The organism is Aliterella sp. E5.1 (genome assembly GCF_057473825.1).
In genome coordinates, this window is record NZ_JBYCCV010000003.1 from 1 (window position 1) to 115,343 (window position 115,343).

115 protein-coding genes, 2 tRNA genes and 2 pseudogenes (1 of these 119 running past the window's edge) are annotated in these 115,343 nt (G+C 41.8%); 64 read left to right on the forward strand and 55 right to left on the reverse strand.

Going from position 1 to position 115,343, the window contains the following annotated elements; all coding sequences use genetic code 11:
* Both AC2VE5_RS01780 and AC2VE5_RS01785 read right to left on the reverse strand, forming a co-directional pair.
* A partial coding sequence (locus AC2VE5_RS01780) for a GAF domain-containing protein (protein WP_486886071.1) occupies positions 1-818 on the reverse strand: 818 nt, incomplete at its 3' end.
* 145 nt (positions 819-963) lie between these two features.
* Positions 964-1,191, reverse strand: coding sequence for a hypothetical protein (locus tag AC2VE5_RS01785; RefSeq protein WP_486886072.1), 228 nt, complete (start codon positions 1,189-1,191; stop codon positions 964-966).
* A 357-nt stretch (positions 1,192-1,548) separates the two neighbouring features.
* Between AC2VE5_RS01785 and lepA the strand changes: the two genes are divergently transcribed.
* Positions 1,549-3,360 carry a translation elongation factor 4 gene (gene lepA, locus AC2VE5_RS01790; RefSeq protein WP_486886073.1) on the forward strand — a complete coding sequence of 604 codons (1,812 nt, stop codon included), beginning with the start codon at positions 1,549-1,551 and terminating at the stop codon, positions 3,358-3,360.
* Positions 3,361-3,443: 83 nt separating this feature from the next.
* Here the strand turns inward: lepA and AC2VE5_RS01795 are convergent.
* From AC2VE5_RS01795 to AC2VE5_RS01810, 4 genes and pseudogenes are all read right to left on the reverse strand, one after another.
* A pseudogene (locus AC2VE5_RS01795) lies at positions 3,444-4,391 on the reverse strand (DNA cytosine methyltransferase).
* Positions 4,392-4,414: 23 nt separating this feature from the next.
* Positions 4,415-5,491 (reverse strand): HindVP family restriction endonuclease, encoded by a 1,077-nt coding sequence (locus tag AC2VE5_RS01800; protein WP_486886074.1) that lies wholly within the window; start codon positions 5,489-5,491, stop codon positions 4,415-4,417.
* 121 nt (positions 5,492-5,612) lie between these two features.
* On the reverse strand, positions 5,613-5,966 hold the full coding sequence (locus AC2VE5_RS01805; RefSeq protein WP_486886075.1) for a type II toxin-antitoxin system PemK/MazF family toxin: 354 nt from the start codon (positions 5,964-5,966) through the stop codon (positions 5,613-5,615).
* Between the two features lie 2 nt (positions 5,967-5,968).
* Complete coding sequence (locus AC2VE5_RS01810) at positions 5,969-6,223, reverse strand: ribbon-helix-helix domain-containing protein (RefSeq protein ID WP_486886076.1); 255 nt, start codon at positions 6,221-6,223, stop codon at positions 5,969-5,971.
* An 84-nt stretch (positions 6,224-6,307) separates the two neighbouring features.
* On the opposite strand from AC2VE5_RS01810, the gene AC2VE5_RS01815 reads away from it, so the two are divergent.
* The 3 genes from AC2VE5_RS01815 to AC2VE5_RS01825 are packed head-to-tail and all read left to right on the forward strand — an operon-like array spanning position 6,308 to position 7,712.
* On the forward strand, positions 6,308-7,042 hold the full coding sequence (locus AC2VE5_RS01815) for a molecular chaperone DnaJ (protein WP_486886077.1): 735 nt from the start codon (positions 6,308-6,310) through the stop codon (positions 7,040-7,042).
* A 2-nt stretch (positions 7,043-7,044) separates the two neighbouring features.
* Positions 7,045-7,452 (forward strand): tetratricopeptide repeat protein, encoded by a 408-nt coding sequence (locus AC2VE5_RS01820; RefSeq protein WP_486886078.1) that lies wholly within the window; start codon positions 7,045-7,047, stop codon positions 7,450-7,452.
* Positions 7,395-7,712 (forward strand): tetratricopeptide repeat protein, encoded by a 318-nt coding sequence (locus AC2VE5_RS01825; RefSeq protein WP_486886203.1) that lies wholly within the window; start codon positions 7,395-7,397, stop codon positions 7,710-7,712. The genes AC2VE5_RS01820 and AC2VE5_RS01825 overlap by 58 nt, the downstream gene beginning before the upstream one ends.
* A gap of 67 nt (positions 7,713-7,779) precedes the next feature.
* On the opposite strand, the gene AC2VE5_RS01830 is transcribed toward AC2VE5_RS01825, so the two are convergent.
* Together AC2VE5_RS01830 and AC2VE5_RS01835 are read right to left on the reverse strand one after the other, a co-directional pair.
* Entirely contained in the window at positions 7,780-8,172 is a 393-nt protein-coding gene (locus AC2VE5_RS01830) for a hypothetical protein (RefSeq protein WP_486886079.1), read from the reverse strand.
* A gap of 75 nt (positions 8,173-8,247) precedes the next feature.
* On the reverse strand, positions 8,248-8,457 hold the full coding sequence (locus AC2VE5_RS01835; RefSeq protein WP_486886080.1) for an RNA-binding S4 domain-containing protein: 210 nt from the start codon (positions 8,455-8,457) through the stop codon (positions 8,248-8,250).
* 163 nt (positions 8,458-8,620) lie between these two features.
* Between AC2VE5_RS01835 and AC2VE5_RS01840 the strand changes: the two genes are divergently transcribed.
* The 3 genes from AC2VE5_RS01840 (at position 8,621) to AC2VE5_RS01850 (ending at position 12,867) form a co-directional block, all read left to right on the forward strand.
* On the forward strand, positions 8,621-9,313 hold the full coding sequence (locus AC2VE5_RS01840; protein ID WP_486886081.1) for a DUF3800 domain-containing protein: 693 nt from the start codon (positions 8,621-8,623) through the stop codon (positions 9,311-9,313).
* Between the two features lie 103 nt (positions 9,314-9,416).
* On the forward strand, positions 9,417-9,662 hold the full coding sequence (locus AC2VE5_RS01845; protein ID WP_486886082.1) for a hypothetical protein: 246 nt from the start codon (positions 9,417-9,419) through the stop codon (positions 9,660-9,662).
* Positions 9,663-9,672: 10 nt separating this feature from the next.
* Complete coding sequence (locus AC2VE5_RS01850; protein WP_486886083.1) at positions 9,673-12,867, forward strand: phosphorylase b kinase regulatory subunit alpha/beta; 3,195 nt, start codon at positions 9,673-9,675, stop codon at positions 12,865-12,867.
* Between the two features lie 329 nt (positions 12,868-13,196).
* Here AC2VE5_RS01850 and AC2VE5_RS01855 read toward each other — a convergent pair whose 3' ends face one another.
* Positions 13,197-13,481, reverse strand: a complete 285-nt coding sequence (locus AC2VE5_RS01855) for a hypothetical protein (protein WP_486886084.1) — start codon at positions 13,479-13,481, stop codon at positions 13,197-13,199.
* A gap of 245 nt (positions 13,482-13,726) precedes the next feature.
* Between AC2VE5_RS01855 and AC2VE5_RS01860 the strand changes: the two genes are divergently transcribed.
* On the forward strand, positions 13,727-14,356 hold the full coding sequence (locus tag AC2VE5_RS01860) for an amino acid permease (protein ID WP_486886085.1): 630 nt from the start codon (positions 13,727-13,729) through the stop codon (positions 14,354-14,356).
* Between the two features lie 150 nt (positions 14,357-14,506).
* On the opposite strand, the gene AC2VE5_RS01865 is transcribed toward AC2VE5_RS01860, so the two are convergent.
* From AC2VE5_RS01865 to AC2VE5_RS01875, 3 genes are all read right to left on the reverse strand, one after another.
* On the reverse strand, positions 14,507-14,644 hold the full coding sequence (locus AC2VE5_RS01865; protein ID WP_486886086.1) for a photosystem II reaction center protein K: 138 nt from the start codon (positions 14,642-14,644) through the stop codon (positions 14,507-14,509).
* Between the two features lie 71 nt (positions 14,645-14,715).
* On the reverse strand, positions 14,716-15,846 hold the full coding sequence (gene tgt, locus AC2VE5_RS01870) for a tRNA guanosine(34) transglycosylase Tgt (protein WP_486886087.1): 1,131 nt from the start codon (positions 15,844-15,846) through the stop codon (positions 14,716-14,718).
* A 101-nt stretch (positions 15,847-15,947) separates the two neighbouring features.
* A complete protein-coding gene (locus AC2VE5_RS01875; RefSeq protein ID WP_486886088.1) occupies positions 15,948-16,403 on the reverse strand; it encodes a hypothetical protein in 456 nt (151 codons plus the stop codon).
* 367 nt (positions 16,404-16,770) lie between these two features.
* Between AC2VE5_RS01875 and cobS the strand changes: the two genes are divergently transcribed.
* On the forward strand, positions 16,771-17,544 hold the full coding sequence (cobS, locus tag AC2VE5_RS01880) for an adenosylcobinamide-GDP ribazoletransferase (protein ID WP_486886089.1): 774 nt from the start codon (positions 16,771-16,773) through the stop codon (positions 17,542-17,544).
* Positions 17,545-17,557: 13 nt separating this feature from the next.
* On the opposite strand, the gene AC2VE5_RS01885 is transcribed toward cobS, so the two are convergent.
* From AC2VE5_RS01885 to AC2VE5_RS01895, 3 genes are all read right to left on the reverse strand, one after another.
* Entirely contained in the window at positions 17,558-18,016 is a 459-nt protein-coding gene (locus tag AC2VE5_RS01885; protein WP_486886090.1) for a pre-peptidase C-terminal domain-containing protein, read from the reverse strand.
* A gap of 21 nt (positions 18,017-18,037) precedes the next feature.
* The gene (locus AC2VE5_RS01890; protein ID WP_486886091.1) at positions 18,038-18,718 is read right to left on the reverse strand and encodes a ComF family protein; all 681 of its coding nucleotides are present in this window, start codon (positions 18,716-18,718) and stop codon (positions 18,038-18,040) included.
* A gap of 66 nt (positions 18,719-18,784) precedes the next feature.
* Positions 18,785-19,018, reverse strand: a complete 234-nt coding sequence (locus AC2VE5_RS01895) for a hypothetical protein (protein ID WP_486886092.1) — start codon at positions 19,016-19,018, stop codon at positions 18,785-18,787.
* A 122-nt stretch (positions 19,019-19,140) separates the two neighbouring features.
* Here AC2VE5_RS01895 and AC2VE5_RS01900 point away from each other — a divergent pair, with 122 nt between their 5' ends.
* Positions 19,141-20,379 carry a bifunctional folylpolyglutamate synthase/dihydrofolate synthase gene (locus AC2VE5_RS01900; protein WP_486886204.1) on the forward strand — a complete coding sequence of 413 codons (1,239 nt, stop codon included), beginning with the start codon at positions 19,141-19,143 and terminating at the stop codon, positions 20,377-20,379.
* Between the two features lie 64 nt (positions 20,380-20,443).
* Here the strand turns inward: AC2VE5_RS01900 and metK are convergent, their stop codons facing one another.
* The 8 genes from metK to AC2VE5_RS01940 form a co-directional block, all read right to left on the reverse strand.
* Positions 20,444-21,697, reverse strand: coding sequence for a methionine adenosyltransferase (gene metK / locus AC2VE5_RS01905; protein ID WP_486886093.1), 1,254 nt, complete (start codon positions 21,695-21,697; stop codon positions 20,444-20,446).
* A gap of 113 nt (positions 21,698-21,810) precedes the next feature.
* Positions 21,811-22,551, reverse strand: coding sequence for an HAD family hydrolase (locus tag AC2VE5_RS01910; RefSeq protein ID WP_486886094.1), 741 nt, complete (start codon positions 22,549-22,551; stop codon positions 21,811-21,813).
* A gap of 90 nt (positions 22,552-22,641) precedes the next feature.
* Positions 22,642-23,817, reverse strand: a complete 1,176-nt coding sequence (locus AC2VE5_RS01915) for a 30S ribosomal protein S1 (RefSeq protein WP_486886095.1) — start codon at positions 23,815-23,817, stop codon at positions 22,642-22,644.
* Between the two features lie 59 nt (positions 23,818-23,876).
* Positions 23,877-24,014: a hypothetical protein gene (locus tag AC2VE5_RS01920; RefSeq protein WP_486886096.1), complete on the reverse strand. Its 138-nt coding sequence runs from the start codon at positions 24,012-24,014 to the stop codon at positions 23,877-23,879.
* Positions 24,015-24,125: 111 nt separating this feature from the next.
* Complete coding sequence (gene nrdR, locus AC2VE5_RS01925) at positions 24,126-24,623, reverse strand: transcriptional regulator NrdR (RefSeq protein WP_486886097.1); 498 nt, start codon at positions 24,621-24,623, stop codon at positions 24,126-24,128.
* Positions 24,624-24,811: 188 nt separating this feature from the next.
* Positions 24,812-24,910, reverse strand: coding sequence for a photosystem II reaction center protein T (locus AC2VE5_RS01930; RefSeq protein WP_015188476.1), 99 nt, complete (start codon positions 24,908-24,910; stop codon positions 24,812-24,814).
* Positions 24,911-25,070: 160 nt separating this feature from the next.
* The gene (gene psbB / locus AC2VE5_RS01935) at positions 25,071-26,600 is read right to left on the reverse strand and encodes a photosystem II chlorophyll-binding protein CP47 (RefSeq protein WP_486886098.1); all 1,530 of its coding nucleotides are present in this window, start codon (positions 26,598-26,600) and stop codon (positions 25,071-25,073) included.
* A gap of 220 nt (positions 26,601-26,820) precedes the next feature.
* Positions 26,821-27,141 carry a hypothetical protein gene (locus AC2VE5_RS01940; protein ID WP_486886099.1) on the reverse strand — a complete coding sequence of 107 codons (321 nt, stop codon included), beginning with the start codon at positions 27,139-27,141 and terminating at the stop codon, positions 26,821-26,823.
* A 64-nt stretch (positions 27,142-27,205) separates the two neighbouring features.
* Between AC2VE5_RS01940 and AC2VE5_RS01945 the strand changes: the two genes are divergently transcribed.
* Positions 27,206-27,670, forward strand: a complete 465-nt coding sequence (locus AC2VE5_RS01945; protein WP_486886100.1) for a cupin domain-containing protein — start codon at positions 27,206-27,208, stop codon at positions 27,668-27,670.
* An 11-nt stretch (positions 27,671-27,681) separates the two neighbouring features.
* Here the strand turns inward: AC2VE5_RS01945 and AC2VE5_RS01950 are convergent, their stop codons facing one another.
* The 3 genes from AC2VE5_RS01950 to gloA form a co-directional block, all read right to left on the reverse strand.
* A complete protein-coding gene (locus AC2VE5_RS01950; protein WP_486886101.1) occupies positions 27,682-30,363 on the reverse strand; it encodes a DNA methyltransferase in 2,682 nt (893 codons plus the stop codon).
* 174 nt (positions 30,364-30,537) lie between these two features.
* Positions 30,538-32,058 carry an iron uptake porin gene (locus AC2VE5_RS01955; protein WP_486886102.1) on the reverse strand — a complete coding sequence of 507 codons (1,521 nt, stop codon included), beginning with the start codon at positions 32,056-32,058 and terminating at the stop codon, positions 30,538-30,540.
* 2 nt (positions 32,059-32,060) lie between these two features.
* Positions 32,061-32,492 carry a lactoylglutathione lyase gene (gene gloA, locus AC2VE5_RS01960; protein ID WP_486886103.1) on the reverse strand — a complete coding sequence of 144 codons (432 nt, stop codon included), beginning with the start codon at positions 32,490-32,492 and terminating at the stop codon, positions 32,061-32,063.
* A gap of 101 nt (positions 32,493-32,593) precedes the next feature.
* Between gloA and eno the strand changes: the two genes are divergently transcribed.
* Both eno and AC2VE5_RS01970 read left to right on the forward strand, forming a co-directional pair.
* The gene (eno, locus tag AC2VE5_RS01965) at positions 32,594-33,883 is read left to right on the forward strand and encodes a phosphopyruvate hydratase (RefSeq protein WP_486886104.1); all 1,290 of its coding nucleotides are present in this window, start codon (positions 32,594-32,596) and stop codon (positions 33,881-33,883) included.
* A 30-nt stretch (positions 33,884-33,913) separates the two neighbouring features.
* Complete coding sequence (locus AC2VE5_RS01970) at positions 33,914-34,123, forward strand: hypothetical protein (RefSeq protein ID WP_486886105.1); 210 nt, start codon at positions 33,914-33,916, stop codon at positions 34,121-34,123.
* 32 nt (positions 34,124-34,155) lie between these two features.
* On the opposite strand, the gene argC is transcribed toward AC2VE5_RS01970, so the two are convergent.
* Positions 34,156-35,214, reverse strand: a complete 1,059-nt coding sequence (gene argC, locus AC2VE5_RS01975) for an N-acetyl-gamma-glutamyl-phosphate reductase (RefSeq protein WP_486886106.1) — start codon at positions 35,212-35,214, stop codon at positions 34,156-34,158.
* Positions 35,215-35,517: 303 nt separating this feature from the next.
* Here argC and ribBA point away from each other — a divergent pair, with 303 nt between their 5' ends.
* A complete protein-coding gene (ribBA, locus tag AC2VE5_RS01980) occupies positions 35,518-37,197 on the forward strand; it encodes a bifunctional 3,4-dihydroxy-2-butanone-4-phosphate synthase/GTP cyclohydrolase II (RefSeq protein WP_486886107.1) in 1,680 nt (559 codons plus the stop codon).
* A 66-nt stretch (positions 37,198-37,263) separates the two neighbouring features.
* Here ribBA and AC2VE5_RS01985 read toward each other — a convergent pair whose 3' ends face one another.
* Both AC2VE5_RS01985 and AC2VE5_RS01990 read right to left on the reverse strand, forming a co-directional pair.
* A complete protein-coding gene (locus tag AC2VE5_RS01985; protein WP_199192091.1) occupies positions 37,264-37,404 on the reverse strand; it encodes a hypothetical protein in 141 nt (46 codons plus the stop codon).
* 58 nt (positions 37,405-37,462) lie between these two features.
* On the reverse strand, positions 37,463-38,560 hold the full coding sequence (locus AC2VE5_RS01990; protein ID WP_486886108.1) for a Gfo/Idh/MocA family oxidoreductase: 1,098 nt from the start codon (positions 38,558-38,560) through the stop codon (positions 37,463-37,465).
* Positions 38,561-38,944: 384 nt separating this feature from the next.
* Here AC2VE5_RS01990 and AC2VE5_RS01995 point away from each other — a divergent pair, with 384 nt between their 5' ends.
* Positions 38,945-39,565, forward strand: coding sequence for a Uma2 family endonuclease (locus tag AC2VE5_RS01995; RefSeq protein ID WP_486886109.1), 621 nt, complete (start codon positions 38,945-38,947; stop codon positions 39,563-39,565).
* A gap of 39 nt (positions 39,566-39,604) precedes the next feature.
* Positions 39,605-40,285: a 7-cyano-7-deazaguanine synthase QueC gene (gene queC / locus AC2VE5_RS02000; RefSeq protein ID WP_486886110.1), complete on the forward strand. Its 681-nt coding sequence runs from the start codon at positions 39,605-39,607 to the stop codon at positions 40,283-40,285.
* Between the two features lie 78 nt (positions 40,286-40,363).
* Here queC and AC2VE5_RS02005 read toward each other — a convergent pair whose 3' ends face one another.
* Positions 40,364-41,737 carry a hemolysin family protein gene (locus tag AC2VE5_RS02005; RefSeq protein ID WP_486886111.1) on the reverse strand — a complete coding sequence of 458 codons (1,374 nt, stop codon included), beginning with the start codon at positions 41,735-41,737 and terminating at the stop codon, positions 40,364-40,366.
* A 168-nt stretch (positions 41,738-41,905) separates the two neighbouring features.
* On the opposite strand from AC2VE5_RS02005, the gene AC2VE5_RS02010 reads away from it, so the two are divergent.
* The 8 genes from AC2VE5_RS02010 to AC2VE5_RS02045 all read left to right on the forward strand — a co-directional run bounded on the left by AC2VE5_RS02010 (position 41,906) and on the right by AC2VE5_RS02045 (position 47,663).
* Positions 41,906-43,039, forward strand: a complete 1,134-nt coding sequence (locus AC2VE5_RS02010; protein WP_486886112.1) for a cob(I)yrinic acid a,c-diamide adenosyltransferase — start codon at positions 41,906-41,908, stop codon at positions 43,037-43,039.
* Positions 43,040-43,227: 188 nt separating this feature from the next.
* A complete protein-coding gene (locus tag AC2VE5_RS02015; protein ID WP_486886113.1) occupies positions 43,228-44,088 on the forward strand; it encodes a TIGR02587 family membrane protein in 861 nt (286 codons plus the stop codon).
* The gene (locus tag AC2VE5_RS02020; RefSeq protein WP_486886114.1) at positions 44,085-44,468 is read left to right on the forward strand and encodes a hypothetical protein; all 384 of its coding nucleotides are present in this window, start codon (positions 44,085-44,087) and stop codon (positions 44,466-44,468) included. Before AC2VE5_RS02015 ends, AC2VE5_RS02020 begins: the two co-directional genes overlap by 4 nt.
* Before the next feature lie 125 nt (positions 44,469-44,593).
* On the forward strand, positions 44,594-45,247 hold the full coding sequence (locus tag AC2VE5_RS02025) for a hypothetical protein (RefSeq protein ID WP_486886115.1): 654 nt from the start codon (positions 44,594-44,596) through the stop codon (positions 45,245-45,247).
* Between the two features lie 3 nt (positions 45,248-45,250).
* Positions 45,251-45,826 (forward strand): DUF924 family protein, encoded by a 576-nt coding sequence (locus AC2VE5_RS02030; protein WP_486886116.1) that lies wholly within the window; start codon positions 45,251-45,253, stop codon positions 45,824-45,826.
* A gap of 72 nt (positions 45,827-45,898) precedes the next feature.
* A tRNA-Arg gene (locus AC2VE5_RS02035) sits at positions 45,899-45,971 on the forward strand.
* Positions 45,972-46,138: 167 nt separating this feature from the next.
* Positions 46,139-46,495 (forward strand): hypothetical protein, encoded by a 357-nt coding sequence (locus tag AC2VE5_RS02040; RefSeq protein ID WP_009632747.1) that lies wholly within the window; start codon positions 46,139-46,141, stop codon positions 46,493-46,495.
* Between the two features lie 82 nt (positions 46,496-46,577).
* Complete coding sequence (locus tag AC2VE5_RS02045; protein WP_486886117.1) at positions 46,578-47,663, forward strand: spore photoproduct lyase family protein; 1,086 nt, start codon at positions 46,578-46,580, stop codon at positions 47,661-47,663.
* Here AC2VE5_RS02045 and AC2VE5_RS02050 read toward each other — a convergent pair.
* On the reverse strand, positions 47,660-47,872 hold the full coding sequence (locus tag AC2VE5_RS02050; RefSeq protein WP_486886118.1) for a hypothetical protein: 213 nt from the start codon (positions 47,870-47,872) through the stop codon (positions 47,660-47,662). The two genes, AC2VE5_RS02045 and AC2VE5_RS02050, sit on opposite strands and share 4 nt — an antisense overlap.
* Before the next feature lie 8 nt (positions 47,873-47,880).
* Positions 47,881-48,375 (reverse strand): acyl-CoA thioesterase, encoded by a 495-nt coding sequence (locus tag AC2VE5_RS02055; protein ID WP_486886119.1) that lies wholly within the window; start codon positions 48,373-48,375, stop codon positions 47,881-47,883.
* A 52-nt stretch (positions 48,376-48,427) separates the two neighbouring features.
* Here AC2VE5_RS02055 and AC2VE5_RS02060 point away from each other — a divergent pair, with 52 nt between their 5' ends.
* The 4 genes from AC2VE5_RS02060 (at position 48,428) to AC2VE5_RS02075 (ending at position 50,419) form a co-directional block, all read left to right on the forward strand.
* Complete coding sequence (locus tag AC2VE5_RS02060) at positions 48,428-49,279, forward strand: DUF72 domain-containing protein (RefSeq protein ID WP_486886120.1); 852 nt, start codon at positions 48,428-48,430, stop codon at positions 49,277-49,279.
* Between the two features lie 106 nt (positions 49,280-49,385).
* Positions 49,386-49,658 carry a hypothetical protein gene (locus AC2VE5_RS02065; protein ID WP_486886121.1) on the forward strand — a complete coding sequence of 91 codons (273 nt, stop codon included), beginning with the start codon at positions 49,386-49,388 and terminating at the stop codon, positions 49,656-49,658.
* Complete coding sequence (locus AC2VE5_RS02070; RefSeq protein WP_486886122.1) at positions 49,639-50,037, forward strand: type II toxin-antitoxin system VapC family toxin; 399 nt, start codon at positions 49,639-49,641, stop codon at positions 50,035-50,037. The genes AC2VE5_RS02065 and AC2VE5_RS02070 overlap by 20 nt, the downstream gene beginning before the upstream one ends.
* A 40-nt stretch (positions 50,038-50,077) precedes the next feature.
* On the forward strand, positions 50,078-50,419 hold the full coding sequence (locus AC2VE5_RS02075; RefSeq protein ID WP_486886123.1) for a 4a-hydroxytetrahydrobiopterin dehydratase: 342 nt from the start codon (positions 50,078-50,080) through the stop codon (positions 50,417-50,419).
* 62 nt (positions 50,420-50,481) lie between these two features.
* Here the strand turns inward: AC2VE5_RS02075 and AC2VE5_RS02080 are convergent, their stop codons facing one another.
* Positions 50,482-51,759, reverse strand: coding sequence for an MFS transporter (locus AC2VE5_RS02080; RefSeq protein ID WP_486886124.1), 1,278 nt, complete (start codon positions 51,757-51,759; stop codon positions 50,482-50,484).
* Positions 51,760-51,905: 146 nt separating this feature from the next.
* Entirely contained in the window at positions 51,906-52,370 is a 465-nt protein-coding gene (locus tag AC2VE5_RS02085) for a MarR family winged helix-turn-helix transcriptional regulator (RefSeq protein WP_486886125.1), read from the reverse strand.
* A gap of 136 nt (positions 52,371-52,506) precedes the next feature.
* On the opposite strand from AC2VE5_RS02085, the gene AC2VE5_RS02090 reads away from it, so the two are divergent.
* The 3 genes from AC2VE5_RS02090 (at position 52,507) to AC2VE5_RS02100 (ending at position 54,714) form a co-directional block, all read left to right on the forward strand.
* The gene (locus AC2VE5_RS02090; RefSeq protein WP_486886126.1) at positions 52,507-53,151 is read left to right on the forward strand and encodes a class I SAM-dependent methyltransferase; all 645 of its coding nucleotides are present in this window, start codon (positions 52,507-52,509) and stop codon (positions 53,149-53,151) included.
* A 79-nt stretch (positions 53,152-53,230) separates the two neighbouring features.
* On the forward strand, positions 53,231-53,749 hold the full coding sequence (locus tag AC2VE5_RS02095) for a hypothetical protein (protein WP_486886127.1): 519 nt from the start codon (positions 53,231-53,233) through the stop codon (positions 53,747-53,749).
* 77 nt (positions 53,750-53,826) lie between these two features.
* Complete coding sequence (locus AC2VE5_RS02100; RefSeq protein WP_486886128.1) at positions 53,827-54,714, forward strand: hypothetical protein; 888 nt, start codon at positions 53,827-53,829, stop codon at positions 54,712-54,714.
* 158 nt (positions 54,715-54,872) lie between these two features.
* Here AC2VE5_RS02100 and AC2VE5_RS02105 read toward each other — a convergent pair whose 3' ends face one another.
* Positions 54,873-55,748 carry a 3'(2'),5'-bisphosphate nucleotidase CysQ family protein gene (locus AC2VE5_RS02105; protein ID WP_486886129.1) on the reverse strand — a complete coding sequence of 292 codons (876 nt, stop codon included), beginning with the start codon at positions 55,746-55,748 and terminating at the stop codon, positions 54,873-54,875.
* 9 nt (positions 55,749-55,757) lie between these two features.
* On the reverse strand, positions 55,758-56,630 hold the full coding sequence (locus AC2VE5_RS02110; protein WP_486886130.1) for a sugar kinase: 873 nt from the start codon (positions 56,628-56,630) through the stop codon (positions 55,758-55,760).
* Between the two features lie 20 nt (positions 56,631-56,650).
* Here AC2VE5_RS02110 and rsmI point away from each other — a divergent pair, with 20 nt between their 5' ends.
* On the forward strand, positions 56,651-57,520 hold the full coding sequence (rsmI, locus tag AC2VE5_RS02115) for a 16S rRNA (cytidine(1402)-2'-O)-methyltransferase (RefSeq protein WP_486886131.1): 870 nt from the start codon (positions 56,651-56,653) through the stop codon (positions 57,518-57,520).
* Positions 57,521-57,534: 14 nt separating this feature from the next.
* Here the strand turns inward: rsmI and AC2VE5_RS02120 are convergent, their stop codons facing one another.
* The 5 genes from AC2VE5_RS02120 to AC2VE5_RS02140 form a co-directional block, all read right to left on the reverse strand.
* Positions 57,535-57,717 (reverse strand): PEP-CTERM sorting domain-containing protein, encoded by a 183-nt coding sequence (locus AC2VE5_RS02120; protein WP_486886132.1) that lies wholly within the window; start codon positions 57,715-57,717, stop codon positions 57,535-57,537.
* 45 nt (positions 57,718-57,762) lie between these two features.
* A complete protein-coding gene (locus AC2VE5_RS02125; protein WP_486886133.1) occupies positions 57,763-58,260 on the reverse strand; it encodes an ASCH domain-containing protein in 498 nt (165 codons plus the stop codon).
* A 6-nt stretch (positions 58,261-58,266) separates the two neighbouring features.
* Complete coding sequence (locus AC2VE5_RS02130; protein WP_486886134.1) at positions 58,267-60,423, reverse strand: GNAT family N-acetyltransferase; 2,157 nt, start codon at positions 60,421-60,423, stop codon at positions 58,267-58,269.
* A gap of 324 nt (positions 60,424-60,747) precedes the next feature.
* Complete coding sequence (locus AC2VE5_RS02135) at positions 60,748-60,996, reverse strand: hypothetical protein (RefSeq protein WP_486886135.1); 249 nt, start codon at positions 60,994-60,996, stop codon at positions 60,748-60,750.
* 328 nt (positions 60,997-61,324) lie between these two features.
* Complete coding sequence (locus tag AC2VE5_RS02140) at positions 61,325-62,161, reverse strand: PD-(D/E)XK nuclease family protein (protein WP_486886136.1); 837 nt, start codon at positions 62,159-62,161, stop codon at positions 61,325-61,327.
* Positions 62,162-62,317: 156 nt separating this feature from the next.
* On the opposite strand from AC2VE5_RS02140, the gene AC2VE5_RS02145 reads away from it, so the two are divergent.
* Positions 62,318-63,757, forward strand: a complete 1,440-nt coding sequence (locus AC2VE5_RS02145) for a phosphoglucomutase/phosphomannomutase family protein (protein ID WP_486886137.1) — start codon at positions 62,318-62,320, stop codon at positions 63,755-63,757.
* Positions 63,758-63,808: 51 nt separating this feature from the next.
* Entirely contained in the window at positions 63,809-64,087 is a 279-nt protein-coding gene (locus AC2VE5_RS02150) for a lipopolysaccharide assembly protein LapA domain-containing protein (protein ID WP_486886138.1), read from the forward strand.
* Positions 64,088-64,097: 10 nt separating this feature from the next.
* Here AC2VE5_RS02150 and AC2VE5_RS02155 read toward each other — a convergent pair.
* Positions 64,098-65,006: pseudogene (locus tag AC2VE5_RS02155) on the reverse strand (Rpn family recombination-promoting nuclease/putative transposase).
* Entirely contained in the window at positions 65,003-67,918 is a 2,916-nt protein-coding gene (polA, locus tag AC2VE5_RS02160) for a DNA polymerase I (RefSeq protein ID WP_486886139.1), read from the reverse strand. The pseudogene AC2VE5_RS02155 and the gene polA overlap by 4 nt, the downstream one beginning before the upstream one ends.
* Positions 67,919-68,073: 155 nt before the next feature.
* Between polA and rplU the strand changes: the two genes are divergently transcribed.
* Positions 68,074-68,460 (forward strand): 50S ribosomal protein L21, encoded by a 387-nt coding sequence (gene rplU / locus AC2VE5_RS02165; RefSeq protein WP_486886140.1) that lies wholly within the window; start codon positions 68,074-68,076, stop codon positions 68,458-68,460.
* Positions 68,461-68,498: 38 nt separating this feature from the next.
* Positions 68,499-68,789: a 50S ribosomal protein L27 gene (gene rpmA / locus AC2VE5_RS02170; protein WP_486886141.1), complete on the forward strand. Its 291-nt coding sequence runs from the start codon at positions 68,499-68,501 to the stop codon at positions 68,787-68,789.
* A gap of 69 nt (positions 68,790-68,858) precedes the next feature.
* On the opposite strand, the gene AC2VE5_RS02175 is transcribed toward rpmA, so the two are convergent.
* Complete coding sequence (locus AC2VE5_RS02175) at positions 68,859-69,290, reverse strand: hypothetical protein (RefSeq protein WP_486886142.1); 432 nt, start codon at positions 69,288-69,290, stop codon at positions 68,859-68,861.
* Between the two features lie 196 nt (positions 69,291-69,486).
* Here AC2VE5_RS02175 and cruF point away from each other — a divergent pair, with 196 nt between their 5' ends.
* Positions 69,487-70,389 (forward strand): gamma-carotene 1'-hydroxylase CruF, encoded by a 903-nt coding sequence (cruF, locus tag AC2VE5_RS02180; protein ID WP_486886143.1) that lies wholly within the window; start codon positions 69,487-69,489, stop codon positions 70,387-70,389.
* Positions 70,390-70,411: 22 nt separating this feature from the next.
* Positions 70,412-71,605, forward strand: a complete 1,194-nt coding sequence (cruG, locus tag AC2VE5_RS02185; RefSeq protein WP_486886144.1) for a 2'-O-glycosyltransferase CruG — start codon at positions 70,412-70,414, stop codon at positions 71,603-71,605.
* On the opposite strand, the gene rnhA is transcribed toward cruG, so the two are convergent.
* Positions 71,562-72,467, reverse strand: coding sequence for a ribonuclease HI (gene rnhA, locus AC2VE5_RS02190; protein WP_486886145.1), 906 nt, complete (start codon positions 72,465-72,467; stop codon positions 71,562-71,564). The genes cruG and rnhA overlap by 44 nt on opposite strands.
* Before the next feature lie 502 nt (positions 72,468-72,969).
* Between rnhA and AC2VE5_RS02195 the strand changes: the two genes are divergently transcribed.
* The 9 genes from AC2VE5_RS02195 to AC2VE5_RS02235 all read left to right on the forward strand — a co-directional run bounded on the left by AC2VE5_RS02195 (position 72,970) and on the right by AC2VE5_RS02235 (position 85,419).
* Positions 72,970-74,058, forward strand: coding sequence for a glycosyltransferase (locus tag AC2VE5_RS02195; RefSeq protein ID WP_486886146.1), 1,089 nt, complete (start codon positions 72,970-72,972; stop codon positions 74,056-74,058).
* A 41-nt stretch (positions 74,059-74,099) separates the two neighbouring features.
* A complete protein-coding gene (locus AC2VE5_RS02200; RefSeq protein ID WP_486886147.1) occupies positions 74,100-76,319 on the forward strand; it encodes a GumC family protein in 2,220 nt (739 codons plus the stop codon).
* 474 nt (positions 76,320-76,793) lie between these two features.
* Positions 76,794-77,597, forward strand: coding sequence for a heterocyst development glycosyltransferase HepC (hepC, locus tag AC2VE5_RS02205; protein ID WP_486886148.1), 804 nt, complete (start codon positions 76,794-76,796; stop codon positions 77,595-77,597).
* 26 nt (positions 77,598-77,623) lie between these two features.
* The gene (gene hepA, locus AC2VE5_RS02210; RefSeq protein ID WP_486886149.1) at positions 77,624-79,474 is read left to right on the forward strand and encodes a heterocyst formation ABC transporter subunit HepA; all 1,851 of its coding nucleotides are present in this window, start codon (positions 77,624-77,626) and stop codon (positions 79,472-79,474) included.
* A gap of 318 nt (positions 79,475-79,792) precedes the next feature.
* The gene (locus AC2VE5_RS02215; RefSeq protein ID WP_486886150.1) at positions 79,793-80,962 is read left to right on the forward strand and encodes a glycosyltransferase family 4 protein; all 1,170 of its coding nucleotides are present in this window, start codon (positions 79,793-79,795) and stop codon (positions 80,960-80,962) included.
* Entirely contained in the window at positions 80,959-81,960 is a 1,002-nt protein-coding gene (locus AC2VE5_RS02220; protein WP_486886151.1) for a glycosyltransferase, read from the forward strand. Before AC2VE5_RS02215 ends, AC2VE5_RS02220 begins: the two co-directional genes overlap by 4 nt.
* Positions 81,961-82,133: 173 nt before the next feature.
* A complete protein-coding gene (locus tag AC2VE5_RS02225; RefSeq protein WP_486886152.1) occupies positions 82,134-83,135 on the forward strand; it encodes a glycosyltransferase family 2 protein in 1,002 nt (333 codons plus the stop codon).
* 146 nt (positions 83,136-83,281) lie between these two features.
* Entirely contained in the window at positions 83,282-84,280 is a 999-nt protein-coding gene (locus AC2VE5_RS02230) for a glycosyltransferase family 2 protein (RefSeq protein WP_486886153.1), read from the forward strand.
* A complete protein-coding gene (locus tag AC2VE5_RS02235) occupies positions 84,277-85,419 on the forward strand; it encodes a glycosyltransferase (RefSeq protein ID WP_486886154.1) in 1,143 nt (380 codons plus the stop codon). The genes AC2VE5_RS02230 and AC2VE5_RS02235 overlap by 4 nt, the downstream gene beginning before the upstream one ends.
* Positions 85,420-85,497: 78 nt before the next feature.
* Here AC2VE5_RS02235 and AC2VE5_RS02240 read toward each other — a convergent pair whose 3' ends face one another.
* Entirely contained in the window at positions 85,498-86,694 is a 1,197-nt protein-coding gene (locus AC2VE5_RS02240) for a hypothetical protein (RefSeq protein WP_486886155.1), read from the reverse strand.
* Between the two features lie 312 nt (positions 86,695-87,006).
* On the opposite strand from AC2VE5_RS02240, the gene AC2VE5_RS02245 reads away from it, so the two are divergent.
* A complete protein-coding gene (locus AC2VE5_RS02245) occupies positions 87,007-87,396 on the forward strand; it encodes a hypothetical protein (RefSeq protein WP_486886156.1) in 390 nt (129 codons plus the stop codon).
* 14 nt (positions 87,397-87,410) lie between these two features.
* Here the strand turns inward: AC2VE5_RS02245 and AC2VE5_RS02250 are convergent, their stop codons facing one another.
* Positions 87,411-88,913, reverse strand: coding sequence for an Ig-like domain-containing domain (locus AC2VE5_RS02250; protein ID WP_486886157.1), 1,503 nt, complete (start codon positions 88,911-88,913; stop codon positions 87,411-87,413).
* 270 nt (positions 88,914-89,183) lie between these two features.
* Here AC2VE5_RS02250 and AC2VE5_RS02255 point away from each other — a divergent pair, with 270 nt between their 5' ends.
* Positions 89,184-89,846: a DUF4142 domain-containing protein gene (locus AC2VE5_RS02255; protein ID WP_486886158.1), complete on the forward strand. Its 663-nt coding sequence runs from the start codon at positions 89,184-89,186 to the stop codon at positions 89,844-89,846.
* A gap of 102 nt (positions 89,847-89,948) precedes the next feature.
* Positions 89,949-90,548: a prolyl hydroxylase family protein gene (locus AC2VE5_RS02260; RefSeq protein ID WP_486886159.1), complete on the forward strand. Its 600-nt coding sequence runs from the start codon at positions 89,949-89,951 to the stop codon at positions 90,546-90,548.
* A 1-nt stretch (position 90,549) separates the two neighbouring features.
* On the opposite strand, the gene AC2VE5_RS02265 is transcribed toward AC2VE5_RS02260, so the two are convergent.
* The 3 genes from AC2VE5_RS02265 to AC2VE5_RS02275 form a co-directional block, all read right to left on the reverse strand.
* The gene (locus tag AC2VE5_RS02265; RefSeq protein WP_486886160.1) at positions 90,550-91,305 is read right to left on the reverse strand and encodes a TIGR03943 family putative permease subunit; all 756 of its coding nucleotides are present in this window, start codon (positions 91,303-91,305) and stop codon (positions 90,550-90,552) included.
* 15 nt (positions 91,306-91,320) lie between these two features.
* Complete coding sequence (locus AC2VE5_RS02270; protein ID WP_486886161.1) at positions 91,321-92,346, reverse strand: permease; 1,026 nt, start codon at positions 92,344-92,346, stop codon at positions 91,321-91,323.
* Between the two features lie 117 nt (positions 92,347-92,463).
* Positions 92,464-93,009 (reverse strand): L,D-transpeptidase, encoded by a 546-nt coding sequence (locus AC2VE5_RS02275; RefSeq protein WP_486886162.1) that lies wholly within the window; start codon positions 93,007-93,009, stop codon positions 92,464-92,466.
* A 288-nt stretch (positions 93,010-93,297) separates the two neighbouring features.
* Between AC2VE5_RS02275 and AC2VE5_RS02280 the strand changes: the two genes are divergently transcribed.
* A complete protein-coding gene (locus AC2VE5_RS02280) occupies positions 93,298-93,939 on the forward strand; it encodes a hypothetical protein (protein ID WP_486886163.1) in 642 nt (213 codons plus the stop codon).
* 114 nt (positions 93,940-94,053) lie between these two features.
* Here AC2VE5_RS02280 and rimM read toward each other — a convergent pair whose 3' ends face one another.
* Together rimM and AC2VE5_RS02290 are read right to left on the reverse strand one after the other, a co-directional pair.
* On the reverse strand, positions 94,054-94,677 hold the full coding sequence (gene rimM, locus AC2VE5_RS02285) for a ribosome maturation factor RimM (protein WP_486886164.1): 624 nt from the start codon (positions 94,675-94,677) through the stop codon (positions 94,054-94,056).
* On the reverse strand, positions 94,674-95,969 hold the full coding sequence (locus AC2VE5_RS02290) for a valine--pyruvate transaminase (protein WP_486886165.1): 1,296 nt from the start codon (positions 95,967-95,969) through the stop codon (positions 94,674-94,676). The genes rimM and AC2VE5_RS02290 overlap by 4 nt, the downstream gene beginning before the upstream one ends.
* A 290-nt stretch (positions 95,970-96,259) precedes the next feature.
* Here AC2VE5_RS02290 and glgP point away from each other — a divergent pair, with 290 nt between their 5' ends.
* The 6 genes from glgP to AC2VE5_RS02320 all read left to right on the forward strand — a co-directional run bounded on the left by glgP (position 96,260) and on the right by AC2VE5_RS02320 (position 104,886).
* On the forward strand, positions 96,260-98,503 hold the full coding sequence (gene glgP / locus AC2VE5_RS02295) for an alpha-glucan family phosphorylase (RefSeq protein ID WP_486886166.1): 2,244 nt from the start codon (positions 96,260-96,262) through the stop codon (positions 98,501-98,503).
* Positions 98,504-98,764: 261 nt separating this feature from the next.
* A complete protein-coding gene (locus AC2VE5_RS02300; protein ID WP_486886167.1) occupies positions 98,765-99,940 on the forward strand; it encodes a PEP-CTERM sorting domain-containing protein in 1,176 nt (391 codons plus the stop codon).
* A 154-nt stretch (positions 99,941-100,094) separates the two neighbouring features.
* On the forward strand, positions 100,095-101,780 hold the full coding sequence (ilvD, locus tag AC2VE5_RS02305; protein WP_486886168.1) for a dihydroxy-acid dehydratase: 1,686 nt from the start codon (positions 100,095-100,097) through the stop codon (positions 101,778-101,780).
* 201 nt (positions 101,781-101,981) lie between these two features.
* Positions 101,982-103,184, forward strand: a complete 1,203-nt coding sequence (locus AC2VE5_RS02310; RefSeq protein ID WP_486886169.1) for an RNA-guided endonuclease InsQ/TnpB family protein — start codon at positions 101,982-101,984, stop codon at positions 103,182-103,184.
* A gap of 214 nt (positions 103,185-103,398) precedes the next feature.
* On the forward strand, positions 103,399-103,965 hold the full coding sequence (locus AC2VE5_RS02315) for a hypothetical protein (protein WP_486886170.1): 567 nt from the start codon (positions 103,399-103,401) through the stop codon (positions 103,963-103,965).
* 516 nt (positions 103,966-104,481) lie between these two features.
* Positions 104,482-104,886 carry a response regulator gene (locus tag AC2VE5_RS02320; RefSeq protein ID WP_486886171.1) on the forward strand — a complete coding sequence of 135 codons (405 nt, stop codon included), beginning with the start codon at positions 104,482-104,484 and terminating at the stop codon, positions 104,884-104,886.
* A 114-nt stretch (positions 104,887-105,000) separates the two neighbouring features.
* On the opposite strand, the gene AC2VE5_RS02325 is transcribed toward AC2VE5_RS02320, so the two are convergent.
* Together AC2VE5_RS02325 and AC2VE5_RS02330 are read right to left on the reverse strand one after the other, a co-directional pair.
* Entirely contained in the window at positions 105,001-105,369 is a 369-nt protein-coding gene (locus AC2VE5_RS02325; protein WP_486886172.1) for a Na-translocating system protein MpsC family protein, read from the reverse strand.
* Positions 105,370-105,485: 116 nt separating this feature from the next.
* Positions 105,486-106,541 carry a zinc-dependent dehydrogenase gene (locus AC2VE5_RS02330; protein WP_486886173.1) on the reverse strand — a complete coding sequence of 352 codons (1,056 nt, stop codon included), beginning with the start codon at positions 106,539-106,541 and terminating at the stop codon, positions 105,486-105,488.
* A 151-nt stretch (positions 106,542-106,692) separates the two neighbouring features.
* On the opposite strand from AC2VE5_RS02330, the gene AC2VE5_RS02335 reads away from it, so the two are divergent.
* The 3 genes from AC2VE5_RS02335 (at position 106,693) to aroH (ending at position 110,115) form a co-directional block, all read left to right on the forward strand.
* The gene (locus AC2VE5_RS02335; RefSeq protein WP_486886174.1) at positions 106,693-108,618 is read left to right on the forward strand and encodes a protein kinase domain-containing protein; all 1,926 of its coding nucleotides are present in this window, start codon (positions 106,693-106,695) and stop codon (positions 108,616-108,618) included.
* Between the two features lie 132 nt (positions 108,619-108,750).
* Positions 108,751-109,602, forward strand: a complete 852-nt coding sequence (gene sppA, locus AC2VE5_RS02340; RefSeq protein ID WP_486886175.1) for a signal peptide peptidase SppA — start codon at positions 108,751-108,753, stop codon at positions 109,600-109,602.
* Between the two features lie 105 nt (positions 109,603-109,707).
* A complete protein-coding gene (gene aroH, locus AC2VE5_RS02345) occupies positions 109,708-110,115 on the forward strand; it encodes a chorismate mutase (protein WP_486886176.1) in 408 nt (135 codons plus the stop codon).
* Positions 110,116-110,122: 7 nt separating this feature from the next.
* On the opposite strand, the gene crtR is transcribed toward aroH, so the two are convergent.
* Positions 110,123-111,058, reverse strand: coding sequence for a beta-carotene hydroxylase (gene crtR, locus AC2VE5_RS02350; protein ID WP_486886205.1), 936 nt, complete (start codon positions 111,056-111,058; stop codon positions 110,123-110,125).
* 286 nt (positions 111,059-111,344) lie between these two features.
* Here crtR and pyk point away from each other — a divergent pair, with 286 nt between their 5' ends.
* The 4 genes from pyk to AC2VE5_RS02370 all read left to right on the forward strand — a co-directional run.
* A complete protein-coding gene (gene pyk / locus AC2VE5_RS02355; RefSeq protein ID WP_486886177.1) occupies positions 111,345-113,114 on the forward strand; it encodes a pyruvate kinase in 1,770 nt (589 codons plus the stop codon).
* Positions 113,114-113,479 carry a DUF1818 family protein gene (locus tag AC2VE5_RS02360; RefSeq protein ID WP_486886178.1) on the forward strand — a complete coding sequence of 122 codons (366 nt, stop codon included), beginning with the start codon at positions 113,114-113,116 and terminating at the stop codon, positions 113,477-113,479. The genes pyk and AC2VE5_RS02360 overlap by 1 nt, the downstream gene beginning before the upstream one ends.
* Before the next feature lie 43 nt (positions 113,480-113,522).
* A tRNA-Pro gene (locus AC2VE5_RS02365) sits at positions 113,523-113,596 on the forward strand.
* A 1,270-nt stretch (positions 113,597-114,866) separates the two neighbouring features.
* Positions 114,867-115,343, forward strand: the 5' end (the start) of a protein-coding gene (locus tag AC2VE5_RS02370; RefSeq protein WP_486886179.1) for a hypothetical protein. The gene runs 1,005 nt beyond the window's last position; the window shows 477 of its 1,482 coding nt (coding positions 1-477); the start codon lies at positions 114,867-114,869; its stop codon lies beyond the right edge, outside the window.

Below are 115,343 nucleotides of genomic sequence, written 5' to 3' on the forward strand. Positions count from 1 at the left end.
CTAATTAGCCCGTTTGGTTTCCCCTGGTAATAAGTCGCAACCACAAGTAATGACTGCTGAAAAGAAGGATGGTCAATTTGGTCTACGACTACAGGTTCTAGGGTTTTTAGGGCTTGACTAAATCCCGCATCGTCAGCAATTAATATTTCGTTGCCTACCATTGAGCGCACGGCTATTTGCCTGCATTCAGCCACAACTTTGACTAATTGAGACTTTTCTGTATAAGCACAAACAATACAATGACTTACACCTAGAGCTTCACCCAAACTATCGACAGTTTGCTGCCAAATTGTATTTAGGTCTAAAGTTCTGCGAATATTTCGGGCAATATGAATCAGTAATTTTTTTGATTCAACGGGGGCTATAGTGTTTGGTTGTAAATTCTTGACAGCGTGAGAACTAATTGCTAAACCTGTAGACTGAACTTCTAGCTGTCGCCCCATAACTAAGACAACTGTGGTCTTGTGGGCGCTGGGAATGGGGCTAATTACTAATTCAAAGCTCCACAACTTCTGCTGATACTTAAATAAGCACCGACAGTGTTCGGGAGTCATGCTGGCAATAATTCGCTGTACCCGTTGCAAATAAGCAGCTACGTCTACAGGCGCAAAAGTTTCGCAGGGCAATTTTCCAATTACTTGCTCGGCACTCAAGCCATAGGTTTGGGCTTGCTGCCAATGAAAAGACAAGTATTTTCCTGTTGCTTCTTGTATAAAAGTCAACTCTGAACCTAGAACTTGTAGCCCGCAGCTATCTTGAGGACTAGATTCTAAGTTATTAAACACTAGAGGCGGTTCAGAATTAGCATACACACTCATTTTTCAGGCTTTTTTATAAACAGGTAGCTAACAATAATTTTTAATCGGCTCTTGACTTAAAGTTTGGCACAAAAATTACCGAACTGAAAAACATTAGTTTAGTAAGTATACAAACAACTATCGAGATTCCTCTGCTGAAGTTTTTTCAGTCGTTCCACTCACCGCGAGGAGGTACAGGCGTGCGCCCAATTGTCCGAGTTAATTCATCATCTCGTTGAGTTTCACCACGCAGCCACTGACGAATTGCGACTTCTATGACTTTACTTGGTTCTTTTGTTAAATGTTGCAATTGATCTAGGAGAGTCGAATCTAGTTGAATAGAAATTTCTACCTTGTCATCAAAAGAATTTGAATCCGTAATATTTTCATTCATATATGGTGTGTGGCTCTTAGCCTAAAAATTAGATTATGTCTACTTATTAATTACTCTAGCAGTCGTAGGAAAAGTTACTAAAACACATTTCTAGGCTTTAGAAAGCAATCTTGAGGAAAATTACCGGGTTAAACCGCCGTTAAATCCATAGAAACTATGTATAAGTTGTACTCTTTGGCGGCAGAAACCCAGGGGAATCGAAATAAATAGTTAGGGAACTCGCATATTTTTCCGGCTCGGCGTTAAACCTTTTGCTTGATTACTTGCGGCTACTTGCCCATCGCTATTTATGCAGAAAGGATTAAAATGCGTTAAGTATGCTCAATTCTTAACTTTGTTGCCGCTAAATTTAAAAATATGACTGATGTTCCCGTAGCGCAAATACGCAATTTCTCTATTATAGCTCATATCGATCACGGAAAATCGACTCTTGCCGATCGCTTGTTGCAAACTACTGGCACAGTAGAGCAAAGGCAAATGAAGGAGCAGTTTCTCGACAATATGGATCTCGAACGAGAGCGCGGCATTACAATCAAGCTACAAGCGGCGCGGATGAACTATAAAGCAAAAGATGGGCTGACTTATGTTTTAAATCTAATTGATACCCCAGGACACGTAGATTTTTCTTACGAAGTATCAAGGAGTTTAGCTGCTTGCGAAGGGGCGTTATTAGTAGTAGATGCGTCTCAAGGGGTGGAAGCGCAGACTTTAGCGAATGTGTATTTAGCTTTAGAGCATAACTTAGAAATTATCCCTGTTTTAAATAAAATTGATTTGCCTGGAGCAGAGCCAGAGCGGGTAGCTGGGGAAATAGAGGAAATTATTGGGCTTGATTGTAGTGGGGCAATTTTGGCATCTGCGAAAGAAGGGATAGGCATTGATGAGATATTAGAAACTATCGTCGCGCGCGTACCCCCACCTCAAGATACCGTTGCAGCGCCGCTTCGAGCCTTAATATTTGATAGTTATTACGATAGTTACCGGGGAGTAATAGTTTACTTTCGGGTGATGGATGGTACGGTAAAAAAAGGCGATCGCATTCACTTAATGGCATCGGGGAAAGAATACGAAATTGATGAATTGGGAGTATTGTCACCTACCCAAAAACAAATAGACGAACTCCACGCCGGGGAAGTAGGGTATTTAGCAGCCTCGATTAGAGCCGTAGCAGATGCGCGAGTTGGAGATACCATTACTTTAGCGGGAAACCGAGCTAAGGAGGCATTACCGGGCTACACAGAAGCAAATCCAATGGTTTTTTGTGGCTTGTTTCCCATTGATGCCGATCGCTTTGAAGATTTGCGAGATGCGTTAGAAAAGCTGAAATTAAATGATGCAGCTTTACACTACGAGCCGGAAACCTCTAGCGCCATGGGGTTTGGCTTTCGCTGCGGATTTTTAGGATTGCTGCACATGGAAATTGTCCAAGAGCGGCTAGAGCGGGAATACAACTTAGACTTGATTACAACGGCTCCCTCGGTGGTTTATCGCGTAACTACTAATAAGGGAGAAGTGTTGCACATTGATAATCCTAGTACCTTACCAGAGCCAAACGAGCGGGAGAAAATTGAGGAGCCTTATGTCAAAGTAGACATGATTACGCCGGAGAACTTCGTTGGTACTTTAATGGAGTTGTGCCAAAATCGGCGGGGAATCTTCAAAGATATGAAGTATCTTACCCAAGGACGGACAACCTTAACTTACGAATTGCCTTTAGCGGAAGTTGTGACTGACTTTTTCGATCAAATGAAGTCGCGTACTCGCGGTTATGCCAGTATGGAGTATCACTTGATTGGCTACCGGGAAAATCATCTAGTCCGCTTGGATCTATTAATTAACAACGATCCTGTAGATTCTTTGGCGATGATTGTCCACCGAGACAAAGCTTACAATATGGGGCGGGCGATGGCAGAAAAGCTTAAAGAATTAATTCCGCGCCATCAATTTAAAGTGCCAATTCAAGCAGCGATTGGCAGTAAAGTTATAGCCAGCGAACAAATCCCGGCTTTGCGGAAAGATGTATTAGCCAAGTGCTACGGTGGCGACATTAGCCGCAAAAAAAAGCTCTTGCAAAAGCAAGCAAAAGGTAAAAAGCGGATGAAGTCTGTCGGGACTGTAGATGTGCCGCAAGAGGCTTTTATGGCAGTATTGCGTTTAGATAAAGAGTAGTTGATATTTTAGCTAGGGTTCAAACCCTAGCTAGTAGCTAAAGTTATTTCAATTAAGCAGCAACTTCTATAAATCAACAAAGGTTAAACCGGAAAGAGATTCAACTGCTGAACAAATTGTTGCTTCGCTGGGTTATTGTTCGGGGCTTTGAGATACTGAAGAATACAATCGGCAACGTACTTCCCAAGGTTAACAGGCACAGCATTACCAATCATTTGTTCCATACAGGTTTTATTACCAACCCATTTAAAACTTTCTGGAAAAGTTTGAACATAACTTCTTTCCAATGTAGTTAAAGGACGAATATTAACGCTTGGTTCGCAAAGATCGCCATCATGCTTTTTATATCCTTTAGGCAAAGGTCTGTTTACACCTCGAATAGTTGGGCTTGGCTCATGGATACTAAAAATACCCCTTCTTGCATAGCTTCTAGGATGTCTATAATAATATTCAATATCTAATTTTTCGCCCATGTAATCAAATATTGTCATGGGGGAAGCAGATTGATTTTTAGTAAGATACTCATCTAAGAACCCATCTTCTGAATACAGGTGTCCAACTAAAATAAATCTTTTCCGAGTCTGAGGAACACCACAATAACTAGCATTTAAAACGATAGAACTTAATCCGTAGTTGTTTGATTTAAAAGATAAAATAGCTTCCTGTAAAATAGGACTCTTTCTGATTCGTTCTACATTTTCCATTAAAAACCATTCTGGTTTAACCTCTGAAATAATCTTCGCGTAGGAAACTGTTAAATCTGCTCGACCTAGAGTTTCATCTCGTCTCCCAGCACTTGAGAAATCTTGACATGGAGGACCACCAATAATCATGTCTGGCTCCCATTCTCTAAAAATTTCAAAATCTTCAAGAAGCGAAAGATCGGTTTGAAAGATAGGATGAGCAAAGTTAGCTGCATAAACTTCGCAAGCTTCTTTCCAGTTATCAAAAGCTGCAACTACTTAAAAACCAGCTTTTTGAAAACCTATTGAAAGACCGCCACAACCAGCAAATAAGTCAACTACTTTCATTTTTTTACATAAGTTTAGATTATTTAATCAAAAAGCTCTGGTGAGTTAAAAACAATAGCATCAAATCGCCGCTCAGGACTTAAAAGATTTTGTCCACCTCCAAGAATAATTTCTTTAATCTGTTGTTTGGTAATTCTTGGCTTTGTCAAAGTCTCGCTCCGCATATACGGGTATGTAATCCTACCACTGACAGCGAAAGCTTTATCATTTTTGGTATTGTAAGATAATTCATCAATTACTTTTCTATGATTTATTTGACCATGTAAGCTAAAATCATAAAGCATTTTAAAAAGCCAGACTGCTGTTCTTACTTGGCGTGTTATGGTTTTAAACGTTAGGAGTTCTCGTCTGGCTACATCTAAAAATAACTGTGTAAAAGCAAGATTGCTCCAAACGAAAACGTCCAAGCAATTTTCTGAGAGCTTAGGGCTTTTTCCTTCAGTTTTCCATATTGGCTGCATAACCAAAGGCTCTTGCTTTTCTATGATATCTAGAATTATTCTATCAATTGCCTCTCTCATTTTAATTACAGAGGAAAGGATATTTATACCTTCTTGCCAATCTTCAATCGCTTCAAATCCTTCTCCAATTAAGTCTATTAGCCTGCTCGTATTACCTTGAAAATGTACGGCGATACTACACGATAAGTAAACAATAGTGTCAGGTCTAACTACTAATTCACAACCAAATTTATCTTCTGTTAAGTTGCAAGTTGAATTATCTGGAAGGGCTGTCAGCTTTATTTCTAGTCCTTTTAAGCAATTTTTGGTGTTTCTACTTAATGTAACTAAATCAATTCTAGGAAAATTATCTATAACAAGTTGTTGAAAGGGAACATAAGGACTTTCAAATGAGTAAAAAATATCTTCTGAATCTGGATTTGCCCCATAAAGCTCTGTGGTGCTGATGCTACTATGATAAATTTCCAAGTTTTCATTGAGCTTCAAATACACATTTTCAAATCCTTGCTGTTCGAGAAAAGCTGATAACGATGCTGGGAAAGATGAGTTAAATTGATTTTTCCCCCAATCATCTTTCTGGGTAAAATTCCGATTTGAATATTTAATTCCAAAAAGACCAGGTTCTTGACAATCGGACATTTGAGAATTTTTATAGCTAATTTTAAGTGTTTAGACAAAAATGAATCAAGCGTTGTAATGACAAATACTGCTATAAAGCCATAATAAATTATGAGTGCGATCGCGCAACATTTAACTTCTTTTAGAATATAGCGATCGCAATTTGAATCCCTTGTTGAATTCGTTGTAAAGATTCCGGCGATATTGTGCCATAAGCACCTTGTTCGAGATAAGACTTGCGAATCGCTGAGATGTTGTCGCATAAAGCGAAAGAGTCTGTTAAAAGTCCGCCTTCCCCAGCTTTGACTAAAATGCGGGTTGGACTTTCCCCCCTCGTTAAATCGCTGGTAAAGGGAACAATCAAAATACTGCTGGAAAACTGATTTCTAACATTCATAGAAACGACAACAGCAGGGCGTTTTTTGGTATCTCCTAGAGCTTTTAGAGCGCGAATCAAATAAATTTCCCCTTGGCGGGGATAACTATTGTCTTCCACTTTTAGAGTCCTTCGGAGTCTAAGATTTCTTCCATTTGAGTTTGAGCAAATTCTCCCCAGTCTTGGTCAAATTGTCTATCTGTTGGTTTTTGGTTTTGGTAAAAAACGCGTAACTGATTTTCTATCTGCTGTCTATACCACAATCGCAATCCTTCTTCCACCGCCGCCGAACGATTTTCTGTTATTTGGTCAATATCTTGAAGCAATTTAGCATCTACGGTGATGGAGATTCTTTGTTTGCTGCCTGGTGGGGTCATGGGGAAGTATTATTGTTTATATGATAATTTATCATATCAAAGTTAACTAGAAGGCAGACGAATAATAGAGATTTATAGAGGTTTTTGGGGAATCCTAAAGTTGTTAACTTTAAAATTACGTCGCCAAAAGTGGAAAATGCGATCGCACTTAGCCAAACCCCTGAAGAACAAGAATTAGAAACTAAGTTAGCCGAATTAGCTGCACTGGAAACAGCATTAGCAGGGTGTGAGTTGGATTTGGTCACAAATCAAGCCCGGTTACACGCTTTTGAGCGGAAATATCTGCGCATTGTAGGGAGTCGATACACCGAAATCGATCGGCTAGAGGCTCAAATTGCCGAGTATATGGCTTATTTGGAATCAGCTAAAGACTTTAAGCCATCCGACAGCTTGAAAAAACTTTATCGACAAGTAGCAAAACTGATTCACCCGGATTTGGCAACCGATGATAAGGAGCGTCTACGCAGGCAAAATCTCATGGTTGAGGCAAATCTTGCTTATGAAAATCAGGATGAGGAGCGTCTACGGGCGATTTTACATAGTTGGGAAACAAGCCCAGAGTCTATCCAAGGCGAGGGAGTTGTGGCTAGACTCATTCGCACTATTCGCCAAATTGCTCAAAGCAAAATGCGCCTAAAGGTGATTGGGGAAGAAATTGAGGCTTTAGAACAAACAGACCTTTATCAGTTGAAAAACAAAGTTGTTACCGCCCAAGAAGCGGGACAGGACTTACTAGCAGAAATGGCATTGCAGCTAGATGAGCAGATTACAACTGCAAAAGAACAGTTAAAGGAATTGAAAACTAAATTAGGGTTATAGAAATGAGCAACGATAGCGAAAAAAATATTGTTCCATCAGAGAAGCCGGGACTATCAAGATATTCATCAGATTTGATTAAAAGAGGCTTGGATTTAGCAAATAAGAACCAATTTGTAAATAGCAAATCCCTACAGCCCTCACCAGCGCCTACCATTCAAGCGGAGGTTGAGGAACTATGGAAATGCGGAAATGAAAAATACAATGAAGGTTATTATCAAGGTGCAATTAAAGATTATACCCAAGTCCTGCGAATTAATTCTAACTCTGCCAGTGCTTACCATAACAGAGGCATGGCTCGTTATAAATTAGGAGACTACCAAGGCGAATTGACGATCATACTCAAGCCCTGCGGATTAATCCTAACGACGCTGATAGCTACAAAAACAGAGCTATTGCTCACTGTAAATTAGGAGATAAGCGGGGTGCAATTGATAACTATACTCAAATACTACGAATCAATCCTAATGATGCCAATACTTACAAAAAACGAGCTATTGCTCGTACTGAATTAGGAGATAAGTGGGGTGCAATTGATGACTATACTCAAATACTACGAATCAACCCTAATGATATTGAAGTTTACCACAGACGTAGTAAAGCTCGTTCTGCTTTGGGAGACTATCAGGGAGCGGTAGAGGACTTACGGAGAGCCGTAAACCAAAGATACTAAAGCTGATATCGAAGTCTAAGTCTATTTCAAATAATTGTTATAGACCTAGGAAAATCTTGTTAAAAATCTAACTTTGATAGCTAAAAAGATACTCCTCTGCTCTTAACTTAAGGCGATCACCTTCCAAGATCAAATTATCAATTGCTTGCTTAATTTCCATGTATGGCTGTCTAGCCAGCTTCTTTTCTCGTTCCGTTTCGCGTCGAGTTTCTGCCCTAAATCTCCCCGCCCACTTGTGTTTCCCGAAAACATCCAACCCAACGGAAACCAGACTATCAGCACTAGATTGGACTGCATCCTGATTAATACTGGTTATGCTTGCACTTAATTCTTTTTTAATGGCTCTTAGTTGCTTTTGGAGTAAATTAATTTGCTTAATCTGTAGCTTTACAGATTTAGGATTGTCAAGGGTTAACGATAGTTTTGACGCAATGTGCTGGATTTCTTCTAATGTAGCCATGATAATTCTTTAGTAGGCTTTACATTTAGAGTACCCAACTAGCCATTGCTAAATTAGGTATTAGTCTGGAAATATTCAAGGATTGTCTAAATTAACTGTAAAAGTTTCACTAGCTACGGTAACGCGATCGCCTGTTACTAATTTTTTCCCCCGCCTAGTTTCAATTTCATCATTAACTAGAACATTGCCGTCAAGTATCATTAGCTTGGCTTGTCCGCCAGTAGATGCTACGCCTACCCATTTCAAAAATTGGTCGAGTTTGATTATGTTGTCTTGTTGAGTCATTTGGCGATCGTGTTTATTCTAGGGGGATATACATTGAGAAATGCGATCGCACAGCAGGAGCAAATGATATAATTAAGGATACAGTCAAGAGATCTGACCTTTTCGGATCGCGGAAGCATGGTCTTCCCTTGACTGATTTCAATTTTAAAGGATATCAAGCTGGATGTATCTACTCTATGTAGATGAGTCGGGTACAACCCACGATCCCAACCAACAGTATTTCGTACTAGCCGGATTTTGTGTATTTGAGCGACAAGGATATTGGATTGCTAACCAGCTTGACCAAATTGCAGCTAGGTTCGATCCTGCCGATCCAGCAACGGTTGAGTTGCACGGTAGTCCAACGTTTGGGGGAAGATCGAGATGGCGGATTTATCCCAAAGAAGATAGGCATCAAGCAATTGAAGACTCTTTAAAGGTTTTCTTGCAATCTCATCCCAGCAATCGAATGTTTGCAAGTGTCATTAAAAAATCTGCGGTATCTCCGAGAGATCCAGTTGAGGTTGCTTTTGAGCAATTAGCCAGTAGATTTGATAAGTATTTAATGAGATTGCATAGAAACGGTGATACGCAAAGAGGAATTATCATCTTTGACAAATCCACTTATGAGACAACTATTCAATCCTTGGCGACGGATTTTAGAACGATTGGATACACTTGGAGTCTGATACGCAACTTTTCAGAAGTACCGCTATTTTTAGATTCAAAAGCATCAAGATTGATTCAACTTGCTGATTTGATTGCTTATGCTGTTTTTAGGTATTTTGAAAAGGGAGACAATAGATTTTTTCCTATTATTGAACCTAGGTTTGATTCAGAAGGTGGTATAGTTCACGGGCTGCACATTTTGCAATAATCGCAGCGCGGCATTGGTTATCTGGTAAGAGTTTGAGGCTATCTTTGTTAGGGCGATGTTGGGAAATTATGAGTAGGCGCGATCGCATATTAGGATTTAGATTGTGAAAAGTGTCAGGATACACGAATTTCAGGATAAGGCTTCTTACTATCTAGCAAGTCGTGAAACAATCTCAGTAAAACGTCACGGTAAGATCGTAGGCTTCTACGTTCCAGTGCAACAATCAGATGAAACAGAAGTTCAAGCAGCATTAATGCGCCTTTCTCAAACAGTATCTGAAGCTTTAACACAGAGCGGTTGGGACGAAGAAGAACTCAGTCAAGCCTTAGATTTATCTCAATCTGAATAGAGTTAAAAACATGGATAAACCTGCCGCCCCTTCCCGTCTGGATTACTATTACGCCCAAATCAAAACGATTATCCTTGCTCGGCAAAATCCGATTACAGGCTTGCTACCAGCTAGTACGGCGGTTACTGCTCACGGCGATTATACCGATGCTTGGGTTAGAGACAATGTTTATAGCATTTTGGCGGTGTGGGGACTAGCGATCGCATATCGCAAAATAGACGAAGACAAAGGGCGCACTTACGAGCTAGAACATAGCGTAATTAAGTTGATGCGCGGATTATTGTTTGCCATGATGCGCCAAGCAAGCAAAGTAGAGCAATTCAAACACAGTCAAGCATCAATTGATGCCCTGCACGCTAAGTACAATACCCAGACGGGCGATATTGTTGTGGGTGATGGCGATTGGGGACACTTGCAACTAGATGCAACTTCAATTTTTATCCTGATGCTGGCGCAAATGACCGCTTCGGGATTGCAAATTGTTTATACCCTAGACGAAGTTAATTTCATTCAAAACCTGGTTTATTACATCGGGAGAGCTTATCGTACTCCTGATTACGGCATTTGGGAGCGAGGAAATAAAATTAATCACGGCAATTCGGAGCTAAACGCGAGTTCTGTGGGGATGTCTAAAGCCGCCTTAGAAGCGATCGCCGGACTAGATTTATTTGGGGTACGCGGCTCTCAAGCGTCGGTAATTCACGTTTTACCTGATGAAATTGCCCGCGCCCGGATTACTTTAGAAAACCTGTTACCGCGAGAATCTGGCTCGAAAGAAATTGATGCGGCGCTGCTGAGTATAATTAGTTTTCCGGCTTTTGCTGTAGAAGACGCTCTATTAGTAGAGCGTACTAGAAATGACATTATTAATAAACTGCAAGGGCGGTATGGTTGCAAGCGCTTTTTACGCGATGGTCATCAAACTGTTTTAGAAGACAGTCATCGCTTGCATTACGAACCTTGGGAACTAAAACAGTTTGAGCATATAGAGTCAGAATGGCCCTTATTTTTCACTTACTTGCTGTTGGATGGAATTTTTCGGGGAGACTCGGAGCAAGTTAAGGACTATCAACAGCGTTTGCAACCCTTATTAATTGAGCAAGATGGGTTGCAATTATTGCCTGAACTTTACTATGTTCCTAAAGAAAACGTTGAAGCAGAGAAAAAAGCCCCATCATCTCAAGAGCGTTTACCTAACGAAAATATCCCTTTAGTTTGGGCGCAAGGCTTGTATTTGCTCGGTCAAATGCTAAGTGAAAAATTGTTGTCAGTGGGAGACATTGACCCCTTGGGGCAACATTTACGATTGGGACGCGATCGCCAAGCAATGGTACAAATTGCCCTCTTAGCGGAGGATGAAGACTTACAGGCGCAGTTAGAAGTTTACGGGATTCAAACCCAGACACCCCAGCAGTTAGAGCCGATTCAGGTGAGACTTGCGGGGGATCTTTCGGCAATTTTTACTCAAATTGGACGTAACGATAAATTAGGCTTAACGGGTCGTCCAGTGCGACGGTTGAGGAGTTTGATTGCGTCCAGAATCTTTCGCATTCGTGGCGAGACGATTGTATTTTTACCTTCTTTTTTAGACCTGCAACAGTTCTATTTAACTCTTGACTATCACTTTTTGGTAGATGAGTTTAAAGGTGAAATAGCTTACATTCAACAGCATTGGCGCGAGTTGGGTCGTCCGACTTTGGCGATGGAATTGACCCATACTATGTTTGAAACAGGTAGCGAAGCAATACTAGCATTAATGCAGGAACTCAAAGCTGGGCTTTGTAATGGGGTAAAAGTAAAGTTAGGACGGCTCAATCAATTGATGCTTACAGCCGCTACTGAGCGGATAGATTTTCTCCATGACTTTAATTTTGCTCAGTCACCGCTTACCGATGCTACACCTAGGCAGTATTATTTAACTTCTCACCTAGAAAAAAACCAGCCTCTAGGTAATACTCAAGAGTTTCAGCTTGAGCAGGAAACCAATCCAAAAGTATTGTTAGATAAATTACGCGCTTCTAATAATCTTTACGAGCAGATAGAGTTGTTGCAGACATTGAAACGCTTGCAGGGAATAGAATTTGATACAGGTTTTGGCAGTGCGGGGCAAAAAGTAACAGTAGCTGACTTATTAGATGAAGTTTATACCCAAGCAGGAATTGCCGGAATTTGGGCGGTAGTAAGGAAAGCGGCAGGTTTGCGGCAAATGGTAGATATTGGCTTATCTGATCGCGTCACGAGGATGCTAGTACGTGGTAAGCAAATTGCTGTAGGCAAGTCTTATAGTATCGATTCGCTGATTTCCCGCCCGGTATCTAATCAGGAAATTGCCTCAAAAATAGATCGCTTTTGCGGAGAAGATATACGCGATCGCGTTCTAACTCAAGAAATCCTCATCTATTGCGGTTTACTTATTCAAGGGGAACCCCAATTATTTAACGGTTTGCTGACGTTGAGGGTAGGGTATCTAATTTTATTAATGACTAGCGATCTTGCCCGCGAGTTGGGTGTGACTCAAGATGAAGCTTACGAGCATTTGATGCAACTATCACCCTATGAAGTCAAGCTGCGGCTGCGCCAAGTATTAGTTGGTTATGAGGGGATGAATCAACTATTGCGCCAACAAGAATCTCTGCACGTCAAGCAGCAAGAAAGCGATATTGAGTGGATAGTTTTACCCACCCAAGACAATCAACTTGTTCCTACAGGCGGTTGGCATCAACAAAGGCAATGGGACGGTTCTATGAACCGCGTACCTAAAGATTTTTATCAAGGTGTGTGGCGATTATTGCAGCACTGCAAGGGTGTAGTTATTGGCGATAAGTTAGAGCGACGCAATCGTTTAGATAGCGATTTAATTTTAGCTATGACTCCAGGAGAGAAAAATTTTGCTCTGCAAGTTGAGCATTTGCTGAACAAAATTGAGGCTCCAGAGTACCGACAAGTGAATGTAGAAGCATTTATGGAACTTGCAGAAATTGCCCAGCGCAATCCAACATTGCAAATAGAAGAATATATTGTAATGGATGTATTAGTAGGTCATGCGGTACGTTTGGCATGGCTAGAAAAGAATCCCGAAAAAAGCGAAGTCTATGACGAATATAAAGCCACCGCCTGGAAGGCGTTTTACAATACATCTCCCAGAGAATGCGCGGCGTTAATTGTTAAAGCTGTCCGCTACCTCACTCAATTTGGTACGGCTTAACGAACGAGTTAGCTTATCTAAATAAAAAGTATGCCTTAAGGTAGAGGTAGTAATATACTATTGCTGTAGCAAAGCAGGGCGATCGCATCAGTAAAATTATCCAAAAAATATCTGCGGCTTAGTATTTTTACTTAACAAAAATATTAAAAGTACATACTTCTTCGTAATATTGCTGATAAATCTGACGGCTGAAATGAGCTTGGAGCAAGGTTTGCGTAAATTTACTCATTTTTTTTAGTCCAAAGTGTTTGAATCGAGAAGAATTTGGGCTAAATAAGTACGGTCGTTATAGAGATCGCCAACCACTATCGACCAAGCGGGCTAATCAACTACAAAACAGAAAAATTAACAATGCAACAGAATGTACAATCTTCTGCACCAAGTAACGACTTAGATGCAAAAACAATGAGGCGAGCCATTACCTGAAAAGATGCCTTTTGGATTACGATTGGAGTATCAACATCAATTCTTTTCTCAATTGGGGCAATGGCGGCAACGGTGGGGACACCTTCACTAATTGTCTGGGCGTTTTCAACTTTGATTGGTTTTGTGCAATTGTTTTTGTACGCTGAGATTGCCGGGATATTTCCCAATAAATCGGGCTGAGCGTCCATTTATGGGGCTGTTGCTTGGTTGCGTTATGGCAAGATATTTGCTCCAATCAATGTTTGGTGTTATTGGTTAGCTTGGTCGCCAGTTTTGGCAATTGGAGCATCGATTTCGGGCAGCTATTTTGTTTCTGCTTTTTTAGCAAATACAGCATTTGCCAAGTTTTCTATTACTTTGCTCGATCTTTCCGCATTGTTGCCAGGGATCGCCTTCAAGCTCAACGCACCGATTTTAATTAGTGCAGCGGATTATGCTGATTACTTTTTATGTCCAACATACAGGCGTACTCAAAACAACCAGAACGCAGTTTGCCTTGGCACTGCTATCGCTAATTCCGATGCTGTTACTAGGAATCGTACCTATACTCACAGGTAAAATCAATTTTGCTAATTTCTTTCCCTTAATTCCTCAAGGTACAACCAGTTGGTTTAGCACTGAGTCCTTTACTTTGATGATGGGAGGAATGTTTATTGCCACCTGGATTACTTATAGTGCGGAGGCTGTTGTTTGTTATGTCAGCCGCGATGTTTTAGTAGCAGGAGTGAGGTTAGCAAGAGAAATTACCAAGCAGTCTGCGTTACAGCCTTGGATCGAGCAGGAATTAGCACCAGGAATAGAGGTTCAAAGCGATGCCCAGTTGGGCGAATATGTCCGGCGTAGCAGCAATACGGTTTATTATCCAGCCGGGACGACGTATCGCATAGGTAGCGATGACAATCTGATGGCAGTTGTTGATTCTAATTTGCGCGTGCGTGGAGTTAGCAACTTGCGAGTTGCCGATACTTCAGTTTTCCCAACAATGATTGGTGTCAATCCGTGCATTACTTGCATGATGGTTGGTGAAAAGTGCGCCGATTTGGTCAAGCAGTCGCAGAGATAGGCGGTTGCAGCAGTTTTCTATTTGAGCTATCCGATCGCATCATTTAATACGATGAATTGTTACGGTAGCTTTATTTATCCTTACTTCTAACTGCCAAAAAATAGGACAAGCGAGTAGCTTGTCCTATAAAACATTTATTAACTGAAAAAATTATCTAAAACCAACTGCTGCTTGCCAAACAAACGCCAGCAATAAGAAAAATACAGGAATAATTGGTAAAACGTCTACTAAAGGATTAAAAATCGCGTAGGCTTCTGGGAGTTTTGCGAGGATCAGTGCGGCTTCCATCTCTATGTATCTCTACTTGCAAGCTTTAAGAATTGAGATAAATTTTAACACGAAAGCGATTCCCAATTGAGCTACTCGCTTAATAAACTCTCCTCAATTTGCGGTGCAAGCCAGTGTTGAAAATCGGTAGTAAAGCGATCGCCTAATATACTGTCGCGAATTTTTTGGGTAAAGCCAATTAATTCAGTCACGTTGTGAATGCTGAGGAGAGTATAAGCCAGGATTTCTTGACTCCGCACTAAGTGGCACAAATAAGCGCGAGTAAAGTTTTGACAAGTGTAACAAGGACAAGTGGAGTCTAGAGGCGTAAAATCTTCTCTAAACTGGGCATTTTTAAGATTCCAGCGTTCTCCTTGAACTAATGCTGCCCCATGTCTTGCTAGCCGAGTAGGAATGACGCAATCAAATAAATCTATCCCCGATGCAACAGCTTGTGCCATTTCTCGGTAAGTCCCCACACCCATCAAATAACGGGGTTTATCTTCTGGCAACAGGGGAGTAGTTGCGGCGACAATTTTTGCAATTAATTCTGGTGGTTCCCCGACACTTACGCCACCAATCGCGTAGCCTGGTAAGTCATAGGCTGCTAAAGACTCTGCTGCCGCCGCCCGCAAATCTAAGTGGACTCCCCCTTGGACAATGCCAAACAAAGCTTGATCGGTACGCTCGTGGGCGACGATACATCGCTCCAACCACCGATTTGTCCGATTAGTCGCCGCAGCAATTTCGTCTTTAGTAGCTGGGTAGGGGGGACATTCATCAAATGCCATAATTACATCCGCACCCAAAATATTTTGCACTTTTATAGAAAATTCTGGAGTGAAGTTAATAATTTCTCCGCCATGAGGAGAACGAAATATTACACCTGCTTCAGAAATTTTCCGCATTTGGCTCAAGCTAAATACTTGAAAACCGCCGGAGTCAGTCAAAATTGGCTTTTGCCAATTCATAAACGAGTGCAACCCGCCAGCCTTGCCGACAATCGATTCGCCTGGTTGCAAATGTAAGTGGTAAGTATTGGCTAACACCATTTGCGCCCCCGTTGGCTCTAATTGCATTGGTGTTAGGGTTTTAACATTTGCTAAGGTCCCCACAGGCATAAATCGGGGAGTTTCTACTATGCCGTGAGGCGTTGAAAAAACACCTACTCGCGCTTGAGTCTGGCTGCATTTTGCCAAGACTTGATAAGAAAATTCTGACATTAAGGTAAAGAAAATTGCTTCATTCTTACCTCAGTGTAAGAGTAGATAACCCCTTGACCGTCTAAATAAGTTAGTTTCGCGGCAACGAATTGTTCAAGCTATCAAAAAGGGCAACTACCATCATCATCAATTTCTGCGTCCCACTTAGCTGATATTACTTGATCCATCATTGCTTCTAAGCTGCCAGCGTTCAAATTGCGCGTGACTCGCTCTTGCAATGGTGTCGAGAGAGGAATTAGTCGCAGACAAGCGCGATCGTCTTGGATCAGATCGAAGTAGGTTTCTTGTTCTGGTGACTGTTTTAGTTCTAGATAATCGAAACTATGGAGATTTAAATAAAGCGCATGATTGGCAATCAAAGTAGCCTGCTGGGGATTAGTAAATATCTCCATGACATCGCCTTCACCTTGGCTGGTTAACTTGCCTTCTTGAATATAGAGGTAGCGGACGCGCCCTAGATCGGCAAGCAGTCGCCCCATATCTATTTTGTTCGCAATGATGCCAGTATTGATAATGCACGGAGCAGGTAGCTGGGAGTCGGAGCGATAATTACTCATAAATTAAAACAACTTGTCGGCAGAACTGGTCTAGGGTTGAAATTGAAATCGGGTTAGAGCTTGGTAAAGGATGTTTGCTGGATTTTTGCGAGTTGGGCTTGCTATTTCTCCACATTACAAAAATTTTGCGGTTAATTAAGACTAAAACTTTTACAAGCTCGATCTAAGGCTAAGAGTTAGCTGGCAAACAAGATTAATGTAATTACAAAAAGTTACAGTTAAAAAGAAGCCTACGACACAATATTATCTCAAGTTTTTTACTTTGCTCGTGCTTGCAACTAGCAAAATAGTTGAAAAGGCGATCGCGACTGAACTAAGTATACAATTTGCTACTCAAATAATTTTTATACCAAGCAAAAAACTCTCTATGCAAACAAATCAACGTTGCTGGTGGAAACAGTTGGGCTTAGAAATAACGGCGGCAATTACCTTTTATACCTGCATTCCTATACCCCTCAACAACTTAGAATTTCAGCGCGTAGCTTGTTTTGCGCCGCTAATTGGGCTAATTATTGGCGCAATTTTGGGTTTACTCGATTTTGGACTGCACTTAATTGGGGTTCCTGTATTGACAAGTAGTGCTTTGGTAGTTAGTTTTTGGATTTTCCTAACAGGAGGGCTGCATTTAGACGGGGTAATGGATGCGGCGGATGGATTGGCAGTCCAAGACCCACAAAAGCGGCTGGAGGTGATGGTAGATAGCGCTACGGGGGCTTTTGGAGCAATGGCAGCGATCACTTTACTACTAATTAAAACCGCGACTTTGGCAGATTTGACTAGCGATCGCTGGTTAATACTGGCGATCGCCTGTGGATGGGGAAGATGGGGACAACAACTTGCGATCGTTCGTTATCCCTACCTCAAACCAACAGGCAAAGGTAAGTTTCACCAAGATGCTATCAGTTCTTACTGGGATTTGTTACCAGGATTGATATTAATGTTGAGTTTAAGTGCGGTATCGGTTTTGCTAGATAAAGCTAACCTGAAGTTAGCTTTGCTTGCAGTTATCGGCGGTATAGCAATTACTTTTATAACTGGTGCGTGGTTCAATCAACAGCTAGGAGGACATACTGGCGACACTTATGGGGCAGTTGTCGAATGGACGGAAGCATTTTTACTATGCTTATTGACTGTTGGCTAAACCTGGTATTCAATCAAGTTGGGCGCAGGCGAGTTACTTTTAGCCTAAAACTTCCTATTCCCGTTTCGCCAAAAGCTCGAACGCGCACTACATAAGTCTTTGTTTCGGCGATTCGGGTAAATAATAGCGCATTAGTAGTGCCGTCTGGTCCATCGTCATTTTCAGAAATAGTCGTCCCATCGGTCGATAACAGGGCTACCATCGCATCAAAGCTATCAGAAGTTAAATCAATGGCTACATTGTCACCTTTGTTGAGCTTTACTAAATAATCGCGGGCAAATCCCCCTAGTCCTGTCGGGATGTCCTTTTCTGTGAGTTTGTCTACAACTTCATTACTAGGAGGCAAAGCAATAGGGTTGTAAAGCTTGCTTTGAGCCATCGCCGAATATACTACACCAATACCAAAGGTTAGTAAGGTTGAGGGAATTATGAGTAGATGCTTTAACTTAATTGCCCAGACTTTGCCGATCATTCACCGTTGCTCAAATACAATTCATGCTTCATTATGCCTTTGGCTAGTGGCGATCGCTACCATTCCATATACGCCAATTCCTTCTTGTTGTAATGCTTGAGCCGCAAAGCGGGTAGTTGCTCCGGTGGTATAAATATCATCTACTAACAGTACAGGATGTGCTGGACGGTGGGAGCAAAACTCTTTTCCTAGGGCAAAAGCTTTACTTAAGTTGCGATCGCGCTGCTGGGGAGATAATAAAAATTGCGCTTCAGTATCTTTTTGGCGTTTTAAGCCTAATGGTTTTAGTTTTAAGCCTGTAAAACTACAAAAATGTCCTGCGATCAACTCTGCTTGATTGTAGCCGCGCTGTTTTTGTCTATTGGCGTGCAAAGGAATCGGCACAACGATTACTTGAGAATTAGCGAGGGGCGAATTTAACCAAGCTTCCCCTAACCAAAGTCCTAAAGGACGAGCTAGTTGCGGTTGATTTTCGTACTTAAGAGCAGCGATCGCTCGTTTGAGCGTACCATGATAATTTCCCCAAACAAATACTGGTATTTGTTGCTGTTCGAGCTTGTTGGGGTGCGCTAACTGACATCTTTGTAGTTGTCTTGTGCAGTCTAAGCAAAATTCTGTTTTAGTAGAGCGATCGCATAGCGGACAACGGCACTCTAAAAATAAGTTTAATAATCCTTGGATATTTCTAGTCCAACTCAACATTATTAATTGCCGCTAAAGAAAGGTGTTGCCCAAATAGTACAACACCTAAAACTTAAAGATTGAGTTTTACATTTTGCCTTTCTGCATCACTTCTTGCAGGTGGTGACGAATTTCCTGGGCTTGCTGCATATCTTGCTGCTGTAACTTCCTAAACAATTCCACGCAGGGTTGCGATTGCAGTTCTTCAGCGTCTTGAATGTAAGTTTCGTAAGCTTTAAGGGCTTCAGCTTTGTGCTTCAACACTGTCAGCAAATCGTATTCGAGATTGCTCATGGCACGTTTATTTTCGGTAGCTTGCATAGAATTCCTCTCTAACAGAACTACTATACTTTTATCGCGATCGCCGAAGGACAATTCATCTGTCCAAAAGCGTATAAGTTTAAGTTACCGTTGATACAGAAAAATTCTTTTTATTTGTGGCTGTGGATATTGACTCTATACTGAAACCATTTCAAAGGTTTGGCGTTCATCTTGGCTTAGAGAGAATCGAACAACTACTAGCTAATTTGGGCAACCCACACGAACAAGTCCCGACCATTCACGTAGGGGGAACTAATGGCAAAGGTTCGGTATGTGCCTATTTATCCTCAATTTTGACTCAGGCAGGTTACAAAGTAGGACGCTATACATCGCCGCACTTAATAGATTGGAACGAACGTATTTGCCTAGACGAGCAACCAATTTCTCTAGAGGCATTGCAAAGCTTGCTACTACAAGTTCAAAACGCTATAAATCCAGCTACAGAATCTCCAACCCAGTTTGAAGTAATTACGGCGGCGGCTTGGTTGTACTTTGCTCAAAACAAGGTAGATATTGCTGTAGTGGAAGTAGGGTTAGGGGGAAGGCTAGATGCTACTAATATTTGTCTCCCAATAGTTTCGGTAATTACGTCTATTAGCCGCGAACACTGGCAGCAATTAGGCTCAACGCTGGCGGAAATTGCTAGAGAAAAGGCGGGAATTATTAAGCCCGGTTGCCCGGTAGTAAGGGGGCAATTACCCCCAGAGGCAGAAAATGTAGTGCGATCGCGGATTGCTCAATTAAACTGCCCCTCTGTAGTAGTAGAATCTGCTTTTGAACTACCAAATCGCCAGCAAAGATCGGCAAGCTATCAAGGTATAGAGTACCCCTTACCTTTGCTTGGCAAAATGCAGCTAAGTAACTCAGCAATAGCCATTGCTACTATCCAAATTCTGCAACAACAGGGCTGGCAAATTCCTCTAGATGCGATCGCCTCTGGAATGGCAAAAACTCGCTGGCTTGGTCGTCTCCAGTGGGTAAAGTATGGCGATTTCACTTTGCTAATTGACGGCGCTCATAATCCGGCGGCGGCTCAAGCTTTACGTCAGTACGCAGACACCTTAGAAAGCCCTGTAACGTGGGTAATGGGGATGTTGACGACAAAAGACCATGCAGAGATTTTTGCTGCCTTGCTGCGCCCTGGAGACCGCTTGCACCTAGTTCCTGTCCCCGATCGTAGCAGCGCCGATCCCACGAATTTAGCTACTTTGGCTCAAAATATTTGCCCCAACTTAGCTGTTTGTAAGGCTTACTTAGGCTTAAATTCTGCTTTAAATGCAGTAAAGAGCGATCGCTTGATTATTTTGTGCGGTTCGCTGTATTTAGTTGGGCATTTTTTAAAATCTTTGCCATACCCATAAAAAAAGGATAAACCTTTTGAGTTTATCCTTTAACTTCTCTGTAACTACGTCGCTCTAATTTCAACTACACAGAAGCTGATTGAGTTAAGGCGGCGCTTAATAGTTCCGCTTTATCCGTTTGTTCCCAAGGCAAATCTAAATCGGTACGTCCAAAGTGACCGTAAGCCGCAACATCCTGGTAAAAACGTCCACCACGTTCCCCAGGAAGCTGACGCAGGTTGAAAGCATGGATAATTCCCAATGGACGCAGTTCAAAATGTTCTTTGACTAATTCCAATAAGCGATCGTCGTCTACTTTGCCTGTACCAAAAGTCTCTACCAAAATGCTCACAGGTCTTGCTACACCAATAGCGTAACTTAGCTGCACTTCGCACTTCTCGGCTAACCCCGCCGCGACAATATTTTTAGCAACATAGCGGCAAGCATAAGCAGCGCTGCGGTCTACTTTTGTGGGATCTTTGCCAGAAAATGCCCCGCCACCATGGCGCGAGTAACCGCCGTAGGTATCGACAATGATCTTGCGTCCTGTTAGCCCAGAATCCCCTTGAGGACCGCCAATAACAAACTTTCCAGTAGGATTAACCAAAAAGCGAGTTTCTGGGTCTGGTTGGATGTCACAGTCAGCAAATACAGGCTGGATTACTAATGCCCAAAGGTCTTCTTTAATTTTTGCCTGAACTGCCTCTTGCTCTGTAATATTGCCGATACTTGCAGTGTGCTGGGTAGAAATCAAAATCGTGTCAATAGCTACAGGCTTACCATCCTCGTAGGCAACTGTTACTTGAGTTTTGCCATCAGGACGCAGGTAGGGCAATTGACCAGTTTTCCTTACAGCAGCTAGGCGACGAGCAACCCGTTGAGCGAGACTGATAGGTAAAGGCATCAATTCTGGAGTTTCATTGCAAGCAAAACCAAACATCAAACCTTGATCGCCTGCACCAACAGCATCAAATTGTTCTTCGCTATCTTGTTGGCGACTTTCTTGAGCAGTGTTTACGCCTTGAGCAATATCGGCAGACTGTTCGTCTATTGCTACCAAAACCGAGCAGCTATTGGAGCAAAAGCCGTTATCGGCTTCTGTATAGCCAATGTCAGCAATCTTTTTCCGAGCTAGATCTACATAATTTACTTGAGCCTTACTGGTAATCTCACCAGTTATTAGAACTAAACCCGTATTAACAACAACTTCGGCGGCAACGCGACTACTAGGGTCTTGTGCAAGCAACGCATCTAAAATAGTGTCAGAAATTTGATCGCAGATTTTGTCAGGATGACCTTCAGTTACAGATTCCGAAGTAAACAGATAGCGACGAGACAAAGGCATTTCCTCCTGGGTGGTTGGCAGCGAATTATGTAAGTAAAATTTTGGCTATTATATCTTTCTACTATTACTATATGTCCACCTTTGGACAGAAGAAATTTGTAGCTTCTTTAAGGCTTTACGCCAAGTTTAATTTCTTCCAAATGAGAAATCGTTACATCTGCTGATTTTAAGTGTGTAGCAGTTTGGTTCCAGCAAATACCAATACACCCGGCGGCTCCGGCTTTACGCGCCATTTCTATATCGCCGATAGAATCTCCCACCATTAAAGTTTGGCTTGGTTCTACCTTTAGATTTTGGCAAGCTTGAAGAAATAATGCCGGATTGGGTTTGCTCAATCCTCCAACGCTAACCCCCATCTGCAAGCCAATGTAGTCGCTCAACTGATGGGTTTGGACAAAGGTGCGGACTCGCTCGGTAGAGGCGGCGGAAAGAATACCTAGTTTTAAGCCAGCTTGCGATAGGTACTGCAACACTTCTAAGCTACCCACAAATAAAGGAGAAGGAGCATTCCCCATATAGCTATCAGCCTCTGTAAAAGCACGACGCGCCAAGTCTAAAGATTCCAGCCAGCCAATACCTGTTTCAGCGATATAGGCAGCCGCAGCTATTTCAGATTCGTGGCGGCTGGCGACGGCTAATAGTCCGGTAGGATCGAGAGTATTGCCATTGATGCCAAATGCCATCAATAGCGGCTCCCCCGTACCGGGAACTTGGGCATCGATGATGCGCGAGTACTTTTGTCCTAAGCTGCGTAAATAAGCTTCCGAATCTTCTAACGTGCCATCTTTGTCGAAGATAATTGCTTCAATGTCAGTAAATGTAAGGTTTTTGCATTGAATAGTTGCCAAAAAATCTTTCTCCCCAAATTGTGCTGCAAACGTTAAAAAGCGGGAAATTTCCCGCTTTTTAAGATTTAAATTTGGCTAATAATAGCCAATTTAAACTTCTTCCGCTGCGGACGGGATATCTTCGTCTACTACTGCCGAAACTTCCTCAGTAGCTGAAGGAATATCTTCTTCCGTTGCAGACGGGATATCTTCGTCTACTACCGCCGAAACTTCCTCAGTAGCTGAAGGAATATCTTCTTCCATTGCAGACGGGATATCTTCGTCTACTACCGCCGAAACTTCTTCGGTGGCGGTGGGGATATCTTCTTCCATTGCAGATGGTATATCTTCTTCAGATAATTCGTCTTCTGTAACCGTAATGCCTTGCTGCTTAGCAAGCATTTGTTCGCGATACTTAGCGGCCATTTCTTCGGCGCTATCAAAGACCAACTGCCGATCTTTAATCATATCGCCAGGTTCTGGCTCTAGCTGCTTGGTTGATAAAGAAATCCGTCCTCTTTCGGCATCCAAGTCAATAATCATGACTTTCAATTCATCGTTGACGTTGAATACACTATGAGGAGTATCAATATGGTCGTGAGAAATTTCGGAAATGTGCAATAGTCCGCTTACGCCACCAATATCAATAAAAGCACCGTAAGGCTTAATGCCGCGTACAGTTCCAATTACAACCTCGCCCACTTCCAAACGATTCATCTTGCGCTCAACTAAGGCGCGACGATGACTGAGGACTAGACGGTTGCGATCTTCATCTACTTCTAAAAATTTTAATGGTAATTCTTCGCCTAATAAGTCTTCTTTAGGTTTGCGAGTGCTGATGTGAGAGCCAGGAATAAACCCGCGCAAGCCTTCAATTCTCACCAAAGCTCCGCCGCGATTTGTGGCAAAAACCCCTGATCGCACGGTAGCATCCTCAGTTTGCAATTGTCTAACTCGCTCCCAAGCCCGCATATACTCGATGCGCCGAATGGAGAGGGTTAGCTGTCCGTCTTCGTTTTCATCGGTAAGAATGAAAAATTCCCGTGTTTCGTTGGATTGTAATACTTCTTCCGGGGCATCTACCCGGTTAATTGACATTTCCTGAATCGGAATATAAGCTGCGGTTTTAGCACCAATATCAATCAGAGCGCCCCTCGGCTCGATACTAAATACTGTACCTGCCACAACATCACCTGGGCTAAAGTGATAGTCATACTTGTCGAGCAGTGCAGCAAAATCGTCGTGAGTAAAGCCAATATCTAATGTAGTTTGTTTCTGATTGACCATGCTAATTTTTCCTGATGTTAGTCTCCGTAGTTTTTTGCCTCCTACGATGCACCTGCACGCTAGTGGTAGCGGCAATTTACACCTAAACCTCGCACTTTTGCTAGTTGCTGAGGACGAGGATTTCCAAAGGTCGATTTGACGATTCCGATGGTAATGAACGGCGATCGCCTGAAAACATTTTTGCGATTTCCTTTCATTCTCATCCTAGCTTAGGACTAAGTAATTCAAGGGCGCTATTAGTATTCAGACCCACTATTATACCTGAGCTAAGGGCTGCAAATTCCTTTAATAATATAAATAAGTGACTTTTAGCCAAGGGCTGCGATCGTGAGAATTTCTTGATTAGGCTCTTGGGGGCAATTGGTCAAGTCGTCTAAAGTTTCTACAAAGTCGCGAATATTTTTAAATTGGCGATAGACGGAAGCAAACCGTACGTAGGCAACTTCGCTAATTGCTTTTAATTGTTCTAAAACCAAATCGCCAATTTCTAAGCTTGTAACTTCGCGGACGGTGCGCTGTTGCAATTGGGATTCAATTTCATCGACAATCGCCTCTAATTTGAGGTAAGGAATTCCGGTTTTTTGGCAAGCGCGAATTATGCCCCGCAGTATTTTAGATCGATCGAACAATTCGCGATCGCCATTTTGTTTAATTACCGTGATTGGCACAAATTCTATCCGCTCGTAAGTTGTAAACCGTCGCAAACAACTCAAACATTCCCGCCGCCGCCGGATACTTTGCCCAGCTTCCGTGGCGCGGGACTCTAGCACTCTATTATCTGGATGCTGGCAAAAAGGGCATTGCATAACGGCAACGGGATAAGCAAGTTAAATAGTTAAATTTTCTGTTCGCAACTGAGCGATAGTTACCTAATTTCTTTGATTTGAGGATGGAAAACTTGGCTAGAAGTTCAAAAACCGCAAAATCCAGTGCTACAAATTAAATCGTAGCACCGGATTTGTAGCCAGTAGTAGTTTTAAGCAAACATTGTTGTTTACTTCTTCTGAATCCGGGGTGGTTCCCGAAAAGCGATCGCAAAAAACAAAGTCCCAATGGCAAGAGCCAGAATCAAAATGTAAGCAACGCTTTCCATGTGACGAATCCTAAATTAGTTACTTATATACTGATAGTTTACCAAGCAAAAGAAAAGAACGGCTAAGCAATCTATCTGTAATTGTTACTTACATAATTGTTTAACCGTTCTTAACATAACCGCAAGCAAAATTTATTTTTTTGCTATTGGCTCAAAAGGTTTAAACAGCTTCTTTCTTGCGGCTAGATTTGTCTCCCACTTTCTGGAATAGACCCCACTCGACTTGATCGTCTAGGTCTGCTTCTACACCTGCAAACACGTCGCGGAAAATTGTCCGAGAACCGTGCCATAAGTGACCGAAGAAGAACAATAAAGCAAATACCGCGTGTCCGTAAGTAAACCAACCTCTAGGACTGGTGCGGAACACACCGTCAGAGTTAAGTTTTTCGCGGTCAAACTCAAAGGGTTCGCCTAACTGAGCTTTACGCGCGTACTTTTTGACATCAGCAGGATCTTCAAAGGTTTGACCGTTTAAAGCCCCACCGTAGAAGCTGGCTGTCACCCCAGCTTGCTCGAAGCTGTACTTAGATTCAGCACGACGGAAAGGAATATCGGCGCGGACAACACCATCAGCATCGGTCAAGACTACTGGGAAAGTTTCAAAGAAGTTAGGTAGACGACGGACGTTAAGTTCGCGCCCTTCGCCATCTTTGAACACTGGGTGTCCTAGCCAACCTTGAGCTATCCCATCGCCTTTATCCATGGGTCCGACGCGGAATAAACCACCTTTAGCGGGGTCGTTGCCAACGTAGTCATAGAAGGCGAGTTTTTCAGGAATAGACGACCAAGCGGCAGATAGGGTTTGACCTTGCGCCACTTCTTCTTGAACGCGGCGATCGATCTCTTGCTTGAAGTAGCCTTGATCCCATTGATAGCGGGTAGGACCAAATAGTTCAATGGGAGTCGTAGCATTGCCATACCACATCGTCCCAGCAACGATAAAAGCGGCAAAGAATACTGCCGCAATACTGCTAGACAGTACGGTTTCGATATTACCCATCCGCAGGGCTTTGTAGAGCCTTTCGGGGGGTCTAACGGTGAGGTGAAATAACCCGGCAATAATACCGACAATTCCGGCGGCAATGTGGTGAGCAACTACGCCCCCAGCATTAAACGGGTTGAAGCCCGCAGGTCCCCATTCTGGAGCAACGGGCTGAACGCTACCTGTTAGACCGTAAGGATCGGAAATCCACATTCCTGGTCCAAATAAACCCGTGAGGTGGAAAGCGCCGAAGCCAAAACAAAGCAAACCAGATAAAAATAAATGGATGCCAAACATTTTGGGCAAATCTAGGGCAGGTTCGCCAGTACGAGGATCTCTAAATAATTCCAAGTCCCAGTACACCCAGTGCCAGCAAGCAGCTAGGAATAATAGGCCAGAAAGAACGATATGAGCCGCCGCAACGCCTTCAAAAGACCAGAAACCTGGGTCGGTTGCTGCGCCACCAGTAATGTTCCAACCACCCCAAGATTGGGTTACGCCCAAGCGCGCCATGAAGGGCAGTACAAACATTCCTTGCCGCCACATGGGGTTAAGAACTGGGTCGCTTGGATCTAAAATTGCTAGTTCGTATAAAGCCATTGAACCAGCCCAACCTGCTACAAGAGCAGTGTGCATTAAGTGTACGGATATCAGTCGGCCTGGATCGTTCAGAACAACTGTATGTACTCGGTACCAGGGTAGTCCCATTGACTACGCTCCTCCAAGGATGAGTGATTTACAATTAGTAATTTTTCAGCTTTTTGTTATTGCCAGATGCTTGGGAGCAACACAGTTATTTTAAGTTAAAGTGCGATCGCTCTTTCACGCTTCTGGTAACGGCAAACAAAATGAGAATTATTAAAAAAGTGTAACTATTGACAGACGCGAATGCAAGCGCCTAAAGAGCGCGATCGCACTTTAATCGTTGTTATTCGGCAAGAAGTTGGGCATTTTTTACTCGACAATAAGCGGCGGCGGAGCTTAGACGCTCGATTACTTGGGGAGCGCTAATTAGCCGTTTTAGTACCACCGATGCGATCGCGTTTGGGGTTGGAGACTCTGGTTTTACTTCAATTGTTAAAACTAATTCTTCAACTCGGTAGAGCCATAATGTCTCGTTTTGAGCAGTTAATTGCAAGTTTAATCGCTCAATATCCGGTTTGCGCCGCCAAGCTACTTCATTCCACAATCCATCACTTGCCCATACTCTGCCAATTGTCCAACCATTGGGGAGAAAAAAATATTTCACTCTCGCTTAAACTAATAATTGGTTGCTGTTTACAATAGCAAAGAGACACATTTTTAACTACAAAATGATAATTGACCCAGAAAATGTAACTAATAATTACGGTTCTAATTATCCAGAACAATTTAAACCTGTAGTAGCCGGGCGCTCTAAAAAGCGTTTGGGTAACGCCGCCGGATTGCAAAACTTCGGTGTAAATTTAGTTGAGCTTGCCCCTGGAAGTGCCTCGGCGCTGAGACATTGGCACGATAAACAAGATGAATTTATTTATGTTTTATCTGGGGAAATTATGCTAGTAACTGATGCTGGGGAGGAAATTTTGACTGTGGGCAATTGTGCTGGTTTTCCTGCCCAAGTTGCGGACGGACATTGTTTAATTAATCGCAGCCAAGAAATGGCTACTTATTTAGAAATTGGCGATCGCACGGCAAACGATGAAGTAACTTATCCCGATGATGATTTAATCGCCCAATATAGTCCCAATGGCTGGATCTTCACCCATAAAGATGGAACGTTATATGAAAGCCAATAAATATTAGCTGTTTATTTGTCCTCAACCACTTCATCATCTCCATCAAACTCAGTTAGTGTGGATTCTTCATCTTCAACATCGTCAATCTCTTGCTCCGTCATACTCAGTTCTTTCTTAGCAAAGACCCGCCTAGCTTTGCGATCAAGAATTTGAATAATGCTAGTCTTATCTTTTTTGATAGCTTCAATATCTTCTCTTTGTAACAAGATCATGTAATAACGAGACATTTCCATCATTCGATAAGCATATTGAAAAGCGTCTCTAGTAAATTCCCCAGTAGTTACAATCATGACCACATCTGCACCAGTTACAAAGGTCATTCCTACCTCTTTAGCCAGCACATCTACATCAACTCGCTTGGTATTTTTACATTGAATTTGCCAACGGTGGTAGACAAAACGATCGGAAGCTGCAAGTACATCCACTTCACCTTGTCCAGTTTCATAATCTCGTTTACGCCATTTTGTAAACCGCAGGCTAGTTAGCCTTATCATCCAAATAGCTAATAGTTCAAGTGCTTTGCCTTTAATGTGTTTATCGTCATCATCTAAGTCATTAATGACATCTTCAAAACTTCTACTTAACTCAGTTTGAGTTATTTCCGTCAATTCTGCAATGCTTGTTAGTAAACGTGAAACTAATTCATTTCGAGCTTTATCTGTTAGCTTAACTTTATTTGGTTTAGCACCTCTACCGCCAGTCGTTTTCTCCGTTTCAATCAAATCAATATCAACTAGCGGTTTAATTACCTCTTGAACAAATGACTTGCTAGGAAATCTAATTTTATAAATGCTAGTTGCATATTTAATAATGTGATTCCAAGGAGTTAAATCTTCAACATCCAAATGAATCATTGCTAATAAAAAATACTTCTGCGGCGAATTAAGCGTGTAAAGCTCATCAACATAATCTTTGTCAATTTCTAAAAGTTCGGAAACTACATCCCAATTAATCTCATACTCTCGCTCAAAAACACCTGCTAGTTCTAGCCACTTCCGCATTGTGCTAGTGTAAATAGCGTTTGGCGAAATAGAATAACCCATCTCTTGTAATTCGTAAGCTATTAACTCTAGTTGTGGCTTATCACCTCTAGCATTGATGGCTTCTATTGCTTTCAGCAATGACATACCTGTTAAATTTGTTAGGATGTGACGAGCAAACATTTGAACTGACGCTTCTGGTTCGCCTTTGTTAGTTAATATTTCACGAGCTAAGTCAGTTAATCTGTAATTCCAATCGTCGTTATTAACCTTCTCAACTATACGATAAGCCCTCAAAGATAAAAAACAATTCATTGACAATTTACCAATATTGTCCGCCGCTTTTGCTGGGTCGGAAGATTGAGAATGATTGGCAAAATATCTTTGGGCAATTTGACTTTCTAAATCTTTACGTCTGGGTTCACATTCTTGGCAAAGCTGGACAATTTCTAATAAGCTAAATTTCTCCGGTTCAAATTGATGTCCATAGGTAAACTTAAGTTTTCGTTGTTCCATAAATTCATATTCTTCATTAATAAAAGGAAGACTAAGTTGGTAGGGTGATGAATGCGGTAACATTTCTGACTTTTGTGGAGGAGGTGACTCCTCTAATTTGCTATGAAGTAGTTCAAAGACTTTTTGCTTATTGAGCTTGTCGCTAGGTAATGGATTTACTACTAATGGAGCATCAACCTCAAACCGGAACTTTGAAGCTTGAAGATATTGATCGTCAACTTCAAAAGCCAGCCATCGCCTTTGTAAAGTTTCTGCAACTCGACCAGTCATATTAGAGCCTGCAAACGGGTCGAAAACTAAATCACCAGGTTCCGTACATAAATTGATAATAAATTCTGGTAAAGCTTGGGGAAATCGAGCGGGATGAGATTTAATACCTTCTTGCTTGCATCGCTTCTGATAATAATCATTAGAAGCAGTATTTGAGGCAGAAATAACGTTTACTGGCTGGGTAAGCTCGTTTGAGAGCAGCCAATCGAAAGAGGCTAGAACTGGTAAGCCAATTTCACTATGATTTTTGTCATCTTGAGCGTTGATGATATTAGGGGGAATAGCTCCGCCGCGATCGCTACTGAATTTTTTGGAGATATCATGACCTGATGGGCGTAACTTAGCGTTATAACCATTTTTCAGTAGGTTTTTCATCGCCTCACTGTACGGACGTAAAACATTCCTATTATTGGCTTTGGGATGAGGATCTTTAGACAACCACCAAACTGTATTTACAGCGTCTTTTACCCGTTCCCTACGCACTGTTACCCACTCTGCTGGGGTAGGTAACTTAGCAGGATTGTACCAGTACAATTCTTGAGCTAAGTAAAATCCAATCCCGCCTTCAGTGGTAGGTTTGCATAACTCAATTACTAGCTCGAACTGGTAGAGACTTCGTATAGGGTAGCCTTTTATCCAACTACCACCAATATCAATTACCAGTGAACCACTCGGCTTTAAAATCCGATGGAACTCAAGGGCAAAATTCTTAAACCAGTCAACATACTTATGAGCGTCAACGTTGCCATATTCTTTCTTCCTAACCAGAGCAAAAGGAGGTGATGTACAGATAAGATCGATGCTCTCATCAGGAAGCTTTTGCATTAACTTTAGGCTATCTCCTAGATAAGCCGATCCTAGTTCTGTTGAGTAGTACGGAGAATCAGTAAGATGGGTAAATTTATTAGCCTGTAAAAAATTTTGCACGGGTTACAGCTTAAAAGCTCTAGCGATAGGAATCAGACGCTTGTTTTTTATGCTACGTAAATTAACTAATGAGTTATCTATAGTACAAACATTCTCTAAATATTTTAGTAAACAAAGTCACGTAAAGTACTTACCCGTCAGTATCTAAAAGAAATATCACTTGAGTGTAAACAATCAAAATGCGAAACTTGTCCTCAATGTAGCTTGCCAAGTAAGACCGTTAGAACTGTCATTGTTAGCGTTGTCAATTAGCTGGACAATCGGGCTAACGCTGAGATTGTCGCTTAATTGCAGCTTGTAAAACGCCTCAAAATTAGTTTGAGTAGCATTGCCTAAATCCGCCTCTACAAAAGGTTGTCCGAGCGCAATTCCGGTTAAAGTTCCTGGGAATCCCAAGTCTCGCCAAGATACCCCAATCGCCCAAGTATGAGGATGCAAATCTAGGTTTTGCGAAATTGCGGTATTGAAGCCATCGTAATTACCAATGCCAAACCGACCAAAAAACGCTGTAGTCCGGTTAAGAGCGTACTCCCCGTTGATGCCAAAAGCGGAAATATCGGTGTTATCGATTAAGGCTTTGGTGTATTGCAAGCGGAGGGCAAAGTTAGAACGGGGCGCGTATTCTACCTCTATAGTGCCGGAATTAAGATCGCCAAACAATCCCCCTTCACCACTAACAGCGTTGCTATTCGCCGCAATATAAAGACTCCGCAACGTAAAATCACCACCGCCAATATTCCAAGCTAAAGCCGCTCCCGCACCCCCAGGGCGGTCAATTTGGTTTTGGACGACAAGGGGGTTATTGAGAAAAAAGCTAGAGCTAAAGTCGCTAGATTCATCATTAGCGTAGCGATTGCGATCGATAAAATCTTGGGGTGGCATTTTTGCCCCAACAGTCACTTCTAAGTCAGTAAGCGGACGGAAAGTGTAGTACAACCGCCTTAATTGCACATCGTTACCAACTTGGGAGTATTCTAAACCCCCACCATCGGCTAATAATCCCGTAGTACCTAGGAGATTGGGCGCTTGATTTTGGACATTTGCGATCGCATCTCCGCCTTTATTTCCGGCTTCAAGTTGGGTAATTAGGCGGCTATTGGGAGTAAAACTGGTAATAAAATTTAAGCGAGTGCGAGCGACAAAAGTTGGATTTGCTTTTCTTCCTTCGGTAATGGCAAAAATCGCCTCTCCTTGCAGCTTACTTGTAGCGGAAAACTGAGTAGTTTCTAAATTAGTAACGCGCCCTTCAATATCATTTAAGCGAGTGCGGATTTGACCTAGAGGTAGGCGGTAGTCACTTTCTAAGCGCTGCAAAGTTACTAAATCTTCTTGACTAACAAAAGTTTGATTAGCAATTTGCTCCAACACTCCTTGAAGCGCCGCCGCAAACTCGTAACGACTCAAAGGGCGATTTCCTCGGAAAGTACCGTCTGGGTAGCCAGAAATTGCCCCGTAACGCTGAACTAGAGAGGCTAAAGCCTGATAAGCCCAGTCTGTGGGCAGAACATCGCCTAGTTCATCCACCGCCGTTACTTGAGCAAGCTGAGTAGAATCAAAATCTACCTCTCGATCTTCTAGACCTTGAGCTTTGATAGGAATAGCTAGGAACAAAATTGAGCAACTTAAGATTACCCAACCAGTTCCCAGCTTGTTGTTAAAAAATTGGGATAGATACAACTTAAATTGAAACTTCATTACTAATTATTGGCACCCATTTGGGCTGACGCTGCTTGCTTAGTTCCTTGAGTACCTAATTGAATTAGCTCTACTTTGTATCCGTCTGGATCTTCTACAAAAGCAATCACTGTAGAACCGTGTTTCATCGGTCCAGGTTCGCGCACTACTTTACCGCCTTGCGCCTTAATTTGTTCGCAGGTGCTATAGATATCATCTACTCCCAAGGCAATATGACCGTAGGCATTGCCCAGATCGTACTTATCTTGACCCCAGTTATGAGTTAGTTCAATAACGCTATGGTCGGATTCATCGCCATAGCCTACAAAAGCTAGGGTGAATTCGCCTCCCGGATAATCTTTTTGGCGCAATAACTTCATTCCCAGTAGTTCGCAGTAGAACTTTAGGGACGCTTCTAAGTTGCCCACCCGGAGCATTGTGTGTAGTAATCTCATTTTGCAACTCCAAATCCTTCATTACATTACATTTTTAATTGTAAAAACGCGATATATTGCATTTCTAGCTGACTGCTGACTTACTTGAGGTGCTATTGAGGATGATGAATACACTAGATACTGCCATTGATAACATTGTTGCTAGAGAAATTCTCGACTCGCGAGGTCGTCCCACCATTGAAGCGGAAGTTCACCTAGTTAGTGGTGTCGTGGGGGTTGCTCAAGTCCCCAGTGGGGCATCTACAGGAAGTTTTGAGGCGCATGAATTGCGCGATGACGACAAGAGCCGTTATGGCGGTAAAGGGGTACTCAAGGCGGTAAAAAACGTCAATGAAACGATTTCTCCTGAGTTGCTCGATCTTGATGTAATTAATCAAGAATTAATCGATCGCACGATGATTGCTTTAGACGGATCTTCTAATAAATCAAATTTGGGTGCAAATGCAATTTTGGCGGTTTCTTTAGCTTCAGCCAAGGCTGGTGCGGAGTATTTAGGATTACCTCTCTACCGTTATTTAGGCGGTCCTTTAGCCAACTTGTTACCCGTACCGTTGATGAATGTGATTAACGGCGGCGCTCACGCTTCTAATAACGTAGATTTTCAAGAATTTATGATTGTTCCTGTGGGTGCGTCTTCTTTTCGAGAAGCACTGCGTTGGGGAGCGGAAATTTTTGCGGCTTTGAGCAAAGTTTTAGACGATAAAGGGTTACTTACTGGGGTGGGCGATGAAGGTGGTTTTGCGCCGAATTTAGAGTCCAATCAAGCGGCGTTAGAATTGCTGATGATGGCGATTTCTAAAGCAGGATACAAGCCAGGAGAACAAGTTGCTTTGGCGCTAGATGTAGCAGCTAGTGAATTTTACAAAGATGGTCAGTATGTCTACGATGGTGTACCTCATGCGCCGACAGAATTTATTAGTTATTTGGGGGAGTTGTGCAATTCCTATCCTATAGTTTCAATTGAGGATGGTTTGCATGAGGATGATTGGGACAATTGGCAGCTTCTTACGCAACAACTCGGTAGTAAAACTCAGTTAGTCGGTGACGATCTGTTTGTAACTAATGCTACTCGTCTGCAAAAAGGTATTGACCAAGCCGCCGCCAACGCAATTTTAATTAAGCTCAATCAAATTGGTTCTTTGACTGAAACTTTGGAAACTATAGATTTGGCGACTCGTAATAGTTTCCGCTCTATTATCAGTCACAGGTCAGGGGAAACGGAAGATACAACGATCGCTGATTTAGCTGTGGCTACTCGCGCTGGACAAATTAAAACGGGTTCTTTGTGTCGCAGCGAACGAGTGGCTAAATATAACCGTTTGCTGAGAATTGAAGACCAATTAGGCGATCGCGCTATCTATGCGGGTTTAGTCGGGATGGGCGCTAAGTAGTCCCAGCTTTACTATAAGAAAAACCAGAATATGGGGGGTCTGCCCCCCAAACCCCCCATTGGGGGACGAGTTGCCTCCCCCAAACCCCCTGCAAAAGTGTTTTATCGTGAGGTGCGGAAGTTCCTGGGCAATATACCTCTATACGGGTCTACCAAGGGAGAAACGTTTCAGTACAAGATTTTTATCTTGGGTACGGAGGTTCACTGGGAAATATACTTTTATGGGGATATATTAAGCTAGAAACTTTATGGTATTTGGGTTTTACGTTCAACTTAGGGGTAAAATCCTAGTTTGGGTAATCCCAAAGTTTCATCCCAGCCCATCATAATGTTTAAGCACTGAATTGCTTGCCCTGCTTGTCCTTTGATTAAATTATCAATGGCGGACATGACGATTGCTCTCCCGGTACGCTGATCTACTTCGATACCGATGTAACAAAGGTTACTGCCACACGCCCACTTGGTTTGTGGATATACACCGCTTTCGCACACTGTTACCCAAGGAGAGTTGCGATAAAAAGCTGTGTAAATTGTCATCAAATCTTCTCTTACTAACCCCGGATCTCGTAAAGTTGCATAAACTGTTGCTAAAATTCCCCGCACCATTGGCATCAAATGTGGTGTAAATTGAATCGTTACTTCGTGTCCGGCTAAATCGCTGCAAACTTGCTCAATTTCTGGGGTATGACGATGACGCGCTACGCCATAAGCTCCTATAGAGTTATCGGCTTCTGCTAACAGCATACTGGTTTTTGCTTGTCTGCCGCCGCCAGAGGTTCCAGATTTGGCATCAATAATTGCGGTTTCTGGGACGATTAAGCCTTGCTTGAGTAGGGGCGAAAGTGCTAATAAACTTGCTGTAGGATAGCAGCCCGCACAGCCAATTAATTGACTGTCGGCAATGCGACTTCGGTATAGTTCGGGTAAACCATAAACTGCTTTATCGGCTATGGAGCGATCGCTGCGTTCTTTACCATACCAAGAGGTATAAGTGTCTAAATTCGTAAAGCGATAATCGGCGGAAAGATCTAGCACTTTACAGCCTTTTTCTACTAAAACTGGTGCTATTTGGCAAGCAAGACCATTTGGCAAAGATAAAAATACTACTTCACAGCGTTTGGCTATTTCTACGGGGTCTACGGCTTCAATTTGACGATCGACAAGATGCGCCAAATGCGGATAAAGATCGGCGAAAGATTTGCCTGCACTACTTTCACCGCCTAAATAGGTCAGTTCTAATCCTGGGTGATCCATCAACAGCCGTACTAACTGCACCCCTCCGTAACCCGACGCGCCAACAATCCCAACCGATACGCGCCTTATGTCACCCATAACAATTAACCTTTAAGAGTTTTGACTAAAAAAATTTAACTTTTGCCAAATTCTATATCAGGTTGTGTTTTTGTGGGCAAGGTTTTTAGGGCAGAAGATGCAAAAGGGAAACATATGTAGTGATGCGATCGCATTTCTTTTATTGTTTTTTTGCTATTAACTTGAAAGTATGGCTTGCCTAAAAGCGCGATCACATCATCTACTTAAACTAGCTGAGCATCTCGCCCTTAGTAGAAACCAGGCTACAATTAAATTAATCTAAGCTTCAAGAAACTTTACGATTTACTTTACTTGTAATACTCTGTGCAACAGCCTACAACTGCTTTAAAACAACCATTTCAGTTCGATCCCATAGAAGACGCTTTAGCAGACCTTAAAGCCGGACGTATGTTAGTGGTGGTGGATGATGAGAGCCGGGAAAACGAAGGTGACTTAATTTGTGCTGCTCAGTTCGCTACGCCAGATACAATCAATTTTATGGCAGTAGAAGCGCGGGGGTTGATTTGTCTAGCCATGACTGGCGAACGATTAGACGAATTGGATTTGCCTTTAATGGTCACTAACACGACCGATAGCAATCAAACAGCCTTTACAGTTAGTATTGATGCTTCCCCAGCTTTGGGTGTAACTACAGGTATATCTGCCGAAGATCGCGCCCGAACAATTCAAGTTACCATCAATCCAACTACAAAACCCAGGGATTTACACCGCCCCGGTCACATTTTTCCGCTCCGAGCGCGAGAGGGAGGGGTGCTAAAAAGAGCCGGACATACGGAGGCTGGGGTAGATTTAGCACAGTTAGCTGGGTTGTATCCCGCTGGAGTAATTTGCGAAATTCAAAACTCCGACGGCTCCATGGCGCGTTTGCCACAATTAGTGGAGTATGCCAAAGTTCATAAATTAAAAATTATTAGTATTGCGGATTTAATTAGTTATCGTCTCAAGTACGAGCGGTTTGTCCGTCGGGAAACGGTAACAAAACTACCAACACAATTTGGACAATTTCATATTTATGCTTATCGCAATACCTTAGATGATTCGGAACACGTAGCGATCGTTAAAGGGGAACCCGCAGACTTTGCCGACAAAACTGTCATGGTACGGATGCACTCGGAATGCTTGACGGGGGATGCTTTAGGCTCTTTGCGTTGCGATTGTAGAATGCAGTTGCAAGCAGCTTTGAAAATGATTGAAAATGCCGGGCTTGGTGTTGTAGTCTATTTGCGGCAAGAAGGGCGCGGAATTGGACTAATTAATAAGCTCAAAGCCTACTCGCTGCAAGATATGGGGTTAGATACGGTAGAAGCAAACGAACGCTTGGGTTTTCCTGCCGATCTGCGTAATTATGGCGTAGGAGCGCAAATCTTAAACGATTTGGGGGTGGAGAGAATTCGGTTAATTACTAATAATCCCCGCAAAATTGCTGGGTTGAAGGGTTACGGATTGGAAGTAACTGATAGATTACCATTACTAATCGAAGCAACCGATTATAACTCGATCTATTTAGCTACAAAGGCAGAAAAGTTAGGGCATATGCTGTTGCAGACTTACTTAGTTACGGTAGCGCTGCACTGGAAAGATGAACCATTATCGGTTACAGAGCGCTACGATCGCTTAGAGAAACTGCGAAATCTAGCTCGTACGTCTGAATTATTATTGCAAGAAGAAGCAAGACCAGTAGCGATCGCTTTATTTAGCGAACCTTCTTTAACGGTACATTTGGGTTTCGATCAGGCAAAAGTTGCCGCTATTGATTGGTATAAAAATGCCGATCATCCTTATGTAAAAGCAATTGCTCAGATTTTGGATAATCTCGCAAGTTGGGACTTTTTAGAAAAGTTAGAGTTTTTGGTGTCTCCTGGAGTCGATCCTTTAAGTAGCTTGCAAGTTAACTTAGATCGCCAGGTATTGAGTACAGATAGTTTACCTTCAGCAATTTGTGATCGCTTAGAAACCCAAAAAATCTATTGCTACGGCTGTTAGCTCCTTAAATTGAAAAACCCGCCTACAATAATAGGCGGGTTTTTTAGCGTAAAAGTAGAGCCGACATTAATTAACTGCGTAAGCAGATTTTAATGCCCAAATAATCAAAGCCGCGATCGCTCCCAAAATCAGTACGGTAGAAATCGTAACTGCTTTTGGGGTATCTGCGCCCTTGAACTTCATAATTCCACGATTCAAGTCAGACATGAGGCTAATCTCCTCTAGTGGTAGATTTCTAATCCGTCCGCCTTAATTCTAATCGCTTCTAAACAGTTACGATGTCACAACTAGGGGAATTGGCATCAATTCCCGATTGTTTCCAAGCACGACCATCTAAAGCCATCTGCTCGATCAAACTTGCTAGTCTCAGCGCTTTTAATGCTTGTTCTCCACCTACCGACGGCTGATTTCCACCCCTTACACAGTTGACAAAATGTTCTAGTTCTGCGTGAAGCGGTTCTATATTGCTGGTATAAACTTTTTCAATCAAGCCATCTTGACGATAAAGCACTTGACCGTAATCTGTCATGCAATTAGCGGTTGTTTGCCGATGGATGAGAATTTCATTATTGAGAAAATCTGCTTCTGTTAGTGAATTTTTGCAATGAGCCGCAATGCGGCGAATTTTGCAGTGAGTGACTTTACTCGCTGTCAACGTTGCTACAATCCCATTGGCAAAGCCTAAAGTCGCCGTAACGTAATCAAGGTAGGGGCGGGGTTTGGTATTTGCTGAAAAATTGACCGATTCTGTTGCACAGGCGCGGCTACCGCTTGCTGTTAATTTGACTACCGGGGAGGCGGCTAATTCTAACAGTAAATCGATATCGTGAATCATCAAATCCAATACTACCGACACATCATTAGCACGATCGGAATAGGGGCTCATGCGATGGGCTTCTATCGCCAGCAGTTGCTCAGTTTTTAAAACTTTGCTCAGTTCTTGAAAAGCTGGGTTGAAGCGTTCGATATGACCTACTTGTAAAATACTTTTAGACTCGGCAGCCGCATTTACTAAGGATTCAGCTTCGGCGATACTAGCAGCGATCGGCTTTTCGATCAAAATATGAATGCCAGCTTCTAAGCAAGTCATGCCCACCGAATGATGTAAATAAGTGGGTACAGCAATACATACTGCATCTACATGAGGTAGTAAATCTTGGTAATCTTCAAAAAAACGAACTCGGTACTTACTAGCAGTATCGAGTCCCCTTTCTACGTTGATATCTGAAACCCCAACAAGTTCTACATCTTTAAGTAAACTCAGTACGCGGGTATGATGCTGTCCCATATTGCCCACTCCAATCACGCCAATGCGGATCGGTTGAGGCTGATTGCGCTGCACATGATTGTTTGGTTGTGCCATGAATATGCTTTTCTCCACTCCTTTCCTTTCCTCAGCCACCAAAGTATAGAAACGCCGCGAAATGGCGTATGCGGTCAATTATCAACACTCAAACCCTTAAATCATCCAGATAGTAACATAATGCTTCTATTTATAAAGAAACTTAAAGCTTATTGAAAGTTCCTGTATTATGTATTGTTTTTAGTAAGTGCGATCTCTGCCTCTAGTGTTATGTTCGCAGTAGTAGTTCTGGGCGAGAGAATGTGTCAGTTTTTTGCCCGTCCATTAGCTGGTTTAATTTAGGTACTAGCTATTGACTTAATTTAGGGCGGCTTTTCCTGTAAATGAATTAGTTTATAAATATGGTTGCAACCATTGGTGTTGTAGAAGCACGAGGTAATTTTTATGACTGCTACCACTGCGAATAAACTCAGTTTTGCCCAGTTTCTTGAGCAATACCCCGACGGCGATGGCATTTTTGAATTAGTGGATGGGGAGATTGTCCAAGTGGAGCCAATTAGAGCGCGTAAAAATGTAGCGAGACTATTATTATTTGCTTTCAACGATGAAATTAGAGGCAATAATCTTAGCTATATTGTCGATCAAACTATAATTATCAAAACTTCTACCAGTGACGGGCAAGAACGAGGCAGGAACCCCGATGTTAGTGTAATTAGCCAAGTAGAATGGAACTCCAACGTATCAGCTTATGCAGCCCTAACTAAGCCTATCCAACTAGCGGTAGAAGTTGTTTCCACCAATTGGGAAGACGATTACATCGATAAATTGGCAGAACATCAGCGTTTAGGCATTGCAGAGTATTGGATTGTTGACTACTTAGCGATCGCATCTCGCAGTTATTTGGGCTACCCTAAATTGCCTACAGTGTCGGTATATCAATTAATTGACGGTGAATACCAAGTACAGACATTTACAGAGAATACTTCCATTATTTCGCCTACGTTTCCCCAGCTAGAACTAACTACCGAGCAGCTTGTAAACGCAAGTCAGATATATCTAGCTTAAAATCTTAAAAATTAGTTCAAATGCAAAAGGTGTTGCTAAGTGAAGGCAGTTGTTCTATTGTCTGGTGGGTTGGATTCATCGACGGTACTGTATAGCGCCAAGTCCTCTGGCTGTGAATGTTACGCGCTATCTTTTGATTACAACCAAAGACAAGTGCGAGAATTAGAGAGTGCGCTCGCTATCGCTGAAGCGGCCGGGGTAGCTGATAGTAAAGTAATTAGCTTCGATTTGCGTTCTTGGGGTGGTTCGGCGCTTACCGATGACAAGATAGATTTGCCAGTAGAGCGATCGCTTTCGCAAATGGGTGAGAATATCCCTGTAACCTACGTCCCCGCCCGTAATACTATATTTTTGAGCTTTGCCCTAGCTTACGCCGAAACTATCGGTGCAGAGCGCGTCTACATTGGTGTTAATGCTTTAGATTACTCCGGCTATCCCGATTGTCGCCCAGATTATATTCAAGCGATGCAAGAAGTTTTTAGATTGGGGACAAAACAAGGTAGAGAAGGAGAAGCAATTAAGATAGTTGCACCGCTCATTGATATGAAAAAGACTGAAATTATCCAACTAGGGAATAAATTAGGCGTACCTTGGGAAAAAACCTGGTCGTGTTATGCAGGAAACGAGAAAGCTTGTGGCGCGTGTGATTCTTGCAAGTTGAGACTAGAAGCTTTTGTTGAATTGGGATTAATCGATCCCATTGTCTACAAAGAAATATAGTTTTAAATCGGAATCCTCAGTAGTTTTACCTTCCGTCATAGGTTGTGTAATGCGACGACATAGAGAAGTTGCAAACTATTACGTTTGACGATGCATTTTTATATGATGCAAACGCGCCCCATCGACGGAAATCACTGTAAAATCTAGGTTTCCGTAAGTTAAAGTAGTTCCAACGGCAGGAATTTTCTGCAACTGATAGAGCAAAAAGCCCCCTAAAGTTTGATACTCGTTTTTTAAGGGTAAATTGAGCTTTAATAATTCGTTGAGGTCTTCTAAATTCATCTGCGCTTGCACTAAATAAGTTTGCTCGTCCAAGCGTTCGATCATCAGTTCATCTGCGCTTCCTGGTTCCCCAGTATCGCCAATAATTTCCGCTACCAAGTCTTTGATAGTTGCCAAGCCCACAATGCCGCCAAACTCGTCTACTATCATCACCATAGATAAATTGACTCGCTGCATCATTGGCAATAGTTCGCTTAGGGGCGTATGTTCGGGTACAAACCTCACTGGACGAATCCACGATTTTAGCGGTGTTTCTAGGTCAAGCTTTCCAGTAACTAACGGCGTTGCTAGTTCCTTAAATTCAATAATGCCGCAGACATCATCTAAAGATTTGCCCACTATGGGATACCGCGAGTGTCCGGTAGCTGTGACTACTTGCAATAGTGACTCAAAGGTTCCGTTAATTGGTAAAGATACAATATTATTGCGTTGAATCATGACTTCGGCGGCGGTGACATCGCCAAACTCAAACACATTATTTAGTAATTCTCTGTCTCTAGCTTTCAAGCCTGTAGATTCACGCTCGGTAGCAATAATTAGCTGTAATTCTTGTGGCGATACGGGGGTTCTCCAGCCTTGTCCTGTATAGTTAATTCCTCCTAATCGCAATAGCCAACGAGTAGAATGATTGATTACCCAAATTAAGGGGTTAAATAAACGCGCGATCGCTTTTACGGGGGAAGCCAAAAGTCGCGCTAACTGCTCTGGATAAAGTAACGCTATAGATTTGGGACATAATTCGCCTAAAATTATTTGCAGGTAAGCAACTAATAGAAAAGCGCTGGGGACGGATATGGAATGAATTATTAAGCTCCGTATCCCTCGATCTATGGGCAAATTTTCAATTAATGAAGCTACCAAAATCCCCATCGTACTTTCGCCAATCCAGCCCAGAGCAAGGCTAGAAAGCGTAATTCCTAGCTGAGTCGTCGATAACAGGCGCTCGATGCTTCTTTGCAAAGTTTGTACCGCCACCGCTTCTACGTCGCCGTTTTCTACCAATTGATGAATGCGCGATCGCCTCACGGTGACTAAAGAAAATTCCGCCGCCACAAAAAACGCATTGATGGCAATTAATACTAAAACTGACAATAATCGCAGCCAAATATCTGCCTGGGTGAGTGGAAGAAAACCATTCAGCGCCAAAATATTGAAAACAAAGGCAAACATTAGCACTTTTTTGAGGTAAAAGGCAGAAGTTAGTATTTATATACTGCGATGTGCGCTTTTTAATTTTTAACTTAATTATATCTACCTGGTGACTTTTGTTTAGGGACGTATTTTCTGGCATTGGTCAGTTGTTAAGATAAAAACCTGACACAATCCCTCAATAAAGCAATGACAAGAAACGGTATCGGTATTCGCACGGCGCAACTAAGAACCCACCGGGTAGTAGGTCAAATTCATGTATACGACGGTGCAGGCAAAGGTAAGTCTCAAGCAGCTTTAGGGGTAGTTTTACGCTCTATTGGGTTAGGGATAAATAGTAATATTGCTACCCGCGTTTTACTTTTACAGTTTCTTAAAGGTTCCGAACGGGCTTACGATGAAGATGGCGCAATTGAAGCGTTGCAACAAGGTTTTCCCCACCTAATCGATCAAGTCCGCACGGGTAGAGCCGAGTTTTTTAACAAAGAGCAAATTACCCGTTTTGATCGCCAAGAGGCAATTCGCGGCTGGGATGTGGCGAAAGGTGCGATCGCATCTGGGTTGTATTCGGTGGTAGTTTTAGATGAACTCAACCCCATGCTCGATTTGGGCTTGTTGGATGTAGAGGAAGTTGTCAAAGTGCTGAAGTCCAAACCAGAGGAATTAGAAGTTATTGCCACCGGGAGGGCTGCACCGCCGCAATTGCTAGAGATTGCCGATTTGCACTCAGAAATGAAACCCCACTACCATCCCACCGCCGCCGCTCAAGGAATTACAGGGATAGAAATCTATACTGGTGCAGGGAAAGGCAAGTCTACAAGCGCCCTCGGTAAGGCGTTACAAGCCATTGGTAAGGGTATCAGTCAAGATAAGTCGCACCGCGTATTGATTATGCAATGGCTCAAAGGTGGAACGGGATATACAGAAGATGCGGCGATCGCTGCTTTACGACAAAGTTACCCAGATTTAGTCGATCATCAACGTTGCGGACAAGATGCGATCGTTTGGCGCGGACAACAAAAAGAGCTTGATTATGTAGAAGCAGAAAGAGGTTGGGAAATTGCTAGAGCCGCGATCGCTTCTGGCTTGTATAAGACAATTATTTTAGACGAGCTTAATCCTACGGTAGACTTAGAATTGCTAGATCCAAATCCAATTGTGCAATCACTCCTGCGCAAGCCCCGCGATACGCAAATAGTAATTACTGGGCGCTGTCACAATCCTCCAGCTTACTTTGACTTAGCTGGAGTGCATTCGGAAGTATTTTGTCACAAACATTATGCTGATACTGGGGTAGAACTTAAGCGCGGTGTTGATTTTTAAACTATGGATACTAATACGCTGGACTTAATTACTGCTGGGCTTGCGATCGCTATTTTTGGTGTCGGTTTGTTGATGATGTTTACTGACTTATTTACTAAAAAAAATAAATAAGTCAGCAGATGGATGAACAACAAACTACTTAGGTAGAGGATGAAAACAAAGGTATAAATTTTACCTAAGTTGCTGTCATGAATCGCTCTCAAAAAGATCTCTCTATCGGGCGGAGTCTTCAAGAATATTTACGCGGGATTGCTGGGGGGCTAATGTTTAGCTTGCCTTTACTTTACACAATGGAAGTATGGTGGGCGGGTTTTACTATGCACCCTTTGCGGTTGTTACTCTACGTTTTAGCTACTTTTACTCTATTGCTAGGATATAACCGCTACGCGGGACTGAGGTACGATTTTACCCCTTTAGAAGTAGCCGTCGATTCGGTAGAAGAAATGGGAATAGGGATGGCAATTTCTGCTATTGTTCTTTGGCTACTAGGGCAAATTACAACCGAAATGCCAGGGAGGGAAGTTGCAGGCAAAATAATTATTGAATCGATGACAGTAGCAATTGGTGTGTCTGTCGGTACGGCTCAGTTAGGCGGGAGTGAAGCTCATGGCAATACAGGAGCAGAAGACAATTTAACGCCATTTTTATCGGAAGGTAGTGACTTAATGGGACAAGGCGCGATCGCGACTTGCGGAGCGGTGTTATTTGCCGCAAATGTTGCACCTACAGAAGAAATTATTGTCATTGCTACTCAATCTACAGCTTTCAAATTGCTAGGTATGGCAATACTGTCTATGGTTTTTGGTTCGTTGCTATTGTTTTACAGCGATTTTTCAGGGACGCAGAGCTTTAGCAAAAGTAGGGGCTTAAAAACGGTATTTGGTGGCGCAGTCATTACTTATGCAATTTCTTTAGTGGTTTCGGCGGCAATGTTGTGGGTGTTTGGACGCTTTGATGACACTTCCGCGATCGTTTGCTTGTCGGAAACTGTAGTATTAGGACTTGCCGCTAATTTGGGCGCTTCGGCGGGGAGGCTGCTGTTACAATGAAATTACAAAAAAATTGGTTAGAGTGGCTGGTTTTTGCAGTAAGCTTTGTCCTCGTACTCTGTGCATTGGGCTATTTAGTGTATGACGGTGCAACCTCCGCCAAAACACCCGCTAATATTCAATTAGAGCTAGGCAAGCCGCAGCCGCAAGCAAATCACTTTATGGTTCCTGTCTCAGTGACAAATAGAGGCGATACTACCGCCGAAACTGTGCAAATTGAAGTAACGCTTGAAAATTCGGGTCAAGAACAAGAAAATGCCCAATTGGAAATTGCTCTTCTTCCCCGCCACTCTAAGCGCGAAGGCTGGGTAACTTTTCAAACCGAGCCGCGTACTGTAGAGGAGATGACAGCGCGAGTATTGGGATTTGAACAACCTTAATTGTGCTGGCTATCATTAATACTATAAATAGTCAAGTAAATAATCTAGATAGGAACCTTTTTTGACGAGAAATGTCTTTAAAATTAACACGCACTAAAACAGTTTACTCAACAAACAAGGTATTTATGGCTAATTGGAAATCTGGAACAGCCGCGCTCATGGCACTAGCAATTACCACAGGTACAAGCGCACCTTTATTTAGCAATGCGTCAGCTTCGGCTCAACTTTTCCCAACGCAAAGAAGTAATACTACTAATACTAATACTCAAATTACCATTCCTTCGGGAACAACGATTCCCGTCCGCTACAACAAAGCAGAGAAAATTGTTGTTAGTCCCAATGAAACTATGGCTGTAACTTTGACTGTAGCCAGCAATATTATCAATAGAAGCGGGACTATATTGATTCCTGCCGGAAGTACCATTGAAGGCGAATTGCAACCTGCTACCAATGGTTCTCAATTTGTAGCTACGACATTAGTTACAAATAACCGCCGTCAGTCAATTGATGCCACATCTAAAGTAATTAGCCAAACCACTGTTAGGCAAGGATCTAAAACTGGAAATATCTTAAAGGGTGCAGCCGTAGGTGCAGCAGCCTCCGCCGCTCTAGGAGCTTTGACAGGCGATCGCGCTATTGCTACTGAAGAAATACTATTAGGTACGGGAGCAGGTGCATTGGGTGGCGCATTGCTACGCAACCGCAAAGCTGATGTAGTAGTGATTGAACCCGATACAGATTTAGATGTAACCTTAAACTCCAATTTAACATTGCGTTAAAGCATGGCAAGAGTAGAGGAGATTTTAGACTTTTGGTTTGGCGCTCCCCAATCAGTAGATTATGGTAAAGAGCGATCGTTTTGGTTTACCAAAAATCCAGAGTTTGACGAAGAATTAGGCGATCGCTTCTTAGTAGACTACGAACAAGCCGCCAGGGGTGAATTAGACTACTTACAAGATTCACCTCTTGGTTGTTTGGCGCTGGTTTTGCTATTAGATCAGTTTGGGCGCAATATCTTTCGCAGAACGCCCCAAAGCTTTGCTACCGATGCCAAAGCGCTGTCTGTAGCTAAAAGTGCGGTAGATCGAAAATGCGATCGCGCTTTACTACCAGTACAGCGCTGGTTTATCTACTTGCCCTTCGAGCATAGTGAAAATCTTGCCGACCAAGAACGAAGCATTGAACTATTTTCAACTTTGTCTAACGATCCTGCGAGTGCGAATACTATCGATTATGCCTTGCGCCATAAGGCGGTAATTGAACGCTTTGGGCGTTTTCCCCACCGTAACAAAATTCTTGGTCGGACAAATACACCCGCCGAAGCAGAATTTCTGACTCAACCAGGCTCATCATTTTGATAGTGTAATGTTAAGCTGCTAAGTAACGCCTGTTTTTAGAAATGGGTTATAATTTAGCAACAAACAAAGCATCCTGCCGTGGCCGAGTGGATTAGGCAACAACCTTCTAAGTTGTACCACGGGGGTTCAAATCCCTCCGGCGGGGTTTAATTCAATCAACGGGCGATCGTTCGTTGATGAACCAAATTTCTAGCATGAACACTTAGCGGCTATCCCTACAAAAAAGTAGCAAAAGCCGTTCGGAGTATAGTTCCTAGCTCATCTCTAAATGTTCGATAATAGAGATAAGTCAAAGAGAAAAGCAATAGCTAAATGAGAATACAGTCATCGGTATTAGTACATTTAGGATTTGGTAAGTATGTACGTTCTGACCAAGTTACCGCCGTCATTCCTATCGAAGAAGATCGAGGTCCAGGTAGAAGGACATTTGTACAGGTACAAGGTCAGAAAGACCCAGTAGTAGCATCTCGCGCTGAAGACTCCATCGTGCGCGACTTAGTGCAAGAACCCCGTGAAGTTACCCAGTCACGTCAGCAGCAAGAAATCCTCCATGACTTATTGTTAGACCTCAATAATGTCAATAAGACAGTTAGGCGGATTGCCCGTGATGAAGGCGGTTTAGATTTAGAGCGATTAGAGCAACGCATCCGCGAAGTTCTAGAAAACTAAGATATTAGGTGCAGGATAACAATTCTGCGCCGCCAAGTTTCTTTTCAGTCCTAGTTTATTTGCACTCTACACATTTTTTTAAATGAACTCAGGAACCATAGTCCAAACCACTCCCACCGTTAACGCGCCACTCTCTAAGTTGTGGATGCCTGATCGCGTAATATTTACTCCCGCAGCTTTAGATGAACCTTGGGGACAGCAGCTTTACGAGCGGGTACAAAGTTTTAATTTACCTGTAGAGGAGTTACCCCGCAATCGCTTAACGGGATTACGCGGCGAAACGCCCCGCGAAACCTACGACCTTGCCAAACGTACTTTAGCGGTGGTTACGGCTCCCCCTAGTGCGTTCAAGCTTAGTCCTATTCCCCCATCGGCGGATTGGCAGTTTCATATTGCTGAAGGCTGCCCAGCCCACTGTCAGTATTGCTATTTAGCAGGTAGTCTGCAAGGACCGCCAGTAATTCGCGTCTTTGCCAACTTGCCGCAGATACTAGCAAATTTAGCTAACTACGAGCGCCCAGGGGAAGCTAAAAGCTTTGAAGTTAGCTGCTATACTGACCCATTAGGAATTGAGCATTTAACTGGGAGTTTAGCTGAAGCTATTCGCTATTTTGGGACGCGAGAAGATGGTTATTTGCGTTGGGTTTCTAAGTTTGAGGCAGTAGATAATTTACTCGATTTGCCTCATAACGGTCATACTCGCTGCCGGGTAAGTGTCAATGCTGCGCCCGTTTCTGGGCGGTTTGAGGGCGGTACAGCGAAAGTAACGGCACGGCTTGCGGCATTGCGAAAATTGGCTTTACCGCGAAGTCTTGGCGGTGGCGGTTATCCGGTGGGAATAGTCATTGCGCCCATTATGCCCGGTGAAGAGTGGGAGGCGCACTATACTCAGCTATTTGATGAGATTTCGGCGGCTCTTGATTTTGATTGCGATCTAACTTTTGAGCTAATTTCCCACCGCTTTACTCCTGGATCTAAAGAAGTATTGCTGAGTTGGTATCCCAATACCAAGCTAGATTTGGATGAAGAAAAGCGCAGCGTCAAGCGTAATAAGTTTGGCGGAACAAAGTATGTTTACAACGCCGATATTATGAAAGAACTGCGGCGCTTTTTTGAAGGCGAGATTCAAAAGCGATTTCCTCAAGCCCGCATTCTTTACTGGACTTAGCTAGGCTCATTTTTAATAAATCTTTCGTAAGCAGCCTTTTGTTCGGGAGTGGCAGAGTTTAGACATTCTTTATGGATGCGCTCTAAACTTTGTAAATACTCCTGCTTTTGGCTCAAAACTTCATTGCTAGCAGTAGAATTAATCAAAGACAACTGAGCGCGTAGAGGTAGCTGACGGAAGGCTTCTAAGCGTTTTTCTAGAGATGACATAATCTTTATTACTTTTCACCCATTGCTGTCAATCGAGCAAAAGCTGCTTCCATTGCTTCTGGTAATTGGCGCAGAATTTTACCTTTTTCTCGATCTATAGCTACTAGCGTAACTTGCGCCGATACATACAAGTCTTGAAAATCGGGGGATTGGATTTGATAATCCCAATTAATTCTCACGCCGCTTACATCCATCATGCGAGTTTTTACTATCGCTGCCATCCCTAATTGAATTGGGCGATGATAGCGGATAGAAAGCTCTACAACAGGCAACTCGCACCCCATAGCCACTAAATCGGCATAATCGATGCCAATTGAGCGCAAGCATTCTACGCGCGCTTCTTCCAGCCAAGCTACATACGCCCCATGCCAAACAACTCCCGCATAATCGGTATGATGGGGTTGCGCTCGAATTGCATACTCAAACCAGTTTTCAAATGCTATTAAGGGTAAGTTTTGAATTGCCCCAGTAGGTGGTAGTTGGGGAGACTGATTTTGTGACACTGTTGAAGAAAGCTCCTAATTTGTCCCTTTTAATATTACGGGATTACTTAGCATGAATTTCCGCATCGGTTGCGCTGTTTGGTCTTACAAAGGTTGGGTGGGAGATTTTTATCCGCCAAAAAGTCGTAGTAGTGAGTTTTTGAGGCTTTATAGCGATCGCTTTACAACCGTTGAAGGTAATACTACTTTCTACGCTATCCCTAATCAAAACACTTTGAAGCGATGGATAGCAGAAACTCCGCCAAGTTTTAAGTTTTGCCTGAAGTTGCCTAAACAATTCACTCATCAAGGTTTGTTGCAGCCTTCTATTGCTGGCGCGTTAAGCTTTTTAGAGCAAATGCAGACGTTAGGCGAAAGATTAGGAGTTATTTTTGCTCAACTTCCCCCCAGCTACAGCCCAGAATTACTAGCCGATTTAACAACTTTTCTCGAAGCTTGGGCGCAAACTCAAGCACCGCTTGCTTTAGAAGTTCGTCATGCTGATTGGTTTATTGAGCCTCACAGTAGTAAGCTGACAGATATTTTAGAAAAGTTAGAAATTGGTAGAGTCTTGCTTGATTCTCGTCCTATTTATAACGCCCCTGATGACGCACAATTATCTAGCGAAAGACGTAAACCCAATTTACCTGTAAACTTTAGCGTGAGCGCACCTTTTAGTTTAATTCGCTTTATTAGTCATCCCCAGCAACAATTGAATCAGAGTTATTTAGAAGAATGGGTTAGTTTTTGTGATCGCACTTTGCGTCAAGGTACGCAGATTTACTTTTTTGTTCATTGTCCAGTTGAGGAGCGATCGCCTAATAATGCTCGTTACTTCTACCAACTATTACAACAGCATAATGTGTCTGTTCCGCCCTTGCCTTGGAGTGAAACTGACGAACCTACACAATTAAGATTGTTTTAAATTTTAACTTATGAAGTCTGCTTACATTCAAAACAATTTTTTTGCTTTATATTAAAATGAATATATGCTTGTAATCGTATCCTTATTTATATTTATTAGAGGTAATATGAGTAATTTAAATTTTATTACAATCCACAAAAGTTCTCAAGATAAAAGAGATTTAATTAAAACTGAGATTGATAATATTGATGAAAAATATCTTGACGAGATTTACAATTATATTTTGACAAAACAGGATATACGAGAGATAAGTACAAGTGTAAAACAGAGTTTAATGTCGAAATTAAGAGCTATAAAAATAGACGCTCCTGAAGATTTTGCAGAGAATTTTGACTTGTATTTGAGAGGAGAAAAAAAGCTTGAAACAGATATTCGTTGATGCTAGTTTTGTAATTGCATTGATCAATCAACGGGATCAGTATCATCAAAAAGCTTTAGCACTATCACATAAAATTGAATACTATCCTTTGCTTATAACTGATGCAATTTTACTAGAAATTGGTAACGGTTTAGTACGTGGTTACAAACAGCAGGCAATCGAAATTATTGAATATTACTTGACGGCTGACGAGGTAGAAGTTGTTAATCTCAGTCCTATCTTATTTAAAAAAGCTTTGGGCTTTTACAAAACCCATCAAGATAAAGATTGGGGTATAGTAGACTGCTTATCATTCATAGTTATGAAAGACGTAGGTATAGAGCAAGTTTTAACTTTTGACAAACATTTCTCGCAAGCAGGATTTCAAATCCTAGCGTAACAAATATACTTTAAGTGTTTAATTAAGAAAGAAATATAAAATGGAAAATCTAACTCAACAAAAATGTACTGCTTGTCACAAAGATGCACCCCGTGTCACCGAGGCAGATATAGCCGAACTTAAGCCACAAATTCCTGATTGGCAAATAGTAGAAGTTGAAGGACAACCGCGATTAGAACTTACTTATAAGTTTCCTGATTTTGTTAGCGCGATCGCATTTACAAACAAAATAGGCGAAGCCTCCGAAGCTGAAGGACATCATCCTGCTTTACTTACAGAATGGGGAAAAGTAACTGTAACTTGGTGGACGCACGCCATTTGTGGCTTGCACCGCAACGATTTTATTATGGCAGCAAAAACAGACCAAATTGCGGCAAATTAATGAGCAACGCCATCAGTTGTCTAACTATGCTGTATCTGTCACTACCGTGCTTCCTGGTGAAACTAATTAGCATCCGCCGGAATAATACCTTTTTGTTGATAAATTGAACGAGTTGCTTGTCTAATCTTAGGTAAGTATTTACTAAAGAGCAGAGAACCTAAAATACAAAAAATTCCCCCAATTACTAATGTATATGGCGCACCTATGCGGTCTGCAAGGATGCCACCAAATAAATTGCCAAAAGGGAACATTCCTAAAAGTGCCATTGTAAATAAACTCATAACTCGTCCGCGTTTATCATCTTCGACAATGGTCTGGATAACTGTATTGCTTGACGAAATTTGCAGAATCGAACCCAAGCCAACAATTAACAACATCAACATAGAAACCCATAGCGTGCGAGATAAAGCAAACACAACAATGCCTACTCCGCACAGTGCTGGGGCAAAAGCAATTATTCTCCCTAAACCAAGTACACTTTTGCGCGTACTTAAATAAATTCCGCCAATTAATGCTCCTACTCCTGACGCTGAAGTGAGAAAACCAAAAGTATGAGCATCGCCGCCTAAAACTTGAGTAGCAAAAATAGGAATAAGAGTCATATAAGGTGTTGCCATTAAGCTAAATAAGGCTAATAGCAACAAAACTGAGCGAATTAACGGCGAATTGAAAGAGTATATAAATCCTTCCTTGATTCTTTGAATTGCATTACCTGATTTAGGAAATTTCTTTTTGGGCAAAACATTCATTGCTAATAAAGCAGCAATTACAGCTATATAGCTAATGCCATCAATCAAAAAACAATAACTTGCCCCAACTCTAGCAATCAAAATACCAGCGATCGCCGGCCCAATTAACCGCCCCCCGTTTACCAGCGAAGAATTAAGAGCGATCGCACTTGCCAAATCCGCTCGGCGTTCTACCATTTCTGGAACAAAAGTTTGCCTAGCTGGAGCATCTAAAGCGTTAATTACGCCCTGAAACAAACTCAAAAAAATAATATGCGAAATCCTAATTGTGCCTGTTAGCGCTAGTGCGGCTAGTGCTAAAGACTGAATCATTGCTAACACTTGCGTAATAACTAATATTTTCCGCGTGTTCCAGCGATCTACCATTACCCCACCAAAAGGAGCCAAAAACAAACTAGGAATTTGACTTGTAAACCCCACTATACCTAGCAATAAAGGCGAATTTGTTAGCTGATAAACAAGCCATACTGTAGCAACTTGAGTCATCCAACTACCAATTAGGGAAATACCTTGCCCAGCAAAAAATAGCTGATAATTCCTAGATCGCAAAGCAGGTATGTTGAAGCAAAAATTAGTTAATACTCTAGTCATGTTTGCCACTATATATACCTAGAGTTTGTTAATAGTGACTGGCGATCGCCTCTATCTGCTGACGTGCTTAGATTTGTAATTCCCAGTTTCTCTACTTGAAAACTTATTGGTTCCTCGCCTACCGCCTGGCTAGTGTATGAGTATATCTAAGACATATTAGCGATCGCGCAATCGATAAGATTGGACATTTTTTCGCGATCTTCGATGGAAATGCCTTGCATTGCTTTTTCGCGCAATTCTACAGCAATCGGGGGTAAAACATTTTCTAATTCCTTTCCCGCTTCCGTCAGCCAAATGCGCCAAATGCGGCGATCGCGCGGATCTCTTTCCCGACGAATTAGCTGGCGTTCTTCCATGCGATCGAGTACCCCCGTCAAAGTACCACCAACTTGTTGCAATTTGTCACCAATACTTGAAGTTGGCAAGCCATCTTCTATCCACAAACAGCACAAGACTAGCCAATGAAATGGAGTTAAGCCAAATGGCTCTAATCGTTCGGAAAAAGCACGGGTCAAAAGCTGCGATAGCAGTTTAATTCTATAACCCATGTTATACGGTGCTAAAACTTGCTGCCACTGGCATATAGTTTGCTCAACAGGCGTAGAGGGCATTTCCAAAATTACTTAGTGTACTTATTACTTTAATTTGATTTTTCTTTGCCAGCTATACTCAATCGAGCAGAGTAAATTTACAGTTCGTAATTTTTTCTAAACTAGAAAGAGTAAAGCTAATCGTTACCTCATAATAATGCCCCTGCGCCCGGATCAACGTACCAAATTAGATAATACCGACGATCGCCAGTTTTATGCCTATCCGCGACTGGTGACTCATGTAGATGAAGGCTTTATTCGCACCCTTACCGACTTGTACCGAGAGCGGTTAAAACCCGATACCCAGATCTTAGATATGATGAGCAGTTGGGTATCGCATTTACCCGATGAAATCAAATTTGCGCAGGTTGAAGGACACGGACTTAACGGCGAGGAATTAGCAAAAAACCCCCGATTAGATAGCTATGTAGTCCAAGATTTGAACGCCGATCCCAAGCTACCATTTACTGATAGTTACTTTGACGCGGTGCTTAACTGTGTTTCTGTGCAGTATTTGCAGTACCCAGAAGCTGTATTTGCGGAAATTTACCGCGTTCTCAAACCCGGTGGAATAGCAATATTTAGCTTTTCTAACCGGATGTTTTACGACAAAGCAATTCAAGCTTGGCGAGAAGGCTCGGAAAGCAGCCGCGTGGAGTTAGTAAAAAGTTACTTCCAATCTGTACCGGAATTTAGCACGCCGGAAGTAATTAGTCGTCAAGCTCCCGCGCCTAATTTCCTCCAGTGGTTAGGTGCAGGAGGAGGCGATCCTTTCTATGCTGTAATTGCATACCGCAGTTAATTAAAACAATTGTAGTAAAAGACAACTGTTGTTGAAATAACAGTAATAATCGCTCCAATAAGCATTCAGGAGGCAAATTATGATAGTTCGTAATGCACGTAGAGTTTTAGCGGCTTTGTTGGTTTCAGTAATGCTGCTAGTAACAGCTTGTGCAACCGAGGCTCCCACACGTTTTGACCAAGCACAACAAGAAAGCACTCAGAAAAAGACTGGGTTAGCTGTTGCTAAAGACGCAACCCAAGGGAGTAGTTTTAATAGATTTTTTCCACCTACTCAAGCCGGATTTGAGCGAGTTTATACCCAAGAGAAAAAAGGCTTCGCCGAAGCTAAGTTGAAAAGAAGTGGTAAAGATGTAGCTGTGCTGTCGATCTCCGATACCCAAGGCGTTACTGGTGACGCAAATCCTGCTGCTAAGTTTCAAAACAGCAGTTTGAAAATCGGCGGATATCCAGCCGTTGCTCAAGGTAAAAATAGTACGGCGTTGTTGGTAGGCGATCGCTACCAAGTAAAGGTATCATCCCGCGATGCGTCATTTACCCAAAGCGATCGCGAAGCTTGGTTGCAAAAATTTAACCTCAGAGGACTTGAAAAGCTGTAGTCGGCGATGAGGAAAACAAATTTTTCCTCCTTCCGCTTTTTTAACCTCAGATATTTAGCAAAAAATTGGAGACTAATGTGAGCAAAGCAATTTTTGAATTAGTTAACGAATTGCCAACAAATAACTTAACTGTTTCCATGTTGCGGAGTCTTGACTTTGTTGCACCAGGAGAATGGAACAACTTAGTCGGCTTTGAAAATACCATTCGGACGGTAACAGGCGAAACTGACGAAAGTTTAATTCAACAGATTGGCGAAAGAGCTATATTTTTATACAACGATCGCTCTCAAGGCTATCAAAGAGCAATGTGGCTCTATCAAACTGTAGATAGCACCGATAAAGCTTTGGGTGCAGCAGCTTTAGCTAACAAAGTTGGTGAAAAAATCCCCTTGTTAGGTTTTTTAAACAAAGTTACTCCCAAAGCTGACAAAGCTCAAACAATCGATCTAACGCTCAAATTAGTGGCTGAATTAGTTGCTTTTTGTCAAATCAACGGTATTCCTGGGGATAGTATTGGCGACTTTGTTGCCTCTTTAGCTGATTACAGTGGCGAGTCGTTGATGCGGATGGTTGCTTTGGTTTGCGTTGACGGGTTAATTCCGTTGGGGCCAGATTTTATTATCAAAGTGCAATCGAATCTAGGTCAAACAACTCCTCAAGATTTGGAACATAATTCAACCTTTAAAAACATTAATAGCGAAATTCCTGGGGGCAATTCCGCCGGGAAACTTAACTTTATCAATCAAAGTTTTGATTCAGTTAAAGGTTGGATGAGTAATCTTGTTACTTCACGCAATTTGACACCCCAAAAAGTTGTGGGTAATTTGCAGAAATTTGTAGAAGTTGCTGACGATAAGTTGGACTATCTAGCAGCATTTATTGATGTTAGTACCAACTACTACGAACACACTGGTACTCAAACTTTGGCGCGGCGTTTGATTGAAAGAGCCGTAGCTGAAATCTAAATAGCTCAAAATGTTTAGTTTAAGAGGATATTTTTAAATTCCTCTATTCAACAACAAATCATTTAATTTCCCCCTATCAAAAATATTCTCCCCCTTGGTCACTGAGCCTGTCGAAGTGAAGGGGGGTGGGGGGATCTCCTCGCGGGGCATTTTTACACCTAATTATCTCTAGACTTTTCTTTACTATCAAACTCTGCTAAAATTCTCTGTGATTCTTTGCAAAGCTCTACGTGACAATTGCCATTGCTAGCAAGTAAACCACCCCATTGATTTATATCGCCTTGATTGTATTTTAAAGGCGTACCATCAAAATGAGTAAATTGTCCGCCAGCTTCTGTCAATATTAATTCTGGCGCTGCCATATCCCAGTCTTTGGGCGCAGATGCACCAGAAAGAGAAATATATATATCTGCTTTTTGTTCGATAATAGTAGCAATTTTACACCCCACACTTCCTACGTATTGCCGCTCTTTGCAAGGCAGTGTTTGCAGGAGATAATTTAATCTTTCATCTCGATGGGTGCGGCTGACAACTAAAGCTAAATTATTAATTACGTTACGCTTAGAAACTTTTATTGCTGCTATTTGCCCCTCAATAGTTTCTCCAAAAGCTCCGTTACCAAGAGTTGCATAATATAATTTCTCTGCTTCAGGGTAAGCGACTACAGCTAATATTGGGCGATGGTTTTTTACTAAAGCAATATGAATTGCGTATTCTCCAGTTTTATCAATAAAATCTCGCGTACCATCCAAGGGATCGATAATCCATACCAAAGATTGCTTTAATTGCTTCGATTTCTGCTTGTAAGTTTCTTCGCTAATATAGCCAAAATCTTCCTCGCCTAAATTATTTTGTAATCTGTCTAAAATATAGCGATTTACAGCGATATCGGCAGCAGTAACGGGACCATCTTTTTTATCTTGAATTTCTAAATTTCCATCATTAATCTCGCCGTGGTAATAAGATCGTAAAAGGTAAGATGCACCCCAACCAATAGAACGCGCGAGATCTAAGATTTCTGATAGTTCTTTCATTATTTATCCTTAAGTATTCATCCAGCGCCGAGTACCGAAAGCTTGGCAAGAATCCGCCGCAACTTGGGCTGCATTTGTCAAAGCATCAGCAAAACTTTCAGACAATATAAAATGACAAAAAGCTCCATGAAAAATATCTCCAGCACCTAAAGTATCAATAATGTTTTTAACAAGAGGAACTTCTAAAGTGTGAATTTTACGATCGCTCAAGTATTGGATCGGTTGTTCGCCATGAGTAATCGCAATATAGGGAATGCCAAAGGAAGACAAGTATGCGATCGCTTGTTCGCTATTGTTACAGTTGGGGGGATAAAAGTTAGCCGAACAAATTGCGTAATCAACACTAGGTAAAATACTTTCAAATCCCTGCTTCCAACTACCGCCATCAATTACCACAGGAATATTTCTAATTTTAGCTTCCCGCGCGAAGTCTTTGCCTACTTCTATTTGATGTCCATCAATCAGCACAATATCGCTGTTGCTCAAAATATCGGTGGCTATATCGCTGCTAGTTGCTTGAGTTTTCACCGCATTAATCGAAATTACTGCTCTTTCGCCCGTCCCTTGAGTGATAATAACAGAAGATACAGGGGGCAAGTGAGTAGTATCTGGGGTAAGCTCTCTCAGTTCTACATTGCAAGCTGCCAAATCTGCCTTAATAAGTTCGGTAGTAGGATGAGTCCCAACTACTCCTAACAAGGTTGCCTTGTTGCCTAAATAACTAAAAGTAGCGGCGGCATTGGTCGCCGGACCACCAGCCGAAATTGTATAATCGGAGGCAACAATTTTTTGATTGCTTTGAGGAGCAGAAGTAGCTAAGTAAACAAAGTCTAAAGTTACTAAACCAACAAATAATCCTCGAATAGTGTGATCGCCTTTCATTATCAGCCGCTATTAAAATAATGCCTACCGAACCCCAACCAGGAACACTTTATATAGTTGGTACACCCATAGGCAACCTAGAGGATATCACCTATCGCGCCGTGCGAGTTTTGCAAAATGTCGATTTAATTGCTGCTGAAGACACGCGCCATACAGGTAAGTTATTGCATCATTTTCAAGCAAAAGCACCGCAAATTAGCTACCACGACCACAACCGCCACAGTCGCCACCCCGAAATATTAGCGCATTTACATAACGGAAAAGCGATCGCTTTAGTCACAGATGCGGGAATGCCAGGAATATCCGATCCTGGATACGAATTAGTAATTGCTTGCCTTGAGGCTAACATCCCCGTAGTACCCATTCCTGGAGTTAGTGCTGTAACTACCGCCATTAGTGCTAGTGGCTTATCAACAGATAGGTTTGTATTTGAGGGATTTTTGCCTGTAAAAGGACAAGAAAGGCAAAGTCGTTTAGAGTTTTTAGCTTCCGAAGTCAGGACAATAATTATTTACGAGTCTCCCCACCGCTTGCAGCAAACTATTCAAGATTTAGCAAAAGTACTAGGAATAGAACGAAAAATTGTTTTGGCGCGGGAATTAACTAAATTGTACGAAGAATTTTGGCGGGGAAGCTTAGAAGAAGCAATAAATCAGCTAAAAAATAAAGAACCTCAAGGCGAATACACTTTAGTCATAGCAGGTACATCCGTAGCTCTACCCTACCTTTCTGCTGAGGAGATTGAAGCAGAGTTGACAAAGATTATGCAAGCAGGAATATCAAGGTCGCAAGCCAGCCGTCAACTGGCAAAAATTACTTCCCACTCCCGCCGCGAACTCTATCAGATTGCATTAGAAATCGTTTTACCTGTTGAAACAGAAAATCTTTGATAAATGCGATCGCGCTATGATGATCGCCGCTTGAATTTAACTGCTAAAGCTGTAAATCCAAATAACGCCAAACCTATAGTTGTAGTTGGTTCTGGTACTGGTTCGTAATCAAACCTTTCTCCAAGCAGCGCTGGCGTACTATTTGGAGGAAGGCGAAACCTTGTTGCTTCTTCAAAAGAGTAAGCTAATCCCAACAACGTTTCTTCTTTATTAAGTTTATTTGTGAAAATACATTTAAATAATTAGAAAACGTTAAGAGCCATTTGATGAAAGGTTGCAAACTCACAAATATTAAACTGCGTCATGTTTTCAACAAGATTAACTTCACTAGGTTTTAAATAGCGATAGCTTTGCGGCGGTTGAAAATTATTCCACTCTTGCCTCAATCTTTCTAACTCAACAGGTTGAGGAAAATGGTGAGTTTTATTTAAGTAAATTCCACACCCTAATGATAACCCTTTATAGTATGAACGAAATTCTTTATAAGATATACCTGCAATTTCTTTGACTTCTTTCCAAAGCTCTAAAAGAGGCTTTTGAACAACCTTTTCGACTTCAAAAGCACCAATTAAAGCTTTTTTAGGTGATGAAGCATAAACAATAACTAAATCACCTTCTTCAAGCTTAGGACGAGTACGACGTAGTTCAACTTCCTTCATTCCATCAAAAATCTTGTTAGCATATTCTGGTCGGATTGATAATAATATTATTCTGCTCGCCACTATGGTTTGCTTCCACAATGATTTTTATATTCCTTGATTGTACAACTTTTCAAAGCATTCTATAGAAATTTGTTGTGGAGATTGAAACTGATTATTTTTACCTAATATTTTCTGTATTTCCTTAAATGAAATTGGTTTATTAAATAATTCAGTATCACTAAAACGAATTGCCATTATTTGATTGTCCAAGTTGTTTTTTGCAGTTTCTAATACGTTTTTAAATTCGTAAACTCCTAGTCTTCTAAACTGACGGAAGAGATTTTTAGGTGTATCAATAATAATTTCATCTAGTCGCGAACAAGCACGTATTGCTTGTGTCTGATAGTAGCCCTTAACTTTTTTACTTTGACTAACGTACCATAAAATTCGACCAGGAGCTTTTAATTCACCAGAGTTTATTTTAGAGCGATAATAAACAACTTCACGCTTGAGAGCAACTTCCTTATTAACACCAAAAATATTTTGACTAGCAAGATGTCCATCAAATAGATTTTCTGCCCATTGGGGTTGAATTGAAATAACAAAATTAGGAATCCCTGCATCAATAATTTTGGCTGGATAGAGACAGCGTTCAATCTCTGCTATTAACTGGACATCTTTAATAGTGCTTGGCTCATTTAAAGCGGTCGCAAATTGCCGACAAAAATTGTAGTCTTCCTTCTTGGAAAGGTTTAGGTTGCAATTCTCTCCCCTCAAACTTTCCACTTCTAATTTATTCGCTAGTTCAGTTATGTAATTAGCTAGTTCGGATGCTGTTTTAACTATTGGTAGGTTAGCTCTTAACCATTCATCTCGAACTTGAATAAAACTATCTTGTGATAATACTTGAGTCGTAAAATTATCTAAGTATTTATCTGTAATTCGTGTAAACTGACGATTCTCTTGGGCAGCAATTTTGATAGATAAAAGAATCAAATGGCTTATTAGTGTCAGTGAGAATGTACAATTACGCCGAACACGAAACATTGAAATTTTGAGTTCATGGGATAGCTGACGATTATAGATAACAAGTGCTAGAGGATCTTTTTGTTCATCACGAACGACATAGCACTCAAATTGAGTTGGTTCAATAATTGCTTTCCGTAGGTGCTTTTGAAACTCAACTAGAGTTTCTCCATGTTTATAAGATAGAAAAGAGTCGGCTAGTATTTGTTGTTGCCCTGCTTGAACCCGCTTTTTTTCAATTGAAGTACCTGCTAAACGAACGGGCTGATAATCAACTTCTCTACAAAGCTCGTCCAAGCGAATAATTAAATCACTAGGTCGAAGAATTAATACATTAAATTCTGTATATATTGAATCTTCTTTATCTAAAATTCCTTTATCACGAGTGATAAAAAATTGAACTTTTGCTGCAATTGCCCTTACTAAATGTCTCATATCTGAGGCTTCATTTTCCGCCATTCGTTCAAAACGTGTAGGAAAGTACTTCTCGAGAGTTTGACAGATTCTTCGGAAGTCTTCTTGATTACAATTGAGACGTGTGAAAGTTGAAGCAAATGCCCGGAGCTTTTTTCGTTGAATAACATCTGGACAACGATTTATCTCAATATCAATCTCATCGGTGAGGCAAAGCTCTACCTCTAACTGTAACCAGTCAGCAAGTAGCGATTTAGAATCCTCTACTTGCCGATTGGTATTATCCTCATCTAAACCAAAGAAAACATTAGTATCCAGAGCAGCGCACAGTTTAGAGCCAATCGCTTGCTGTGTAAGCAGCGTTAGTAAATTTGGATGTTTATGCTCTAGACACCAAATTGTTAGGAGTTTCCCGTCTTTATTTTTGCCAGGTTTTTCAAGTCGGGGAGTAAATCCGAAAGAGGACCACATCTTATCTAACTCGTAATCGCGGCGACAGGATAACTTAATTCCATATAACTCTTTTGTTTCTTGAATCAATTGGTTAATCAGTTGCTTGGCAACGTGTTTACCTCTCCAGTCCTTATCAACATAAAGATGAGCAATGCAAGCAGTATGCTTAGAAATTCGATACATTAGGTAACCAATACACTTTTCCTCTAGAGACAAAACAGCAAAAATATGTTTATTTGCTGCGTAATCAAGGAAAGCACCCCGTGGCATATGACCCAGCGTTTTCGCATTTTTTCTTCCAAGTTCGATGACAGCTTCCAAATGAGGTGAATGGCTGTCAATTACCTCAATCCGAATATTTCTTTCCACAAGTGTTGATTGCTTTTTAAAAGATATTTATTAATCTAAGTTTACCTATTGAAATCCATAATGAAACTTTGTCTTATGGTAGATGAGTATGTTGTTAACTTAATAATTAGTCAATTACCGTTATCGTTCCTATACTGGGGTTTTAATGTAGATGATGCAGATTGCTTAATGCTCTATCTAAAAGTATCCATTCCTGGGTAGCCCTTAGATTATTCTGTAATCCTTCACTTTTTAGTAGTGCCAATTACCAAACCTATTAATGACGCGGTTTTTCAATTGTAAAGTTTAGCAACGCTTTATTACATCTCTAGTTCGGCTTCTCCCTCAGAACTCAGTAGGATTAGCAGAAATTAGCGAGTTCAATTTAGGTCCGCTATCATCATAAGCATCGATACGGTTGAGATATAGTTGCGTGAGTTCTTGAGAATTTAATGCTCCAGCATCAAAAGCGGCATTGATGTCAGATATTGTTGCCTCTACTAACTTAAATGTTGCTGCTATGGTTGCGACAGGAAAGCTACTTAGTAGCACAGCTTGAGTTGCTAGGATAGTAGCTTGTTTAACGATGCTCACTAGGTACCACTTCCACAAGTTGATGATTGTTCAAAGTTGCCTCAACACCTTTGCAGCAAGTAAAATCTTGACCGCACTATTTGCCCGATCTAATTGCTCTATAATTGTTGTCTAAATCTGGTTAAAAGTCTGAACCTTTGCGGCTTTCAACTATCACTAACTAAACTAAAGAACAAGCTAACTTAGTTATATAGCTTTATGAATTATGCTTTATGTTATTTAAGCAGAACTTATACTGCTGTTACAAGAGATACAGATTTAAAGGTAAAAAACAAATACAACCTGAAACGACTTATTTTGTTTATTTACCGTGTTGTTGCTGAAGCTTTCACTTTACTTTCTCTGTTAAAGAAGGTTTAAAATCAGAAAACTCACAAATAGAATTAAACGCACAGTAACGGCAGTGATTGCCTGGGTTGGGTGGAAAAATATTACTGAAGTTAATAGGTTTTTGCTCGTAGCGGCGCAGATCTTGCTGATGCTTTTGAGCAACTTGGGCTAATTGATTTTCAATAGTATCTAGTTGAGTAGAATTAACAGTAATTAAGACAGACTTTTTACTGTGTTCCAAATTATAAAAAGATGCAACGGCATAATGATGAGGATACAAATAACGAGCAGCAACTAAATACACTAAAGCTTGCCTTTGGTCAAAAGCTGACTTACCCGTTTTAAAATCTATTATGTGCAACCTGCTTTCAGTTTCGCTAAAAATGCAGTCCATCGCTGCATACAATCGAAAAGGATACTCCACTTGTTTAATTAAAATTGGACGCGGAAAACCCTCATCACCGCGCGTTAATTGAACAATGTGCTTGCCCTCTAAAAGCGGAGCATCATGATAATTTTTTAAAATTTGAATTACACGCTGCTGCACTTCCTCCGTTGTCTTATTTAGCTTGAGCAACTGAGCAACTTTTTCTACCCCGTCTGGCTGGCTTAATAATTCGCTATGGTGATGAAACTCATAAACACCTTTTTGCGCCAAAATCCCGATGCGCTGTGGTGGTGTAGCTTGGGCTAAAAGCTCTTTGACTATGGGTTCTTTTTGCCGTGCCTTAATAAACCCCCGCTTCATTTGACAATGCCAACGCTCTTGTCCCACCGCCGGGGCAACTAATGACCAAAGATGATAGCTGGCGAAAGGTCGCCCAAGAATTAGCATTACTTACTTGCAGTGAATAAATCGCCCAAAATAGGCAATAGCGGTTAACAGGAATAGTTTTAGAAAAATGCCCAGCACTTCCTATTTCTTGGCTACACCGAAAAGGGAGAAGCTTCCTGTACTATTAATGATAAACACTTCCTTGAGTGACAAAGGATGAGCAGTATTAGCAATTCTAATCAAATTAAGTTTGGTACGGATGGATGGCGAGGAATAATTGCCGATGACTTTACTTTCCCTAATGTACGGAAAGTAACTAGAGCGATCGCAAGTTACCTCGAAACCGCCTACACCAAAGACCGCCCCGTTCTCGTCGCTTACGATACGCGCTTTCAAGCCGATAAGTTCGCCTACACTGCTGCTGAGGTATTGGCAGAATTAGGCTGGACTGTTAAGATTTGCGATCGCGATTGTCCGACCCCTGTAATTGCTTACAATGCCCGTCTTCTCAATTCTGCGGGGGCATTAATGTTTACCGCTAGTCATAATCCTGCACCTTATTGCGGAATCAAGTATATTCCCGACTACGCAGGTCCCGCCACCCCAGAAATTACCGATACAATTGTGGCAAATATTGAAGGTGCGGCAGATACGCCCGTCCATGGCAATTTCAGCGCCAAAATTTCTACTTTTGACCCCAAACCAGAGTATCTCAAATTTATCTACACTCTGATCGATGTAGAGCGAATTCGTAGCGCTCACTTGAAGGTAAAGTACGACGCACTCTATTCCACCTCGCGCGGCTATTTAGACACCGTTCTAGAACACTGTGGCTGCCAATTAGAAAGCTTCCACACCTACCGTGATGTGTTGTTTGGGGGCGGAATGCCCGAACCCAAAGGCGAACAGTTGGTAGAACTTGCCGAAGCTGTGAAACGAGATGGTGCTGATATTGGGGTAGCAACCGATGGCGATAGCGATCGCTTTGGTGTCATTGACGAACAAGGCAATATGCTGTCGCCCAACACTGTTTTACTACTGTTAGCGCGGCATTTAAGCAAAAATCGTGGCAAAACAGGGGCAATTGTCCGCACGGTGGCGACTACCCATTTACTGGACAATCTCGCGGCTAAGTACGGCTTAGAGATTTACGAAACGGCGGTAGGCTTTAAGTACATCGGCGAAAAAATGCGGGAAACTGCTGTACTAATTGGCGGTGAAGAATCGGGAGGATTGAGCGTAATCGGGCATATTCCCGAAAAAGACGGAATTTTGGCAGATATGCTGGTAGCTGAAGTAATTGCTTATGAAGGCAAGCCTTTAAGCCAGTTAGTAGAAGAAGCGATCGCCGAAGCGGGCGGACCGTTGTACAATCAGCGTCTAGATTTACATTTAGATGATGCCCACAAAGCTGCAACCATCGAATCTTTTACCAAAAACCCACCGTCAGATATTGCGGGAGTTAAGGTCAAAGAAGTTGGGCGTAAAGATGGCATTAAGCTGTATTTAGAAGATGGTAGCTGGGTACTGTTGCGTCCTTCGGGAACTGAACCCTTAATGCGCGTCTACTTAGAAACCCATTCTGTAGAACAGCAAGGCAAAATAGCTTCCCAAATGGAAAAACTGATTAGTCAGTTGAAACCTGTAGGAGTCTAGGTAGATTAGCGATTAGCTAAAATAGCAGCTAATCGCTAATTGCTATTAAGAATGAAAACTATAGCTAATTTAATCGCATCTTTGATTGTTGCTACGTGGGTAATTGCGATCGCAATTCTCTCCCTCAAAAACGTAGCGCCAATTTCTTTAAAGTTTTTTACTTTTACCTCTATTCAATTACCCTTTTTTCTAATAATTGCCTTCAGCGTCGGTGCAGGAATAGTTTTAATGGCGCTACTTCAACCATTGTGGAGTTTTTCGGGTTCTAGGAGAAATAAAGATGAGGAATTTGATGAGGATGATTTCTCGTTCAACGACGTTCGCAAATAAAAGCTGGCAATTATTCTACTGGAATTTGTTGCAGCCATGCTTCTAAATCTGCTACTCCGGAAAAGTCTAACAATTCTTCTGCTAAGTCTTCTAACTGAGGAAGTTGTAATTGCTCAATGCGCTGTTGCAGTTCGGGCGTAACTGTGCCAATTTTGCGAGTAAGCTGACGTATAACCAGAGATAATGCTTCAGATTGCATTCCTTCTCTCATCCAGCTAGTAACTATTTTCATTGTCGCCGCCTTTTGGGTTGGTTCAATTTTATCAATTTCAGCTTGGAAAAACTGCGTTTCTTGCTCGTTTAACTGCAAATAACTATCGATAAATCCAGATATTAATTGCATTTTTGCTGGATTTAGGCGCAATGTTGCGAGTAATCGCAAGCATTCTAGCTTTACCCTTGGGCGATCGCTATCTGCTATATTCATTTTTGCCATCAATGCACTAGCAACGGGGTTTGCTTGTTGCACAAAATCGCGCCAATTAAGTTGGTTTAGTTGAATGACATCGTAGTTAAATTGTAAAACTACTTTCTTTATTTGGAAATGCTACTTGATGAGAGTTTGGTTCTGTAGTTTTGGGGTACTTGTAGGAAAATAAAACTACTGAATAAATAGGTAAGTCAAATTTTTCATACAACCGTGAAAAATACCGAAACATTCGCTTGCTAAAATCCGTTTGCTGCTGCGCTTGGTTTTCTATATGAATCAAAAAGAAAGATTCTTGAGAACGAAATTTAGCTTTAACAATTAAATCTGCTTCGTACCTTTCCCCCACAGTTATATCTGTAAATATTTCCTTGTCTAAAAACGTAATAGAATCTTGCTCTAGATAAGTTAATACTTCTGGTAAAAATAACTATAAAACTCTACAAAAAATGTGCTGATGAGTTCCTTGAATAAGCAGTCATGGTCAATCATTTGGTTTCCATCCAATTATTGCCCGCCCGTACATCAACCATTAAAGGAACGCTGAGTTTTACCGCATTTTCCATTGTAGATTTGATTTGTGGCTGCAATTTTCCCCACTCATTGGGAGGAACTTCAAATACTAATTCATCGTGAACTTGCAATAGTATTCGCGCTTGGTAATTTTTTAAAATATCGTGCAGTTGAATCATTGCCACTTTAATAATATCAGCGCTCGATCCTTGAATGGGTGCATTAGCCGCCGCCCGTAATAATCCCGCATCATTAGCCGTCAAGCCGCGAATTTCATCAAGGTTAATATCAACAAGTTTGGAGTTGTGCAACTTGCGGAGGCGATCGCTTGTAAAATTAAAATAACGCCGACGACCAAAAATTGTTTCTACATACCCATTTGCGATCGCTTGTTGCTGCATTTTTTGCAAATATTCAAAAACCATTGGATAAGTTTGGTTAAATTTTTCAATAAAAGTCTTACCCTCTGTAGCTTTCATCCCGGTTTCTCTGGCAAACCTTTGAGCGCCCATCCCATAAATTACGCCGAAGTTGATGGTTTTTGCTAGTCGCCGTTCATCGGGCGTAACTGCATCTTTTTCAAACAACAATCGCGCCGTTACCGTGTGAATATCTTCATTACCTTGGTACGCTTCAATTAATATTGGTTCTTGGCACAAATGCGCCAAAATCCGTAACTCAATTTGCGAATAATCCGCCGCTACCATCAACCAACCAGATTCGGGAATAAACCCTTTACGAATTAAACGACTAAAAGCTGTGCGAATCGGAATATTTTGCAAGTTGGGGTTAGAAGAAGACAAGCGCCCAGTAGATGTAACCGTTTGGTTGAAATTAGTATGCAAGCGTCCAGTATCTGGGCGTACTAGCGCTGGAAGTGCATCTACATAAGTAGATTTGAGTTTAGATAAAGTCCGGTACTCCAAAACTGCATCAACGACAGGGTGATCTCCTTGCAGTTTTTCTAAAGTAGCCGCATCAGTAGAATAACCTGTAGGAATTTTCCGCGATTTTTTGCGATCTAAGTTGAGTTTGTCAAATAGTAATTCGCTCAACTGTTTTGGCGAACCTAAATTAAATTTTTCTCCGGCGGCGGCGTAAGCTTGGATTTCTAAAGCTGCCAAATCTTGCTCTAGCTTGTCTGACAGTTCTTTTAAATATTCTGAATCAATCCGAATCCCGTCATACTCTATCTGCGCCAAAACAGGCTCTAAAGGTTGTTCTATTTCTAGTAGCAATTTGTGTAAGCTTGGTACTTTCTCTAATTCTGCTTTTAGCTTAGGGACTAATCTAAACGTACAATGAACGTCCATTCCGCAATAGTCAGCTACGGCGGGAATATCAATATCAGCAATTGTTTGACCTTTGGGGACTAACTCTGTATAACTTTTCGCCGTTATGCCTAAATACTTTTGGCTTAAATCGCTTAAATTGTGGCTGCTATCTGGATCTAAAACATAACTTGCCAGCATCGTATCAAACACGACTCCAGCTAAATTTATGCCTTGACAGTGCAGAACTAAGCGATCAAATTTAGCATTCTGCAATGCTTTAGGATAATTGGTACTTTCTAAAATACTTCTTAGTTCGTTTAGTACGGTGGCGGTATCCAAATTTGTCCCGGCTTTATGTCCAAGCGGAATATAAGCCATTTCCGTTGTTTCGCTTCCCCAGCAACACCCTATTCCCACTAATTGCGCGTCTCTTGGTTCTAAGTCTGATGTTTCCGTATCCCATGCAACGGGGGTATTGGGATCTGTAAAGGTATGCAACCTCTCTATTAAGTCCCTTAATTTAGCTGGCGTATCAATAATTTGTGGCGTAATAGGCGAGATTTTTTGCTCGGCGGCGGCGACGGTATCGGCGGCGCTAAAAAACCACAAGTCATCGCTGGCAAATTCTGGTTCTTCAATAGCGGGAGAAGCTAAGGCGGGTTTTTCCTCAACTACACCCCCAAATCTCTGCTGGAGTTGATTAACTTTGCCTAAAAATGTCTTAAATTCTAACTTTTCTAAAATTGGCTCCAATATAGCGGTATCAAAGCCTGTTAGTTTGCAGTCTTCTAGCTGAAGTTCTAAAGGTACATTCAGCACGATCCGCGCCATGTAACGCGAGTGATAAGCGTCCTCTTTTCCTTCTATCAGTTTCTTTTGCGTAGCGCCTTTAATTTGGTCTAAAGAGGTGTAAATTTCATCGAGGTTATTGTAAGTCGTCAGCAACTGGACGGCGGTTTTTTCACCAATGCCCCGCACACCAGGAATATTATCGGATTTATCGCCACACAAAGCCTTAAAATCGACCACTTGTGAAGGTAAAACCCCTAACTTTTCCTGAACTTGCTCTGTGCCAAATTCGCTAGGTCCCGTACCGCCACGCTGAATAAAAGTAGTGCTGAGATATAAAACCCCAATACGCTTTTGGGGATCGACAAGTTGAAACAAATCGCGATCGCCTGTGAGAATTTTTACTTCATAACCCGCCGCACTCATTTGCATAGCCAACGTGCCTAAAATATCGTCAGCTTCGTAGCCTGGAGCCGTTAAAATTGGGATACTCAAGCCTTCTAGCAATTCGTGCAAATTCTTTAAGTCTGGTACAAAGTCTTCCGGCGTACCTGGACGATCGGCTTTATAGGTGTCATCAGCTTCGTGGCGAAAAGTTGGTAAACCCAAGTCAAATGCGATCGCCATTGCTTCGGGTTTTTGGGCGCTCATTACTTCGAGTAATGCCTTGAGAAACCCAAAACAAACGCTGGTCGGAATGCCTGTAGTCGTTTTTAGCCCGCCATCCCGTCCTTTGGCAAAAGCAAAATACGACCGAAAAGCTAAAGAATGTCCGTCAACTAAGATAAATGTAGGACGAGTTGGGGCGGTATCCATTGCTTGAGACATAAAAATAATTTTTAAAATTTACAAATATTCAGTCAGTCTTATATAATGCTAGATCGGCTGTCTAATTTCTGCTCGGATCGGGTAGACACGTGGCAAATGCTGGAATTTATATAACAAAATCCAGCTACCTGTACGGCAAACTTACAAATCCTCCCATGACTTACGCAATCATTGAAACTGGCGGCAAACAACTAAGAGTTGAACCAGGTCGCTTTTACGACATTGAATTACTACATCTTGAACCAGACGCAAGTCTGACTTTAGAAACTGTATTATTAGTCAATAACGACAACGACATCACTATCGGACAGCCTTTTGTTGCGGGTGCAACAGTAGAAGGTACGGTAATTCGACACTTCCGGGGTCGCAAAGTTCTCGTTTACAAGATGAAGCCCAAAAAGAAAACTCGCAAAAAGCGGGGGCATCGTCAAGAAATTACTAGACTAATGATCAACTCTATTAGTCTTAATGGTGCAGTATTTACTGCTCCCGAAATAGATACCCCAGTTGTGGAAGCCCCGACTCCGGCGGAAGCTGAATAAAAGCTAACTGCTCGTTTTTATAATTAAAAGAGGAATTTATGGCTCATAAGAAAGGAACAGGTAGTACTCGTAACGGTCGGGACTCTAACGCCCAGAGGCTAGGAGTCAAGCGTTACGGCGGTCAGGTTGTACGTGCAGGCAATATTCTTGTGCGTCAGCGCGGTACTAAATTTCACCCTGGTAGCAATGTAGGCATCGGTAGCGATGATACTTTGTTTGCATTGATTGACGGGGTTGTAACTTTTGAAAGAAAGGGTAAATCTCGCAAAAAAGTAAGTGTCTATACCCCTCAAGCTGCCCCTAGCCAAGAAGTGGTATCTGCGGCTTAATCAATTACTTAATTAAGTGAGGCTACTTTTTAAAAAAAGTAGCCTTGTTTTTTAGCTTAAAGCTTTACTTTAAAACAAAATTGAGACTAAATAATTAGTTAGCCCACCCAAAAATAAACCTGATATAGATATAAAAGATATGGTTATAAAGATTTGCCGATCGCTAAAATTAGCTGCTTGCATATCTATTTTAGCTAATAAAAAAGCACATATAATGACCAAAAAATGAGCAAAGGTGTGTAACCAAAAAACAATAATTACACCCACAAAAGCAATTAACACTGCAACTACAAATGCTCTTAAATCTGAAGCAAGTAAGTGAGCAAAACTATCGCGGATTGTTGCCCACGAACAGGATAACATTGCCGAGATCGCTAAAATGCACAAGGCAACTACTACCCAGCCTGACCAATGCTCGTGCCAAGAAGCCAAAAACCCACCTAGGGTAATATTTGTAGTTAAGAGTAGAGATAAAGCCAGCCAAGGTAGTTTTTGTATCATTCTTTGTTAAAGTTGTCAATCTATATCAATTGATTAACTCATACACCTATTGTCTCAAGCCAATCGTACCTTTGAACCAAACAAATTTGTAAGATGGCGATCGCACTAAATTAGGAAAATACTTACAATATTCTCTTAAAGATTTGTAAACTGATAAAGGCACTTTTCGAGTGTAAAGTCTTGTTAGGGAGTTTTCATGCAGCAACTTGTTAGGGCAGAGCGCTTCTGCTTAAGCGGTCATATTTTGGCAAAAGTTTTTGGACTAGCAGGTTTACTGTTAGTCGTACCTCACGCAGAGGTAATTACAAACTTGGGAAGTGTTGGACAAACAGCTTTTCAATTGAGTATGGCGGGTGGTGGGGTATCAGACATTCTACTAGGAATAGCTGCGGTATCGATTTATGCTTACAGGCAGCTAGGCGTTAAAGCTTGGCTACTATTTATGCTGCCCACAATTTTTATATCTTTAGGTAGCGAATTACTCGGCACTAGCACAGGGTTCCCCTTCGGTGACTATAGTTATCTAAGCGGTTTAGGTTACAAAATTGCTGGATTAGTACCGTTTACCATTCCTTTATCTTGGTTTTATGTAGGGTTGGCGGCGTACTTGCTGGCACGAGTAGGCTTAAATGTAGACCAAAAACCTACTTTGTTGCGCCATTTAGGAGCGATTTCTCTGGGTGCAGCAATCTTTACTTCTTGGGATTTTGCTCTAGAACCAGCTATGAGTCAAACGGCTGTTCCCTTTTGGTTTTGGGAAGAACCAGGTGCATTTTTTGGTACACCTTATGGAAACTACGCTGGCTGGTTTGGGACTAGCGCTTTATTTATGAGCGTAGCTGCCTTATTGTGGAGAACTACACCAATCGCCAAATTGCAAAAACCGCAATTAATCCTGCCATTGATAGTTTACTTAACTAACTTCATCTTCGCGGCAGTGATGAGTTGTGCGGCGGGCTATTGGATTCCTGTATTATTAGGGGTTGTCGTTGGCGTAGTTCCAGCGATCGCCTTATGGAACATGGCTCAACCAGGCGTAAAAACAGATATAAGTAATGACCTGCCTGTAATGCCCGTCAAACAAGTTGCTTATAAGTAATTATTATTGGACAACACACATTGTGAGTGACTGGTTGACTGTAGAGAGCGGACTTGCTTTTGGGTTATTACTAATTCAATTGCCAGCTACGGCAGTATTGCTGTCGCGGCTGGTAAAAGGAGCAAGTCGTCAATTGCCGATTCAACCTGGCAAGGGGACACCAGACCTGTTAGCTACCGTCAGCGTAGTAGTGCCTACGCTGAATGAAGCCGAACGGATTAGTCCCTGTCTAGCTGGGTTAAGTAGGCAAAGTTATGAAGTGCGGGAAATTACTGTTGTAGACAGCTATTCTAAAGATGGAACGCCGGAACTTGTAAAAGCAGCAAGACAAAAAGATCCGCGTTTTCGTTTAATGAATGACGAGGCTTTACCGTCAGGCTGGGTAGGTCGTCCTTGGGCTTTGCATAATGGATTTATCCATAGTTCCGAGCAAAGTGAGTGGGTTTTGGGTATGGACGCAGATACGCAACCAAAAGCAGGATTGATTGCGGGACTTGTTAGTACCGCAACTGCTGAGGGATACGATTTAGTTTCTCTATCGCCGCAGTTTATCCTCAAATATCCGGGAGAGTGTTGGTTGCAACCAGCACTTTTAATGACGTTACTTTATAGATTTGAAAGCGCTGGAGTTGACAGCGAAATTGCCGAGCGAGTGATGGCAAACGGACAATGTTTTTTATGCCGTCGCTCAGTTTTGGCAGAAGTTGGCGGCTATACCAGCGCTAGATCGTCTTTTTGCGATGATGTCAGCTTAGCGCGGCATATCGCCGCGAAAGGATTCAAAGTTGGCTTTTTAGATGGTTCTAAAGTTCTTAAGGTAAGGATGTATGAAGGAGCCTTAGAAACCTGGAATGAGTGGGGGCGATCGCTCGATCTTAAAGATGCATCGTCAATGAGTCAAGTATGGGGCGACTTATGGCTGTTGCTATCGGTCCAAGGATTGCCTTTGTTTATTGTCCTTTACTTTTGCTTTGTGCCGCACGCCCTTGCACTTCTGCCTCTACTGTTATTGGGCTTAAATTCTTTTCTTTTAGCGATTCGCTGGGCGTTATTGCTGGCGATCGCACCTACTTACGACTTCTCCACGGCAAAAGGTAGCTGGTTGTTTTGGCTTTCTCCTTTAGCCGATCCTCTCGCGGTGCTAAGAATTTTCTTGTCTGCTAATCGTACTCCTACTCAGTGGCGGGGTCGAAGTTATGTCCAGTCGCCGAGTTAACATCGTCTCCTCGTTCTAATTCCCACAGAATTTGATTGCCTTCTCGTCTTACTCTAGACACAATCCAGTTGCGCCAGCGCCACTCGTCTCCGCGACTTGTTACGGCGCTGGCGTGGACATCCATCAAGTCGGCGAGTTCCGAACTTGTAATTAGGTAGCCTTTAGTTGCAATTTCTTCGGCAATTCGCAGTGTATCGATCAAGTGGCGCAATTGCCCAACTTTAACTTCACGGGGTAATTCATCGGTATGGGTACTTGGCGGGGCGGGTGAATCCATATTTATCGTTTTTGCAGCCAGCAGGCTAGGTTGGATGGTTTGGTCGGTTATGGTATTGTCGTCCAATTCCATTGCTAATTCTGTTAAAGATCGATCTATCTGTGGTGGGTTCGGCTTTCCTTGTTGCAACGATAAGGTTTTTCCATTAGCAAAAGCACGAGCGATCGCATCGCAGCGTTCGTTCCCCTCATTTCCCGCATGACCCCGGACGTGCTGCCACAAAACAAATTTATTATTCAGGTGGTCTAGGTTTTCCCACAAGTCTTGATTCAATACGGGCTTGCCTTGGGCGGTTTTCCAGCCTTTTTTCTTCCAATTTTTTACCCACTGAGTTACACCTTTAATTAAGTATTCGCTATCGGTATAAAGGGTTATCGGCTCTTTGGGTGGGGTTGCAGTCAAAAAATTTAGCGCTGCGATCGCAGCTTGCATCTCCATTCGATTGTTGGTCGTTTGCTTTTCGTTACCGCCAAACTCATGAACTGAATTATCCGTATAATAGACAACTACACCCCAACCGCCAGGTCCAGGATTACCCGTGCAAGCTCCATCTGTATAAACGCTTTGAATTGTGCTGGAAGACATACCCTTATGCCAAAATCTGCAAGAGATTGTCAAGGATAGCACAAACGCTGTTGCTTAGTGTGTCGATCGGGGCGCGGACTAATTTTATCTTGGCGATCGCTATTTTTTTTCTGCTTAACTTAAAATAGCTTGCTAGAATCTAAATAAAATCTATAATTTTACAGTAGCATTACAAACTCTTTACAGTAAAATGTAAATTTAATGGTGAATTTTACTTATAACTGAACAAGTAGGAAAATATACACCGTCGCGCCAAGTATCCGAATGTCAAGCTTTGGTTTCATAGCAGACATTTACAGGTATAATTGTTACTTCTCTCTAGGTACAGGTATTATTTTGCTAAACAAGTTAGCATTTTATTTCTAAGTATTGTAGATGTGTATGTAAACAACCAGTGGCAGTAAAGATCGAGGTCACAAAGCATACTTAAGTAGCTGCCTAGACAAATACGATCGGCATCAACTTTCTTAAGCCAGCAATAATACTTAGATTTAGTAGATATATGAAAATTGCTCTAGTCCACGATTACCTAACACAGCCGGGGGGTGCAGAGCGAGTTTTTGAACTACTTTGTAAGCATTATCCCGATGCAGACATTTTTACATCAATTTACGATCCCGAAAATAGTATTGACTTAGAAGGACGTTCAGTCCAAACAACTTTTTTACAAAAAGTGCCATCCGCAGCCAAGTATTTTAGGCTGTTAGCGCCACTATATTTCCCAGCTTTTCGTACCCTAGATTTGCAAGATTACGACTTAATTATTAGCAGTACAACCAGTTTTGCCAAAGCAGTCCGCAAAAATCCCAAAGCTAAGCATATTTGTTTTTGTCACAATGTAACTAGGTTTCTATGGGATACAAAAACCTATCTACGAGAATACGGAGATTACCGATATTTTTATCCAGTCATAGAAACTATTTTTGAAGCAATGAGAAAAGTAGACTTAGAGTATGCCCAAGGGCCAGATTTTTACATTGCAAATTCAAGTACCGTAGCAGGAAGAATTCGGAAAAATTATGGTAAACAAGCAGCAGTCATTAATTACCCAATTAATACTACTAATTTTGTATTTTCCGATACAAAAGAAGATTACTACCTAGTATCAGCTAGATTAATCAGTTACAAACGGATAGACCTAATCATAGAGGCATTTAATTGGCTGGGATGGCCATTACTAATTATTGGCAATGGTCCAGAGCGATCGCGCTTACAAGCTAAAGCTTTAAGCAACATTCAATTTTTGGGTCATGTAACTGATAGCGATCGCACAGATTTAATGGCAAAAGCCCGCTCGGTAATTGTGGCAGCGTTGGAAGATTACGGATTAGTACCAATAGAAGCAAATGCTAGTGGCACTCCAGTAATTGCCTATGGTGCTGGAGGGGTGCTAGACACCCAGATCTCAGGGAAAACAGGAGTATTTTTTCCCAAACAGACACCTGACGCGATTCAAAGCGCACTTTTGAAAGCCAAAGAAACCACCTGGAATTATCAAGACATTCGGAACTGGGCGATTTCTAATTTTTCTGAGCAAGCTTTCTTTAGCCAGGTAGATCGATTAATTGCCGACGTTTGTAACGTAGCTTAGCTATCAAGATAGTAAAGTATTAATTCTGGAGTAAATTAGTTATGGCGAAAGTAATTGAAAGTAACAACATAGGAGTAGAAAACGATCCAGGCTATGGACAACTGTTCGCCGTCTTAAGTCGCCGCCGCTATTGGTTATTAGGTGTATTGGCGGGAGTCTTATCTATAGCTACTGTTGTAAGTTTGACGGCAGAACCAACTTATGAAAGTACCATGCAAATCTTGATAGAAGCTAACTATAAAGGTAGAAAAGACGTTCAACCTCAAGCAGAACAAGAATTTGCCGATACAAATATTGAAATAGATTACGCGACTCAAATTAACGTAATGCGCAGCACCTTATTAATTCAAAGGGCTGTAGATTTACTCAAGCCTGAGTATCCAAACATCACTATCAAAGAAGTCAAAAAGTTTTTACTTCTAGCCCCAGTTGTAGAAGAAGACAGCGATGCCAAGTATACCAAAATTGTTCAAGCAAACTACATTGCCAACGATCCAGTAAAAACTCAAAAAGTTTTACAAGCCATATACCAAGTTTATCAAGCCTACAACCGAGAACAGCAAGAGGAACGGTTAAAAAAAGGGTTGCAATTCATCAACGAGCAAATTCCTGGAGTCCGCAGACAAGTTGAGGACTCAGAAAATAAGTTGAGAAACTTTCGAGCAAGTCAAAATTTAATCGATCCCGAACTCCAAGCTGCTACTATCAATAATTCTCTAAATACTGTAGTTCAGCAACGACAGGCTATCCGCGCTCAGTTTCAAGATACAGAAGCACGCTATAAGGTATTACAACAGCAAGTTGGTAGCAGCCCGCAAACTGCTTTAGCCTCCTCGCGTTTAAGCCAATCTACACGCTATCAAACGCTGCTCAACGAATTACAAAGAACAGATTTGCTTTTAGCCGCTAGACGAGGAACCTTCACGGATGAAGATCCGGGCGTGCAAAAATTACTGGAACTTCGCCGAAGCCAGCAAGCACTGTTGCAATCAGAGCAAGGGCGAGTTGTAGGAAATGCGGCTATACCAAGTGCGGAAAGTTCTAGCTTGCTATCTCAAGGGCAAAAAACTGGGCTAGATATCAACTTGACAGAGCAATTGGCAGGAGTTCAAACTCTGCTGAGTGCGTTGCAAGCTCAAGATGTCAGTTTGGCAGAAACTGAGCAGAATTTACGCAATCAATTCGCTCGTTTTCCGGCTCAAATAGCAGAGTACAATCGTCTTATTCCTTTAGTCCAAATCAACCGAGAAAAGTTGCAGCAACTATTGAGAGCGCAGCAAGAATTGAGTCTAGAAATTGCTAGAGGCGGGTTTGAATGGCAAGCTTTAGAGCAGCCCTTGCTAGGCGTACAAATAGGTCCAAATGTTAAACAGAACTTATTGCTAGGTTTGGTTGCAGGACTAATGCTAGGCGGTGTAGCGGCATTCTTACGTGAAGTAGTAGATGATGCGGTACACACTTCCGACGAATTAGAAAAGCAAGTGTCTATACCTTTATTGGGCATGACACCAGAATTACCGCAAAATAAAGCCAGCGAACCAATTGTTAGTTTACCTTTTGGGAAGCCAACAGTTTTAGCACCTTGGACAGTGCAAGTTAGTAACTGGCCTCCATCTTGGGAATCACTGGATTTGATTTACAAAAATATCCAGTTGCTCAATACAACCGAATCATCTTTAAGATCGATTATGGTCACTTCAGCCCTCGCTGGCGAAGGCAAGTCTACCCTAGCCTTGGGACTTGCCCTGAGCGCAGCTCGTTTACATCAACGAGTACTATTAATAGATGCAGATTTGCGTCATCCCAATTTGCATCAAATGCTGAATCTACCAAACGAACAAGGGCTTTCAACGTTGTTAGAAAGCGATGCTAACGTGCCAAACCATACAGGTATTCAATCCTCAGGAGCTTATATTGATATCTTAACGGCGGGACCGATACCCACAGATTCAGCAAGTCTGTTAAGTTCTCAAAGAATGCGGGAATTGATGGCAAAATTTGAGGATACTTACGATTTGATCCTTGTAGATGCTCCGCCAGTTTTAGGGATGGTTGATGCTATCTTGGCAGCATCATTTTGTAGCGGTGTACTGTTAGTGTCGCGGATGGGCAAAGTAACGCGCACCGAACTTACTCAAGCGACAGCCATGCTCAGTAAGTTAAATACGATCGGCGTGGTAGCAAATCATGCCAATGGACACACAAGTTATGTAAGTTCGACGAAAGAGGGAGGAGTGGTTTTACAGCAAAGCTGGGAATAAAAATACAGCTTACTAGGAGCATTTTGTTACCAGCAAAATAGCAGACACTAAGTAAAACTGTAAAAACATAAATGGTTAAAGCTTACTTTTATAAGCATAGTAAGCTTTAACTATGTAAAGGGTTAAAGCTTATTGATAAAGACTGTAAAAAATAATACTTCCCATCCTAAGATAGGTTCAGAAACAAAATCACCTTGATAATATTAAGAAAAGGTATCTAAAGAGTCAACAAAAAACATCAGTCTCAGTAATCTTAGCTAGTCAAAAATTGGGTTATGAGATAAACTTAGGTTTAAAATACAAAGGTTATTAAAAAAGAAAAAAATTGCACATTGAATTGGAGTAAGAAGCTGATTTTTTAGATATTCTGGGAAGTTGAAAAAACTTCCAGCCTGAAAAAGCTAAAACTGATGTTTGATTAGGCAACTAGCATAATTCCTTTGTAGCAAGCATAAAAAATGCGATCGCCATACAATGTTAATTTCTAAAATTTCCAACTTACCCACTTACTCTCTAGTCAATACTCAACAACCAGAACCTAAACTAATTGGCTGGACTGTGAAGTGGCGACAAAAGCAACTGATAGTTAAGGCACTGCAACAACCACACCAGGTGATAGATAAAGACAAGGAATGGTTGCAGCAATGCTTGCAAAAGTCACCAATAAAAATAGTTCAAATAGATCCAGCCGTAGGAGTAACAAATTTACAAATATGGGCTGTCGCGTGTAAGCAAGCAAAAAAAACAATATTTTTACGCTCTGGTGCAGCCTATAAACTGCCTTACTTAAACTCTTTTCACTGGCGGTTGAAACAGATTTGCGATTTTTTGGCAGCCGCTAGCTTGCTTGCCATCCTAAGTCCGATAATTTTGGGACTGATTGTCTGGCAATGGATAAAATCACCTCAATCTCCAGTATTTGTGCGGCAATGGCGTGTAGGTCAGCGAGGGCAACTATTCGAGTTACTGAAGTTTAATTCTTTATCACCAGTGGATTTAGAAGTTTGGCAAAATCTACCGCAACTGTTTAATATTCTGCGTGGTGAAATGAGCTTAGTAGGAGCGCGTCCATGGACATTAACAGAAGTGACTGACTTACAGCCAAAGCAGCTTGCCCACCTCCCAGGCATTACAGGAATACCCGAAATAAAAGCACAGCTTGCAATAGAACGTGTTAGTGCAGTTCATTTGGCTTATCTCAAAAGTTGGTCGCTGGGTAAAGACTTGAGAATTCTTCTCCAAACTATGTCCAAAATTTTTTCTAGTGGCATCAACTAATATATTATTACTACCAGTAGATACTTATGGGTTTTAATCTTCCTGCTCCTGTCCGCACTTCCCTTAAAGCTACTACCTTCTGGAAAGACAATTACTTAATTTTAAGAGAGTTTAAGTATTTTCCTGGAATTGCAGTTTTAGCTGTAGTTTTTGCCATCGGTGCCGCAGCTTTTGAGGGTTTTGGATTAGGATTTTTGCTAGCTTTTCTGCAAGGCTTAGTTAACCCAGATTTACCACCAATTCAGACTGGCATTAAATGGTTCGATCTTTCAGTTTTAGGAATAGATAAACCACCCATCGAGCGGCTTTATCGAGTATCGGCATTGATACTCGCTGCTACTTGGATTCGAGCAATTTTTAATTACTTGAGTCAAGTTTATACAGAAATGACTCAGCTAAATTTGGTAGATAGGCTGAGAAAAAGAATTTTTGAACAACTTCAATCCTTAAGCTTAAGTTACTTCTCTACCAGTAATTCTGGCGAACTAATTAACACGATTACCCGGGAAATTTCGAGGCTGCAACAAGCTTTTGGTTTGAGTTCCTTTATTTTTACTAAAGTATTAACACTGTTAGTATATGGAATTATAATTTTCCAACTGTCTTGGCAACTATCAATTATCGCCCTTGCTTTATTTACTCTATTGGCAGTAGGGTTGTCGGCGCTGAATAAGCAAGTTAGAGAGGCTAGTTTTGTAGTTTCTAAAGCTAACGGTAAGTTTACCTCAAGAGCTATTGAACTAATTAATGGCATTCGTACTATTCAAGCTTCAGCTAGCCAAGACTTTGAACGCAAGCGCTACTACAAAGCTAGTAATGATGTGGTTCAAAGTTCAATCAAAGCAACCTTAGGCTTGGCAATTGTTAGACCCTTTGCTGAAGGAGCGGCTACAACGGTTCTTGTGAGCATGATTATTTTAGCAATTACGATATTTGTTGCTAATGGAACTTTAGAAGTCGCTTCGTTACTAACATTTTTGTTTACATTATTTCGCCTTGTCCCATCTATTCATGAAATAAATGGCAACCGAGCTTTGTTAAGCAGTTTTGGCGGCTCGATTGATAACGTCATGCGCCTCCTAAAAACTGAGGATAAAAAATATTTAATTAACGGTACGCAAGAATTTACTGGTTTAAAGCAGGCGATTGAATTTAGATCGGTAGACTTCGGCTACGAACCTAATACCTTAGTGCTGAATAATGTCACTTTAACAATTAAAAAAGGACAGACAACAGCTTTAGTTGGTTCTTCGGGTGCGGGTAAAACCACCTTAGCCGATTTGATTCCCCGCTTCTACGACCCCTTGCAGGGTCAAGTGTCTTATGACGGCATTGATTTACGAGAGTTGGATATCAATACAGTCCGTCGCCGGATGGCGGTTGTTAGTCAAGATACCTTCATTTTTAATAACTCCGTATATAACAACATTGCTTATGGCATAGAATCTATAACTCAAGCTGAGGTAGAACAAGCAGCACAACTTGCAAACGCTCTAGGATTTATATTGGAGATGCCTGAAGGCTTTGATACGATTTTGGGAGATCGGGGAGTGCGGCTATCTGGGGGTCAACGCCAGAGAATTGCGATCGCCCGCGCTTTGCTTCGCAATCCAGAAATTCTCATTCTTGACGAAGCAACTAGCGCTCTCGACTCTGTATCAGAGCGATTAATTCAAGAATCTTTGGAAAAACTAACAGTAGGACGAACTGTAATTGCGATCGCTCACCGTTTATCAACTATCGCCAAAGCAGATAAAGTTGTGGTTCTCGAACAAGGCAAAATTGTCGAACAAGGCGCTTATCAAGAATTGCTGCTTCAGCGCGGAAAGTTATGGCACTATCACAATATGCAAAATGAGTTGGGTCAAAAAAGCTGAAAACTAACTATAGTTTGATTTGAACTGCTGAGATAGAAATACCTTTTATCTCATTTTTTTAGCAATTTCAACGCTCAAAGGTCGTACTCATCAGCGATCAAAACTCGTTTTGAGTCACCGAGCATTTACTACTTTAGACTGATTGACAACCAAAAAACCTACTTTTGTACATTTTAATCCACTTTTTTTTATATAAGTTGTCAACAATATCGAACTTATTGTCAAAGTAGACTAACCCATTACACACTACTATAGTTAAAGTAAGTTCACAGAAAGTGGTAATAATTAACAATCGCTAGGTAAGGACACTATGTATTCATGCAGATAGCCTATCTAACTAGCTACGATGTTTTAGATGCCACAAAGTGGCCAAGAAACAAAATAGGACTCTGTGGCGCAGGCTCTTATTTGGCTAAAAGCTTAGAATCTCAATCTACACCCCTACACTACGTTGGTTCTTTAGAGGAAATTAAACCGTCATTCAACCACAAGTTTAAGTGGCATCTGAATCAAAAACTATTCAAGAAAGATTACTTTTATTTTTTGGAGCCATCGGTACTAGAAAAATACAGCGCTCAAATTCTGCCGAAACTAGCCAAATCTAAGTCCGATGTAGTGCTGTGTCCAGAAAATAGTATTCCTATTGCTTACCTTGAATGCGAACAACCGATTGTTTTATGGACAGATGCACCCTTATCTGCGTCTGTCAACTTTTACCCATGGTTGAGTAATTTGACAGAGGAAACTCTCAATCATCTGTACGCAATGGAGAAACTTGCACTAGAAAAATGCAAATTACTAATTTTTTTATCAGATTGGGCGGCTCAAAACACTATTGAGACTTATGGTATCGATCCAGCCAAAGTTAGGGTGATTCCCTGGGGGGCCAATTTAGAAACCAATCGTGATCGCCAAGACATCCAAAATATAGTAGAAGCAAAGAATGACGAATGCTGCAAATTACTATTTATTGGTGTGGAGTGGATTAGAAAAGGTGGAGATATTGCCTTACAAGTAGCTGAGGAGTTGAACTCTAAAGGAATAAAAACTGAATTATCGGTAGTGGGTTGCGAACCAACAACAGAAAATCCTTTGCCAAATTACGTAAAAACGTTGGGTTTTATTCCAAAACATACGCCGGAAGGCTTGAACAAGCTTACTAAGCTATTTACTGAATCTCATTTTTTAGTTTTGCCTTCAAAAGCAGATTTTTCGCCACACGTTTTTTGTGAAGCTAATTCTTTTGGGCTACCTTGTATTAGCACCCAAGTAGGCGGCATTCCAACTTTAATCAAAGACGATCTAAATGGCAAAACATTTGCATTAACTGCAAGTATCTCTGAATACTGTGACTATATTGCAACACTGATGAATAACTATAGCGATTACAAGAAATTAGCATATTCTTCATTTAATGAATATCAAAGTCGCTTGAATTGGTCTGTAGCCGGACAAACAGCTAGAAAAGTAATTCAGGAGGTGTTATGACTAATGTCACACCAGTTATCTCTGTAGTTATCCCAGTTTATAATGGTGCAAAAACAATTAAAGAAACTATCGAATCTGTCTTGCATCAAACTTATGAAAACTTTGAATTAATTGTCATCAACGATGGTTCTCAAGACGACACTTTAGCAGTTATTGCTAGTATTCAAGAACAGAGAATCAAAGTATTTTCTTACCCAAATGCTGGTTTATCTGCAAGTCGTAACCGTGGTTTTGCTTGTAGTTGTGGCGAATTTATTGCTTTTTTAGATGCTGACGATCTTTGGACTACTGACAAATTAGAGTCACAATTAAAAGCTTTGCAACAAAACCCACAAGCTGCGGTTGCTTATAGTTGGACTGACCATATTGATGAATACGGGCAAATTTTAGGACCAGACTCCTACGTTTCTTGTAGTGGCAATATTTATGAGAGACTTTTGCTCGGTAACATACTATCTTGTGGTTCTAATAATTTAATTCGTACTCAAGCTCTAAATAAAGTCGGTGGCTTTGATGAATTTTTGAAGGCAGCAGAAGATTGGGATATGTGGCTGCGACTAGCTGCTCAATATGAGTTTGTTGTTGTTCCTCGCCCTCAAGTTTTATATAGAATATCTTCGTCCTCAATGTCTACCAATATTTCTAAAATGGAGGTAGCATCCTTACAAGTTATTGAACGAGCATATAATCAAGCTCCAGAATCTTTGCAGCACCTCAAAAGCCAATCATTGGGATACCTCTACAATTTTTTGATAGCTAAAGCGTTGCAAGATCCTATGAAACGAAAAAGAGGATTAAAAGCCGCAAAAATGCTCGTAAATTATTTAACGAAAGATTCGTTATTAAGATTGGGTCGGTTCAAAATATCCCTTTTGTCTAAAGTTATTACTGCCAACTTGTCGCCATTTTTTCCAGGTTCAATAAAGGAACAAAACAAAAAAAGACTGATTCTAGAAAACAACAAGAATGTAATTGTAAAAACCGCACTTAAGCACTAATAGCCACACTAACTAATTCAGCAAAATCTACTCAAGTAAAAATCCCTTTGAGCTACACGTCAACTATCATAAAGGCTTTACTTTTTATCAAGCTTAAGTATAAATAGCTGGCGTTAATTAAGTAGTTAAGGTAAAAATTCAATTTTAAAATGTTCAAAAACAAGAGTAATGTTATGCCAAAAGTATCTGTGATTATTCCTGCATACAATGCAATGACTTATTTACCAGAAACTTTAGAATCAGTCTTGCAGCAGACTTTTACTGATTTTGAAGTATTAATTGTAAATGATGGTAGCTCCGATCGTATAGTATCTTGGGCTAAGTGCATAGAGGACGAGCGCGTCCAACTTATCTCCCAGTCAAATCAAGGTGTCTCAATTGCTAGAAATACAGCAATCGGTAAAGCTAAAGGCGAATACATCGCATTTTTAGACGCGGATGATTTGTGGCAGCCGACAAAGTTAGAAAAACAAGTACAATTTTTGGACAATAATCCTACGGTAGGATTGGTATCTACGTGGATGATTTTGACTGACGAGCATAGTAATTTTCTGTCGGAAGTCAAGCTCAATTTTAAGCAAGGAAATATCAGAAAAGAAATAATGGAAATTGGTTTAATCCCCTGTGGTAGTATTCCAATGGTGCGTCGAGCTTGCTTTGACACCGCAGGTTTATTTGATTCTACTTTGCGTTTTGGCGAAGACTGGGAAATGTGGGCGCGGATTGCTGCGGAATACGATTTTGGGTTGATAAGAGAGTCGCTAGTCTACTATAGACAGCATCCAAAAAATTCTTCAAAAAAAGCTGAAGAAATGCTCCCAGATTTCGATCGATTAATTGAAAAAATGTTTGATTCTGCTCCTACCGAGTTGCTACCTATAAAAGCAAAAGCTTACGGACAAATGAATTCTTACATAGCTTGGAAATATCTAGAAAACAAAAACTACCGACAAGCAAGGAAGTTTCGTGATCGGGCTATTAAATATTGTCCTCAAATGCAATACACCAAAAAAATTCTTCACCTAAGCCTACTGGTTTTTGTCAAAAGTAAGGTGAGCAAAAATATTTATAATAAATCGGCTAAATTATTGCGATCGCTGCGACAGCAACAAAAATCGCTAATGAGTAGACAGCTACAACCAATTGTAGGAGGCGATCGCCATAATCAAAAATAAATACAGGATTTGCCTAGAATTTCTATCTGAAAATAGAGTAACTTAACTGGCTTCATGAAAATATCAAGAATTTTTGGGGAAAAATTGGATAAAATACTTAAGCATTTCCAGTGAATGTTACTTGCAAATTAGAAGGATTATAGACTATGGCTTTAGTTGACGAGCAAGAACCTTTAGTAAGTGTTGTGATCTCAACCTACAATCGCCAAGCCTACTTAAAAGAAGCGATTTCTAGTGTCGTACAGCAGACCTATAAAAATATTGAAGTTATCGTTGCCGATGACTGTAGTGTAGAAAGCCCAAAAGTACTTGTTGACGCTTTTCAAGATTCACGGTTGCACCTAAGAATTAATGAAAAAAACCTAGGTATGGGTCCAAACCTTACTTCTGCTTTCGCACTAGCAAAAGGCAAGTATGTTGCTAGTATTAATGATGATGATGTTTGGCAAAAAGACTTTTTAGAAAAACTTGTGCCGCTTTTGGAAAACAACCCAGAAGTAGTAGTGGCTTTTTGCGATTATTATGTAATTAATAGCGATAGTAGCATTAACGAAAAGCTGACGGGAGAACATGCCCAGCGCGAAAAAAGAGCAGGGTTAGAAGCAGGAATATATCAGCCCTACTACAAACTTGCTTTGGTAGATAAAGCTATATTTAGCTCTTTAGCAAATGTGATTCGTAGAGACGCAGTAGATTGGAATAAACTTGCCAACGCTGGTGCTGATGCGGGGGTTTTTTACGACTTTTATATGACTTACTTGGCTTGTAGTTCGGGCAAAGCCGCCTACTATTGTCCAGAAAAACTAGCATTTTACCGCGTACACGAACAATCAGAAAATGTAATTAGCGGTAGTAAAAACGTTCAAGCTAAAATTCGTAAAGGTAAAGCAGCGATTTTTTGCTGTAAAACCTTTATTGAAGACCCTGTTCTCCAGGAATTTAGACCTTACTTTGAGCAAGAATTAGCTCATGCAAATACAACTTTAGCCATCGGTTTATTACGGGCGGGGCAAGTAGCAGAAGCTAGACCTTATTTGCGAGCGGCGATCGCCAAGCAAAAGTTTAATCTCCGCACTTTAGTTGCATTAACCCTTAGTTATACTCCTCAACCGATAGCTCGCCAATTTTTAGGTGCAGCCAAGTGACAAAAATTCTATTTTTAGATCAAAGTGGTAAGCCGGGGGGTGCCGAACTTTGTTTGGTAGATATTGCCAAGCCCTACCGCGATAGTTGTTTGGTTGGCTTGTTTGCAGATGGTACGTTTAAGCAGTTGCTAGAACAACAGCAAATTCCTGTCCAGGTGCTGGCAACTCAATCTATAGAAGTACGCAAAGAAAGCGGTTTAGCGCGCGGGGTGGGAAGTTTAGGTCAACTACTACCTTTAATTAATCGCGTAGCTACTCTGAGCCGCAATTACGATTTAATTTATGCTAATACCCAAAAAGCTCTAGTAGTAGGTGCGATCGCTAGTTTTCTTAGTCGTCGTCCCTTGGTATACCATCTGCACGATATTTTGTCTTTAGATCACTTTAGTGCCACCAATCGCCGTATTGCCGTGACTCTAGCTAACCGTGCGGCTTTGGTTATTGCCAATTCTCAGGCAAGTCAAGCTGCTTTTATCGCCGCCGGGGGGCAAAAAGATATTGTCGAGTTTGTTTATAATGGCTTCGATCTAGCGTCGTATCAATTACCTGCTACTTCCACAATCAAACAGCAGCTAGGAATAGAAGACAAATTTGTTGTTGGACATTTTAGCCGTTTATCGCCCTGGAAAGGTCAGCATATATTGATTGAAGCCCTAACCCATTGCCCAGAAGATGTTGTAGCGCTTTTGATTGGCGATGCCTTATTTGGCGAACAAGACTACGTGCAACAACTACAAGCCCAAGTTGCCGACTTAAACTTGAAACATCGAGTTAAGTTTTTAGGCTTTCGCGATGATGTGCGATCTCTAATGACTGCCTGCGACTTGGTTACTCACACATCAACCGTTGCCGAACCTTTTGGGCGGGTAATTGTCGAAGCGATGTTGTGCGGTACGCCTGTAGTTGCGACTCAAGCTGGGGGCGCTAAAGAATTAGTAGATCCTGGTAAAACAGGTTGGCTAGTCGCACCGGGCGATGCAATAGAGTTGGCTTCAGTTATTAATGCTTGCAAGGAGCAACCCGAACAAAGCGCAAACATGGCTAGAGACGCAAAGTTGCAGGCAAGTCAAAGATTTGATGTAGCCGCAATTAATCAGCAGATTGCTCAACTATTGAGTCAGGTAGTTAAAACTACTTAGAGGGAATAACTTGCCGTTAATGTACTTGTCGCGCTGCTGAAGCCTGCTTTGCTAGGTTTCCTTTTATAGGTGTAAGCTTTAGGAGACAAAGCTGGGTAGTTCAATTGAGGCTAAAGATTTTCGCCCTTTGGGAGGACGAGAAGGATACAATAGCGGCGAAGGTGATTTTGCGTTACGGGCTTGGGTTTCTATCGGCGAGGCTACGGCTTGCACTTCGTCGGTAGCTGTTGGGGCGATCGCATCTTCTATTGGAGAGTCACTTGATGATACTGGAGAAACATCAATTTCCTTTTCTATAGCTATCGATGGGAAAGGATCTGTTTCCTCTATATCTGCATTACTTTGTCTTTGGGAATGTTGACGCTCCCAGGATAAATCTACTTGATTGCTTGCCCCTCTTGTTTGGGTTGTCCACGGCTGAATTGGTTGGGTTTTAGCAGTAAAGCTAGATAAATCCTCTAAGTTGTTTGCCTTTGATCCGGCATTGTCATCAGATAATTGGTAGCTAGGGGTGGGTACTTCTAAGCATTTTTCTAAAGCAACTTTGAGTTGCAAACTATGTTGCTGCTCCCGATTTAGGCGAGTACGCAAATCTCGACAATTATCTTTTTCTACGGCTAGTCGATCGAATTGTTCGCTATAGTCAGCCTGAATTTGAGCTACCAGTTGTTTATTAACGGCTAGTTCTGTAGTTAGTTTTTCAATTAAGCTTTGCTGCTCTTGAATCGCTTGGTAACTAGCTTCTAGTTCTCGATTTTGCTTATCCAATCTTGACTTTGCTTCATTAAATTGCCCTTTGTAAGTTTCTAGATCTTCGTGAAACTCTGTTATTGCTTGGGTTAAATAGGTAACTCGCTTGACTAATTTGCCATTTGATAAGTGTAAGTCTTGAATTTGAGCCATCAAGTTGTTTAGATTTGATGGTAAAAGGGCAATTTCTTGATTATCTATAATCGGCAATGGAGAGATAATGCAAAAATTAGCTTGTTGCGGACTTTCTATAGATATTGCTGTAACTTCTACTTCTACCAACTTGTTTTGAACGGGAATAAATTGATTTGAGGAATGGTCATACCCTACATTAGTCTGAATTTCTGCTACAGAATTGACATAATTCATTAATTCTTCTAAAGCTCGGTTTTGATGATGTTCCTCTTTAGTTGTGGGTATAACTTGATTTGGTGAAGCGTCACAAGTTGAATCAGTCTGAATTTTTGCTACATAATTCATTAATTCCTCTAATGCCCAATTTTTATAGCTTTCAGATTCATTCATTGTTATTTGATGTTCTATTTACAAGTATTTACATTTAGATAGCGATCGCCAACAATTGATTATTTCTATCCTTTGATACCAAGTATTAGATCGTTGTATTTCATCAATTTACATGGTTTTAAAATACTTTGTTAGTTAACTTTTGATTAAATAAAACTACACAACAAATTAAATTGAGTGTCAACCGTAATTTCACTTAAACTTAGTTTTTATTTGGTCAGTACAAAGGTACTGCTAAAAAAATTGTTTTTATAATAGTTGCGATCGCACGTTTTGCTATGCTAAATATCCAAGTAACGAGCAATTAGTCCAATGGAGCAACTAGATCGCCTGCTATTAATGGCAGAGGATGAGCTAACTGAGTACAGTACCACTGCCCGCAAAATTGAAAAACTGCGCCGAAAAATTGGTTTATCAGTATCTGCCGCCGAGCAAAAACAAGCAAAAGAGTCATTAATAGCAAGTATGCAATCTGATTGGATTCGGCAGCTAGTAGAAGAACAACGCCAAACGGTAGCCTTGCCTTTTTGGGGCATTGCTGGCTTAGGATTATTGGTAGGTATTTCTTTTTCTGAACCCTTGGGATTAGTGGCGGCGATAGGCGGCGCCATCGCCGCTTATCGCCTGCAAAAATGGGGTTGGCAATTGCAAGCAAAGCGGCTATTGATGCAAACTTTCGCAGAAATTGAAGCTCAAAGCTAGAAAATAGGAATTAATCACGGTAGCCAACGAGGATGAAAACCCGGTAAAGGTAATTGTTCTGGTTGGAGTTGAGTGGGGGTTGTCGATACCGAAGCGGGAGCAAATAGAGGCACTAACCATAGGCGACTTGTGGCGATTTCTTCCCCATCACTGGTACGCGGAACATTGTTTTGAGTCGGACTATTAGGGGCTGGAGTGGTGACAATTTGATCTAACAATAAAGCCAAACCATCCGGCGACAAACTAATTTGTACGTCTCTTTGTTCGGGCATCACGATCAAAGGGGTTTGCTTGCCAGAATTGATATCAATAGCTGCCAAATAAGGCTGTTCTTGATATATTTCTCCCTCAATTAACTGCGTCAACATACAGTAGAGATTGGACAATACTGGATGAAACAGACAGCTATTAATTGAACCTGTAGTCCGGAGCAACTCTTTTTGCAAGCCTTGGTTATTGACCAAAAATAGCGATCGCGTGTAGTCAGAATTGAACCGTACCATCACCGCTTGAGTCCCATCCGGGGCAAAATCTAATACCATCCCAAACTTAGGCAAAAAGTCTAGAGGTTTGGTTGCTTGAGCTTGTAGCGGCAAAATTGCGACTCCTTGCCCTTGAGCAACGGCAACAGAGCTACTATCGGGGGTGATTAAAAAATCTCCTCCTGGTTGGCTCTGGAACAGTTGCGCCTTGGGGAGTTTATCGTCGTCGTTACTACGCAATATCCACAATCCAAACTCGCCAGGATTTTTTCGATTTACTCGCTGCACCACTATAGTTTTGCCATCAGCGGACAATTCAAACTTTAAATTTTGGTAATCTTTGCTATCTAAAATTAGCTCCACCCTGCCTAAAGGAGGATTGTTTTTAGAATCAGGATCGGGCGAAAGCCCCGTTGTGACTGTATATAACTGTGATAGTGGTAGGCTTGAGCGATCGCTAACTCGCTCGGTAGCAGAAAAGAGAATTTTGTTGCTTGTGGGGTAGGGCTGAAAATCGCCCACCACTAAGTCTTTGGGAGTCAGGATAGTTTTTTGCTGTCCTGTGAGATTGTAGAGAATTAACTTACCTTGTTCTTCCCCTTCCACTCCCAGATAGACAAAAGCGCGATCGCGACTTTGAAAAACGCCTTTAAATGGTTGAATAGACTTGGTATCTGTTCGGGTGAAGCGATCTTTTGCCCCATTTAACAGCACTTGGTAGGAAGTACCGTAAGGAGGTGGGGAAAGTAAGGTATAAGCCATCTTGCGCCCTGCCCAGCTAATTTTACCAGGCAAGGGCGGATCGATTTGGATGTTTTCTTCTACACTTTTGGTATCCATTGGACGACTAAAGTTGAGATAAAAAGCCGTATCTTCTACCCCAACTCGTTTATTTTGCCAGCTAAACTCTCGGACGCGCGGTGCAACCGCATCGCCTTGGAATAGTAGCAGCACCGTTAGTAGACCCAACACAACTATCAAAGCTGTTGCTACGCGATCTAACGGTTGAAAAAATGACTTATTACTTAGGAACATTTATCACCTCAAAACTAACCTATAAAGCTTATTGGAGAGTCACTGCGGGTAATTGATAAAATAGCTCAAAACTATATTTTTGTATCTAAATTAACCTAAAGACAGAGGATTCTTATGACTAGGAGATTGCTAATAGAGTAAAGGTATGTGGTTAACAAGTTTTTAGTTTTTACCTCTGTAAAAACCATACTTATAGTTAGCAAATGCGATCGCTCCCTGTGACCCATACAGTTATTTAGCACAATATTCTCGGATTCTTCAGGTAAAGCAATGACGAGCAAACGGAACTTTGTAATGACCGCACTATTAGCTCTAGGGCTAATAGCATCTTTAGAGTACGCCTCAATCGCTCAATCTCCCTCACCTACTACTACCCCATCGCCGACTCCTATTCCTACTACTACCCCATCACCGACTCCTGGCTCAACTACACCTACAAACCCAGGCACTCGATCTAGTTTAAGTCAGTTTGATAGAGAGTTTATGGTTAAAGCGGCTCAAGGGGGAATGGCAGAAGTAGAATTTGGCAAAATCGCTAGCCAGAGAGCTTCTAGTAACGTTGTTAAAGAGTATGCACGCCGTATGGTTGTAGAACATACAACCGCAAACAATGAACTTATGGCTTTGGCACGACAAAAAGGCGTAACTTTGCCCACCACCATAGGTGAAGACAATGAGGAACTAAAACAAGAACTATCCCAGCTTTCAGGAGCAAAATTTGACCGAAAGTACATGGCAGAGGCAGGAATTGAAAGCCATGCAGAGCAAGCAGAACTGTTTGAGCGTCAAGTAAAACGCGGTCAAGATCCAGACGTACAAGCCTTTGCTAAGAAAACTCTACCTGTAGTCCAAAAACATTTGGCACAAGCTAGAGCGATCACTGGCAATCGCTCTGATTCATCACCTTGCAGCCATAGGTCAGGTTCTAACTAATAGCCACTAGATGTTATCCCACCATAGAGGGTGGGATAACAAATTTTTCGCTTAGCTAATTTAAGAATGCTATAACTCGTAGAAGCTACATTTATTTAATTTATGATTTCTACCGATGCTTGGTCTGTAACTGACTTGGGCGCAGACATTTTAGTATTTGAGCCATTACTTGATACTGCTCTATGCGACCATATTATGCAAGTTGCCGATTGCTGTCAGTTTCAGACGGCGGGAATTGAAATTGCCAAGGTAGAAGCTCAAGTGCGTAGTAATGAACTGCTATATTTGGGCGAACAAAATTCTTTATTGCAATCAACCAACCAGCTATTACTCAATCGAATTTATCTAATTCAAGAAACACTTTATCAAAACTATAGAGTCAAGTTTTCTCAAATAGAGACTTGTTCAATTTTACGCTACCGTCTAGAGCAGTTCTACAAGCGCCATGTTGATAATTTGCTGCTATTAGCTAGTCGCCGCGATGAAGTTGCTCAAGGAGTTTTAACTAGAGATGTAAGTATTGTCGGCTATCTTAATGATGATTTTGTTGGGGGAGAGACATTTTTCGATCGCCAAAATTTGAAATTCAAACCGCAAAAAGGTAGCGTTTTGGTATTCCCTTCTTACTATACTCATCCTCATCAATCTTTATCAGTAACAAAAGGCTGCAAATACGCTTTTACTAGCTGGCTATTTCATTAATTTAGTATTCGTAAGGATTTTGCGGCTCTTGAATTGGTTTCAACGAACTTGCTTGAATGGTCAATTGGCGTTTGTTTTGCAAATCTTGAGTAATCATTTCTCCCTCCACTTCTAACCAAGTATCTTGGGGATAAGCTTGCCGATTTTGAGTCAGTTTGACTGGTAATCCCACCGGGTAAGCATCCGCCGCACAACAAGTAATTACAAAGCGCGATAGCAATAAGTATTCTGGTGGTAATTCGGCGGGATGAATGACAAAGCCTTGCACTTTGACTTTTTGACCAGAATAGGCATCAGGTTCGGGATAAACATTAAGAGTTCGTACCCAGTCTATTAGGCTGCGTTCTTCGGAGCGTACAGAGGAGCGAAAAGCTTGGGGTTGGCTTCGTGTTGACTGCAAGACATCGGTTACGCCGCGCTGGAGGGCAGTTTGGCTGGCGAAGACGCGGGGGGTGATGACTAAGCCCAAAATTGCCGTTGATAGCAGTAAAGCGCTACTAAAGCCTGGTGGGAACAGGGTAATATGCTGAGGATTGGGAATATTGGAGCGCTTTCGCAGTAATTCTAGTGCCTTTAAGCTACTAACAATCGATAAGCCAATTCCCCCAGCAATTACTAACCAAAAATAATTGCGGTGAATAAGTAAGTTGAGTTTGCCAGTATGCCAGTATCGCAGCATGAGAATACCCCAAGAGGCGATCGCCAATACATCTAGCCACGGCAGTAAATAGTTTTGTAGTTTTTTGATTGCAGTCATTGGCAAAAGGAAAAGCTAAACAACATATAAATTGACCAATAATGTAAATAAAAATGTTAGTTGGGCAGCTAAGGCAAATAAGTAAAAAACTGCCCTAGGCTTAAATATTGATAGCATTAAACCCACACCTTTGAGGTCAATCATCGGACCAAAAACCAAAAAGGCTAATAAAGAACCACTGGTAAATACCGAAGCAAAAGAAAGGGCAAAAAATGAGTCTACGGTAGAGCAAATCGATACTACTGCCGCTAGTGCCATCATGGCAAGGATGGACGTGACTGGGCTATTGCCAAGACTAAGAATTACTTCGCGGGGAACCGTTACTTGAATTAACGCCGCGATCGCACTACCAATTACTAGCACTGCTCCTAGTTCTCGCAATTCTTGCACTGTATTATCTAAAAGTAACCGCAACTTATAAGCTAGAGGTTTGGCAGCAGAAGTAGCGGCTAATTGAGCCTGCATTACCGTCGCATCCATTCTAATTGGTTGATCTGCCCCAGCTAAGAGATAAGTCCCCGATTGCAGCAGTGGTGAAATCAATTCTTCTTTTACTGGCGGCGATAGCTGAGGTTTTTGCCAATTATTGGCGATCGCTGGTTGTAAAATTGCACTCAAATCAGCTTGAGCGCTAAATACCCAACCGATAGTAATGGCGATCACTAAAGAAAACACCACGCGCAGCACGACAATTTCTGGCTGATCTCGAAATGCCGTCCAAGTTGCCCAAATTACAATCGGGTTGATGGTTGGTGCAGCTAGTAAAAATCCCACCGCTACGGGTGCAGGTACTCCTTGCAAGAGCAATCGCCGAGCTACAGGTACGTTACCGCATTCGCATACCGGAAACAAAAAACCAATTAAACTACCCGTTATTGCCCCCAGTAAGGGATTTTTGGGCATCTTTGCCACTAATTGACGTTCGTCTATAAATAACAGCAGCAAGCCAGAGAACAAAACCCCCAGAAGCAAGAAAGGCATTGCTTCTACAAGCAAACTTAAAAATAGAGTAAAAGCATTGTTCAGTTGTTGTGGATTCATGCGTTTCTCACGTTTTGAGCGCCTTTGCAAGTGTCTGCTCAGCCATTTTAGATCTAATAGACGCAAATAGTTATCGTTATATCGAGTATTGCTCTAATTAGCATACCTCCTACCTGCTCAAGGTTTGACTGTTACAGGCGTACCAACATCTACTTGAGCATACAAAGCCAAAATATCTTGATTTCGCATTCTGACGCAGCCATGAGAAACTGCTTGCCCTACCAATTGTTCTTCAGGAGTACCATGAAAGCCAATAAAATTTTTGCCATCTGTCCAAAACCCAATCCATCTTGCGCCTAGAGGGTTTTTCGCGCCAGGGGGAACCAATTTACCCGTCCAGGGATGCTGCCAAGTCGGATCTCTTTGCATTTCCATAACTGTATAGCTGCCCACTGGGGTTTCCCAACCAGTTTTACCAATGGCTACTGGGTAACTTGCTGCTAATTCATTCCCCCGATACAAATAAACTCGGCGATCGCCTAACTTTAGAACTAAATTTGTCGTTTGGGTATTGCTTGTAGGTAATGGATCTATTAATAAATTACTTGGGTTGCTGATAGTTGATTCAATTGGTTCTGCTGTAAGCAAATGCTGGCTATTTATTACTAAGATTACTGTCCCTAATAACACTACACAGCTTCTAGATAATAAGCTAAATTTCACTTAGGTTTTGCCTCACTTTGTTTATCTGTCTAAACTCTTTTTTAACTTAATTTCTTTTCTTAGTTTCACTTATATTATTCTATATCTATATAGCTAAATTTCTAATTTTCTGCTCAAAAAAATTGTCCAAAAAAGACTTGAGAAATATACAAATGGGTAGATTTAATATTTTGTAACAAACCTTACTTTCTTAGAGGTAGCTAGTTCTATCAGCTATGATTAATTCAAAGTTAAGTGGTTAGTAGATGCAGCTTTTACAAGTCATACCGAAGTGAGGATTTAACAAGCATGAGACAACTAAAACTATTGCCTGGTACGATGATTTTGATGTTGGCATCAATATTATCAATCAATCCGGTTAGCGCTCAACCAACTCCAGAAAGCAGCACTGGCGGCATGAAAAATCAGATCGATCCAAACACGCCACAAACGCCAACTAGAACAAATACGCAGCCTGCGCCAACCCCAACGCAGATGGAAGGGCAGTCAGCGCCAACTTCGACTCCAACACAGACAGAAGGACAATCAGTACCAAGCTCAACAGATACTAATGCTACCAATACTGTAACTGGAACTGTTAGAAGTATTGAAGGGCAAGTAGTAACCCTAGCAACGGCTGACGGCGTAACTAGACAAATGAGGGTTTCTAGCGCAGACTTACAACGTCTAAATTTGCGTGAAGGGATGCAGATTTCCGCCACTGTAGATGCTCAATCGGTAGCTTCCAACATCACGGTAGCCCAGTCAAGTACAACGCAAACAGGTTCAGAAGCTACAGGAAGCCAAGTAGGTACAACAACTACCACCGAATCTACTACTTCTACACCTTCCACCGAAACAGATGCCAACAGTGAAACCCCTACAACAACCACTGAAAGCACAACAAGTGAACCTGATTCAACCAACCGCCCTGTAAGAGCTTTGTGGTAATCTAATCAAGAATTCGATCGCTTAATCGCTAAAAAAATGATGCTATTCTTTTTTACAGCATCATTTCTAGTTTTTATTTACAAATAGCCCATTGATAGATTGGGGAAAAATTTTCTAATTAAGTTCTAACAAGCCAGATGGGGGGGTAATTTCAATTCGCCCACCTTTTAAATCAACTATAGGCGCGATCGCTTTGACAAAAGGAATAAGCATATTTTTTGTTGAAGTACCTGGTGTAACAGGTTTAACTTCCAATAAATCATTACCTGCGGCAATTACATCTACCACCTTACCGACAACTTCTCCAGTTAGCTGATTGAATACCTCCAAGCCAATCAGATCTAAGACGTGATACTCATCTGCGCCTAAAGTTGGGCGATCGCTTTGGGGGACAAGTAACAAGCAGCCGCGCAAATCTTCCGCTTGATTGCGGGTAGTTATTTGAGATAGAGCGATCGCATACAAACCTTTTCCCTCAATATATCGTCCGTGGAGCAACTCAACGCTTTGCGGTTCCTCATCTTGAGAGCGCAACAACCACCGCGTACCTGGAATTACAAACCGTTCGGGGAAGTCCGAATCAGGATAAACTCTTAATTCCCCTTGCAAGCCTTGGGCGGCAACAATTTTACCTATTTGCAGCCAACCGTCAGGGAGTTTTAAGTAGGAAGTTTTGGCTTTGACATTCGGGAGTTTTAGGTTAGGAGTTTTGGTGACATCAATATTTTTTTTACTCATAACTGACAACTAACACCACTACTTAATTTTTGATACACTTGCTCAGTAACTCTGGCTAAACGCTGCATTCCTGTTTGGATCTCTGCATCGGTGGCGGTAAGACTAATTCGCAGACATTGATGCTTGTGCGCCCATTCTTCTTGTAAACCAGGGAAAAACGTACTCCCAGGAACGACAATTACCCCAACTTGCTTGAGTTGCTGATAAAATTCCCAATCGGTAATTGGCAAATCTTGCAGCCACAGCCAAGCAAAAATTGCTCCTTCACCGCGATGGAGAAACCAAGGCAAATTTTTAGGCATTGCTTGGTTTAAGGTACTTTCCAAAACCGAAAACTTCTTTTGATAAAAGGGACGAATAATTGATGTAGAAATATCTGCAAGCGCTCCTGAATCAATAGCCCGCGCGGCGATCGCTTGTCCGTAACGAGAGGGATGAATGCACATATTTGTCTGGAAAGACTCTAGCACCTGAATAACTTGCTCGTCTGCGATCGCAATTCCGATTCTTTCTCCTGGCAATCCAGCCTTAGATAAACTCATACAATGCACGATATTATCGCCAAATATAGGAGTAAATTCGGTAAAGTTCAACGCTGGGAAAGGCGGCCCGTAAGCAGAATCAATAAAAACAGGTACGTCGTAAGGTGCGGCTAAGTGGGCAATTTTTTTCACTTCCTCATCAGTCATTACGTTACCCGTAGGATTGCAAGGGCGGGAGAAAATGACGCAACCCGTACGATCGTTAATTTCTAACTGACTAAAATCAGGGCGGTACTTAAATTGATGATTAGCCTCGTCAATATCTAGGCGTGGTTTGTAGGCTTTGAGAGCTTCGGACGTTAAGCTAACACCGCCGTAGCCTGTATAGTCGGGGCTTAAGGGAAAGACAATTTGCTTGAGAGCGCCGCTAGAAGCATAGCCACCGAAAACATTAGCAGCATAGAAGTACAGTGATTGACTACCAGGAGTAATTAAAATATTGCGACTATTTAAGTTGAGATTGTAGCGGCGATTGAAGTCATTAGCGATCGCCTCAATCAAAGCCCCGTAACCTTGACTTGAACCATAACGACAAACTACATCCCCATATTCGGAACTAGCCAATAATTCGGCGGTACAATCGCGCCATAGTTGCTCTACCTGGGGCAAAATCAACGGATTTCCCGCACTCAAATTAATAAATTCTTGCCCGTTACTTGCTTGCAGTGTTTCCACAATGTCTTTCATAATTGCCCTAACACCAGTCAGGGTAGACATTTGAGTACCAATTTTAGTAAGGGCAGGTTTCATAATAATAAAATCAGAATTAGTTTTGACAAATTGGGGCTTTCTAGCAGTCTAGTGGTAAGTTTTAACTTCAACCAAAGACAAATGTACTTTGTATAACAATTTTAAACAGTTATCTTCATTTAGTCGCTAAAGCCAGCGATCTTAGACAAGTTAAACAAAATAAGATAACCTTATTAATTACTCCAACTTTAGGACAAGCTACCTTGCAAACACTCCAGCAATGCTTGCCAGAGCAAGAAGGAGTAGATCCGAAATTGAGAGCGGTTAACCAGCACGGATAGCATTAATTTATGATTCATAGCAGTGTAATGACCCCAGCCCAAAAGCTGAGTGAGAAATTACCTTTTCCCCTCAAACGTTTAGCCGACTTAGCGTATAACTATTGGTGGTGTTGGACAGACAACCGCATCACTTTATTTAAAAGCATCGATCCCCAAGAGTGGGAGCGCTGCGGACATAATCCAGTAATGGTACTGGAATCCGCCTCTTACGAGCGTCTTACTCAAGTTGCCAGCGATCCCCTGTACATCAAGCAACTACAGGAATTAGTTGCCCAGTTTGACGCTTACATGGCAGAGCAAGATACTTGGGTAAGTAAAGTAGCGCCGCAAATTTCTAAAAATTCTCCCATTGCCTATTTTTGTGCAGAATTTGGCATTCACGAGTCTTTACCCGTTTACTCTGGTGGCTTGGGTATCCTCGCTGGAGATCACCTCAAATCTGCGTCTGATTTGGGTGTACCCTTAATTGGTGTCGGTTTACTCTATCGCCAAGGTTACTTTCGCCAACGTTTAAATCGTGATGGTTGGCAAGAAGAAGTTTATATTGATAATCCCTTCTTCCATATGCCTGTAGAATTAATCAAAAACGATCGCGGTGAAGCGTTAACAATTGAATTAGAAATTCGTCAGCGCGTGGTCAAAGTCCAAATTTGGCGAGTCCAAGTTGGCAGAGTAAGTTTGTACTTGTTAGATACTGATAGACAAGACAACGATCCGATCGATCGCTGGCTGACGGGACACCTCTACGGTGGCAACCAAGATACCCGGATTGCTCAAGAAGTGGTACTAGGTATTGGCGGCGTTCGAGCGCTTAAAGCGTTAGGAATTACGCCATCGATTCATCACCTCAACGAAGGTCATGCGGCATTCTGTACATTGGAAGTAGCCAGACAAAAAATTGAGCAAACAAGCAAATCTTTCTATGACATAGAAGCTGACGTTCGCAAAACTTGCGTTTTTACAACTCATACCCCCGTACCCGCCGGACATGATGTATTTTCGCCGGATTTGATGGATTCCTACTTTGCTCACTATTGGTCTAGTTTGGGAATGTCCCGCGAACAATTTTTAGCATTGGGTGCGAGAAGATTAGGCGATCCTTGGGAACCCTTTGGTATGACAGTGTTGGCATTGCGGATGTGTCGCGCGGCGAATGGCGTAAGTCAGTTGCACGGCGAAGTTTCCCGGAAAATGTGGACGGTAATGTATCCCGAACGTCCAGAAAATAAAGTCCCCATTGGCCATATTACTAATGGCGTTCATGCTCCAACTTGGACGGCTCCATTGTTGTCTGATTTGTACGCTCAGTATTTGGGCGCAGATTGGAAAAATCGCGCTATCGATCCCAAAATGTGGGAAGCGGTTGACCAAATTCCCGATGGCGAATTGTGGTGGCGACATCAAGTATTAAAAGAGCGGTTAATTGCCCATACACGCTACAAAGTCACCAAAGCACGGGAGCAAAGAGGAGAAAGTAGCGATCGCATTTCTGCCGCTACAACGCTCCTAGACCCCGATGTACTTACAATTGGCTTTGCAAGGCGTTTTAGTCCTTACAAGCGCGGCGAAAGGCGTTTTAGTCCTTACAAGCGCGGCGACTTGATTCTACGCGACGCGGAAAGGGCATTGAAAATTTTTGGTAATAGCGATCGCCCAGTCCAAATTGTGTTTGCCGGAAAAGCTCACCCCGCCGATGAGGAAGGTAAGCGAATTATTCAGCGCTTGATGGAATGGTGCAGACATTCAGCAATTCAAAAGCGAGTAGCTTTGATTGAAGACTACGACATCTACACTGGTCAAAAATTGGTGCAAGGTGTAGATGTGTGGTTGAATAATCCCCGCCGTCCTTTAGAAGCTTCGGGAACTAGCGGACAAAAAGTTTGTTTCAACGGCGGCATTAATTGCAGCGTTTTGGACGGCTGGTGGTGTGAAGGCTACCAACAGGGAGCCGATGGTAAGGGAACTAATGGTTGGGCAATTGGCGAAGATGCTCATACTAGCGACCAAGAAGTACAAGATCGAATTGATTCAGAGTCTTTGTACAAGTTGCTAGAGGAAGAAATTGTACCTCTGTACTACGATCGCGATGCCCAAGGCATTCCCCACGGTTGGGTAGCAATGATGAAGGTTTCTATTAAAACTAATGCGCCTTTGTTTAACACCGATCGCATGATTGCCGATTATGTCACCAAGGTGTACGCCCCAGACTGTAAACCGACTTCTACGCCGAGTTTAGCTCAGGTAATTGTTTAATTAATTGGTTGATTTAAAGAGAGGGCAACCTGCAAGGGTTGCCCTCTCTTTATTGGCACGCAAATATAAAAACTTACAAATAAATAATTAATCTAGCGAAGAAGAATAAAACCCTCATGAGGTAGATTTAGTAGCGATAAAACTTTGCCAAGCTTGTGCAAGTCATAATTACTCACTATTGACGGGCGGCTCTACCCAGCGCTCTTGACAATTTAGAGTTGCTGTTGAAACCTAGACCATTTACCTAACAAAACAGCAAGCATGAACGCATACAGGATTGGTTCACTCAGCCTAGCACTAACAGCAATGTCCTTAGTCGGACTAGCTACTTCTTTCCCTGCCGCCGCCGCAACTTTTTATAATGTCACCGATCTTGGTATTGCCAGAGAGTCCGGCGATACTATTGCTACAGGCATCAACGATTTAGGTCAAGTTATTGGCATCTCTGTTTTTAGTGAAGGAGCTAGAGAGTCTTTTCGTACTGCCCCTAATAGTCCAATTAATCCAACCACAGATATTGTAGTTAGTCTTGCCAATGGGGAAAGTACGCCCAACGACATCAATAACTCTGGTGAAGTTGTGGGCACTGGCATTCCCTTTAGTCGATTTACAACAGGCTTTCTAACTCAACCTAATGGCTCTACAGGAGTAAATACTCTATTTCTTGGTGATGCTAACGCCATCAATGATTCGGGGCAAGTAACTGGCAGAGGCTTAGTTACCGATCCTTCTACCACCGCGTCAATTTATCATGCTGTACTTGTAAATCCTGATGATGACGCTGCTGGATTTATTGACTTAGGCACTCTTGGAGGTACATCCAGCGCTGGTAACGGTATCAATAATTCAGGACAGGTTGTAGGTAGTTCAGAGACGGCTAGCGGTGAAACTCATGCCTTTCGTACTGCCCCTAATAGTGTGATTAATTCGGCAACCGATGACTTAGGAACCCTTGGCGGTGATTTTAGCTCGGCTACGGATATCAACGATTTAGGTCAAGTTATTGGCAGTTCCACTACAGCTAGTGGTGAAACTCGCGCTTTTCTTACCGATGCCAACAGTACCATAGATGCCAGCGACGATCTCGGAACCCTTGGCGGTAGTTTTAGTATTGCTTACAGCATCAACGAGTCAGGCTTAGTAGTGGGTGATTCGGAGTTAGTAGATGGGAACGATCGCGCTTTCGTATACGATGGAACCGATCTATTTGACCTCAATACGCTGATAACTGAAAACTCTGGCTTTGTACTAACGAGTGCTAGAGGTATCAACGAGTCAGGACAAATTGCGGCTACGGCATTTTTTGCTGATACTCAAACCTCCCGCGCATTCTTGCTAACACCCGTTCCCGAACCTACAACGATGCTAGGCGTACTAGCTTTTAGTGCGGGTGCTGGCTTCTTGCGCAAAAGATCCAAACAAAAACAAAAAGTATAAACAGCTAGATAAAATTTAGCTAAAAGCCAGAGGAATGTTTATAAGTCTTCTGGCTTCGTTTTTTGTAGATGTTAACTTGCGATCGCACCTAACAACACCAAATGACAAATGTAATACACTAGCCAAATGGAGATATAGAAAAAAGGATATAAAAATGCCCGATAATCTCAAAAGTCAAGTTGTAACCCAAGGTACAGCGCGATCGCCTAATCGAGCCATGTTACGCGCTGTCGGCTTTACTGACGGAGATTTTACTAAACCAATTGTTGGGCTTGCCAACGGCTACAGCACAATTACACCCTGCAATATGGGCATAAATAAGCTGGCTTTAAAAGCCGAGGCTGCCTTGCGTAATGCTGCCGCGATGCCGCAAATGTTCGGCACAATAACTATTAGCGATGGCATTTCTATGGGAACTGAAGGGATGAAATATTCCCTTGTATCGCGAGAAGTGATCGCCGATTCGATTGAAACTGCTTGCACCGGACAAAGTATGGACGGAGTGCTGGCAATTGGCGGTTGCGACAAAAATATGCCCGGAGCGATGATTGCGATCGCCCGCATGAATATTCCAGCTATTTTTGTTTATGGTGGCACAATTAAACCCGGTTATCACGACGGGCGCGATTTGACTGTGGTTAGTTCCTTTGAAGCTGTGGGACAGTACAGCGCTGGAAAAATTGACGAAAGAGAATTACTTGAAATTGAGCGCAAAGCTTGCCCTGGGGCGGGTTCTTGTGGGGGAATGTTTACGGCTAATACCATGTCAAGTGCGATTGAAGCTATGGGCATGAGTTTGCCTTATTCTTCCACAATGGCAGCAGAAGACGAGGAAAAAGCCAATAGCGCCGAAAAGTCAGCTTTTGTATTAGTTGATGCTATCCGCCAGCAACTATTGCCTCGACAAATTCTCACCCGTAAAGCTTTTGAAAATGCGATTTCGGTAATTATGGCGGTGGGTGGTTCGACAAATGCTGTACTGCATATGATGGCGATCGCTCATTCTGCCGGAGTAGAGTTATCTTTAGATGATTTTGAAACTATCCGCGCCCGCGTCCCTGTAATTTGCGACCTCAAACCCAGTGGAAAATACGTTGCTACTGACTTGCATCAAGCTGGGGGGATTCCTCAAGTGATGAAAATGCTGTTGGCGCATAACTTACTACATGGAGATGCGTTAACGATTACAGGTCAAACTGTTGCTGAAGTATTGGCAGATATTCCCGAAACGCCTCGTTCCGACCAAGATGTGATTCGGACATGGGATTATCCCATGTACGCTCAAGGTCATTTAGCCATTCTCCGGGGCAATTTAGCCACTGAGGGGGCAGTTGCCAAGATTACTGGAGTAAAAAAACCTGTTATTACTGGTCGCGCCCGTGTGTTTGATTCGGAAGAAGCTTGCTTAAAGGCAATTTTGGCAGGGCAAATTGTCGCTGGAGATGTAATTGTAATTCGCTACGAAGGTCCCAAAGGCGGGCCGGGAATGCGCGAAATGCTGGCTCCAACTTCGGCAATTATTGGTGCTGGTTTAGGGGACTCTGTGGGCTTAATTACCGATGGACGCTTTTCTGGCGGTACTTATGGCATGGTTGTCGGTCACGTTGCCCCAGAGGCTTTTGTCGGCGGCGCGATCGCCCTCGTCCAGGAAAATGACACAATTACTATTGATGCTCATGCTCGTTCGTTAAATCTGCACGTGTCTGAGGAAGAATTAGCAATGCGTCGCGCCCAGTGGCTACCGCCTAAACCTCGTTATACAACAGGCGTATTAGCAAAATATGCCCGGCTGGTAGCTTCTAGCAGTGTTGGAGCCGTGACAGACCTAAATCTAGGTTAAAAAAGGGTTTTATTTTCCCTCTTTTGGTCACCTAGGATGTCGCAAGGATGCCCACACTATAGAACGAGGGTACTCCCAATGTTCTTAGTGTGTGGACGCGAATAATGCGGGAAGCAGAGCTACACCGCATTTTCGCGGTCGGAATTGCGACCAATAAATAAATTGAACGGAGCGAATCATTGTAGTGATATAATATTATGTATGCAGCAAGTATTGACAATAGTTTGCAAAATTAACCCGGCTTCTACGCAAGTGGCAAAAATAGATGCTACTTTAAAAGCGTTTGCGGATGCTTGCAACTATATCAATGAGGCTGTAGACCCAAAACTAACAAACAACGTCAGGATTCAAACCCTAGTCTACAAGCAAGTTAGAGAACAGTTTGGCTTAAGCGCAAACTTAGCTATTCGTGCTATTAACCGAGTGGCAGGAAACCGCAAGGCTGCCAAAAAGGAAGATAAACCCGTTCTAAAGTTTAAGCCTACTAGCGCTGATTACGACGCACGAATCTTTGCGTTTAGAGAGTCCGATTGGACAGTTAGCTTAACTTTAAATGGTGGCAGGGAAAGGTTTAAGTTGCGACTGGGCAACTACCAATTAGGTAAGCTAATGGGCAGTAATCCTACGAGCGCAACTCTAGCGAAACATCGCAATGGTAGCTACTCAGTTAACATCCAAGTTAAAACAACTGCGCCCGATATTAAACCCACTGATACCGTGATTGGTTGTGATTTAGGGCGTACAGATATCGCCGTAACCTCGCTTGGGGACAAGCATAGCGGTAAACAAATAACTCAAAAAAGAAATAAGTATGCACTGGCCAGAGCGTTAGTCCAAACCAAATCTACTAAAGGCACGAGGAGTTCAAGGCGCAGTTGCCATCGACTTCTAGCACGGCTATCGGGTAGAGAAAAAAAGTTCCAGTCATGGCATTCTCATAAAATAAGCAAGCAGTTGGTAGTGCAGGCAAAAGAATTTAATTCAGTAATTGCACTAGAAGATTTGACCGGAATCAGAGAAAGAACAAATAAGCAACCAAGAAGCAAAAAAGAGCGCCGATTATCTAATAATTGGGCGTTCTACCAATTACGCCAATACATAATATATAAGGCTATTGGGGCTGGCGTAAAAGTTGTTTTAATTCCGGCTGCCTACACCTCAAAAACTTGCCACAAATGCAACCACATCCATCCCGAAGAAAATCAGTCTTATAGGCATGGAAAGTATTTTAGATGCGGGCATTGCTTGTGGACTGGGGATGCGGACTTGAACGCCGCAATGAACATTCAGCAATGGGGTGTCGCCGTAAACACGCCCGAACAATCGTCTCTAGCTTGCCCCGTACCGCTTGTAGGACAGGTTGAAAGCCCGCGCTATATTGCCTTAGCAATTAGCGCCGGGTAGTTTACTAAAACCTGTCGAAGTGAAGGGCGGGCAAAACGTAGGTATCGCACTCTCTTACAAACTTGTGGGGAAGAAGACCTTCCCCACAAAGTTGGCGATGCTTCCCGCTTTATTGCCGTGGGCTAGGGGGAGCGAATGTAAGTACCAAAGTTTTCACCCCAATTCTTGTAGTATTTTCCTTGCTGCTACTTCAAAAAATCCTAATTTACTCAAAATGAAACTCAACCGCTTACCTGGAGAAGCCATTGTAAACTGGAGACAAGCAAAAGATTTTTTTACTACTGCTACCAGTGATTTTCAAGCTGCAACTCAAGACGTGAAAGATACATCCTCCGCAGCAATGCAAAATGCGATCGCATCTTCAATGGATAATTGGCTACAAGCTCATCCCGTGGTATTGCGGATTTTTAATATCATAATATGGGCAATTGACCGCCCGATTATCAGTTTTGTCATCATAATTTTGACAGTGGCGATTACTTTTAGTATTATTAAAGCCCTAAATCGTTTGCTAGAGATGGCTGGGTTGTCGCTATTACAAGCACCATTTAGGCTGATTAAAACTATATTTAAGTTTGGTTGGTTGGGTAGCTTGGGTATCAAGCAGAAATTTACTAATAAAAATGTTTCTGACTTAGCCTTTAATAAGACAGATACAACTATTGTCCAAAACCCGCAGCAGAGATTAGCAGAAATTTCTCAGAGATTGCAAGTGCTGCAAAAAGAGCATAATGAACTTTTGCAAGAAGCCGCGACAATTTTAACTCTAAATAAGAGTTAGTAGCTTTAGTTAGGCGCAGATAGAAAGCTTAAATCTTGAATTTATCAAGTCTTAAAAAATTGATGGCAATTTATAGCAAATTAATCGTTTTTGAAGTGTAGCAGGCAGAACTATTTAGAAGTCAATTTATGCAAACTGCTTGAACGTAAGTTTTAGCGAAGATAATCGCTTGCATAGATTGTTATTTCTCTAAAATTAGCGCTATTTATACAGCTTGCTAGTCTTATCCTCTAAGTTTTGCTTGAATAGCGCCTTTTTTGGGCTTTTATGCCCAAATATATGAATAACTGCCAAAGGAAGGTAAAATTATTAGTAGTTGCTTACTTTAATCGGCTTGCTATCAAACTTCATTGTTAGTTCAAAAGCAGCAACCTGATGTACGAATTACGAGCCAGTTCATTGCAAGCGCCATACTTGCCGCTTGGGGAATGCCTCGTCGTAGGTTTAACAAAATAATTGCTGTTTTGTAGGCTAGTAGTTTCCGCTAGTCTATCTACGACTTTCCTTAACCTAATTATGAGCGTCCAAAATCCTTCTATAGGCTCCCAAGATAACACTCAGCCTTTAATTTTAGCTGTTGATGACAATGAAGACAATTTACAATTAATCAGCGAACTCTTAACGATTATGGACTGCTGTTTTATTACGGCTCAAGATGGTGAAAGTGCTATAACTATGGCACAAAAGTATCAACCAAAACTAATTTTATTGGATATGATGTTGCCGGATTTGAGTGGAATAGAAGTTGCTAATTGTCTCAAGCAAAATCCGCAAACGATGGAAATTTTAATTGTTGCAGTTACAGCTATGGCAAGAGCAGAAGACAAAGAAAATTTTGTGAAGGCAGGTTGTGATGACTGCGTTACTAAGCCTTATGTAATTGATGAATTAGAAGCGATAATTCGTCGCTATATATCTTAGCTGAACTCCTTAGATTGAAAGGTTTAGATGTTAGGTATTAGGTGTTGTATTGCAAAGCAGAACTAAAAATACAAGACCAAAAACTTAAGATCCAAAGCCTATTGCCAGCCTAGGTTAGGGATTGCGAAATTGGGGTGTTTCTGCCAAAATAGCAATAGTAGCACTACGACCTGTCTCTAATTTAGCATTGCTTAATAGATCGATTACGCTGACTCCAACTACTTCTTCAATTAATGCTTTCAGTTGTGGTTGCAGCGCCTCATCTAGCTCAGAACGTACTTGCTCTGCTAAGTCTTGTTGACCGTTATTAACTAAAACTTGCTCTGGTTGAGTGATAGAGTCTTCAAGAATAATCGCGATTTTTCCATCAAAAATTTGGCATACTACTCGACTTGGTTTATGTTCTAATTGAGCGCGGTACAAAGATTGAATTCGCTGGGATAGCGTTCTTTCTATTTGTCCGCGTGTAGGAGATGGATTCATAACTATCAAGATTCAGCAGAAATATCTATCGTTAGATAGATGATAAAGTTAAACAGTGTCATTTTATTAAAAATTATAAAAATATATCCAAAGATAGATTTTTATAATTAGCCCAACTACTCTAATTCAGGATAGATCAGAATCTTTAAAGTATCGGGCTGAGGGGAAGTTGCTCTGGCAACAGCCGCCGGAAGTTCTTGCAAAGAAAAGCGATCGCTAATTAAAGCATTAACATCAATTCGTTGATTAAAAACAATATCTGCCGCCAAACTTTGCAAGCGATAAGAAGAACTATAACTACCCATCAAATCGATCTCTCGGCGGTAAAGAATATTGGGATTAATCGGAATCTCTAATTGGTCTGGAAACTCAGCAAAAAACAAAATTTTGCCGCCTTTACGAGTGCAATCAAGGGCTTGGAAAAAAGCTTTATCGCTAGGAACAGCAAGCAAAGTAGTATCAACGCCCATGCCATCAGTCATTGCTAGTATGTTTGCAGTTAAATTGGGATCGCGAGCATCAATTGCCGCTTCAGCGCCTACACTCAAAGCCTTTTCTAAACGAGTAGGCAGTAAATCCGTAGAAATCGCTCTACCACCAAAATACTTAATTAACATGATAAACATCAAGCCAATAGGACCTGCGCCCGTGACAAGTACCGATTCACCCGGAGCAATTTGGGCTTTTTTTACAGCTTTGAGACAGCAGTTAGTCGGTTCGACAAAACTCGCTTGTTCAAAACTAACGCGATCGGGAATGGGGATTAAACCCCCATTACGGACAATATGACCGGGAACTTTGACATACTCGGCAAACCCGCCACCACTAGCATTAAAACCCGCCGTTGTCGAGATATTTTTGTAAATATCGCACATAGAAAAATTGTCATGTAGGCAGTATTGACAGCGCATACAAGGAATATGGTGCATGACAACTACTCTTTGTCCTACTTGCCAATTGCTAACGCTTTCACCTATTTTGGCAATAATTCCTGCCGTTTCATGTCCAAAAATGCGCGGTGGTTCGTAAAGTGGATAAAGAATTTTTTTGATATCTGACTGACATAATCCCACTACCTGAACTTGGACTAAAACTTCATCATTCTCAATAGTTGGTACAGGCAATTCCTCGTAACTTAATTGATTAACGCCTCTAAACACCTGTGCTTTCATAACTTTTTTACTCTTACCCAGCAACTTTAGACTTTAGCAAAACTCACAGCAAAAAAGGGCATAAGGTGTAAACGCCCTGACTATTGCATCTGTAGAAAGAGTTTCAATCCCTCGTTGGCAAGTAAAATTATACACACCAGTAATTTAGACAATGCTAGGCAAGCTACTCAAAGGACGCTATCAAATTATCGATACCCTCAATGCAGGAGGGTTTTGTCAAACTTATCTAGCAAAAGACATCTCGATTACTGACAGTCCAAGCTGCGTAATCAAACAACTCAAGCAGACATCCAGCAACGTTGCAAATTACCTCCCTACTTTCGACGAGTTACTCGGTAGAGAAGCTGAAGCCCTAAAAAAATTAGGCAACTATGACCGAGTTCCGCAACTATTGGCTCATTTTGAAGAAGACAATGAATTTTATTTAGTTCAAGAATTGATTGTCGGACATCCCTTAACAGAGGAATTAAATGCTGGCGAACAGTGGAGTGAAACTCAAGTTATAGAGTTACTACACGAAGTATTGAGCATTTTGGAGTACATTCACAGCCAAGGCTTGATTCATCGAGACATCAAACCCAGCAATCTAATTAGAAGACAGCGCGATCGCAAATTAGTTTTAATTGACTTTGGCGCAGTCAAGCAAGCTTGGACGCAAGTAATTACTGAAGGTGGCAAAACTTCTACTAATTATGCTTTTGGTATGGCGGCGACTATTGCCATCGGTACGCCAGGTTATGCCCCGCCAGAACAAGAACGAGGTATACCGCGCCCCAACAGCGATATTTATGCGTTAGGAATGATCGCAATTCAAGCAATTACAGGACTCGATCCTACGCAAATACTAGAAGATCAAGAAACTGGAGAAATATTGTGGCAGCAGCACGCCAAAGTTAGCGATCGCCTAACAAAAATCCTCGACAACATGGTACGCTACCACTTCAAAGAGCGCTACCAGACTGCAACAGAAGTAATTCAAGCTTTGCAGGTACAAGCAGATCCCATTCCTCAACCACTAACAGTCCCAGCGCCAGCTAAAACAAATCGGACAGATTCCCCAATTTTTACTAAGACAATAATGGGCATTGGCTTAGCTATTAGTTTAATGATTGGCGGCTACTATTTAGTAAAATCCCTTCCCCAACAAGCTGCGCCAAGCAAACAATCGAGCTTATTCAAGGGTAATCGCGTCAACAACATTACCCTAGCCCGAACTCTAAAAAGTCATTCTCAGTCTGTTTGGGCGATCGCCATCAGTGCCAACGGGCAGGTTTTGGCAAGCGGTAGCGAAGATAACACCATAAAGGTATGGAATGCCGCTACAGGGCAGCTACAGCGTACTTTATCGGCACATAAAGATACCGTTAGAGCCTTATCGATCAGTGCCGATGGAAAGGTTTTAGCTAGTGGGAGTGGAGATAACACAATCAAATTATGGGACTTGCCCAGAGGCAAGCTTATGGGTACATTTTCCGGTCATTCTAGCCCCGTTTGGTCAGTAGAGATTTCTAAAGATGGGCAAACGCTAGTTAGCGCTAGTGAAGATGGTAGTGTCAATATTTGGAATCTACGTACAGGTTCTGCCCAAACTATTGAATCGGCACACAGTAGTCGGATTTTTTCCCTTGTCCTCAGCCCTGACGCACAAACTTTTGCTACAGGTGGCAAAGATAAAACTATCAAAATCTGGCATCTGTCAACGGGTGAGCCCATTCGGACGATCACAGCCCATACTGATGCCGTCAGAGTTCTTGCCTATAGCCCCGACGGCAAAAAACTTGCTAGTGGTAGCTGGGATAAAACTATCAAGCTTTGGAACCCGCAAACTGGGAAACGATTGCAGACACTAACTGGACATCGCGATCGCATAGTTGCTCTAGTTTTTAGCAACAACGGGCAGCAGTTAGCCAGCGCGGGTATTGAACCCACAATTAAATTGTGGGATGCTACTAGCGGTAAATTACTTCATAAGTTTGGCGCACATTCCGACTGGATTTTATCTTTAGCAACAGTTCCCAGCAACAACAATTTAATTAGCAGTAGCAAAGATCGCACAATCAAAATTTGGCAGCGATAGATATAGTCAAACAGGGAATGCCCTAAATGAGGCAAACTAGATATATACAGCGCTTACCAATTGCTGGCATCACAAAATAGCAATGGCAGCGCTGGATACCAATTTATTTTTTAATTTCTGGTCTGACTGCTCATGATTTGGCCCTTTAAGCCTCGTTTTCAAAAACAAATTGCCCGCATAGAAATTACTGGAGCGATCGCCTCTAACACGCGCGTTCAAGTATTAAAAGCTCTCAAAACTGTCGAGGAGAAACGATTTCCGGCTTTATTACTCCGCATTGATAGCCCTGGGGGTACGGTGGGAGATTCTCAAGAAATTTATAGCGCCCTCAAAAAGCTCCGCGAAAAAGTCAAAATTGTTGCTAGTTTTGGCAATATTTCCGCTTCGGGTGGCGTTTATATTGGCGTAGGGGCAAACCATATTGTGGCAAACCCTGGCACAATTACCGGAAGTATTGGCGTAATTTTGCGTGGCAATAATATAGAACGCTTACTAGAAAAAATTGGGGTTTCGTTTAAGGTAGTTAAGTCTGGTCCCTACAAAGATATTTTGGCATTTGACCGCGAATTAACCGAGCCAGAACAGCATATTTTACAAGAACTAATCGACACAAGCTACCTGCAATTTGTGCAAACTGTCGCCGAAGGGCGCAACTTAAGTGTTGAAAAAGTAAAAAGCTTTGCTGATGGGCGAATTTTTACCGGACAACAAGCCCTAGAGTTGGGGGTAGTAGATAGATTAGGTACAGAAGAAGATGCTAGACGATGGGCTGCCGAGTTGGTAGGACTTGACCCTGAGAAAACGAAGTGCTACACCTTGGAAGAACGCAAACCATTTTTAAGCCGCTTACTAAATAATCAATCGGGTAAGGCAAGTGCTTTTACTTGCGACTTTAGGCAACTATCTGGTTTAGCCATGGGCAATGATTGGCTGGACTTTGAACTATCTACCAGTGGTTTGCCACTATGGATGTATCGACCTTAATTGAGGCTGACGATCTAAAAGTAGGACAATATTAAGCCTTCATGTACCCAAAAAACAGCTAATATTACAACAAAAACTCTAAAAGCTATACGGGAGGACTTGGGTGTGGAGTGGCGACTTCAGGCAATTCGGGGGGCAACAACTGCTACAGAAAACACAGTTGAAGCAATTACAGAAGCGGTAACAGAACTTTTGGATGAGACAGAAGCACGAAATCAATTAGATCCAACCCAGATTGTCAGTGCAACTTTCTCTGCTACCCGCGACTTGGATGCTATTTTTCCCGCCGCGATCGCTCGTCACCGCCCGTACTGGGACAATGTACCGATGCTAGATGTCCAGCAGATGCACGTTGCAGGTAGTTTGCAACGCTGCATCCGCTTTTTAATCCTTGTCAATATTCCAACTAATCGCCATAAAGTTTGTCACACCTACTTGCGCGAAGCGCAAAGCTTACGTCCTGATTGGAATTTGTCTCAGCCTCAAATATTTTCTCCTTCACCGATTGGGTAGTATAAAGTTATCCAGGTAATACTTCTGTTTGCTCTGAAAGCTCCCTTGGTATTACTACGGCTTTTTTATGGGGATGGATACCAATAAATAAGTCATAAATAAAGCTCCAAAAATCTCTTTTTTGTAACAACCCCGAAGTTTGATAACAACCCTTAGCATCTAAAAGCGGCTTAGTTGCGTAATAAGCATTTTGGTAGTTATACCAAGGAATTGAGGGCCATAGGTGGTGAATCAAATGATAATTCTGCCCCATGATCAAGATATTAAGAACTTTACCGGGATAAACTCTAGCATTTTTCCAGCGATCGCGTTCTTGATGGGGACGATGAGGCAAGTAGTCAAAAAAGAACCCCAAAGCTAACCCAACTATGGCAGTAGGAATAAACCAAAAGTTGAGAATATAACCCAAAAAGTGATACTGAATCGAAACGTAGAAAATAACTGCCACTAAAGCGCGACTAAAAAACCATTCCCACAATTCTTGTTTTTGCCACAGTTGGCGTTTGAAGAAAAATATCTCGTGATATAAAAACCGGACGGGAATCAACCACAATGGTCCGGCGGTAGAAACATAATGATCTGGATCGTTTTCCGGATCGTTGACATGGGCGTGGTGTTGCAGATGTACCCGTGTAAATACGGGAAAAGCAAAAGCCAACAACAATGCACTACCATGACCTAAAACAGAATTAATGATGGGGTTGCGGTGAGCGGACTTATGACAAGCATCATGAATTACCGTCCCGCAAATATGTAAAGAAATTGTATTTGTTACAAAACAACACCAGTGGGGCCACTCCCAAAGCCAGTAACCAAAGTTGGATAACGCGATCGCACTAATCGCCGCTACAAACATCAGTAACGTCGGATTGCGATCGCCAGGAGGGCTGAGAAATTCCCTAGGGACTGTTGTCAGTGGCTTCTTTGCCTCCGACATGAGCATTTTTGACTCCTTCATAAATTAATCTGCACGTACCAAATAGTACGCCTAATAAGATAATAAAGTTTTGTTTCGCACAAGTCATCCTCCTTATCTCTATAGAGGTAGCCTAATGACGATATAATTGCGAAGCAAAATGGCACAAAACACATTACAGTAAGGCTGCAAGCAAGCTTTGAAAGCGGCAGTGAAGAAAAAGTAGTAGGCAGAAGTTAAATAAAATTCGCCTTGTGTCCCCTTTACCTTCCCTTGTCACCTTCCCTTGTCCCTTTCTCCAAATTTAGGCTTTATGCAACTAAGAGATTCTCAACGCCGAACAAAAATTGTCGCTACAATCGGACCTGCTACCAGTACGCCAGAAGTATTGAAAGCAATTATAGAAGCAGGGGCAACGACTCTACGACTGAACTTTTCTCACGGTACTCACGCCGATCATCAAAGAAGCGTGCGCTTAATTCGGCAAATTGCCTTTGAACTAAATCAGCCTGTAGGCATTCTTCAAGACTTACAAGGACCAAAAATTCGTCTAGGTAAGTTTGAAACGGGTGCGATCGAACTAAAAAAAGGCGACTTATTTACCTTAACTAGCAACTATATAGTTGGCACGCAAACTATTAGCTGCGTGACTTACGATCTTTTAGCCGACGAAGTACCTTGTGGGGCGGCAATTTTGCTTGATGATGGTCGAGTAGAAATGCAGGTCGAAGAAATAGATCGCCCAAACAAAAACTTGCACTGCCGCGTTGTTGTGGGTGGAACGCTCTCCAACAACAAGGGTGTCAACTTTCCAGGAGTTTATTTGTCTATCAAGGCACTCACCGACAAAGACCGGGAAGATTTAATTTTTGGTTTAGATCAAGGTGTAGATTGGATAGCTTTATCATTTGTCCGCAATCCCCAAGACGTACTAGAAATCAAACAACTAATCTCTAACGCTGGGAAGCAAGTCCCCGTCATAGTCAAAATTGAAAAGCATGAAGCCATTGAGCAAATGGAGGCAATTTTAGCTCTCAGCGATGGAGTAATGGTCGCTAGAGGTGATTTAGGCGTAGAACTCCCCGCCGAAGATGTTCCAATTCTCCAAAAGCGGCTAATTGCTACCGCAAATCGGTTAGGAATTCCGATTATTACAGCAACTCAAATGCTCGATAGTATGGTTACTAGCCCCCGTCCAACTCGCGCGGAAGTTTCGGACGTAGCAAATGCCATCTTAGATGGAACCGATGCCGTCATGCTGTCCAATGAGACCGCAGTAGGCAAGCACCCCGTAGAAGCTGTCGCAACAATGGCACGAATTGCCACGCGAATTGAGCAATTTCCCGCTTTAGCCGCTACCAATGCCAACCTTAAAGATACTCGTCAGTCGATTCCCAATGCCATTAGTCAAGCAGTAGGGCAAATTGCCGAACAATTAGATGCCGCCGCAATTATGACTTTAACCAAAACGGGTTCTACTGCTCGTAATGTTTCTAAATTTCGCCCCCGCAACCCAATTTTGGCTGTAACTCCTCACGTAGATGTCGCCAGACAGTTGCAGCTAGTATGGGGAGTAAAACCTTTGTTGGTATTAGATTTGCCTTCGGCGGGTCAAACTTTTCAAGCGGCAATTAATGTAGCTCAAGAAAAACAATTGCTATCCGAGGGTGATTTGGTCGTCATGAGCGCCGGGGCGCTGCAAGGAGTAGCAGGCTCGACAGATCTAATTAAGGTAGAAATTGTCACTGCCGTACTAGGTCAAGGCATCGGGCTTGGTTTAGGATCGGTAAGCGGTCGTGCTAGGGTGGCTCATACTGCTATGGATGTAGGTAACTTTAACCCTGGAGAGATATTAGTAGCACCGCGCACCAGTGCAGATTTTATTGAGGCAATTCGCAAAGCTGCGGGTATCATCACTGAAGATGAGAGCCTGACAAGTCATGCCGCAATTATTGGGTTGCGCCTTGGCGTTCCGGTAATTGTGGGTGTAAAACAAGCAACTCAAGTGATTCGAGATGGCACAATTTTGACTTTAGATATGCAGAGGGGTCTGATTTACTCTGGTACAGTCAAAAACAGCTAATGGAACGGGTACTTAAAACTGGCATTGGTTGGCGAATTGGCTGGAATCCACAAGCAGTCGAGTTTAAAGGATTAATAGGTACAGATGATTGGGCAATTGAACTTACAGAGGGGGAGTTGCAAGACTTTTGCCGCTTGTCTATGCAACTAGCCCAGACCATGAACCAGCTAAACAGCGAATTAATGGATGAAGAAAAAATTACTTGTGAAGCGCAAAGTAATTTACTTTGGCTAGAAGTTGCGGGCTATGCTCATAGCTACAATTTGCGATTGATTATCTTAAACGGACGTTGCGCGGAAGGTAGCTGGAACGAATCAGCCGTTAATGGTTTATTGCAAGCCGCGCAAACTCTGCAAGTTTTTTAGTTAGTTATTGCTCAAAATTTGTGTTAGTATAGTTTCTCTGGCACGGGGCGTAGCGCAGCTTGGTAGCGCGCCACTTTGGGGTAGTGGAGGTCTTGGGTTCAAATCCCAACGTTCCGATTTTATTAAGTTGGGCAAATCTGCCATAGTTTCGAGAATATGTGTAAAGGTATGTTTCCCAGGGAAAGCATACCTATTTTTGGTTTAATCAATTCCGGCACGAATTAAGAACAGAAATTACGTCCAGCAAGAAGCTGGCAAACTCAAAAAATCGTATTTTTGAGCAATTGCTGGCGCTAAGGTAGATCGTTGCATGGGTAAAGCTTAGACTATAACCATTTATATTTTCGTAGCCGTCGCCAGCTATGTTAACTGCGGTAGTTCTACAAGCAAATTATCTAAATGCACCTGAGAAAAGTTATGGCGCGAATTTTTGACGATCGCGATTTTCCGAGAATTAGCACTATACAGCTATTCATTGTTGTGGCTCGCTCTGCCTATTTTTAATTACAAAACTGCTGAATCTGTAATACAGATGTTTTAACAAAATCTACTAATTCTACAAGTTCTTCTCAGCTTTGCTTAAAGCATTATCCCTGTTCTAAGACAGTCTGAAAAAAAGAGTATAGATAGTAATTAATAATTTTGGTTGTCCCCACCCGATTCTCTTAATTCTCAAATTCAATTTCTTCACATAATCTTTTTATTGGGCGCAAATCTATGTAAATATACTGACTCGATTTATAGGTACAAGCGCAATCACTGCAAGTAAGATCAATTTAGCTAGAGACTGCAACCACTCTAGAATTACAAAGTCCAAGGACAGTAGATTGGTTTGCTCGGCGTAATCCTCTCTCCAGCCTCGAATTAGAGAGTATTATTTAAGCTTTTTACCTCAACTATCTAACAATTTTTTGTAAATGCAGTATATCTACCTCCAGTATATATGCGGCAATCTAGTTTAAATTAAGTTTTCAAATTGAAATAAATCCGTACAATCTCGCTTTGTTACTCTTAATAATTGCATTATCTTTATGTTGTAGGGTGGTTTTGTGAAGCTTTCATGCAGCTAACACTCAACCAGTTCTGCACATCTTAAAAGTGTCAATAGTTTTAACTATAGAAATTATTAATACTTTGGTTCTATTTCAGATTATTGGTTTAATTCCGCAAGCGTGGATTACTAACTAAAAATCTCCTAAGTGATTTCAACAACTTCTCCTTAGTCCGCAATACTAACAGATCTGTTTATTTAATCGCTTAAGAGGTTTAAAACCAAGAACTAATACTTCTTCCCTGCTTAACGCAAAAGCTTTGTAGCCGCAGGGTCAAAGCTTGCTGTTCTTATTTAGACAAATACACTTATTTTTCATATACAGGTTCAAACAAAATGAAATCTCAGACCAAACTCAACAAATTGATCAAGTTAGCATTCGCCGCAACTACATTGACTGCCTCTAATATATTACCAATGATTGCTGGAGCTATCCCCTCAGTTCAAGCTGCTCCAGTAACAGCAAAACGTGCTGACTCTTTTATAGATAGCATTTGTGTTAATACCCATTTTGGTTATGACGACACTCCTTACGGCAGTAGATATAGTACAGTCAAACAAAAATTAGTAGATTTGGGAGTTCGTCATATTCGTGATGGCAGTGTAAGAAGCGATGTTATTGCCAAATTCCAGGAACTGGCAGCAGCAGGAATCAAAACTACTTATATTATGAATCCGACCATTGGAGTTGCCCCAAATTCTTCATACTGGGTAAATGGACAGTATCACCAAATTAACGACCTTATTAAAAATAAAATAGGTACAAATGTCGTTGATGCGGTAGAAATAGCTAATGAAATCGATCTTAACTAC

Excerpts from the sequence above, each read along its gene's own strand:
- AC2VE5_RS01785 (WP_486886072.1), bottom strand. The coding sequence starts at position 1,191 with ATGAATGAAAATATTACGGATTCAAATTCTTTTGATGACAAGGTAGAA.
- lepA (WP_486886073.1), top strand. The coding sequence starts at position 1,549 with ATGACTGATGTTCCCGTAGCGCAAATACGCAATTTCTCTATTATAGCT.
- AC2VE5_RS01800 (WP_486886074.1), bottom strand. The coding sequence starts at position 5,491 with ATGTCCGATTGTCAAGAACCTGGTCTTTTTGGAATTAAATATTCAAAT.
- AC2VE5_RS01810 (WP_486886076.1), bottom strand. The coding sequence starts at position 6,223 with ATGACCCCACCAGGCAGCAAACAAAGAATCTCCATCACCGTAGATGCT.
- AC2VE5_RS01820 (WP_486886078.1), top strand. The coding sequence starts at position 7,045 with ATGAGCAACGATAGCGAAAAAAATATTGTTCCATCAGAGAAGCCGGGA.
- AC2VE5_RS01830 (WP_486886079.1), bottom strand. The coding sequence starts at position 8,172 with ATGGCTACATTAGAAGAAATCCAGCACATTGCGTCAAAACTATCGTTA.
- AC2VE5_RS01835 (WP_486886080.1), bottom strand. The coding sequence starts at position 8,457 with ATGACTCAACAAGACAACATAATCAAACTCGACCAATTTTTGAAATGG.
- AC2VE5_RS01840 (WP_486886081.1), top strand. The coding sequence starts at position 8,621 with ATGTATCTACTCTATGTAGATGAGTCGGGTACAACCCACGATCCCAAC.
- AC2VE5_RS01850 (WP_486886083.1), top strand. The coding sequence starts at position 9,673 with ATGGATAAACCTGCCGCCCCTTCCCGTCTGGATTACTATTACGCCCAA.
- AC2VE5_RS01855 (WP_486886084.1), bottom strand. The coding sequence starts at position 13,481 with ATGGACGCTCAGCCCGATTTATTGGGAAATATCCCGGCAATCTCAGCG.
- AC2VE5_RS01860 (WP_486886085.1), top strand. The coding sequence starts at position 13,727 with ATGCTGATTACTTTTTATGTCCAACATACAGGCGTACTCAAAACAACC.
- AC2VE5_RS01865 (WP_486886086.1), bottom strand. The coding sequence starts at position 14,644 with ATGGAAGCCGCACTGATCCTCGCAAAACTCCCAGAAGCCTACGCGATT.
- tgt (WP_486886087.1), bottom strand. The coding sequence starts at position 15,846 with ATGTCAGAATTTTCTTATCAAGTCTTGGCAAAATGCAGCCAGACTCAA.
- AC2VE5_RS01875 (WP_486886088.1), bottom strand. The coding sequence starts at position 16,403 with ATGAGTAATTATCGCTCCGACTCCCAGCTACCTGCTCCGTGCATTATC.
- cobS (WP_486886089.1), top strand. The coding sequence starts at position 16,771 with ATGCAAACAAATCAACGTTGCTGGTGGAAACAGTTGGGCTTAGAAATA.
- AC2VE5_RS01885 (WP_486886090.1), bottom strand. The coding sequence starts at position 18,016 with ATGATCGGCAAAGTCTGGGCAATTAAGTTAAAGCATCTACTCATAATT.
- AC2VE5_RS01890 (WP_486886091.1), bottom strand. The coding sequence starts at position 18,718 with ATGTTGAGTTGGACTAGAAATATCCAAGGATTATTAAACTTATTTTTA.
- AC2VE5_RS01895 (WP_486886092.1), bottom strand. The coding sequence starts at position 19,018 with ATGCAAGCTACCGAAAATAAACGTGCCATGAGCAATCTCGAATACGAT.
- AC2VE5_RS01915 (WP_486886095.1), bottom strand. The coding sequence starts at position 23,817 with ATGGTCAATCAGAAACAAACTACATTAGATATTGGCTTTACTCACGAC.
- AC2VE5_RS01920 (WP_486886096.1), bottom strand. The coding sequence starts at position 24,014 with ATGAAAGGAAATCGCAAAAATGTTTTCAGGCGATCGCCGTTCATTACC.
- nrdR (WP_486886097.1), bottom strand. The coding sequence starts at position 24,623 with ATGCAATGCCCTTTTTGCCAGCATCCAGATAATAGAGTGCTAGAGTCC.
- AC2VE5_RS01930 (WP_015188476.1), bottom strand. The coding sequence starts at position 24,910 with ATGGAAAGCGTTGCTTACATTTTGATTCTGGCTCTTGCCATTGGGACT.
- psbB (WP_486886098.1), bottom strand. The coding sequence starts at position 26,600 with ATGGGACTACCCTGGTACCGAGTACATACAGTTGTTCTGAACGATCCA.
- AC2VE5_RS01945 (WP_486886100.1), top strand. The coding sequence starts at position 27,206 with ATGATAATTGACCCAGAAAATGTAACTAATAATTACGGTTCTAATTAT.
- AC2VE5_RS01955 (WP_486886102.1), bottom strand. The coding sequence starts at position 32,058 with ATGAAGTTTCAATTTAAGTTGTATCTATCCCAATTTTTTAACAACAAG.
- gloA (WP_486886103.1), bottom strand. The coding sequence starts at position 32,492 with ATGAGATTACTACACACAATGCTCCGGGTGGGCAACTTAGAAGCGTCC.
- eno (WP_486886104.1), top strand. The coding sequence starts at position 32,594 with ATGATGAATACACTAGATACTGCCATTGATAACATTGTTGCTAGAGAA.
- AC2VE5_RS01970 (WP_486886105.1), top strand. The coding sequence starts at position 33,914 with ATGGGGGGTCTGCCCCCCAAACCCCCCATTGGGGGACGAGTTGCCTCC.
- argC (WP_486886106.1), bottom strand. The coding sequence starts at position 35,214 with ATGGGTGACATAAGGCGCGTATCGGTTGGGATTGTTGGCGCGTCGGGT.
- AC2VE5_RS01985 (WP_199192091.1), bottom strand. The coding sequence starts at position 37,404 with ATGTCTGACTTGAATCGTGGAATTATGAAGTTCAAGGGCGCAGATACC.
- AC2VE5_RS01990 (WP_486886108.1), bottom strand. The coding sequence starts at position 38,560 with ATGGCACAACCAAACAATCATGTGCAGCGCAATCAGCCTCAACCGATC.
- AC2VE5_RS01995 (WP_486886109.1), top strand. The coding sequence starts at position 38,945 with ATGACTGCTACCACTGCGAATAAACTCAGTTTTGCCCAGTTTCTTGAG.
- AC2VE5_RS02005 (WP_486886111.1), bottom strand. The coding sequence starts at position 41,737 with ATGTTTGCCTTTGTTTTCAATATTTTGGCGCTGAATGGTTTTCTTCCA.
- AC2VE5_RS02010 (WP_486886112.1), top strand. The coding sequence starts at position 41,906 with ATGACAAGAAACGGTATCGGTATTCGCACGGCGCAACTAAGAACCCAC.
- AC2VE5_RS02015 (WP_486886113.1), top strand. The coding sequence starts at position 43,228 with ATGAATCGCTCTCAAAAAGATCTCTCTATCGGGCGGAGTCTTCAAGAA.
- AC2VE5_RS02020 (WP_486886114.1), top strand. The coding sequence starts at position 44,085 with ATGAAATTACAAAAAAATTGGTTAGAGTGGCTGGTTTTTGCAGTAAGC.
- AC2VE5_RS02025 (WP_486886115.1), top strand. The coding sequence starts at position 44,594 with ATGGCTAATTGGAAATCTGGAACAGCCGCGCTCATGGCACTAGCAATT.
- AC2VE5_RS02030 (WP_486886116.1), top strand. The coding sequence starts at position 45,251 with ATGGCAAGAGTAGAGGAGATTTTAGACTTTTGGTTTGGCGCTCCCCAA.
- AC2VE5_RS02040 (WP_009632747.1), top strand. The coding sequence starts at position 46,139 with ATGAGAATACAGTCATCGGTATTAGTACATTTAGGATTTGGTAAGTAT.
- AC2VE5_RS02045 (WP_486886117.1), top strand. The coding sequence starts at position 46,578 with ATGAACTCAGGAACCATAGTCCAAACCACTCCCACCGTTAACGCGCCA.
- AC2VE5_RS02050 (WP_486886118.1), bottom strand. The coding sequence starts at position 47,872 with ATGTCATCTCTAGAAAAACGCTTAGAAGCCTTCCGTCAGCTACCTCTA.
- AC2VE5_RS02060 (WP_486886120.1), top strand. The coding sequence starts at position 48,428 with ATGAATTTCCGCATCGGTTGCGCTGTTTGGTCTTACAAAGGTTGGGTG.
- AC2VE5_RS02065 (WP_486886121.1), top strand. The coding sequence starts at position 49,386 with ATGAGTAATTTAAATTTTATTACAATCCACAAAAGTTCTCAAGATAAA.
- AC2VE5_RS02075 (WP_486886123.1), top strand. The coding sequence starts at position 50,078 with ATGGAAAATCTAACTCAACAAAAATGTACTGCTTGTCACAAAGATGCA.
- AC2VE5_RS02080 (WP_486886124.1), bottom strand. The coding sequence starts at position 51,759 with ATGACTAGAGTATTAACTAATTTTTGCTTCAACATACCTGCTTTGCGA.
- AC2VE5_RS02085 (WP_486886125.1), bottom strand. The coding sequence starts at position 52,370 with ATGCCCTCTACGCCTGTTGAGCAAACTATATGCCAGTGGCAGCAAGTT.
- AC2VE5_RS02090 (WP_486886126.1), top strand. The coding sequence starts at position 52,507 with ATGCCCCTGCGCCCGGATCAACGTACCAAATTAGATAATACCGACGAT.
- AC2VE5_RS02095 (WP_486886127.1), top strand. The coding sequence starts at position 53,231 with ATGATAGTTCGTAATGCACGTAGAGTTTTAGCGGCTTTGTTGGTTTCA.
- AC2VE5_RS02105 (WP_486886129.1), bottom strand. The coding sequence starts at position 55,748 with ATGAAAGAACTATCAGAAATCTTAGATCTCGCGCGTTCTATTGGTTGG.
- AC2VE5_RS02110 (WP_486886130.1), bottom strand. The coding sequence starts at position 56,630 with ATGAAAGGCGATCACACTATTCGAGGATTATTTGTTGGTTTAGTAACT.
- rsmI (WP_486886131.1), top strand. The coding sequence starts at position 56,651 with ATGCCTACCGAACCCCAACCAGGAACACTTTATATAGTTGGTACACCC.
- AC2VE5_RS02140 (WP_486886136.1), bottom strand. The coding sequence starts at position 62,161 with ATGCTAATTCTTGGGCGACCTTTCGCCAGCTATCATCTTTGGTCATTA.
- AC2VE5_RS02145 (WP_486886137.1), top strand. The coding sequence starts at position 62,318 with ATGAGCAGTATTAGCAATTCTAATCAAATTAAGTTTGGTACGGATGGA.
- AC2VE5_RS02150 (WP_486886138.1), top strand. The coding sequence starts at position 63,809 with ATGAAAACTATAGCTAATTTAATCGCATCTTTGATTGTTGCTACGTGG.
- polA (WP_486886139.1), bottom strand. The coding sequence starts at position 67,918 with ATGTCTCAAGCAATGGATACCGCCCCAACTCGTCCTACATTTATCTTA.
- rplU (WP_486886140.1), top strand. The coding sequence starts at position 68,074 with ATGACTTACGCAATCATTGAAACTGGCGGCAAACAACTAAGAGTTGAA.
- rpmA (WP_486886141.1), top strand. The coding sequence starts at position 68,499 with ATGGCTCATAAGAAAGGAACAGGTAGTACTCGTAACGGTCGGGACTCT.
- AC2VE5_RS02175 (WP_486886142.1), bottom strand. The coding sequence starts at position 69,290 with ATGATACAAAAACTACCTTGGCTGGCTTTATCTCTACTCTTAACTACA.
- cruF (WP_486886143.1), top strand. The coding sequence starts at position 69,487 with ATGCAGCAACTTGTTAGGGCAGAGCGCTTCTGCTTAAGCGGTCATATT.
- rnhA (WP_486886145.1), bottom strand. The coding sequence starts at position 72,467 with ATGTCTTCCAGCACAATTCAAAGCGTTTATACAGATGGAGCTTGCACG.
- AC2VE5_RS02195 (WP_486886146.1), top strand. The coding sequence starts at position 72,970 with ATGAAAATTGCTCTAGTCCACGATTACCTAACACAGCCGGGGGGTGCA.
- AC2VE5_RS02200 (WP_486886147.1), top strand. The coding sequence starts at position 74,100 with ATGGCGAAAGTAATTGAAAGTAACAACATAGGAGTAGAAAACGATCCA.
- hepC (WP_486886148.1), top strand. The coding sequence starts at position 76,794 with ATGTTAATTTCTAAAATTTCCAACTTACCCACTTACTCTCTAGTCAAT.
- hepA (WP_486886149.1), top strand. The coding sequence starts at position 77,624 with ATGGGTTTTAATCTTCCTGCTCCTGTCCGCACTTCCCTTAAAGCTACT.
- AC2VE5_RS02215 (WP_486886150.1), top strand. The coding sequence starts at position 79,793 with ATGCAGATAGCCTATCTAACTAGCTACGATGTTTTAGATGCCACAAAG.
- AC2VE5_RS02220 (WP_486886151.1), top strand. The coding sequence starts at position 80,959 with ATGACTAATGTCACACCAGTTATCTCTGTAGTTATCCCAGTTTATAAT.
- AC2VE5_RS02225 (WP_486886152.1), top strand. The coding sequence starts at position 82,134 with ATGCCAAAAGTATCTGTGATTATTCCTGCATACAATGCAATGACTTAT.
- AC2VE5_RS02230 (WP_486886153.1), top strand. The coding sequence starts at position 83,282 with ATGGCTTTAGTTGACGAGCAAGAACCTTTAGTAAGTGTTGTGATCTCA.
- AC2VE5_RS02240 (WP_486886155.1), bottom strand. The coding sequence starts at position 86,694 with ATGAATGAATCTGAAAGCTATAAAAATTGGGCATTAGAGGAATTAATG.
- AC2VE5_RS02245 (WP_486886156.1), top strand. The coding sequence starts at position 87,007 with ATGGAGCAACTAGATCGCCTGCTATTAATGGCAGAGGATGAGCTAACT.
- AC2VE5_RS02250 (WP_486886157.1), bottom strand. The coding sequence starts at position 88,913 with ATGTTCCTAAGTAATAAGTCATTTTTTCAACCGTTAGATCGCGTAGCA.
- AC2VE5_RS02255 (WP_486886158.1), top strand. The coding sequence starts at position 89,184 with ATGACGAGCAAACGGAACTTTGTAATGACCGCACTATTAGCTCTAGGG.
- AC2VE5_RS02260 (WP_486886159.1), top strand. The coding sequence starts at position 89,949 with ATGATTTCTACCGATGCTTGGTCTGTAACTGACTTGGGCGCAGACATT.
- AC2VE5_RS02265 (WP_486886160.1), bottom strand. The coding sequence starts at position 91,305 with ATGACTGCAATCAAAAAACTACAAAACTATTTACTGCCGTGGCTAGAT.
- AC2VE5_RS02270 (WP_486886161.1), bottom strand. The coding sequence starts at position 92,346 with ATGAATCCACAACAACTGAACAATGCTTTTACTCTATTTTTAAGTTTG.
- AC2VE5_RS02280 (WP_486886163.1), top strand. The coding sequence starts at position 93,298 with ATGAGACAACTAAAACTATTGCCTGGTACGATGATTTTGATGTTGGCA.
- rimM (WP_486886164.1), bottom strand. The coding sequence starts at position 94,677 with ATGAGTAAAAAAAATATTGATGTCACCAAAACTCCTAACCTAAAACTC.
- AC2VE5_RS02290 (WP_486886165.1), bottom strand. The coding sequence starts at position 95,969 with ATGAAACCTGCCCTTACTAAAATTGGTACTCAAATGTCTACCCTGACT.
- glgP (WP_486886166.1), top strand. The coding sequence starts at position 96,260 with ATGATTCATAGCAGTGTAATGACCCCAGCCCAAAAGCTGAGTGAGAAA.
- AC2VE5_RS02300 (WP_486886167.1), top strand. The coding sequence starts at position 98,765 with ATGAACGCATACAGGATTGGTTCACTCAGCCTAGCACTAACAGCAATG.
- ilvD (WP_486886168.1), top strand. The coding sequence starts at position 100,095 with ATGCCCGATAATCTCAAAAGTCAAGTTGTAACCCAAGGTACAGCGCGA.
- AC2VE5_RS02310 (WP_486886169.1), top strand. The coding sequence starts at position 101,982 with ATGCAGCAAGTATTGACAATAGTTTGCAAAATTAACCCGGCTTCTACG.
- AC2VE5_RS02315 (WP_486886170.1), top strand. The coding sequence starts at position 103,399 with ATGAAACTCAACCGCTTACCTGGAGAAGCCATTGTAAACTGGAGACAA.
- AC2VE5_RS02320 (WP_486886171.1), top strand. The coding sequence starts at position 104,482 with ATGAGCGTCCAAAATCCTTCTATAGGCTCCCAAGATAACACTCAGCCT.
- AC2VE5_RS02325 (WP_486886172.1), bottom strand. The coding sequence starts at position 105,369 with ATGAATCCATCTCCTACACGCGGACAAATAGAAAGAACGCTATCCCAG.
- AC2VE5_RS02330 (WP_486886173.1), bottom strand. The coding sequence starts at position 106,541 with ATGAAAGCACAGGTGTTTAGAGGCGTTAATCAATTAAGTTACGAGGAA.
- AC2VE5_RS02335 (WP_486886174.1), top strand. The coding sequence starts at position 106,693 with ATGCTAGGCAAGCTACTCAAAGGACGCTATCAAATTATCGATACCCTC.
- sppA (WP_486886175.1), top strand. The coding sequence starts at position 108,751 with ATGATTTGGCCCTTTAAGCCTCGTTTTCAAAAACAAATTGCCCGCATA.
- crtR (WP_486886205.1), bottom strand. The coding sequence starts at position 111,058 with ATGCTCATGTCGGAGGCAAAGAAGCCACTGACAACAGTCCCTAGGGAA.
- pyk (WP_486886177.1), top strand. The coding sequence starts at position 111,345 with ATGCAACTAAGAGATTCTCAACGCCGAACAAAAATTGTCGCTACAATC.
- AC2VE5_RS02360 (WP_486886178.1), top strand. The coding sequence starts at position 113,114 with ATGGAACGGGTACTTAAAACTGGCATTGGTTGGCGAATTGGCTGGAAT.